This is a genomic window from Pasteurella atlantica (assembly GCF_963693435.1).
GTDB lineage: Bacteria > Pseudomonadota > Gammaproteobacteria > Enterobacterales > Pasteurellaceae > Phocoenobacter > Phocoenobacter atlanticus.
This window is the reverse complement of the sequence record NZ_OY856306.1, coordinates 1,498,552-1,613,894: the sequence shown is the minus strand read 5'-3', so window position 1 is coordinate 1,613,894 and position 115,343 is coordinate 1,498,552. Positions and strand designations below refer to the sequence as shown.

At 33.9% G+C, this 115,343-nt stretch carries 111 protein-coding genes, 1 other RNA gene, 1 pseudogene and 1 CRISPR repeat array (1 of these 114 running past the window's edge); of the genes and pseudogenes, 78 read left to right on the top strand and 35 right to left on the bottom strand.

Annotation, left to right across the window (positions count from 1 at the left end; genetic code table 11):
* The first annotated feature begins 215 nt into the window (after window positions 1-215).
* From U9966_RS07655 to trmJ, 5 genes are all read left to right on the top strand, one after another.
* Window positions 216-1,286 (top strand): lytic murein transglycosylase, encoded by a 1,071-nt coding sequence (locus U9966_RS07655; RefSeq protein ID WP_306347673.1) that lies wholly within the window; start codon window positions 216-218, stop codon window positions 1,284-1,286.
* Between the two features lie 76 nt (window positions 1,287-1,362).
* Window positions 1,363-3,045, top strand: coding sequence for a long-chain-fatty-acid--CoA ligase FadD (gene fadD / locus U9966_RS07650; protein WP_306347672.1), 1,683 nt, complete (start codon window positions 1,363-1,365; stop codon window positions 3,043-3,045).
* Between the two features lie 476 nt (window positions 3,046-3,521).
* Window positions 3,522-4,094, top strand: coding sequence for an RNA polymerase sigma factor RpoE (gene rpoE / locus U9966_RS07645; RefSeq protein WP_306347671.1), 573 nt, complete (start codon window positions 3,522-3,524; stop codon window positions 4,092-4,094).
* Between the two features lie 21 nt (window positions 4,095-4,115).
* The gene (locus U9966_RS07640) at window positions 4,116-4,625 is read left to right on the top strand and encodes a sigma-E factor negative regulatory protein (RefSeq protein ID WP_306347670.1); all 510 of its coding nucleotides are present in this window, start codon (window positions 4,116-4,118) and stop codon (window positions 4,623-4,625) included.
* 72 nt (window positions 4,626-4,697) lie between these two features.
* A complete protein-coding gene (trmJ, locus tag U9966_RS07635; RefSeq protein WP_306347669.1) occupies window positions 4,698-5,420 on the top strand; it encodes a tRNA (cytosine(32)/uridine(32)-2'-O)-methyltransferase TrmJ in 723 nt (240 codons plus the stop codon).
* Window positions 5,421-5,438: 18 nt separating this feature from the next.
* On the opposite strand, the gene U9966_RS07630 is transcribed toward trmJ, so the two are convergent.
* Window positions 5,439-6,107, bottom strand: coding sequence for a winged helix-turn-helix domain-containing protein (locus tag U9966_RS07630; RefSeq protein WP_306347668.1), 669 nt, complete (start codon window positions 6,105-6,107; stop codon window positions 5,439-5,441).
* Between the two features lie 153 nt (window positions 6,108-6,260).
* On the opposite strand from U9966_RS07630, the gene yczE reads away from it, so the two are divergent.
* The 5 genes from yczE (at window position 6,261) to galU (ending at window position 11,485) form a co-directional block, all read left to right on the top strand.
* Window positions 6,261-6,908 (top strand): membrane protein YczE, encoded by a 648-nt coding sequence (yczE, locus tag U9966_RS07625; protein ID WP_306347667.1) that lies wholly within the window; start codon window positions 6,261-6,263, stop codon window positions 6,906-6,908.
* Between the two features lie 149 nt (window positions 6,909-7,057).
* Window positions 7,058-7,483 (top strand): universal stress protein, encoded by a 426-nt coding sequence (locus tag U9966_RS07620; RefSeq protein ID WP_306347666.1) that lies wholly within the window; start codon window positions 7,058-7,060, stop codon window positions 7,481-7,483.
* Between the two features lie 176 nt (window positions 7,484-7,659).
* The gene (gene alaS / locus U9966_RS07615; protein WP_306347665.1) at window positions 7,660-10,290 is read left to right on the top strand and encodes an alanine--tRNA ligase; all 2,631 of its coding nucleotides are present in this window, start codon (window positions 7,660-7,662) and stop codon (window positions 10,288-10,290) included.
* Window positions 10,291-10,339: 49 nt separating this feature from the next.
* A complete protein-coding gene (gene csrA, locus U9966_RS07610) occupies window positions 10,340-10,534 on the top strand; it encodes a carbon storage regulator CsrA (RefSeq protein ID WP_306347664.1) in 195 nt (64 codons plus the stop codon).
* 63 nt (window positions 10,535-10,597) lie between these two features.
* The gene (gene galU, locus U9966_RS07605; RefSeq protein ID WP_306347663.1) at window positions 10,598-11,485 is read left to right on the top strand and encodes a UTP--glucose-1-phosphate uridylyltransferase GalU; all 888 of its coding nucleotides are present in this window, start codon (window positions 10,598-10,600) and stop codon (window positions 11,483-11,485) included.
* 189 nt (window positions 11,486-11,674) lie between these two features.
* Here galU and U9966_RS07600 read toward each other — a convergent pair whose 3' ends face one another.
* The gene (locus U9966_RS07600) at window positions 11,675-12,691 is read right to left on the bottom strand and encodes a branched-chain amino acid aminotransferase (protein WP_407675171.1); all 1,017 of its coding nucleotides are present in this window, start codon (window positions 12,689-12,691) and stop codon (window positions 11,675-11,677) included.
* A gap of 397 nt (window positions 12,692-13,088) precedes the next feature.
* Between U9966_RS07600 and U9966_RS07595 the strand changes: the two genes are divergently transcribed.
* From U9966_RS07595 to U9966_RS07555, 9 genes are all read left to right on the top strand, one after another.
* Window positions 13,089-13,982 (top strand): transcriptional regulator GcvA, encoded by an 894-nt coding sequence (locus tag U9966_RS07595; protein WP_306347662.1) that lies wholly within the window; start codon window positions 13,089-13,091, stop codon window positions 13,980-13,982.
* Between the two features lie 46 nt (window positions 13,983-14,028).
* Window positions 14,029-14,436, top strand: an RNA gene (rnpB, locus tag U9966_RS07590) — RNase P RNA component class A.
* Between the two features lie 78 nt (window positions 14,437-14,514).
* Window positions 14,515-15,414 carry a 4-hydroxy-tetrahydrodipicolinate synthase gene (dapA, locus tag U9966_RS07585; RefSeq protein ID WP_306347661.1) on the top strand — a complete coding sequence of 300 codons (900 nt, stop codon included), beginning with the start codon at window positions 14,515-14,517 and terminating at the stop codon, window positions 15,412-15,414.
* A gap of 146 nt (window positions 15,415-15,560) precedes the next feature.
* On the top strand, window positions 15,561-17,408 hold the full coding sequence (locus U9966_RS07580) for a WG repeat-containing protein (protein WP_306347660.1): 1,848 nt from the start codon (window positions 15,561-15,563) through the stop codon (window positions 17,406-17,408).
* 244 nt (window positions 17,409-17,652) lie between these two features.
* Window positions 17,653-20,226, top strand: coding sequence for a DNA mismatch repair protein MutS (gene mutS / locus U9966_RS07575; protein WP_306347659.1), 2,574 nt, complete (start codon window positions 17,653-17,655; stop codon window positions 20,224-20,226).
* A 671-nt stretch (window positions 20,227-20,897) separates the two neighbouring features.
* Entirely contained in the window at window positions 20,898-22,118 is a 1,221-nt protein-coding gene (sstT, locus tag U9966_RS07570; protein WP_306347658.1) for a serine/threonine transporter SstT, read from the top strand.
* A 435-nt stretch (window positions 22,119-22,553) separates the two neighbouring features.
* Window positions 22,554-24,179, top strand: coding sequence for a phospho-sugar mutase (locus U9966_RS07565; RefSeq protein ID WP_306347657.1), 1,626 nt, complete (start codon window positions 22,554-22,556; stop codon window positions 24,177-24,179).
* Between the two features lie 184 nt (window positions 24,180-24,363).
* Window positions 24,364-24,516, top strand: coding sequence for a hypothetical protein (locus U9966_RS07560; protein WP_306347656.1), 153 nt, complete (start codon window positions 24,364-24,366; stop codon window positions 24,514-24,516).
* A gap of 120 nt (window positions 24,517-24,636) precedes the next feature.
* Entirely contained in the window at window positions 24,637-26,109 is a 1,473-nt protein-coding gene (locus tag U9966_RS07555; protein ID WP_306347655.1) for an FAD-binding protein, read from the top strand.
* Window positions 26,110-26,216: 107 nt separating this feature from the next.
* Here U9966_RS07555 and U9966_RS07550 read toward each other — a convergent pair whose 3' ends face one another.
* The 3 genes from U9966_RS07550 to U9966_RS07540 are packed head-to-tail and all read right to left on the bottom strand — an operon-like array spanning window position 26,217 to window position 28,096.
* Window positions 26,217-26,645 (bottom strand): excinuclease ABC subunit A, encoded by a 429-nt coding sequence (locus U9966_RS07550; RefSeq protein WP_306347654.1) that lies wholly within the window; start codon window positions 26,643-26,645, stop codon window positions 26,217-26,219.
* A gap of 41 nt (window positions 26,646-26,686) precedes the next feature.
* On the bottom strand, window positions 26,687-27,322 hold the full coding sequence (gene nth / locus U9966_RS07545; protein ID WP_090921343.1) for an endonuclease III: 636 nt from the start codon (window positions 27,320-27,322) through the stop codon (window positions 26,687-26,689).
* Between the two features lie 9 nt (window positions 27,323-27,331).
* Window positions 27,332-28,096 carry a TSUP family transporter gene (locus tag U9966_RS07540; protein WP_211597001.1) on the bottom strand — a complete coding sequence of 255 codons (765 nt, stop codon included), beginning with the start codon at window positions 28,094-28,096 and terminating at the stop codon, window positions 27,332-27,334.
* 318 nt (window positions 28,097-28,414) lie between these two features.
* On the opposite strand from U9966_RS07540, the gene folA reads away from it, so the two are divergent.
* From folA to U9966_RS07520, 4 genes are all read left to right on the top strand, one after another.
* Complete coding sequence (gene folA, locus U9966_RS07535) at window positions 28,415-28,909, top strand: type 3 dihydrofolate reductase (protein ID WP_306347653.1); 495 nt, start codon at window positions 28,415-28,417, stop codon at window positions 28,907-28,909.
* Between the two features lie 369 nt (window positions 28,910-29,278).
* On the top strand, window positions 29,279-30,529 hold the full coding sequence (locus U9966_RS07530) for an HAAAP family serine/threonine permease (RefSeq protein ID WP_306347652.1): 1,251 nt from the start codon (window positions 29,279-29,281) through the stop codon (window positions 30,527-30,529).
* Window positions 30,530-30,587: 58 nt separating this feature from the next.
* On the top strand, window positions 30,588-31,952 hold the full coding sequence (locus U9966_RS07525) for an L-serine ammonia-lyase (RefSeq protein WP_306347651.1): 1,365 nt from the start codon (window positions 30,588-30,590) through the stop codon (window positions 31,950-31,952).
* Window positions 31,953-32,329: 377 nt separating this feature from the next.
* On the top strand, window positions 32,330-32,725 hold the full coding sequence (locus tag U9966_RS07520) for a DUF2251 domain-containing protein (protein ID WP_306347650.1): 396 nt from the start codon (window positions 32,330-32,332) through the stop codon (window positions 32,723-32,725).
* Here the strand turns inward: U9966_RS07520 and rsmA are convergent.
* The 7 genes from rsmA to U9966_RS07485 form a co-directional block, all read right to left on the bottom strand.
* Entirely contained in the window at window positions 32,715-33,554 is an 840-nt protein-coding gene (rsmA, locus tag U9966_RS07515) for a 16S rRNA (adenine(1518)-N(6)/adenine(1519)-N(6))-dimethyltransferase RsmA (protein ID WP_306347675.1), read from the bottom strand. The genes U9966_RS07520 and rsmA overlap by 11 nt on opposite strands.
* 162 nt (window positions 33,555-33,716) lie before the next feature.
* Entirely contained in the window at window positions 33,717-33,989 is a 273-nt protein-coding gene (locus tag U9966_RS07510; RefSeq protein ID WP_211596980.1) for an HU family DNA-binding protein, read from the bottom strand.
* A 150-nt stretch (window positions 33,990-34,139) separates the two neighbouring features.
* Window positions 34,140-34,745, bottom strand: a complete 606-nt coding sequence (locus U9966_RS07505) for a YjaG family protein (RefSeq protein WP_306347649.1) — start codon at window positions 34,743-34,745, stop codon at window positions 34,140-34,142.
* 18 nt (window positions 34,746-34,763) lie between these two features.
* Window positions 34,764-35,828, bottom strand: coding sequence for a uroporphyrinogen decarboxylase (gene hemE, locus U9966_RS07500; protein ID WP_306347648.1), 1,065 nt, complete (start codon window positions 35,826-35,828; stop codon window positions 34,764-34,766).
* Window positions 35,829-35,850: 22 nt separating this feature from the next.
* Window positions 35,851-36,807 carry a thioredoxin-disulfide reductase gene (gene trxB / locus U9966_RS07495; RefSeq protein WP_306347647.1) on the bottom strand — a complete coding sequence of 319 codons (957 nt, stop codon included), beginning with the start codon at window positions 36,805-36,807 and terminating at the stop codon, window positions 35,851-35,853.
* 183 nt (window positions 36,808-36,990) lie between these two features.
* Window positions 36,991-38,043, bottom strand: a complete 1,053-nt coding sequence (locus U9966_RS07490; protein ID WP_306347646.1) for an AI-2E family transporter — start codon at window positions 38,041-38,043, stop codon at window positions 36,991-36,993.
* Window positions 38,044-38,064: 21 nt separating this feature from the next.
* The gene (locus tag U9966_RS07485; protein ID WP_306347645.1) at window positions 38,065-38,829 is read right to left on the bottom strand and encodes a class I SAM-dependent methyltransferase; all 765 of its coding nucleotides are present in this window, start codon (window positions 38,827-38,829) and stop codon (window positions 38,065-38,067) included.
* 413 nt (window positions 38,830-39,242) lie between these two features.
* Here U9966_RS07485 and U9966_RS07480 point away from each other — a divergent pair, with 413 nt between their 5' ends.
* Window positions 39,243-39,458, top strand: a complete 216-nt coding sequence (locus U9966_RS07480; RefSeq protein WP_306347644.1) for a ribosome alternative rescue factor ArfA — start codon at window positions 39,243-39,245, stop codon at window positions 39,456-39,458.
* A 14-nt stretch (window positions 39,459-39,472) separates the two neighbouring features.
* On the opposite strand, the gene U9966_RS07475 is transcribed toward U9966_RS07480, so the two are convergent.
* Both U9966_RS07475 and U9966_RS07470 read right to left on the bottom strand, forming a co-directional pair.
* Window positions 39,473-40,234, bottom strand: coding sequence for a class I SAM-dependent methyltransferase (locus U9966_RS07475; protein WP_306347643.1), 762 nt, complete (start codon window positions 40,232-40,234; stop codon window positions 39,473-39,475).
* A gap of 241 nt (window positions 40,235-40,475) precedes the next feature.
* Entirely contained in the window at window positions 40,476-47,660 is a 7,185-nt protein-coding gene (locus U9966_RS07470; RefSeq protein WP_322631693.1) for a YadA-like family protein, read from the bottom strand.
* Window positions 47,661-47,947: 287 nt separating this feature from the next.
* On the opposite strand from U9966_RS07470, the gene rdgB reads away from it, so the two are divergent.
* The 3 genes from rdgB to U9966_RS07455 all read left to right on the top strand — a co-directional run bounded on the left by rdgB (window position 47,948) and on the right by U9966_RS07455 (window position 49,346).
* Window positions 47,948-48,544: an RdgB/HAM1 family non-canonical purine NTP pyrophosphatase gene (gene rdgB, locus U9966_RS07465; protein ID WP_306347059.1), complete on the top strand. Its 597-nt coding sequence runs from the start codon at window positions 47,948-47,950 to the stop codon at window positions 48,542-48,544.
* A 107-nt stretch (window positions 48,545-48,651) separates the two neighbouring features.
* A complete protein-coding gene (locus U9966_RS07460; RefSeq protein ID WP_322631731.1) occupies window positions 48,652-49,047 on the top strand; it encodes a YcgN family cysteine cluster protein in 396 nt (131 codons plus the stop codon).
* 20 nt (window positions 49,048-49,067) lie between these two features.
* Window positions 49,068-49,346, top strand: coding sequence for a YrhK family protein (locus tag U9966_RS07455; RefSeq protein WP_306347056.1), 279 nt, complete (start codon window positions 49,068-49,070; stop codon window positions 49,344-49,346).
* A gap of 89 nt (window positions 49,347-49,435) precedes the next feature.
* Here U9966_RS07455 and rnhB read toward each other — a convergent pair whose 3' ends face one another.
* Entirely contained in the window at window positions 49,436-50,035 is a 600-nt protein-coding gene (gene rnhB / locus U9966_RS07450) for a ribonuclease HII (protein WP_306347055.1), read from the bottom strand.
* Window positions 50,036-50,162: 127 nt separating this feature from the next.
* On the opposite strand from rnhB, the gene U9966_RS07445 reads away from it, so the two are divergent.
* Both U9966_RS07445 and U9966_RS07440 read left to right on the top strand, forming a co-directional pair.
* Entirely contained in the window at window positions 50,163-51,140 is a 978-nt protein-coding gene (locus tag U9966_RS07445) for a ribonucleotide-diphosphate reductase subunit beta (protein ID WP_306347054.1), read from the top strand.
* On the top strand, window positions 51,127-52,809 hold the full coding sequence (locus U9966_RS07440; RefSeq protein ID WP_306347053.1) for a ribonucleoside-diphosphate reductase subunit alpha: 1,683 nt from the start codon (window positions 51,127-51,129) through the stop codon (window positions 52,807-52,809). The genes U9966_RS07445 and U9966_RS07440 overlap by 14 nt, the downstream gene beginning before the upstream one ends.
* Window positions 52,810-52,873: 64 nt before the next feature.
* Here the strand turns inward: U9966_RS07440 and U9966_RS07435 are convergent, their stop codons facing one another.
* The 5 genes from U9966_RS07435 to znuC all read right to left on the bottom strand — a co-directional run bounded on the left by U9966_RS07435 (window position 52,874) and on the right by znuC (window position 57,477).
* Complete coding sequence (locus U9966_RS07435; RefSeq protein WP_306347052.1) at window positions 52,874-54,331, bottom strand: aminoacyl-histidine dipeptidase; 1,458 nt, start codon at window positions 54,329-54,331, stop codon at window positions 52,874-52,876.
* Window positions 54,332-54,411: 80 nt separating this feature from the next.
* A complete protein-coding gene (gene adk / locus U9966_RS07430; RefSeq protein ID WP_090919175.1) occupies window positions 54,412-55,056 on the bottom strand; it encodes an adenylate kinase in 645 nt (214 codons plus the stop codon).
* Window positions 55,057-55,123: 67 nt separating this feature from the next.
* Window positions 55,124-55,891: a tRNA cyclic N6-threonylcarbamoyladenosine(37) synthase TcdA gene (gene tcdA, locus U9966_RS07425; protein WP_306347051.1), complete on the bottom strand. Its 768-nt coding sequence runs from the start codon at window positions 55,889-55,891 to the stop codon at window positions 55,124-55,126.
* 32 nt (window positions 55,892-55,923) lie between these two features.
* Window positions 55,924-56,706, bottom strand: a complete 783-nt coding sequence (znuB, locus tag U9966_RS07420; protein ID WP_306347050.1) for a zinc ABC transporter permease subunit ZnuB — start codon at window positions 56,704-56,706, stop codon at window positions 55,924-55,926.
* Between the two features lie 9 nt (window positions 56,707-56,715).
* A complete protein-coding gene (znuC, locus tag U9966_RS07415) occupies window positions 56,716-57,477 on the bottom strand; it encodes a zinc ABC transporter ATP-binding protein ZnuC (protein ID WP_306347049.1) in 762 nt (253 codons plus the stop codon).
* 251 nt (window positions 57,478-57,728) lie between these two features.
* On the opposite strand from znuC, the gene U9966_RS07410 reads away from it, so the two are divergent.
* From U9966_RS07410 to U9966_RS07360, 11 genes are all read left to right on the top strand, one after another.
* On the top strand, window positions 57,729-59,024 hold the full coding sequence (locus U9966_RS07410; protein ID WP_306347941.1) for a peptidoglycan DD-metalloendopeptidase family protein: 1,296 nt from the start codon (window positions 57,729-57,731) through the stop codon (window positions 59,022-59,024).
* A 16-nt stretch (window positions 59,025-59,040) separates the two neighbouring features.
* A complete protein-coding gene (dsbC, locus tag U9966_RS07405; protein ID WP_306347047.1) occupies window positions 59,041-59,724 on the top strand; it encodes a bifunctional protein-disulfide isomerase/oxidoreductase DsbC in 684 nt (227 codons plus the stop codon).
* Between the two features lie 81 nt (window positions 59,725-59,805).
* Window positions 59,806-61,524, top strand: coding sequence for a single-stranded-DNA-specific exonuclease RecJ (recJ, locus tag U9966_RS07400; protein WP_306347046.1), 1,719 nt, complete (start codon window positions 59,806-59,808; stop codon window positions 61,522-61,524).
* 20 nt (window positions 61,525-61,544) lie between these two features.
* On the top strand, window positions 61,545-62,366 hold the full coding sequence (locus U9966_RS07395; protein WP_306347045.1) for a pyridoxal phosphatase: 822 nt from the start codon (window positions 61,545-61,547) through the stop codon (window positions 62,364-62,366).
* A gap of 83 nt (window positions 62,367-62,449) precedes the next feature.
* Entirely contained in the window at window positions 62,450-63,517 is a 1,068-nt protein-coding gene (locus U9966_RS07390; protein ID WP_306347044.1) for an ATP-binding protein, read from the top strand.
* The gene (locus U9966_RS07385; protein ID WP_306347043.1) at window positions 63,510-65,726 is read left to right on the top strand and encodes a S8 family peptidase; all 2,217 of its coding nucleotides are present in this window, start codon (window positions 63,510-63,512) and stop codon (window positions 65,724-65,726) included. The genes U9966_RS07390 and U9966_RS07385 overlap by 8 nt, the downstream gene beginning before the upstream one ends.
* 30 nt (window positions 65,727-65,756) lie before the next feature.
* Window positions 65,757-66,599 (top strand): undecaprenyl-diphosphate phosphatase, encoded by an 843-nt coding sequence (locus U9966_RS07380; RefSeq protein WP_306347042.1) that lies wholly within the window; start codon window positions 65,757-65,759, stop codon window positions 66,597-66,599.
* Window positions 66,600-66,611: 12 nt separating this feature from the next.
* Window positions 66,612-67,445 carry a BPL-N domain-containing protein gene (locus U9966_RS07375; RefSeq protein WP_306347041.1) on the top strand — a complete coding sequence of 278 codons (834 nt, stop codon included), beginning with the start codon at window positions 66,612-66,614 and terminating at the stop codon, window positions 67,443-67,445.
* A 3-nt stretch (window positions 67,446-67,448) separates the two neighbouring features.
* On the top strand, window positions 67,449-67,961 hold the full coding sequence (locus U9966_RS07370) for a YcxB family protein (RefSeq protein ID WP_306347040.1): 513 nt from the start codon (window positions 67,449-67,451) through the stop codon (window positions 67,959-67,961).
* A gap of 139 nt (window positions 67,962-68,100) precedes the next feature.
* A complete protein-coding gene (locus U9966_RS07365; protein ID WP_306347039.1) occupies window positions 68,101-68,742 on the top strand; it encodes a glutathione S-transferase N-terminal domain-containing protein in 642 nt (213 codons plus the stop codon).
* Complete coding sequence (locus U9966_RS07360; protein WP_306347038.1) at window positions 68,742-69,140, top strand: ClpXP protease specificity-enhancing factor; 399 nt, start codon at window positions 68,742-68,744, stop codon at window positions 69,138-69,140. Before U9966_RS07365 ends, U9966_RS07360 begins: the two co-directional genes overlap by 1 nt.
* A 93-nt stretch (window positions 69,141-69,233) precedes the next feature.
* On the opposite strand, the pseudogene U9966_RS07355 reads toward U9966_RS07360, so the two are convergent.
* Window positions 69,234-69,347 (bottom strand): annotated as a pseudogene (locus tag U9966_RS07355) (ISAs1 family transposase); the annotation flags it as partial.
* 177 nt (window positions 69,348-69,524) lie between these two features.
* On the opposite strand from U9966_RS07355, the gene U9966_RS07350 reads away from it, so the two are divergent.
* From U9966_RS07350 to U9966_RS07320, 7 genes are all read left to right on the top strand, one after another.
* Window positions 69,525-70,736 (top strand): low temperature requirement protein A, encoded by a 1,212-nt coding sequence (locus tag U9966_RS07350; protein ID WP_306347037.1) that lies wholly within the window; start codon window positions 69,525-69,527, stop codon window positions 70,734-70,736.
* Between the two features lie 42 nt (window positions 70,737-70,778).
* Window positions 70,779-71,213, top strand: a complete 435-nt coding sequence (locus U9966_RS07345; protein WP_306347036.1) for a MarR family winged helix-turn-helix transcriptional regulator — start codon at window positions 70,779-70,781, stop codon at window positions 71,211-71,213.
* Between the two features lie 41 nt (window positions 71,214-71,254).
* Window positions 71,255-71,923: a glutathione S-transferase family protein gene (locus U9966_RS07340; RefSeq protein WP_306347035.1), complete on the top strand. Its 669-nt coding sequence runs from the start codon at window positions 71,255-71,257 to the stop codon at window positions 71,921-71,923.
* A 148-nt stretch (window positions 71,924-72,071) separates the two neighbouring features.
* Entirely contained in the window at window positions 72,072-73,280 is a 1,209-nt protein-coding gene (locus tag U9966_RS07335) for a YjgN family protein (RefSeq protein ID WP_306347034.1), read from the top strand.
* Complete coding sequence (locus U9966_RS07330) at window positions 73,280-74,416, top strand: M48 family metallopeptidase (protein ID WP_306347033.1); 1,137 nt, start codon at window positions 73,280-73,282, stop codon at window positions 74,414-74,416. Before U9966_RS07335 ends, U9966_RS07330 begins: the two co-directional genes overlap by 1 nt.
* Before the next feature lie 206 nt (window positions 74,417-74,622).
* A complete protein-coding gene (locus tag U9966_RS07325; protein WP_306347032.1) occupies window positions 74,623-75,057 on the top strand; it encodes a hypothetical protein in 435 nt (144 codons plus the stop codon).
* 17 nt (window positions 75,058-75,074) lie between these two features.
* Window positions 75,075-75,875, top strand: coding sequence for a hypothetical protein (locus U9966_RS07320; protein ID WP_306347031.1), 801 nt, complete (start codon window positions 75,075-75,077; stop codon window positions 75,873-75,875).
* Between the two features lie 84 nt (window positions 75,876-75,959).
* Here the strand turns inward: U9966_RS07320 and U9966_RS07315 are convergent, their stop codons facing one another.
* Complete coding sequence (locus tag U9966_RS07315; protein WP_306347030.1) at window positions 75,960-76,274, bottom strand: hypothetical protein; 315 nt, start codon at window positions 76,272-76,274, stop codon at window positions 75,960-75,962.
* A 105-nt stretch (window positions 76,275-76,379) separates the two neighbouring features.
* Between U9966_RS07315 and U9966_RS07310 the strand changes: the two genes are divergently transcribed.
* The 15 genes from U9966_RS07310 to U9966_RS07240 all read left to right on the top strand — a co-directional run bounded on the left by U9966_RS07310 (window position 76,380) and on the right by U9966_RS07240 (window position 86,495).
* Window positions 76,380-77,516 carry an MBL fold metallo-hydrolase gene (locus U9966_RS07310; RefSeq protein WP_306347029.1) on the top strand — a complete coding sequence of 379 codons (1,137 nt, stop codon included), beginning with the start codon at window positions 76,380-76,382 and terminating at the stop codon, window positions 77,514-77,516.
* A gap of 85 nt (window positions 77,517-77,601) precedes the next feature.
* Window positions 77,602-77,922, top strand: coding sequence for a hypothetical protein (locus U9966_RS07305; protein ID WP_306347028.1), 321 nt, complete (start codon window positions 77,602-77,604; stop codon window positions 77,920-77,922).
* Between the two features lie 20 nt (window positions 77,923-77,942).
* Complete coding sequence (locus U9966_RS07300) at window positions 77,943-78,344, top strand: hypothetical protein (RefSeq protein WP_306347027.1); 402 nt, start codon at window positions 77,943-77,945, stop codon at window positions 78,342-78,344.
* A gap of 240 nt (window positions 78,345-78,584) precedes the next feature.
* Complete coding sequence (locus U9966_RS07295) at window positions 78,585-79,733, top strand: vWA domain-containing protein (RefSeq protein ID WP_306347026.1); 1,149 nt, start codon at window positions 78,585-78,587, stop codon at window positions 79,731-79,733.
* A gap of 107 nt (window positions 79,734-79,840) precedes the next feature.
* Entirely contained in the window at window positions 79,841-80,575 is a 735-nt protein-coding gene (locus U9966_RS07290) for a DUF4197 domain-containing protein (RefSeq protein ID WP_306347025.1), read from the top strand.
* Window positions 80,576-80,756: 181 nt separating this feature from the next.
* Window positions 80,757-81,461 carry an AzlC family ABC transporter permease gene (locus tag U9966_RS07285; protein ID WP_306347024.1) on the top strand — a complete coding sequence of 235 codons (705 nt, stop codon included), beginning with the start codon at window positions 80,757-80,759 and terminating at the stop codon, window positions 81,459-81,461.
* Window positions 81,458-81,793 carry an AzlD domain-containing protein gene (locus U9966_RS07280; protein WP_306347023.1) on the top strand — a complete coding sequence of 112 codons (336 nt, stop codon included), beginning with the start codon at window positions 81,458-81,460 and terminating at the stop codon, window positions 81,791-81,793. The genes U9966_RS07285 and U9966_RS07280 overlap by 4 nt, the downstream gene beginning before the upstream one ends.
* 80 nt (window positions 81,794-81,873) lie before the next feature.
* Window positions 81,874-82,575 carry an AzlC family ABC transporter permease gene (locus tag U9966_RS07275; RefSeq protein WP_306347022.1) on the top strand — a complete coding sequence of 234 codons (702 nt, stop codon included), beginning with the start codon at window positions 81,874-81,876 and terminating at the stop codon, window positions 82,573-82,575.
* Window positions 82,576-82,764: 189 nt separating this feature from the next.
* Entirely contained in the window at window positions 82,765-83,487 is a 723-nt protein-coding gene (locus tag U9966_RS07270; RefSeq protein ID WP_306347021.1) for a ribonuclease E/G, read from the top strand.
* 29 nt (window positions 83,488-83,516) lie between these two features.
* Entirely contained in the window at window positions 83,517-84,041 is a 525-nt protein-coding gene (locus tag U9966_RS07265) for a hypothetical protein (protein ID WP_306347020.1), read from the top strand.
* Window positions 84,042-84,162: 121 nt separating this feature from the next.
* On the top strand, window positions 84,163-84,576 hold the full coding sequence (locus U9966_RS07260) for a hypothetical protein (protein ID WP_306347019.1): 414 nt from the start codon (window positions 84,163-84,165) through the stop codon (window positions 84,574-84,576).
* Between the two features lie 149 nt (window positions 84,577-84,725).
* The gene (imm9, locus tag U9966_RS07255) at window positions 84,726-85,199 is read left to right on the top strand and encodes an Imm9 family immunity protein (RefSeq protein ID WP_306347018.1); all 474 of its coding nucleotides are present in this window, start codon (window positions 84,726-84,728) and stop codon (window positions 85,197-85,199) included.
* A 51-nt stretch (window positions 85,200-85,250) separates the two neighbouring features.
* On the top strand, window positions 85,251-85,739 hold the full coding sequence (locus U9966_RS07250) for a hypothetical protein (RefSeq protein WP_306347017.1): 489 nt from the start codon (window positions 85,251-85,253) through the stop codon (window positions 85,737-85,739).
* A 118-nt stretch (window positions 85,740-85,857) separates the two neighbouring features.
* Entirely contained in the window at window positions 85,858-86,061 is a 204-nt protein-coding gene (locus tag U9966_RS07245; RefSeq protein WP_322631692.1) for a GyrI-like domain-containing protein, read from the top strand.
* Between the two features lie 5 nt (window positions 86,062-86,066).
* Window positions 86,067-86,495: a DUF1801 domain-containing protein gene (locus U9966_RS07240; RefSeq protein ID WP_322631691.1), complete on the top strand. Its 429-nt coding sequence runs from the start codon at window positions 86,067-86,069 to the stop codon at window positions 86,493-86,495.
* A gap of 106 nt (window positions 86,496-86,601) precedes the next feature.
* Here U9966_RS07240 and U9966_RS07235 read toward each other — a convergent pair whose 3' ends face one another.
* From U9966_RS07235 to U9966_RS07220, 4 genes are all read right to left on the bottom strand, one after another.
* Complete coding sequence (locus U9966_RS07235; protein ID WP_306347015.1) at window positions 86,602-87,336, bottom strand: copper homeostasis protein CutC; 735 nt, start codon at window positions 87,334-87,336, stop codon at window positions 86,602-86,604.
* A gap of 73 nt (window positions 87,337-87,409) precedes the next feature.
* Window positions 87,410-88,009, bottom strand: coding sequence for a plasmid pRiA4b ORF-3 family protein (locus tag U9966_RS07230; RefSeq protein ID WP_306347014.1), 600 nt, complete (start codon window positions 88,007-88,009; stop codon window positions 87,410-87,412).
* Between the two features lie 42 nt (window positions 88,010-88,051).
* Window positions 88,052-88,462: a type II toxin-antitoxin system VapC family toxin gene (locus tag U9966_RS07225; protein WP_306347013.1), complete on the bottom strand. Its 411-nt coding sequence runs from the start codon at window positions 88,460-88,462 to the stop codon at window positions 88,052-88,054.
* On the bottom strand, window positions 88,443-88,697 hold the full coding sequence (locus U9966_RS07220; RefSeq protein ID WP_306347012.1) for a ribbon-helix-helix domain-containing protein: 255 nt from the start codon (window positions 88,695-88,697) through the stop codon (window positions 88,443-88,445). The genes U9966_RS07225 and U9966_RS07220 overlap by 20 nt, the downstream gene beginning before the upstream one ends.
* 688 nt (window positions 88,698-89,385) lie before the next feature.
* Here U9966_RS07220 and U9966_RS07215 point away from each other — a divergent pair.
* The 10 genes from U9966_RS07215 to tadA all read left to right on the top strand — a co-directional run bounded on the left by U9966_RS07215 (window position 89,386) and on the right by tadA (window position 101,617).
* Window positions 89,386-89,916, top strand: a complete 531-nt coding sequence (locus U9966_RS07215; protein ID WP_306347011.1) for a glycine-rich domain-containing protein — start codon at window positions 89,386-89,388, stop codon at window positions 89,914-89,916.
* A gap of 20 nt (window positions 89,917-89,936) precedes the next feature.
* A complete protein-coding gene (locus U9966_RS07210; protein ID WP_306347010.1) occupies window positions 89,937-91,244 on the top strand; it encodes a radical SAM/SPASM domain-containing protein in 1,308 nt (435 codons plus the stop codon).
* Window positions 91,222-91,935: a hypothetical protein gene (locus U9966_RS07205; RefSeq protein WP_306347009.1), complete on the top strand. Its 714-nt coding sequence runs from the start codon at window positions 91,222-91,224 to the stop codon at window positions 91,933-91,935. The genes U9966_RS07210 and U9966_RS07205 overlap by 23 nt, the downstream gene beginning before the upstream one ends.
* A 4-nt stretch (window positions 91,936-91,939) precedes the next feature.
* Window positions 91,940-94,198, top strand: coding sequence for an ATP-binding cassette domain-containing protein (locus U9966_RS07200; protein WP_306347008.1), 2,259 nt, complete (start codon window positions 91,940-91,942; stop codon window positions 94,196-94,198).
* Between the two features lie 4 nt (window positions 94,199-94,202).
* On the top strand, window positions 94,203-95,102 hold the full coding sequence (locus U9966_RS07195) for a hypothetical protein (protein ID WP_306347007.1): 900 nt from the start codon (window positions 94,203-94,205) through the stop codon (window positions 95,100-95,102).
* Window positions 95,099-95,503 (top strand): hypothetical protein, encoded by a 405-nt coding sequence (locus U9966_RS07190; RefSeq protein ID WP_306347006.1) that lies wholly within the window; start codon window positions 95,099-95,101, stop codon window positions 95,501-95,503. Before U9966_RS07195 ends, U9966_RS07190 begins: the two co-directional genes overlap by 4 nt.
* A gap of 199 nt (window positions 95,504-95,702) precedes the next feature.
* Window positions 95,703-97,859 carry a polyribonucleotide nucleotidyltransferase gene (gene pnp, locus U9966_RS07185; RefSeq protein WP_306347005.1) on the top strand — a complete coding sequence of 719 codons (2,157 nt, stop codon included), beginning with the start codon at window positions 95,703-95,705 and terminating at the stop codon, window positions 97,857-97,859.
* 413 nt (window positions 97,860-98,272) lie between these two features.
* Window positions 98,273-100,123, top strand: a complete 1,851-nt coding sequence (locus U9966_RS07180) for a DEAD/DEAH box helicase (protein ID WP_306347004.1) — start codon at window positions 98,273-98,275, stop codon at window positions 100,121-100,123.
* A 98-nt stretch (window positions 100,124-100,221) separates the two neighbouring features.
* Window positions 100,222-101,109 (top strand): DUF535 family protein, encoded by an 888-nt coding sequence (locus U9966_RS07175; protein WP_306347003.1) that lies wholly within the window; start codon window positions 100,222-100,224, stop codon window positions 101,107-101,109.
* Window position 101,110: 1 nt separating this feature from the next.
* Complete coding sequence (gene tadA, locus U9966_RS07170; protein WP_306347002.1) at window positions 101,111-101,617, top strand: tRNA adenosine(34) deaminase TadA; 507 nt, start codon at window positions 101,111-101,113, stop codon at window positions 101,615-101,617.
* Window positions 101,618-101,809: 192 nt separating this feature from the next.
* Here tadA and nadE read toward each other — a convergent pair whose 3' ends face one another.
* Window positions 101,810-102,565 carry an NAD(+) synthase gene (nadE, locus tag U9966_RS07165; protein WP_306347001.1) on the bottom strand — a complete coding sequence of 252 codons (756 nt, stop codon included), beginning with the start codon at window positions 102,563-102,565 and terminating at the stop codon, window positions 101,810-101,812.
* Window positions 102,566-102,568: 3 nt separating this feature from the next.
* The gene (locus U9966_RS07160; RefSeq protein ID WP_306347000.1) at window positions 102,569-103,687 is read right to left on the bottom strand and encodes a nicotinate phosphoribosyltransferase; all 1,119 of its coding nucleotides are present in this window, start codon (window positions 103,685-103,687) and stop codon (window positions 102,569-102,571) included.
* Between the two features lie 620 nt (window positions 103,688-104,307).
* On the opposite strand from U9966_RS07160, the gene U9966_RS07155 reads away from it, so the two are divergent.
* The 4 genes from U9966_RS07155 (at window position 104,308) to U9966_RS07140 (ending at window position 107,855) form a co-directional block, all read left to right on the top strand.
* Complete coding sequence (locus tag U9966_RS07155) at window positions 104,308-104,808, top strand: hypothetical protein (protein WP_306346999.1); 501 nt, start codon at window positions 104,308-104,310, stop codon at window positions 104,806-104,808.
* 230 nt (window positions 104,809-105,038) lie between these two features.
* Window positions 105,039-106,097 (top strand): hypothetical protein, encoded by a 1,059-nt coding sequence (locus U9966_RS07150; protein WP_306346998.1) that lies wholly within the window; start codon window positions 105,039-105,041, stop codon window positions 106,095-106,097.
* A 126-nt stretch (window positions 106,098-106,223) separates the two neighbouring features.
* Window positions 106,224-107,366, top strand: coding sequence for a hypothetical protein (locus U9966_RS07145; protein ID WP_306349282.1), 1,143 nt, complete (start codon window positions 106,224-106,226; stop codon window positions 107,364-107,366).
* Between the two features lie 132 nt (window positions 107,367-107,498).
* Window positions 107,499-107,855, top strand: a complete 357-nt coding sequence (locus tag U9966_RS07140) for a hypothetical protein (protein ID WP_090922277.1) — start codon at window positions 107,499-107,501, stop codon at window positions 107,853-107,855.
* Between the two features lie 6 nt (window positions 107,856-107,861).
* On the opposite strand, the gene U9966_RS07135 is transcribed toward U9966_RS07140, so the two are convergent.
* From U9966_RS07135 to U9966_RS07115, 5 genes are all read right to left on the bottom strand, one after another.
* Complete coding sequence (locus U9966_RS07135; protein WP_306346996.1) at window positions 107,862-108,257, bottom strand: hypothetical protein; 396 nt, start codon at window positions 108,255-108,257, stop codon at window positions 107,862-107,864.
* A 4-nt stretch (window positions 108,258-108,261) separates the two neighbouring features.
* Window positions 108,262-108,654, bottom strand: a complete 393-nt coding sequence (locus tag U9966_RS07130) for a hypothetical protein (protein ID WP_306346995.1) — start codon at window positions 108,652-108,654, stop codon at window positions 108,262-108,264.
* Window positions 108,655-108,781: 127 nt separating this feature from the next.
* Window positions 108,782-110,080: a Xaa-Pro aminopeptidase gene (gene pepP / locus U9966_RS07125; protein ID WP_306346994.1), complete on the bottom strand. Its 1,299-nt coding sequence runs from the start codon at window positions 110,078-110,080 to the stop codon at window positions 108,782-108,784.
* A gap of 153 nt (window positions 110,081-110,233) precedes the next feature.
* A CRISPR array of direct repeats spans window positions 110,234-110,681; the repeat unit is 28 nt; unit sequence TTTCTAAGCCATCTACACGATGGTTAAC.
* Between the two features lie 141 nt (window positions 110,682-110,822).
* Window positions 110,823-112,841, bottom strand: coding sequence for an excinuclease ABC subunit UvrB (uvrB, locus tag U9966_RS07120; RefSeq protein WP_306346993.1), 2,019 nt, complete (start codon window positions 112,839-112,841; stop codon window positions 110,823-110,825).
* A gap of 131 nt (window positions 112,842-112,972) precedes the next feature.
* Entirely contained in the window at window positions 112,973-113,611 is a 639-nt protein-coding gene (locus U9966_RS07115) for a TIGR02117 family protein (RefSeq protein WP_306346991.1), read from the bottom strand.
* 227 nt (window positions 113,612-113,838) lie between these two features.
* Here U9966_RS07115 and U9966_RS07110 point away from each other — a divergent pair, with 227 nt between their 5' ends.
* Together U9966_RS07110 and U9966_RS07105 are read left to right on the top strand one after the other, a co-directional pair.
* Window positions 113,839-114,117, top strand: coding sequence for a type II toxin-antitoxin system RelE/ParE family toxin (locus U9966_RS07110; protein ID WP_090922676.1), 279 nt, complete (start codon window positions 113,839-113,841; stop codon window positions 114,115-114,117).
* Between the two features lie 9 nt (window positions 114,118-114,126).
* Window positions 114,127-114,429: a HigA family addiction module antitoxin gene (locus U9966_RS07105; RefSeq protein ID WP_306346990.1), complete on the top strand. Its 303-nt coding sequence runs from the start codon at window positions 114,127-114,129 to the stop codon at window positions 114,427-114,429.
* A gap of 108 nt (window positions 114,430-114,537) precedes the next feature.
* Here the strand turns inward: U9966_RS07105 and gmhB are convergent, their stop codons facing one another.
* Both gmhB and bcp read right to left on the bottom strand, forming a co-directional pair.
* Window positions 114,538-115,083, bottom strand: a complete 546-nt coding sequence (gene gmhB / locus U9966_RS07100; protein ID WP_306346989.1) for a D-glycero-beta-D-manno-heptose 1,7-bisphosphate 7-phosphatase — start codon at window positions 115,081-115,083, stop codon at window positions 114,538-114,540.
* Window positions 115,080-115,343: the 3' portion of a thioredoxin-dependent thiol peroxidase gene (gene bcp, locus U9966_RS07095; RefSeq protein ID WP_306346988.1), read on the bottom strand. Its footprint extends 210 nt past the window's final position; the window shows 264 of its 474 coding nt (coding positions 211-474); its start codon lies off the right edge, out of view — the gene reads right to left on this strand; its stop codon occupies window positions 115,080-115,082. Before bcp ends, gmhB begins: the two co-directional genes overlap by 4 nt.

Below are 115,343 nucleotides of genomic sequence, written 5' to 3'. Positions count from 1 at the left end.
GAGCATTTTTTATTGGGTAAACAGCGGGCAGATTTTATTGAAAGTTTACTAATTCACGAATTATTATTACTGTCATTTATCTGGAATTTTGATTATAAATTAACCCTATATTCAATTAAAGTATAATTTTGTCCTGCTTGCCTTATTAAGTAAACTAGACAACATTGCTAAAATTTGACAAAATCAAAACTATTTTCTTATTTTAGGTAAATTTTATGAAAAAATTACGATTATTCGTTGGATTGTTACTAATAGCGGGTATTTCAACAAGTTGTGCAAATAGTTCAGAATATCAACTTAAAACATATAATAAAGCTCGAACATTAGATAATTTTGATGATTATGTTAATTTTTTAAAAAATAAAGCAAAACAAGCGGGTATTTCTTCTCAATTTCTTGCAAAACAGAATGATATTTTTTATATAGATAAAGCGGTTGAATTAGATCAGCGACAATCTTCTAAAAAACCACACTCTACTTTGCCTCCTCGTCCTAATCCTGACGGTATAACCCATTATTTAAAAAGAGTATTAACTCAAAAAAAGGTTAATAAAGCCGTTGATTTATGGTGGGAATATCAACCTCAATTAACAAAAGCGAGTAAGAAATATAATGTACCAAAAGAGTATTTGATGGCATTGTGGGGGATGGAAAGTAGCTTTGGTTATTATCAAGGTAATTATGATGTTCTTTCCGTATTAGCCACGTTATCATTTGATGGACGAAGAGAAAAGTTATTTACACAAGAATTTATTAATGCGATGAAAATTCTTGAAAATAAAACAATTTCACGATTGAAAATGAAAGGATCGTGGGCTGGGGCAATGGGACAATCTCAATTTATGCCTACAACTTATTTACATTATGCGGCAGATGGTGATAATGATGGTCAGAAAGATATTTGGACTGAACCTTATGATGTATTTGCTTCGATTGCGTCTTATATTTCAAGTATGGGGTGGGATAACACTTTACCTTGGGGGATTGAAGTAGAACTTAGTCTACCTATAGACTTAGCATTATCAGGTGTTCAAAAAAAGAAGGCAAAAAAATTATCGCAATGGGTAGATTTAGGGATAAATATTATTAAGTTAGATGATATGAATTTAATAAAATTAGATCAGTTATCTGATACGGATTTGTGGCTAGTTCTCCCAAATAAAGAAGTAGGGAGAGCATTTTTAGTTTCTAATAATTATCGAGTATTAAAACGCTGGAATAATTCAAATTATTTTGCCGTAAGTATTGGTCAATTTGCAGAAAGAATTGCTGCTGAAGTTTATTAATGAATATATTGTTTAAATATTGTAGAATACTCAATTGTTTTAGAGAAAATAAGTATAAAAATAGAGGAACATAATAATGGGTAAGATTTGGTTCAAAAATTATCCGCCAACTGCAGAAAAGACAGTTGATGTGGATAAGTATGAATCTTTATTGGAGATGTTTGAAAATGCTATAAGAAGGCATCCAGATATTCCTGCTTATATTAATATGGGGAAAGTATTAACTTTTCGTAAGTTGGAAGAGCGTAGTCGAGCTTTTGCTGCTTATTTACAAAATGAATTACGATTGGAGAAAGGGGATCGTATTGCATTGATGATGCCAAATTTATTGCAATACCCAATTGCGTTGTTTGGTGCGTTAAGAGCAGGTTTGGTGGTGGTGAATGTTAATCCGCTTTATACACCAAGAGAATTGGAACACCAGCTTAATGATAGCGGTGCAAAAGCAATAGTGATTGTTTCAAATTTTGCGGCAACTTTAGAAAAAGTGGTATTTAATACCCCTATTCAGCACGTGATTTTAACTAGAATGGGAGATCAGCTTTCTTTCGGTAAACGTAATCTCGTTAATTTTGTGGTGAAATATGTTAAAAAATTAGTACCAAAATATAAACTTCCTCACGCAGTGACTTTTAGAGAAGCCTTAAATATTGGTAAATACCGACAATATATTAAGCCAGTAATTAATAAGGAAGATTTGGCATTTTTACAATATACAGGCGGGACAACCGGTGTCGCTAAAGGGGCAATGTTAACGCATCAAAATGTGATTGCAAATGTGATGCAAGCAAAATGGGTAGGGGAACCTTTGTTAGGAACGGGATCGGGCAATGTTGGTGTCATTGCATTGCCGATGTATCATATTTTTGCTTTAACTATTAATTGTTTACTTTTTATTGAGTTAGGTTTAACAGGATTGTTAATTACAAATCCCCGTGATATTCCAGCATTTATTAAAGATATCAGAAAATATCCTTTTGTTGCATTAACAGGGGTAAATACACTATTTAATGCTTTATTAAATAATGAGAATTTTAAAGAAATTAATTTCTCAAAATTAAAAATGTCGGTGGGAGGAGGCGCTGCAGTTCAGCGTTCAGTTGCACAACGTTGGCACGAAACAACAGGGTGTCATATTATTGAAGGTTATGGGATGACAGAATGTTCTCCTCTTATTTCTGCAACAAGAATTGATTCAACAGAATACTCTGGCTCAATTGGTATTCCAATGCCAAATACAGATATCCGAATTGTTGATGATGAAGGTAATGATGTTTCTTTAGGTCAACGAGGGGAGTTGTGGGTTAAAGGTCCTCAAGTAATGAAAGGCTATTGGAACAGACCTGAAGATACACAGCAATCTATTAAAGATGGTTGGGTTGCAACAGGTGATATTGTAGAAATGGGAGAAGATCTCAATTTGCGTATTGTTGATCGTAAAAAAGATATGATTATTGTTTCAGGTTTTAATGTTTATCCAAATGAAATTGAAGATGTAATAGCATTACATCCCAAAGTCAACGAAGTGGTCGCTGTGGGTATCCCAAATGAGCGTTCTGGTGAAAGCATTAAAGTTTATGTCACTAAAAAAGAAGAAAGTTTAACTCGTGATGAACTTAAAAAGCATTGTCGTCAGCATTTAACAGGGTATAAAATTCCACGAGATGTAGAATTTAGAGATGAATTGCCTAAAACTAATATAGGTAAAATCCTTCGTCGTGTGTTGAGAGATGAAGAAATTGCAAAATTAAATCAATAAAATTACTTTTTTTATGAACTTATTGAAAAATGCCTAGTCATAGTAAGTAACAATATGCTGATAGATTAAAGTGTAGAGTTTTTCATAATTCTTAAGTAAGACCTCCCCTGATACTAACATTGGTATCAGGGTTTCTTTTTTAGTTTGAAAATTCCAGACAATGCGAATATTTCTATTTATACTAAATTAAATTGAAATCAGTACTGAACATTTACATAAATAGTTATTTGGATCGTAGAGGTGGCATTAGCAAACGTTAGATCCCCCCTGTTGCTCGAGATAAAACCATAGTACTAATTTAAGTTTAATTTACTATATAATAACCTTACAATGATATTTGCATTTTTTTTGCAAAAAAATGGTACAATCATACCGCTTAAATTTAATTAAAAATATGTTGAACTTTTTGAGGCTTTAATACACTAACAGAGTGTACAGTAAGCAACAAATGGAGAGTTTTAGGAGAATCAAACTCAATGAGTGAACAAAAAACAGATCAGGAACTGGTTGAGCTTGCACAAAAAGGTAATAAAAAAGCATTTAATCTGCTAGTTATTCGTTACCAGAACCGAGTTGCTGGATTGCTCACTCGTTATGTGGCACAAGATGATATTCCTGATATTGTACAAGAATCTTTTATTAAGGCTTATCGTGCCTTGAATTCTTTTCGTGGAGAAAGTGCGTTTTATACTTGGCTTTATCGTATTGCGGTAAATACAGCAAAAAATCATTTAACGGCTTTAGGTCGCAGACCTCCAAGAGAAGATATTTTAGCAGAAGATGCTGAAAGTTATGACAGTGGTACTTATTTAAGAGAAGTCGATACTCCTGAGAGTATGGTTTTATCTGAAGAGTTAAAAAGAGTTGTCTTTGAAACGATAGAAAGTTTACCCGATGAGCTTAAAAGTGCAATTACATTGCGTGAGCTTGAAGGATTAAGTTATGAAGAAATAGCAGAAGTAATGCAATGCCCTGTGGGAACCGTTCGTTCTCGTATTTTTAGAGCAAGGGAAGCTATTGATGCTAAAATTCAACCGCTAATACAATAAATTAAGTAATTGGAGTTAAATATGCAACAGAATAAAGATCTTTCTGCTTATATAGATGGTGAATGGGTAGAAGGTAATTTTACTGAAGCGTTATGTTCATCAACAGATTTACAAAAGAAATGGCAACATTACCATACTGTACGTAGTGTGATGCGTGGGGAAGATCTACTTTTAGGTCGTGATTTTTCAGAAAAAATGGAAGCATTGATTGAAAATGAAGAGATGGATTTACAACCAAAAACTCAACGTATGGGATTAAAAGTAAAACGTTGGGTGATGCCATTTATGCAAGTAGGTATTGCTGCCTCAGTCTGTTTTGTGGCTGTGTTAGGTGTAAATGTGATGACCAATTCAAATGAAAATGAATTTGTTCAAGATCAACCTATTTTACAAACATTACCTTTTACAAATAGTATACAACAAGTGAGTTTAAATCTTCACGACGAAATTCGAAAGATTGAAGATGAAAAGAAAAAAGTAGAAGAGCAGCAGTTACTGAAAGAAAAACAAGAGCAACAGCAATATCCATAGAGATAAAATAGTGATAATTTTAGACCACCTTATTTTTATAAGGTGGTTTTTTTAATTAAAAAGCGAGTAAAAATGAAACATATTTTAGAGAAAATTCAGATTATTTTAGTTGAAACATCACATAGTGGAAATATTGGTTCTGCTGCACGAGCAATGAAAACAATGGGACTTTCACAATTGCGTTTGGTTAATCCTTTACAATCTATTGACGATCAAGCTATTGCATTATCAGCTGGTGCAAAGGATGTTTTAGCTCAGACTCAAATTTTTGATACTTTTGATGAGGCAATTGCAGATTGTCAATTAGTCGTGGGGAGTAGTGCAAGATTGCGTCATTTACAATCAACGTTAATTGCTCCAAGAAAAGGAGGAAAATTGATTGTAGAGCAGGCTCAACAGGGGAAAGTTGCAATGGTTTTTGGACGAGAGCGAGTCGGTTTAACCAACGATGAGTTGTTGAAATGCCACTATCATTTAAATGTGCCAACTAATCCAGAATACAGCTCTTTAAATTTAGCAATGGCAGTACAGTTGATTAGTTATGAAATTAGAAATGCATATCTTGAAATAGAAAATTTGCAAAAAGTGGAGAATAACTTACCGCTTGTAGAATATCCAACAGCACAAGCACTTGAACACTTTTTTCAGCATACTGAAAAAGTATATAAAAATTTAGGTTTTATTAAAAATGATGCAATGATGCCCAAACTTCGTCGCTTATATCAGCGTGCTCACTTAGAAACAACAGAATTGAATATTTTAAGAGGTATGCTAAGTGCAATAGAAAAAAACTAAAATAATGGCGTTGTCGCTTTATTCTTTAATTAAAAAATAACCTTTACCTCGTAAGGTTTTAAACCAAGGTAGGTTATCTTCTCTTTTTGGCAGTTTTTTTCGTAAATTAGAGATATGCATATCAATAGCACGATCATAAGGATTAAGTGCTTTATCTAGTACTTTAACACTCAAAGTTTCACGAGAAAAAATTTTTCCTGGATTATCGACTAATATTTTAAGCAAGTTAAATTCAGTATTAGTTAAGTGTAAATCTTTATCATTATATAAAGCTTGTTGACTATTGATGTTCAATTCAACGCCACAAAATTGTAATTTTTTATTGTTTATTATGATTGTATTGTAGGCTCTGCGTAGAATAGCATTTATTCTTGCACTAAATTCACGATGGCTAAAAGGTCTTACTAGATAATCATCAGCACCTAACTCAAATGCCTCAATTCGTTCAATTTCTTCATTATATTCAGTTAATATCATTATAGGAATATGATATTGTTGGCGAATTTGTTTTAGGATCTCAAGGTTATTTTTTGTATCTAATAAAATGAGATTGTAGTGATATTCTGCTATTTTACTTAACACATTTTGACGACAGGAAATGTCTAAAGAAAAATCGGAAGATAAGGGTATTTCTATCAGTGATTGTATAGATTTTCTATCTTCATTCACTAAAAGTATTTTTAGCATATTTATGGTATTCCAATTATATAGTCACTAAATATGGGGTAAATATAACGAAATTTATATCTTTATGCTAATTCTTTTTTAACTTTTTATTATTTTTATTTGTGTTAGGATTGAGTGAATTAATATTGTTTATTGAAGGAGATAAGAGAATTGATGAAGCCAAATAAGCGAGCACTAATTAAAACCGTTTGGTCAGCAGAATCTAGCTGGAAACCAAAATCTATTTCTTTGATCGTATTGTGTATTTCTTTACTTATTTTTGGTGTAGGAGATGGGATGTTGGTTCTTGCTTCTTTAGGTTCTTCTCCTTGGACAGTTTTAGCGCAGGGAATATCATTAAAAACTCACGTGAATATTGGTATTGTGACATTATTAATTAGTTTATGTGTAATGTTAATGTGGTTACCTTTTAAACAAAGAATAGGGTTGGGTACAATATTGAATATGGTTCTAATTGCTTTAGGATTAGGGCTTTCAGTACAGTTTATTGCTCCTCCTGAAACAATGCTTTTTCGTTTAATTTTTACTGTTTGTGGTATTGTTATCATTGGTATTGCTTCCGCTTTTTATTTAACTTGCCACATGGGAGCAGGACCAAGAGATGGATTAATGGTAGGTATTTATCAATTAACGGGTTGGAAAGTGGCCTATATTAGAACATCAATTGAAATTATAGTGTGTGTGATAGGTTGGCTATTAGGTGGTGTTGTCGGCATATCCACCTTATTATTTGCTTTTGTAGTCGGTTGGATTTTACAAATAAGTTTATATTTTATTGATGTTTATTTTTCTAAATCGTAATGAAAGGTGAACTCATAAAAAAGTGTTTATTAAAAATTCAATAACTTTAATATTAATTTATCAAAAATGTGATCTTCAACAAGTTTTTTTATTTTAGATAATGTTAGTATACTTCTAGTAAATTGGTCATCAACATCAAGGAGTTTATTATGTATAACCATATTTTAGTTGCCATTGATCTTTCTGATGAAAGTCTTGTTTTATTACGCAAAGGAGCAGATATTGCAAAAGCGTGTAATGCAAAATTATCAATCATTCATGTTGATGTTAATTTTTCTGATCTTTATACTGGATTGATTGATATCAATATGACATCAGTTCAGGATAATGTAGCAGAGGAAACACTTCAAGTATTAAGCGAATTTTCTGAAAAAATAGATTATCCTGTTACTGAACGTTTAAGTGGAACAGGAGATTTTACTCAAGTTTTACAAGATGCTATCGATGAATATAAAGTAGATTTACTTATCACAGGGCATCATCAGGATTTTTGGAGTAAGTTAGTCTCTTCAACACGCCAAGCAATGAACTCTATCTCCGTTGATATGCTGGTAGTACCACTTAAAGACAATTAATATCCAATGAAATTAAGTTTATAAAATAGACTGCTTGTATCAAATTACTGGTGGTCTATTTTTTTATAAAGTAAGGGATAATCGACTATTTTAGGAAATAGCATTTTATAAAATAATAAATTTATGTCAGAATAGTCATTCTTAAAATATATGTAATAGTATTAGAGTATTTACCTATGAAAACAACTTCACAAATAAGACAATCTTTTTTAGATTTTTTTAACAGTAAAGGACATTCAATTATCAACAGTAGTTCACTGGTGCCAGATAATGATCCAACACTGTTATTTACCAATGCGGGAATGAACCAATTTAAAGATGTATTTTTAGGTTTAGATAAACGTAATTATACAAGGGCAACTACATCACAACGTTGTGTGCGAGCAGGTGGAAAACATAATGATTTAGAAAATGTAGGTTATACCGCTCGTCATCATACTTTCTTTGAAATGTTGGGTAATTTCAGTTTTGGGGATTATTTTAAACAAGATGCGATTCATTATGCGTGGGAATATTTAACATCGTCAGAGTGGTTAGGCTTACCAAAAGAAAAATTATGGGTAACGGTTTATAAAACTGACGATGAGGCATTTAATATTTGGCGTGATGAAATAGGTGTGCCTGCTGAACGTATTATCCGAATTGGCGATAAAAAAGAAAACGAACCTTTTAATTCAGATAATTTCTGGCAAATGGGAGACACAGGACCTTGTGGACCTTGTTCTGAAATTTTCTATGATCACGGCGATCATATTTGGGGAGGTCCACCGGGAAGCCCAGAAGAAGATGGCGATCGTTATATTGAAATTTGGAATTTGGTATTTATGCAATTTAATCGTCAAGCAGACGGCACAATGGAAAAATTACCAAAACCTTCTGTTGATACAGGAATGGGATTAGAGCGTATTAGTGCAGTATTGCAACACGTGAATTCTAACTATGAAATTGATATTTTCCAAACTTTAATTAAAGAAGTGGCGAGATTATTAAATGTAACAGATTTAGATAATAAATCATTACGAGTGGTCGCTGATCACATTCGTTCTTGTGCTTACTTAATTTCGGATGGTGTAGTGCCTTCAAATGAAGGGCGTGGTTATGTATTACGTCGTATTATTCGTCGAGCAGTAAGACACGGTAATTTATTGGGTGCAAAAGAAAGTTTCTTTTATAAATTAGTGCCAACTCTTGCAAAAGTAATGGGTAAAGCGGGCGATTTATTAACAGAAAAACAAACGCATATTGAAAAAACATTAAAAGCAGAAGAAGAGCAATTTGCTCGTACTTTAGAACGTGGTTTAACCTTATTAGAAGAGGCGTTATCAAAAGTAGAAAATAAGGTTTTATCAGGTGAAGTTGCCTTTAAATTGTATGATACTTATGGTTTCCCATTAGATCTTACCGCTGATGTATGTCGTGATCGTGAAATTACCGTTGATGAAATAGGTTTTGATAAGGAAATGCAAGCTCAACGAGAACGAGCCAAAGCAAGTAGTAGCTTTGGAATGGATTATAATAGCGTCATTAAAGTTGATGGTTCAACAGTGTTTGAGGGGTATACTAAAAGAGCACTTAAAGATGCTAAAGTGGTTGCCTTATTTTGTAATGGTAAAAGCGTTAATTCTATTCAATCTGGTGAAAATGCCGTTGTAGTATTAGATCGTACACCATTCTATGGTGAGTCTGGTGGTCAAATTGGCGATAGCGGTTACATTTCAACAGAAATTTGCAATTTTGTGGTCAATGATACTCAAAAATATGGTGATGTGTTTGGACATATTGGACAACTAGAAGCGGGTTCTCTTACAGTGGGGGATACGGTTCAAACTCAAATAAATGAGTTACGACGTCACGCTGCAACATTGAACCATAGTGCGACTCACTTAATGCACGGTGCATTACGTCAAGTTTTAGGTCATCACGTCATACAAAAAGGTTCATTAGTTTCAGATGATATGTTACGTTTTGATTTTTCTCAACCTGAAGCAATTACTAAAGCTCAATTAGAAGAAATAGAACAAATTGTAAACCGTGAAATTCGTAGAAATTCACCAGTAACAACGGAAATTATGGATATCGAATCTGCTAAAAAGCAAGGTGCAATGGCATTATTTGGTGAAAAATATGGCGATCGAGTTCGTGTTGTAAAAATGACAGAATTTTCAGTTGAATTGTGTGGTGGAACACACGTATCTCAAACAGGTGAAATTGGTTTATTTAAACTGGTTTCAGAAGGAGCAATTGCATCTGGAATACGTCGAGTAGAGGCGGTAACAGGTGAAAAAGCAATTGAGTGGTTGCAACGTCAACAAAAAGTGATACAACAAAGTGCAGAATTATTAAAAGCAGATAGCAACTCATTAATTGAGAAAATTCAACAGCTGCAAGATAAAGCAAAACGTACAGAAAAAGAGTTACAACAAATAAAAGATAAAATGGCTGCACAAACGGGCGCAAACTTAGCTAAACAAGCTGAAATTATTAATGGTGTGAATGTCATTATTCGACAGTTAGACGGTGTTGAAACAAAAGCATTAAGAACAATGGTTGATGATTTAAAAAATCAGTTAGGTTCAGCTGTTATCGTGTTTGTATCAGCAGCGGAAGAAAAGGTTAATTTAGTTGTGGGTGTTTCTAAAGATACTACAGCAAAAATTAATGCAGGACAGTTGGTCAATGAAATGGCTCAACAAGTTGGTGGTAAAGGTGGTGGTCGTCCAGATATGGCAATGGCGGGCGGTTCTCAACCTGAAAATATCAATTTAGCACTTGCAACAGCAAGAGAATGGATTCAAACAAGATTATAATAACTTCTGTTTGAAAATTATTACAAATTTATTTAAAAAGGAGAAAGTTATGTTTATTCTTACTCGTAAATCAGGGGAAAGTTTACTTATTGGAGACAATGTTGAAGTTACGGTACTTAGTATTCGAGGAACTCAGGTAAAATTGGGGATTAATGCTCCAAAAGAGGTGTCTGTTCATAGAGAAGAGGTATATAAGCAAATTAATGGTGAGCCATTAAAAGAAGAATTACCAAAAGAAGAATAATTAAAATATAACCAAAACTGAAATTTTTGATAGTGATTTTAGTTTTACATAAATGAGGATTATATGAAAGTTATTATTCCTGTGGCGGGATTAGGCACAAGAATGTTACCTGCAACAAAAGCAATTCCAAAAGAAATGCTGACAATTGCAGATAAGCCATTAATTCAGTATATTGTGAATGAATGTGTAGCGGCGGGTATCAAAGAAATAGTATTAGTGACTCATTCTTCTAAAAATGCGATAGAAAATCACTTTGATACTTCGTTTGAACTCGAAACAATGTTAGAAAAACGAGTTAAGAGGCAGCTTCTTGATGAGGTACGTTCTATTGTACCAAGAGATGTAACATTAATGCACGTAAGACAAGGGCACGCTAAAGGGTTGGGACATGCGGTATTGTGTGGTAGAGCTGTTGTTGGTGATGAACCTTTTGCAGTAGTACTTCCTGATGTTCTGTTGGCTGATTTTTCTGCCGATCAAACCAAAGAAAATTTAGCAGCAATGATTTCTCGTTTTAAAAAAACAGGAAATAGTCAAATAATGGTTTCACCAGTATCTCAAGAAGAAGTGAGTAGTTATGGTATTGCCGATTGTGGAGGTACTGCTTTAGATACTGGTAAAAGCACTAAAATTGTTAATATAGTTGAAAAACCAAAAATTGAAGAGGCACCTTCTAATCTAGCTGTCGTTGGACGATATGTTTTTTCAAATACGATTTGGGCGTTATTGGAAAAAACCCCAATTGGTGTTGGTGATGAAATTCAATTAACTGATGCAATTGATATGCTTATTAAACAAGAAACTGTAGAAGCATTTAGAATGAGCGGTAAAACCTTTGATTGTGGAAATAAACAAGGTTACGCAGAGGCCTTTGTGGAATATACCCTTAATCACCCTGAATTAGGGGAAGGATTTAGGAAATATTTAAGTACTCTCAGTCATTCGTTATAATTTATTATGTTTACTATCTTAATAAAAAATACAATATGATATGGTTATTGTTAAAATTTGGTAGAGTAAATTAAGGCAAAATCGTATTTGAAATTTGTCATTTTTCCGATCCTAGCCTCCCTCACAAGTGAAGGGAGGAATAAATGTTTTGGTAAAGCTTGAATCTATAGTTGAATTATCTTTTGAATACTATACTTTCACAATCCAACCTTCAGGTGCATCAATATCACCAAATTGAATACCAGTTAGTTCATTATATAAACGCTTGGTTATTTCACCTACTTCTGTTTCTGAGTGAAAAATATGAAAGTGATTGCCGTATTGAATGCCCCCTATCGGAGAGATCACCGCGGCAGTTCCACAAGCACCTGCTTCAATAAAATCATCAAGTTTATCAATATAAACATCACCTTCAATTGCTTCCATACCCAAACGTTCTTGTGCTAAATAAAGCAAGGAGTATTTTGTAATACTGGGCAAAATAGAGGGCGATTTTGGTGTAATAAACTGATTGTTTTTTGTAATACCAAAAAAGTTTGCAGCTCCAACTTCTTCAATTTTAGTATGAGTGGTTGGATCAAGATAAATACAATCACTAAAATTTCGTTCTTGTGCAATTTTACCAGGGATTAAACTTGCAGCATAATTTCCACCAACTTTAGCTGCTCCTGTACCATAAGGAGCGGCACGATCGTATTCAGGCAATACTAAAAAATTAGAAGGGGTTAATCCGCTTTTGAAATAGCTACCAACAGGGCAACAAAAAATAGAAAAAATAAATTCAGGAGCAGTTTTCACTCCTATATTTTCACCGACACCAATCATAAATGGACGTAAATATAAAGTTGCACCAGAACCATAAGGAGCCAACCATTTTTCATTAGCTTTCACCACGTCTTTACAGGCTTGAATAAACATTTCTGTTGGAATAGTAGGCATTAATAAACGCTCACAACTGCGTTGCATACGTTTTGCATTTTCATCAGGGCGGAAAAGATTAATTGAACCATCTTTACAACGATAGGCTTTTAAGCCTTCAAAACATTGTTGACCGTAGTGCAGAGCTGTAGAGGATTCGCTAATATGAAGCGTTTCATCTTGTGTTAGTTTGCCTCCATCCCATTTACCCTCTTTCCAATGAGCAATAAAACGATAATCTGTTTTTATATACGAAAAACCTAAATTTTTCCAATCAATATTTGTCATAATGTTGTGTTCCTTTTATTTTTATAATAGACCGTATTATTTATATCATTATAGAGAATGGATTGACAAGAAATAAAATGACTATTTTTAGTATAAAAAGTGATAGAACACTTAATTAACACTATTAGAATAATTATTTTTGGTATAGAATAGCGTAAAAAAAAAACGCCCAATTACGAGTAGCAATGGACGGAAACTTAAACCAAATAAGGTTTAAAATTACAGGAAGTGAAATGAGTAACTTACTGTTACTCTAGCTTAGAGGTCTAAGCTAATATGCAAACACAACATCGTACTTAGATAAAAAATGAATACCCAAGCACGTATGGTCGCATTCTAAGTGTATTAGATATATAAAACAAACGAGATTTTTTTATCTCTAAAATAAGAAAAAATAATGAATAGAAAATTACCCCCTTTAAATGCGTTAAAAACATTTGTTTCTGCAGCAAAGCATTTGAATTTTACAAAGGCTGCTGAAGAATTATTTGTTACTCAAGCCGCAGTGAGTCATCAAATTAAGTTACTTGAAGAATTTCTTGGAACACCGCTTTTTTATCGTCATAATCGAATGTTGGAATTAACAGAAGTGGGTTTGCAATATTTTGAAGATATCCAACCGCTTCTAGACAGGGTCATTGTTGCTACTGATCGAGCTAAAAAAACAAGAACTCGTCAAGTATTAACTATTAGTGTTCCTCAAACCTTTGGTATTCATTGGCTAGTTCCACGTTTAAACGATTTTCATCAAAAACACCCTGATATTGAGGTGAGAATAAAAGGTGTTGATCAAGATGAAGGTAAATTGGGTAAAGAAATTGATGTAGCAATTTATTATGGGCTGGGTCATTGGGAAAACCTTGAATCGGTTCGTCTTGCAGAAGCACGAATTATTATTTTGGCAACAGATCTTTTTATTAAAGAACATAATATCCAAACACCAGAAGATTTAATTGGCAAACCCTTATTGCATTCAAACACCCATAACAAATGGAAAAAAATGAAAGAGCATTTGAATTTAGATGGATTAGATGCGGAATCAGGGTCAGTATTTAGCCATTCATTTATGGTATTGCAAGCAGCAATGCATCAACAAGGGATTGCCATTACCAACAGAATATTGGCACATCACGAAATTGATGAAGGGCATTTAGTAGAATTATTTCCTACTGATCTTTACGATGACAAAGCATTTTATGTAGTTTATCCACCTCAAATGGCGAAAGTAGAAAAAATTCATCACTTTGTTGAATGGATTAAGAAAGAAATGGAAGAAGAAAATATTGAGTAGTGATTTTTATTTGCAAAACTATAAAAATCTTTTATACTCTCTATTCTGAGTTGGTTAGACAATCGCTGGTTTATTGAAGCCCTAAAATGTTTTGTTTAGCAATAGATAAACGACCTAGTGGGACAAATAGACGAGAGGAAAGTCCGGGCTACAAAGGGCAGAGTGCCAGATAACATCTGGGAGGCGTGAGCCTACGACAAGTGCAGCAGAGAGAAGACCGCCGATGGCTTTCTTTTTAAGAGAGATCAGGTAAGGGTGAAAGGGTGTGGTAAGAGCACACCGTATGTATGGTAACATTTCATAGCAAGGTAAACTCCACTCGTAGCAAGACCAAATAGGAACTCAATGGGTGGCCCGCCCAGAGTTCGGGTAGGTTGCTTGAGCGTATGTGTGAATATACGCCTAGAGGAATGATTGTCCACGACAGAACTCGGCTTATCGACCAACTCAGACTTTTTCCCTTCATAAATTACAAATCATTCGTAGAAATAGGGCATTCCCTGTCTCTGCAATATATGAAAAAGCAGGAGTAGTGATAATGAACACCCCTTTATTTTATGGAAGTATTGTAGCATTAGTAACACCAATGACAGCAGATGGTGAAATTGATTTTGATAATTTACAAAGATTAGTTGAATATCATATTAAATCAGGAACAGATGCAATTGTTGCTGTTGGTACAACAGGTGAATCCCCAACTTTAAATATAAATGAACACATTGAGGTTATAAAGAAAACCGTTGAGTTTGCCAATGGAAGAATTCCTGTTATTGCAGGATCTGGTTCAAACTGTACTAGAGATGCAATTAAAACCACAAAATTACTGGAAAATTTAGATATAGCAGGTTGTTTGAGTGTGGTACCTTATTATAACAAGCCAACCCAAGAAGGGATGTATCAACATTATAAAGCCATTGCAGAAAGTACCGCATTTCCTCAAATTTTATATAACGTACCTGGTAGAACAAGCAGCGATCTTTTGCCAGAAACTGTAGGACGTTTAGCTGAAATACCGAATATCGTGGGGATAAAAGAGGCTTCTGGTGATATCACAAGAGTTGCACAAATTAAAGAAGCAGCAGGGCAAGATTTCATTTTCCTAAGTGGGGATGACGCTACAGGGTTTGAAACAATGAAACTCGGTGGACAAGGCGTGATTTCAGTTACAAATAATGTGGCAGCAAAAGATATGGCAGTGATGTGTAGCCTAGTTCGTCAAGGACGAATTGAAGAAGCAGAAGTTATTAATCAACGTTTAATGCCATTACATAAAAATCTTTTTATTGAATCAAATCCAGTACCCGTAAAATGGGCTGCCTATAAGCTTGGGTTAATTGATGATCCTAGCTTACGTTTACCATTGACCTCTCTATCAAAAGAGGGGCAGAACATTGTGTTAAACTCTCTTAAACAATCAGGATTAATTAGTTAGGTTATTCATCATTGTGTATTTATTTTAGAACCATTACATATAGTATGTAGTGGTTTTTTTATTTAGAATTTGTAAAAATTAGTGTAGTAAACAAAAATGTTACCACTTGCGTTATATGTAAAACAATTTTTCAAAAAGGAATCATTATGAAACTGAATTATAAACATTTACTGCTTAGCACAATGCTATTTTATCCACTTTCATTATTTGCAACGGATAAGCCAGTCTATTTGGATTATGATAAGGTGAATATTCAGTTCAAAACGGAGCTTATCCGTGTTAATAAGGGTTATAAGACAGGTTTTATAGATAAACAAGGTAATAGGATAATTGATGTAATTTATGATCATATTGATTATTTCGATAAAGATGGGCTTGCAGTTGCAGTAAAAGATAAAAAAAGTGGCTTGATCAATAAAAAAGGGGAAATTGTTGTTCCTTTTGAATATGATGCAATCGATAGAAATGAAAAAAATAATAGCTATAAAATTCTCATTAATAATCAGTGGGGAGTAGTAGATAAAGCATTTAAACCGATTATTCCTACTGAATATGAGGAAATTATTGTTCAAAATAGTGGTTATATTTTATATAAAGACTCTCTTTATAAATTGGCTGATGCTGATGGAAACATTATTACACCCTCAGGTTTTGATCAAATTGAATGTTTTGCAGATAATACGGTGATGGTTCGTATAGAGGGGCGTTGGCATTTCTTTGATACACAAACAAAGCAGGTTGATAAAGTTGCTTATGATAAGGTGAAGCCTCTACAAGAGGATTTCCTATTAGTGCGTCAAAAAGGGGAATTTTCTATTATTAATGCTAAAACCAACAAGGTTGTTGTGCCTTTTGGCTATAACCATAAAAGTTTTGTGGGGCAGGATTTAATTACCGTAAAAAAAGATAATAAAATCGGTTTATTTAATTTTAAAGGTGAAATGGTTCTAGCACCAACTTATGATGCGATTGGTTATTTTAGTCGGGACACAACTGCGGATGTAAGACAAGGTGATCTAGCAGGACGTATCAATACGAAGGGCGAACTTGTCACGCCAATGCAATATATTCCCGATATGGCTTACAATTCTAATGGATATGATGTTCAACAAAGTGTTGACAAAAAATGGCATATTCTGACGAGAAAAGAAGGGAAAGAAATTGGTTGGAAATCAGGGGTAGATAAAGTTTATTTTGTAGGGGAAAAATATTTTGCCATAAAAGATAAGGGGAAAAATTATCTTGTGGATATACGTCCTCCTTACAAAATTTTCACTACCTTAGACCGCTATGATGCAATAAAAGGGCATTACTGTGGTGATTGTTATAATGGCAATATGATTGTAACTAAAAATGGTAAATATGGCTTTATCAACTCTCAGGGTAAAGAGTTGATTAAACCGATATACGATCAATTACTGAGTTGGACAACTGCAAATTTATTATTTAAAAAAGGCAATAAATATGGAGTGGTTGATTTTAACGGAAAAGTTGAAGTGGAAGCAAAATATGACAAATTAGAGTGGTTAGATTGTTATTCAGAATCAAGAGGTCTTGCTTATCTTGGTGATAAATGGCAATTAATCGATATACATTCTCAACCCGTTAGCCCGTTATTTGACACAAAATTGGTGAGTATTATATCTTCGATGGAGAGCCTTGTAGTAAAAGATCAAAAAACAGGACTTTATGGTTTATTCGATTTTGATGGTAATGAGGTGATCCCTGCAAAATATACAAGGGTAATGGCAGGAAAAACGATTATTGAAGTCACTCAGCAAGAGGAAATAGCCTTATTTAATAAACAAGGAAAACAGATAACGCCTTTTAAATCTAAAACAGAATTTAGAGGTTATGATTATAGTACTGAAAATAATATAGTCATTATCCATTATCTTGTTGGACGAGAGCTGTATTGGACGATTTATGATATCGCAACGGGTAAGGCGTTATATACTAATGAGAAATTACAAGATGAATCCCCAAATCCTTAAATACGACTTTCTTAAATTACGAATAATTCAAGACAACGGTAAATTTTATGAAGATTTTTATTATATTTTAAGAGGCATTTTGCTTTAATTAAAGTATGATTTTACCCATATTCATATTTCAACAAACCCTCACATTACTGTAGTTTTTTATGTTATTATAGCGGTACTATTTTTCACATTTTTTACAAAATAAGAATATTAACCTATTGAATTAAATAGGTTTAATTATAAATGGATACTCAGAATGACAAACTTAAATACTCATACGCCAATGATGAAACAATACTTCACATTAAAAGCAGAACATCCTGATGTGCTGTTATTTTATCGTATGGGGGATTTTTATGAGTTGTTTTTTGATGATGCGAAGAAAGCATCAAAATTATTAGATATTTCCCTAACCAAAAGGGGGAAATCAGCTGGTGAGCCAATTCCTATGGCAGGTGTACCTTATCACGCAATTGAGGGTTATTTAGCAAAATTAGTTAATCTTGGTGAATCTGTTGCTATTTGTGAGCAAGTGGGCGATCCTGCCACGAGTAAAGGACCGGTTGAGCGTAAAGTGGTGCGTATTGTGACACCAGGGACAGTTAGTGATGAAGCCTTGTTGCCAGAACGTCAGGATAACCTTGTGGCGAGTATTTATGTCGAAAATGGGATTTATGCACTGGCGTTATTGGATATGACATCTGGACGTTTTTTAATCAATGAATTACCTAATCGTGAAAGTTTAAGTGCTGAATTACAACGGGCTCAACCTGTTGAAATTTTATACCCTGAAACTTTTTCTGAAATGGATTTAATTGAAAACTATAAAGGATTACGTCGTCGTCCAATTTGGGAATTTGAATTAGTCACCGCAATTAATTTACTTAATCGTCAATTTGGTACGCAAGATTTAAAAGGTTTTGGGGTAGAAAAATCTATTGTGGCGTTATGTGCCGCTGGTTGCGTGTTGCAATATGCCAAAGAAACCCAACGCACCGCATTGCCACATATCAATAGCATTCATTTAATTCAAAACAGTGACACCATTTTATTAGACGCAGCCACTCGCCGTAATTTAGAATTAACCCAAAATTTAGCTGGTGGCACGGATAATACCCTTGCTCACGTATTAGATCACTGCGTTACCCCGATGGGAAGCCGTTTGTTAAAACGTTGGATCCATCAGCCTATTCGTGATGTAGTAAAACTAAAAAACCGTCAGCAAAATATTCAAACCTTGCTCGATCATCATTTAATCGACACATTACAACCCTTGCTACAACAAGTGGGTGATATGGAACGAATTTTGGCACGTGTTGCGTTGCGTTCAGCACGTCCACGAGATTTAACTCGTTTACGCACTGCGTTGGCTCAAATTCCAGAAATTGTAAATTTTACCCAAAATCTAACCGCTAGTTTAACTCAAAATATCAATCAAATTGCGGATTTTAGCGATCTTCATTTTTTATTGGAGAGAGCAATTGTTGAGGCTCCACCACAATTAGTGCGAGATGGTGGTGTGATTGCTACTGGCTATAATTCAGAATTAGACGAATGGCGTTCCCTTGCTGATGGTGCAACTCAATACCTTGATGATTTAGAAATTCGAGAGCGTGAAGCAACAGGGATTGATACCTTAAAAATCGGTTTTAATGCGGTACACGGTTACTATATTCAGATCAGCAAAGGGCAAAGTGACAACGCACCAATTCATTATGTCCGCCGTCAAACCTTAAAAAATGCCGAGCGTTATATTATCCCTGAATTAAAAACCTATGAAGATAAAGTGTTGAAAGCGAAAGGGGCATCTCTTGCGTTAGAAAAACGTCTTTATGAGGAATTGTTTGATCAACTGTTGCCACGCTTGGGCGAGTTACAGCTAGCGAGTATGATTTTAAGCGAATTAGATGTGCTAACCAACCTTGCTGAGCGTGCAGAAAGTTTAAATTATGTCGCACCGACTTTTACGGCTAATCGCACTATTAACATTAAACAAGGTCGCCACCCAGTGGTAGAAAATGTGCTAAAAGCCCCTTTTATTGCTAATCCCGTTTTCTTAAATGAACAACGTCATTTGTTAGTGGTAACAGGTCCAAATATGGGCGGTAAAAGTACCTATATGCGACAAATCGCTCTGATTACTTTAATGGGTCATATCGGAAGTTTTGTACCTGCAGAAAGTGCCGAAATTGGCACTATTGATCGTATTTTTACGCGTATTGGTGCCTCTGATGATCTTGCCTCTGGTCGCTCAACCTTTATGGTGGAAATGACAGAAATGGCAAATATTCTTCATCAAGCCACCGCTAATAGCTTAGTATTGATTGATGAAATTGGGCGAGGAACATCTACTTATGATGGTTTATCATTGGCGTGGGCGTGTGCCGAATGGTTGGCTCAAAAAACACGTTCTTTAACCTTGTTTGCGACCCATTATTTTGAATTAACCAGCTTACCTGAACAATTAAAAGGCGTGGCGAATGTCCATTTAGACGCACGTGAGCATAATGATAATATTGTGTTTATGCACGCTGTACAAGAAGGGGCTGCGAGTAAAAGTTACGGTTTAGCGGTGGCTTCTTTGGCTGGCGTACCTAAACAAGTGGTTAAATTAGCCAAACAGAAATTAGCGACCTTAGAACAAATTTCATTTCAAACGACAGATTTAAATAAAAATCCACAAGAAAGTTTGTTTGAGGAGATAAATCATAAAGAAGAGTCACAACAAGCAATATCAACAGCGATAGAGATATTAAAGGGTGTTAATCCCGATGAATTAACACCTAAGCAAGCGTTAGAAATATTATATAAGTTAAAGCAAGAGATATAATGGATAACATTTAGCATTGTCTAAGATAATTTCTTCCATTAACAGTGAACATAGTTGAATTGAGGATTCTCCCTAAATAGAACATAAACTTTATTAAAATTATATTGTTTACTTATTTTTAATGAGTGTAGGTAGTTATTCATTTTTTTGATTACATTAAAAGCACTGATTTTTCGATGTAACACGCTAAATATGAGAATATAAAGTGATATGAGCCTGCTGAGAATTTACAAATTTGTCTTATATTCAGAGTAAGAACATACTTTAATTAGGGCAAGATAGTATTTAACACCCTATTAGGTAAAATATGGAGGTAAATCAAATTGAAAATTAACAAATTCAATTCCTTATGTAAGAGAGCGAGTTATGTATTTCATAATATCTTTTATATATCAATAAGTTATTTTTATATGATGTAAAATATAGCGGCTATATCCAGTTTAAAACTTACAATTTTTATACTTACTATTACTTAATAGTATCTACATAATAATCCTTAAAATAAAAATTTTTATCTTCTAATAAATTCAAAAAAATATTTTTCACTATTTCATTTCGATTAATTTTTCGTTATCCTATTAGCTTGACAATATTATAAGTCATATTTTAGTTTATATTTACAAACACAACATTCAATAATTTATTTTAATCTTACAGGGAGAATAAGATTTATGAGTAATTCATTATCATCAAAATTTCTCAATGGCAATCTTGTATTGCGTATTGCTATTGGTTTAGTGTTAGGAATACTTCTAGCATTTTTTAGTCCAGAATATGCCAAAGCCGTTGGTGTTTTAGGGCAGTTTTTTGTACGTTCGTTACGTTCAATCGCACCTATTCTTGTGTTTGTGCTAGTGCTTTCAGCTATTGCAAATAAAGAAGTTGGCTCAAACAGTGCATTAAAACCAGTTATCGTGCTTTATTTACTTGGTACTTTCTTAGCTGCATTAACAGCAGTTGTATTAAGTTTTATGTTCCCAACACAGTTAGAGTTAGTGGCAAGTCCAAATAATATCGCACCACCACAAGGCGTGGGTGAAATTTTAAAAACCTTAGTATTTAATGTGGTTGATAATCCATTTAGTGCTTTAACTAGTGGTAACTTTATTGGGATTTTAGCTTGGGCAATTGGATTAGGTATTTCATTACGTCATGCATCACAAAGTACAAAAGCATTTCTTGTTGATATTGCAGATGCTGTTTCTTTTGTGGTAAAAGTTGTGATTGCACTTGCACCAATAGGTATTTTTGGTTTAGTTGCAGATACTATTGCAACTAACGGTCCAGATGCTTTCTTGGGTTATATCCGCTTACTCGCAGTATTATTAGGAGCAATGGGAATTGTTGCTTTTGTACTTAATCCATTATTAGTCTATTGGAAAATTCGTCGTAATCCTTATCCATTAGTATTTACTTGCTTACGTGAAAGTGGAGTGACAGCATTTTTTACACGTAGTTCAGCAGCAAATATTCCTGTAAATATGGGATTAGCAGAACGTTTAGGTGTAAGAGAAAGTATTTATTCTGTTTCTATTCCATTAGGTGCAACCATCAATATGGCAGGTGCAGCGATTACTGTAACAGTGCTTACGTTGGCAGCTGCATATACTCAGGGAATTACACCAGATTTTAGTACCGCATTATTGTTAAGCCTTGTAGCTGCTATTTGTGCTTGTGGTGCATCTGGTGTTGCTGGAGGTTCACTATTACTTATTCCACTTGCGTGTAGCTTATTTGATATTCCAGCAGATATTTCAGCACAGGTTATTGGTGTTGGTTTTATTATTGGGGTTATTCAAGATTCAGCAGAAACAGCATTAAATTCATCAACTGATGTATTATTTACTACAGCAGTAAGTATTGCAGAGGATAACAAAGAACTAAATAGTTAATGGTTCTATCGAAGTTTACGACTTAAGCTTGCATTTTTAATTTATTGAATTTGTGGCAGAGTAGATAAAAGGGTTGGTTTTTATATTCTAAATGATTACCAACTCTTTTTTTTAAACCTTTATAAACATAATTTTATGCTATTTTGTTAATCTATTATAATGAGATAGTTTTTATTTAAATTATTTCAAATAAACAGTGGTGATATTTGTTTTTTTGCATTTAATATAGGATGTTTTTCAAACGTTTTATTTCATTTTTTAATCTAAATAAGTAAAAATTTATTGAAATTTACTATAAAAGTTTTTATTTTAATGCAAACGCTTTCCTATGACAAAAATCAAAATACGCCAAAATAAGAGTACAAACACATAAATTTTCGTTTATAATTTAACATACATCTTAGTTACATTTTTTAATAAAAAAAGGAAAACAAAATGAAAGATTTTATGAGCATTGCAAAACAATGGTTAGCACAAGATCCTGATGCGGAAACTCGTGCAGAGTTGCAGGCAATTATTGATCAAAATGATGTTAAAGAGTTGGAAGCTCGTTTTTCAGATCGTTTACAATTTGGTACGGCAGGATTACGTGGGCGTTTACAAGCAGGTTCAATGGGAATGAACCGAGTATTAGTTTGTCAAGCCGCCGCTGGTTTAGCACGTTTCTTGTTGAAAAAAGAAAAAAATCCAACAATTGTGATTGGTTATGATGGTCGTAAAAATTCATTGCGTTTTGCACAAGATACCGCTGAAATTATGCAGGCAGCAGGCATTGAAGCTCAACTTATGCCAAGTTTACGTCCAACGCCAGTTTTAGCGTTCTCTGTTCGTCGCTTAAAAGCAAGTGCGGGTGTAATGGTAACCGCAAGCCATAACCCACCAGAAGATAACGGTTATAAAGTTTATTTAGGTGGCGAAGACGACGGTGCTCAAATTATTTCTCCTAACGATAAGTTAATTGCAGAAGAAATTCAATGGGTTGCGGATAATCAACGTGTAAATGATATTCCACGTGATACCAATTATAAAATGATCGATCAAGCAATTATTGATGAATTTATTGAGCGTACTGCAAAATTAGCGACAGCACCAGTAACAGATTTAAGCTATGTTTATACCGCTATGCACGGTGTGGGTAAAGAAACCTTATTAAGCGTGTTAGACAAAGCAGGTTTACCAAAACCAACCTTAGTGGCAGAGCAGTGTGAACCAGACGGTACATTCCCAACGGTTGCATTCCCTAATCCAGAAGAAAAAGGGGCATTAGATTTAGCGATTGCAAAAGCAAAAGAAGTAAATGCAGAGTTTATCGTCGCAAATGACCCAGATGCAGACCGTTTAGCTGTTGCTGTTGCAGATGAAAATGGACAATGGGCAACATTACACGGTAATGAAGTAGGCTTATATTTAGGTTGGTTTATTGCACAACAAGTACAAGCTGAGGGTAAAAAAGGTGTATTAGCCTGTTCATTAGTGTCTAGCCCATTACTTGGAAATATTGCGAAAGCGTGTGGAATGGAATATCAAGAAACATTAACAGGCTTTAAGTTTATCGGTCGTATTCCAGGTTTAATCTTTGGTTTTGAAGAAGCATTAGGCTATCTTGTAAACCCAACAGAAGCTCACGATAAAGACGGTATTTCAGCAATTACTTGTTTCTTAAACTTAATTAATAGCTTAAAAGCACAAGGCAAAACATTTGCACAATATCGTCAAGAGTTTATGGAAACGTTCGGAGCGGCAAACAGCGATCAATTAAGTATCCGTGTTGAAGATTTAAGCCGTATTCAACGTATTCAACAAGCAGTGCGTGATAATCCATTTACTGAAATTGGCGGTGTGGCAGTTGAGCAATACATCGATCATTTACAAACTGAAAAACAAAATGATATTTTAGTGTTCCATCTTGCTGGCGGACAACGTGTTATTTTCCGTCCATCAGGTACTGAACCTAAATTAAAAATGTATTTAGACACAACAGGTAAATCTCTTGCCGAAGCACAAGAAATTTGTGCCAAAGTAAAAGCAGATTTAGCGGCATTTACAGATAGTGTTGCTTAATTTTTGATTTAGTTGACTTTTTAGTTAAATAATAAGCGGTTATATTTTGTCAGTTTTTTGCAAAATGTGATCGCTTTTGTTTTGTGTATATTTTGATATTGATTATGAAATGAAATATTGGATACTTGATAAAAAAATTCAATACGCATAATACACATTAAATACATAATAAAAGGCTGAAAATATGGAATTATTGCAATATATGAATGCAAATTTTGAAAGTGTGTCAGACGAAGAACAAGCAGAGATAGAAGCATTAAATATTGATTTTAATGATTTAACTGGGGAAGAAATTAGTGTGTTAGATATTGGTAGCTGCGGCGATATTTACAAATAACCATAAATAAAAAGATTGTCTTAAGCGGTATGATTTTACTCAAAATCCGCAAATTACTAAGTGCAAAATTGGGATTTAAGCCCTATAATCCATCTACATATAATCTAACTTTTTTCTAAAATGATAAACAAAAAATCTCTCTTCTATGTATTAACAGCGTTATTAATTATTTTTATTTCTATTCCCGCTTTTCATTTAATTAAAACTTATTTAAATGAAGATAATAGCAAGGTTGAAATTCCTAAAGGCTATACCAATGATGCCAGTGAATTAAATCTCACAAAGGTTGATCAAATCATTGATGTGGCACAGTCTAAAGAGGCTATAATCAGCCAACTAAAAGATATTCTTAAGTATGCTAAAACAAACCACAAAGCTATTTCAATGGCAGGTGCCAAGCATAGTATGGGTGGGCATACGATGTATCCTGATGGTATTGTGTTAAATATGCGTCCTTATAATCAAATGCAACTAGACACCACGAATAATATTTTAACCATTGGTTCTGGGGCATTGTGGGAAGAGGCGTTGAATTATTTAGATCAATTTGATAAATCCATTGTGGTAATGCAGGCGTTTAGCTCTTTTTCAATTGGCGGTTCTATTAGTGTGAACGGTCACGGTTGGCAAAAAGACTCGCCTCCTGTTTCTTCCAGTGTGATTTCATTTACCTTGATGGATCACAATGGAAATATCTTAAATTGTAGTCGTACTGAAAATCCTGAGTTATTTAGTTTAGTGATTGGTGGCTATGGCTTATTTGGGATTATTCTTGATGTAAAACTTAAAGTGGTAGATAACGAGGCGTTACAGTTTAAATCACTGCGTTTAGAACCTGAAGATTATGTTAAAGAATATAAAAAGTTTGTTTCAGATAATCCTAAAGTAAAACTCGCTTTTGGGCGATTACGTATTTCTAATAAAGCGTTTTTAGAAGAGGCGACCTTGAATTATTTTGAACAGGTGGATCAAAAACCATTACCTTTAGAGCAGGGAAGTGCCAAAAGTACAGAAGCGAAACGCCTTGTATTTAGAAGCAGTGTAAACAGTGAATATGGTAAGCGATTACGCTGGGATTTGGAAAAAGGAATGAATGAAATTACAGAAAATCACGTTTTTTCTCGTAATGATTTATTAAATGACGATGTAAAATTAATTGAAAATAAAGACAATCATTCAACGGATATTTTACACGAATATTTTATACCCGAACGCAATGTGACAAAATACATTAATGCCCTTAAAACAGTTTTACCTAACCAACAGATTGATTTACTGAATATTACGATACGTAATGTTTATCAAGATAATGATAGCTACTTAAATTACGCAAGGGAAAATGTGTTTGGTTTTGTATTTTTATTTAATCAAAAGAAATCTCAAGAAGATGAATTAGAAATGCAAAAATTGACCAAAGCATTGGTTAACATTGCCCTTGAAATGGAAGGTACCTATTATTTACCTTATCGATTGCATATTGATAAACCGTTGTTTAATAAAGTGTATCCTCAAGGTCAAAACTTTTTCAAGTTAAAATTGAAGTATGATCCAGACGAATTATTTAATAATAAGTTTTATCAACATTATAAGTAAATAAGAAAGGAAAAAAGCGGTATGATGTAAGTAAAAATTTGCAAATTTTTTATAACATCATACCGCTTGGTTATTTTTAATTAGTCATCTTTTGTAAGATGATTTTTTTATTTAACAATATCACCTTTTAGTGCAACGCCAGACATTAAATTTCCAGCGTGACACTCAAATTTAGTACTGCTTTTATAAGGGTTTCTTTTGTAATAACTTACTAAATTAGTCACTTTACGAGCTCCCATTGAAGCCGCTGTTTTTTGGAACTGTTTTACAGCAGATAAAAATGCCCAACGGCACGCTTTTTCATCTGATTTTCCAACAGCATTGGTTTTTTTATTACTGACTAGTCCAGATTTGAGCACTTTGCCAGATACAGATTTAGCAAAATAAAGTTTTATACTTGGATCCAGTACAGATTTTGCTTCAGATGAATTTAGCGTGTCTTGAATGGAAACATAGACAGTCTCATTTCTTGCAGAGCAACCAGAAAGAACAATTGCAGCTAAGCCAATAGTTAATAATTTGCTAGATAATTTCATTATATACTCCTATAGTTAAAATGAAAAATTAGAATAAATAGTTAAACTTCCGTTTTATCTTTATACTCACAAAGATCTTCAATAATACAAGAACCGCAACGAGGTTTTCGAGCGATACAGGTATAGCGACCATGTAAAATCAGCCAATGATGGACATCCACTTTAAATTCATTGGGAACAACTTTCAATAGCTTTTCTTCAACTTTGACAACATCTTTTCCCATCGCAAATTTAGTACGGTTACTTACCCTGAAAATATGGGTATCAACGGCAATAGTTGGATGTCCAAAAGCAGTGTTAAGTACTACATTGGCGGTTTTTCGCCCTACTCCTGCCAGTGCTTCTAAGGCTTCTCGGCTTTCTGGCACAATACCATTATGTTTTTCAATTAAATCACGACAGGTTTTTATCACATTATTGGCTTTACTATTAAACAATCCGATGGTTTTAATATACTCTTTTAAGCCTTCTACACCTAAATCTAAAATTTTTTGAGGTGTATTAGCAATAGGAAATAATTTAGCCGTTGCTTTATTTACACCAACATCAGTGGCTTGAGCAGATAAAATTACGGCAATTAATAACTCAAAAGGTGAATTATAATTCAGCTCTGTTGTTGGATGTGGATTTTGATCTCGTAATCGAGTTAAAATTTCAATACGTTTTGTTTTATTCATAATGGTATTTTAATAAAAATAACCTTGATCATAAAGCATTTTTATCACCATAGTAAATGACATTATCACGATCATTGGTCGAATTAATTTTTGTCCTCGTGTGACGACCATTCTTGCACCTAAATGACCACCAATAAACTGACCGATCATCATAAATAATCCCACTTTCCAAAGTACGGCACCGCCTAAAACAAAAAAGAGTAATGCGGCAGAATTAGACGTAAAGTTTAGTACTTTTGCGTGAGCAACCGATTTAGAAAGATTAAAACCCAGTAAAGAAACAAAAGCCAGTGTAAAAAATGATCCTGCTCCAGGTCCTAAAAAACCATCATAAAAACCAATTCCTATGGCAGCTGTTACACCAAATAAAGTAAGACTGATACGTTGTATAACATCTTTTTTACCTAAATTAGGACTAAATAAAAAATACAATCCAACAATAAAAATAAGAAAAGGAATAATCACTTTAAGGGATGCGGCATCCATTAGTTGGATTAATATAGTCCCAATGGAAGAACCTAAAAAAGTCAATATAATCAACCATTTTATTTCTTTTAAATTAACCGTTTTTTGTCGTATAAAATAAAGAGAAGCAGCGAAAGAACCTCCACTACCTTGCAGTTTATTGGTACCTAATGCTAAAGTGGGGGGGATTCCGACAGCCAGTAGAGCAGGAACGGTAATTAGCCCGCCTCCACCAGCGATAGCATCAATAAAACCAGCGACCATCGCGACAAGAAATAGCAGAGCCAAAATATCAAAATTAAAGTCCATAAAATCCTTTACAAGCGGTATGATATTGATCATTTTTTGCAAAATTTATTACGTATAGATTATCATTTATTCCATTTTTCTTAAATAAGAAAAAGTAAAAAAGCGGTAATTTTGATAGAATGAGGTAGGCGATCGTATATTTTTAACTATTGATTTTTTTAAATTAATAGTAATATGCCCCCTCCCTAGCCCTCCCCCGCAAGCGGAGGAGGGGAGGTCCAATTATTCCTCTCTTCGCTTGCGGGGGGAGGCTAGGAGTGGGTAACCAATTTCAACTATAATCTTGTTCTTAAAATAAGATCACAAAGGAGAAAAGAGATGAAAATCAGTTTAATTGTTGCACGAACTAAGAATAATGTGATAGGTAAAAATAATCAAATGCCGTGGCATTTACCTGTTGATTTAGCGTGGTTTAAGAAAAACACGATAAATAAACCCGTCATTATGGGAAGAAAAACCTATGAATCTATTGGGCGTTTATTACCAAATCGTCCTAATATTATTTTATCTCGTTCTGATTTTGAAGTAGAAGGTGCATGGTATGCTTCTAGCCTAGAGCAAGGGTTACAAATAGCCAGTGAATTAGCTAATGTTGAAGAAGTAATGATTATAGGGGGCGGAGAATTGTTTAAACAAGCATTGCCACTAGCAGATAGATTATATTTGACAGAAATTCAGGCAGAAATTGAGGGGGATACTTTTTTTGAATTTGATCAATCAAAGTGGCAGTTAAAACAAGAAACTTTGTCTGAAATTGATGAAAAAAATAATTATTCTTGCCGTTTTATGGTATTAGAGAAATATACAAAATAAAGGTATAAATAGTCAATATAACCCCCGTTTTTTTTAAGCTTTATACCATTATAGTTGTATTTGGATAATAAAAATTTATAGGTTAAATAATATATCCTAATTTGTTATTTTTGTTTAAATAAATGGTGTTTTATTTTAATTAAATGTTATTTATTTCACGAAAATAAAACAATAAAAATACTTATGTGCCTATGTTTTTAAATATTTAAACTTATAATAAACAGGAAACTTTGATCTTGTTCACAAAAAAGATATTCTGCATTATTTTATGATTGTGAATAAAAATTTTCTTACTATGATATCTCCGACCTAAATCAGGTTATATTTTACAGTTAACAGATTTTACACTTACAAAAGGAGACAATAATTATGAGTAACAAATCTATTGTAAAAGGTTGGAATAAATTTGATACCGCGTGGGTATTAAATTTATTTGGAACAGCTGTTGGAGCTGGCGTTTTATTTTTACCTATTAATGCAGGTAGAGCTGGTTTCTGGACATTGGTGGTGATGGCAATTTTAGTCGGTCCGATGACTTATTTTGCACATAGAGGTTTATCTCGCTTTGTTTTATCTTCGAGTAAACCTGGTAGTGATATCACTGAGGTTGTTGAAGAACATTTTGGACAAACTGCGGGTAAATTAATTACGTTATTGTATTTCTTCGCAATTTTTCCTATTTTATTAATTTATGGTAATGGTATTACTAATACCGTTGATTCTTTTATTGTAAATCAATTGGGAATGGTATCACCTAATCGTGTTATTTTGTCATTTGTACTTATTGCAGGCTTAATTTCTATTATGCTTATGAATGAGAAAGTGATGTTAAAAATTACGGAAATGTTAGTTTTCCCACTAGTGACTATTCTATTTGGTTTATCACTTTACTTGATTCCACAATGGAATGGTTCAATGTTAAGCGAAATGCCAACAATGAGTGAATTTATGACTACATTATGGATTACTATTCCTGTATTAGTCTTCTCTTTTAACCACTCTCCAGCGATTTCATCTTTCTCTCAATCTCAACAAAGAGAATATAAAGAATTTGAATTAGCTGAAAAACACGCAAGTAGAACATTAAAAGGTACGGCAACGATGTTACTTGTATTTGTAATGTTGTTTGTATTCAGTTGTGTATTAACATTAACACCTGCAGAATTAGTGCTAGCTAAACAACAAAATATCAGTATTTTATCATTCCTTGCAAATAAATTTGATAATCCGTTTATTTCATACCTTGGACCATTGGTAGCATTTTTAGCAATTACCAGTTCATTCTTCGGTCACTATTTAGGGGCAAGAGAAGGTATTGAAGGTTTATATATCAAAATGAAAGGTGAAAACGCTAAACATATTGATAGAAAAAAATTAAATCGTGGAACTGCAGTTGTATTTTTACTTGTTCTATGGGGAGTTGCAATTCTTAATCCAAGTATTCTAGGTTTAATTGAATCACTTGGTGGTCCAATTATTGCAATGATCTTATTTATTATGCCAATGTATGCAATTACTAAAGTGCCAGCAATGAAACGTTACGAAGGTCAATTAAGTAATATTTTCGTTACTGTAATGGGATTAATTGCAATTTCAGCGGTAGTTTACGGATTATTTTAAAAATGAGACAGTGTGGGGAAATTGTTTTCCCACGCTAAATATTGCCAAAGGATAGTATATGATTAGTGTTTTTGATATGTTTAAAATAGGTGTGGGACCCTCTAGCTCTCATACAGTTGGGCCAATGAAGGCTGGGAAAGAATTTGTCGATACACTTATTCAAAATAATCAGTTAAATGGCATAACGAGATTACACGTTGATGTTTATGGTTCACTTTCAATGACGGGGAAAGGGCACAGTACTGATATTGCCATTATTATGGGATTAGCAGGCTATTTACCTCATAATGTTGATATTGATGCTATTCCATCATTTATATTAGAAGTGAAAAAAACAGCTAAATTATCCGTAGCTAAAGGTGAACATATTGTTGATTTTGATTTTGACAAAAATATGGCTTTTCATAGCAGTTTCCTTTCATTGCACGAAAATGGAATGCGAATTACCGCATTAAATGGTGAAGAAACAGTATATCAACAAACCTATTATTCAATAGGTGGGGGATTTATTGTTGATGAAGCTCATTTTGGTGTTGAAGAAGAACAGCCAATACAAGTGCCTTTTCCTTATAAAAATACGAATGATGTGATTGAACATTGTGAAGATAATGGCTTGTCTGTTTCTAGCTTTATGTTACAGAATGAATTAGCATTACATACGAAAGAAGAGTTAGAAAACCATTTATTATTAGTATGGGATACAATGAAAGCCTGTATTAATAAAGGTATTCATACGGAAGGTGTTTTACCTGGTCCGTTGAAAGTACCTCGTCGAGCAGGTATGTTGTATCGTCATCTAGAGTCAAATAGTCATTTATTCAATGATCCAATGGTAGTGATAGATTGGGTTAATTTATTTGCATTAGCTGTGAATGAAGAGAATGCAGCAGGCGGTCGAGTAGTGACTGCACCAACTAATGGTGCTTGTGGCATCGTGCCTGCGGTTTTAGCTTATTATGAAAAGTTTATTACAACATTGACACCTGAAATTATTGAACGCTATTTGTTAGCCTGTGGGGTAGTGGGCTCGTTATATAAAATGAATGCTTCTATTTCTGGAGCTGAAGTAGGCTGTCAAGGTGAGGTTGGCGTTGCTTGTTCAATGGCTGCAGCAGGTTTAACAGAAATATTAGGTGGAAGCCCTGATCAAGTGTTTATTGCTGCAGAAGTTGCAATGGAGCATAATCTTGGCTTGACTTGTGACCCTGTGGGTGGACAAGTTCAAGTGCCTTGTATTGAACGCAATGCAATTGCTTCTGTGAAAGCAATTAATGCAAGCCGAATGGCATTGTTGAGAACAACAAAACCTAAAGTAAGTTTGGATAAAGTTATCGAAACAATGTATGAAACGGGTAAAGATATGAATACCAAATACCGTGAAACTTCGCAAGGTGGCTTAGCAATTAAAATATTGTGTAGTTAATTAGGAATGTTAAATAGAGTTTAACAGTTATCTTAAAATCCTATTATCTAAATAACTTTTTAAACATTAAAAAACCTCGTCATTTTATGATGAGGTTTTTTGGTTATCTATATCCAGCCACCGAAACAACTGATTTTGGTGGTGTCGTAGTAGTTGCACTATTATTAGCATCATAAAGATCACAGCATATTTGGGTATGTGCCCAGTTTGAATTTCCATTATACGCAAATGGTATTTATTAGGTACAAATAGTATTTAATTTAAAATAATTTTGCTTTATTTATAGAGTATAAAATAATCTAACTTGATTATTGATGTTTACTTATTAAGTGATAAACTATTAACAATTTATTACGAATATCAAAACAGGAAAGAGGATGTTACATTTAGTACTTGAAGATAAACTATTTATTGGGCAAACCAAACAAGTTGGCGTGCATTCCACACAACACGACAACTTAGTGGTTATTTTTGAAGATGACGGTGAAACAGGTTATTTTTATGCTTTAAACCTAAATAATGTAACACAGCCAGTGGTAGATGCATTACATATTTATAATGTTGATGCCACAAAAGAAAGACAACAAGCAAGAAAACTCCAAATCTGCTGGGATGAAAGTGGTTATCAAGCCTACTTGTTCGTGAATGATTATCCGCACGCCAGTTTTGATTTTAATGGTTTAGTCGGATATAACCATAACAAATTCCCAGAGCCACAACCTGAAACAATGTGGACGCATAAAGAGATCACAGATTTAGATGTTAATATTTAATATCTTGGTTTTCATATAGCCAGTTTGCTAATGAAACATAGTCAGCAAGACTAAGGTTTTCAGCTCTTGCTTGTAAATTCATTCCTAGTGCTTCCAATTGATCCGCTGTAAAGAGTTGAGAAAGAGAATTTCGCAATGTTTTACGGCGTTGATTAAACGCTTGTGTCACCACTCGATTTAAATAACTAATATCTTTAACTGGGTAGGGAAGTATCGTATGAGGTACAAGACGGACTACCGCAGAGTCAACCTTAGGTGCAGGTTTAAATGCGGATGGTGGCACTTCTAAAACAGGAATAATCTGGCAATAATATTGTGCCATTACCGTTAAACGTCCGTAAGTTTTACTATTCGGTGCTGCACATAGGCGTTTTACCACTTCTTTTTGCAACATAAAGTGCATATCTTGAATAAGATCGTGAAAGGTTAATAGATGAAAAATTAAAGGTGTTGAAATATTGTAAGGTAAATTTCCAAAAATTCTAATACCATTATTTTCATTTAAATTTAACGTTTTAAAATATTCACGAAAATTAAAATTTAAGGCATCTTGCTCAATAACAGTGAGTTTTTGATTCAGAAAGGGATGATGGCGTAAACGTTTGGCTAAGTCACGATCAAGCTCTATAACTGTTAATTTGTCAACTTGCTCAGCAACAGGTTCTGTTAACGCTCCTAAACCTGGTCCAATTTCTATTAAAAAATCACTATTTTGTGGATTAATCGCTGCAATAATATTATGAATAACATCTTGATCTTGCAAAAAGTTTTGACCAAAACGTTTACGAGCAGTATGCCCTAAGTGTTTTTTAGAATTTGATGACATTATGTACCTAAATTAGAATAAATAAAATATTGAAGACATTATAACGCAATCAATAAAAAATATCCTTACATTAACGTAATGAACTTCTCTTAATTTGACTCTTAAATATAAAAAAACCTAAAAACAAAGATATTGCTTTTAGGCTTAATTATTTTAGTATAAAACTTATTTTACTAATTCTTTTAATGATTTACCTGCAGTGAATGCTGGAACATTAGATGCTGCAATTTGGATAGCTTCTTTAGTTTTTGGGTTACGACCGGTACGTGCTTTACGATGGTTTACTTTAAAAGTACCAAAACCGATAAGTTGTACTGGTTCACCTTTTTTAAGGCTACCAGAAATCGCTTCTAAAGTTGCTTCTAGTGCTGCTTTAGCTTGTTTTTTATTTAGATCTGCACCGCTAGCGATAGCATCGACCAATTCACTTTTATTCATATGTGTATCCTCTTCAATTTGATTTTAAAAGAAAATCTAAGCTCATTTAAGTATTGGAGCTAGTAATTTTGCATAACTGCGATGCTTAGGATAATAGAAACTTAGCAATAATCAAAGTAAATAATGCAAAAAATATGATAAATATCACATTTACTGCTTAAATTCTAATCCAATGTTACTAATTCCACTCTCTCTAAGCTGATTTTTAAGTTCAAGCAACAGCTCAACGTCTCTTTTTTCGCATTCTTTCAACTCTCGATAAACCCACCACTGCAAATCTAATTCTTGTTCAATTTCAGGCAGAGCTTTTAATTCTTGCTCATTAAATTCACGATCTTCTAAGGTTTCTAAGTAAGAAATAATGGTTGCGATTGAAATTTGGCTCACTAAAATAGATTGTTCTAAATGTTCGCCAGCAATAATGCTATGCAATAATTCAGCCACCGCTTTACACGCATCTTCGGCAGGAAATACACCGTAAAAATCAAATTCATTCGTATCAGGAATGATTTCTTCTAATTTTTGAAGTTGATTTTCAAAGTTGATCTTTGCCCCTTTAATGGTTAAATATTCCCATACAAGATTTAAAATATTTTGCAAAACTTTCGCATTATCTGACCGCTCATCATTTTTAGGATAAGCGACATCACAGAAAAGTTGAAAGTTCGGTAACATTCTCTCACAGATACACAGCATAAAAGCCAAGTGTTGCCAAGTTTCAAAACGTTCAATGCGTTTATGAATAGGATTTCTCATTTTGTATTCCCTAATAAATTACTTATGAAAGGCTTGTGAATATTGATGAATTGCATCAACGAATATTTTTGGACTTTCCACAGGTACATCTTGATGAATGCCGTGTCCAAGATTAAAAATATGTCCTGTACCTTGTCCAAAATCCGTTAAAATCTGTTTAACTTCTTGTTCAATACGCTGTGGGCTTGCATAAAGCACACTCGGATCCATATTGCCTTGTAAAGCGACTTTATGTCCTACTCTGGCACGAGCATCGCTTAAATTTACCGTCCAATCTAATCCAATTGCATCACAACCTGTTTCAGCAATCTTTTCTAACCATAATCCGCCACCTTTGGTAAATAAGGTAACTGGCACTTTACGCCCCTCATTTTCACGGATCAAACCGTTCACAATTTGGTGCATATATTGTAATGAGAAGTCTTGATAATCACGATGAGCAAGCACACCGCCCCAAGTATCAAAAATCATCACAGATTGTGCCCCTGCTTTGATTTGAGCATTCAAATAAGCGGTCACATTTTCTGCTAATTTTGCAAGTAACAAGTGAAGGGTTTGTGGATCGCTGTACATCATTTTTTTGATCTTCGTAAATGCTTTTGATGAACCGCCTTCCACCATATAAGTCGCTAACGTCCAAGGGCTACCTGAAAAGCCAATTAACGGTACATCGCCTTTTAATTCTTGACGAATTTTACGCACTGCATTCATCACATATTGCAACTCAACTTCGGGATCAACCACACCTAATTTTTCAACGTCAGATTTAGATTGCACAGGGCGTTCAAATTTTGGCCCTTCCCCTGCTTCAAAATATAAGCCTAATCCCATTGCATCTGGTACAGTTAAAATATCTGAGAATAAAATGGCAGCATCTAAATCATAACGGCGTAAAGGTTGTAAAGTAACTTCACACGCAAGCTCTGTATTACGACACAACGACATAAAATCGCCAGCTTGTGAACGTGTTTCTTTATATTCAGGTAAATAACGCCCTGCCTGACGCATCATCCACACTGGCGTCATATCTACTTCTTCTCTTAATAAGGCTCTCAGATAGCGATCATTTTTTAATTCAGTCATTGTTTATTCCTCTTATTTTTTATTATTTTATTTCTTGTGCATCTAAAAATCTTTCCGCATCTAATGCCGCCATACAGCCCGTTCCCGCAGATGTAATCGCTTGACGATATTGATGATCCATCACATCGCCTGCCGCAAAGACCCCTTCCACACTGGTTGCTGTCGCATTACCGTTTAAGCCTGAATTGACCACGATATAGCCGTTATTAAGTGCTAATTGATTTTCAAAAATAGCCGTATTTGGCGAATGTCCGATCGCAATAAAGAGACCGTCCACTTTCACTTCTTCTACGCTATTATCTTTGGTTGATTTAATTTTCGCCCCTGTTACACCCATATTATCGCCCAATACTTCTTCAAGGGTGCGATCGGTGTGTAAAATCACTTTGCCTTCTGCAACTCGTTTCATCAAACGATCCACAAGGATTTTTTCACTACGGAATGAATCACGGCGATGAATTAAATGCACTTCTGAGGCAAGGTTAGACAAATATAATGCTTCCTCAACCGCTGCATTTCCACCACCAACAACCGCAACAGGTTTGTTACGATAGAAAAATCCGTCACAAGTCGCACAAGCTGATACGCCACGCCCTTTGAAAGCTTCTTCTGATTCTAAACCTAAATACTTCGCCGATGCCCCTGTCGCAATAATTAACGCATCACAAGTAAAGGTATTTGAATCCCCTTTTAAGGTAAAAGGACGTTTTGATAAATCAACGGTGTGAATATAATCAAACACCACTTCTGTTTCAAATTTTTCAGCGTGAGCGAGCATTTTATTCATCAATTCCGTGCCTGTAATTTGCTCAAATTCCCCTGGCCAGTTTTCGATTTCATCGGTGGTAGTTAATTGCCCACCTTGTTGTAACCCTGTGACTAACACAGGGTTTAAGTTTGCACGAGCCGCATAAATTGCCGCTGTATAACCTGCTGGTCCTGATCCTAAAATTAATAATTTACAATGTTTTGTTGTCATAATTTGTCCTTATAATTCAGTTATAATTGTATTGTTTATTCTAGCGTATTTGTTATTTATTTGTAATGAAAATAGGTTTGAGTTTATTGTTGGAGTAGATGAATAATTATACATAAAGTATGTGATTACCTTGATTATTTGGTAACAAATGAGTATTACTTTTTTACTCATAAAAATGTTATGTCACTCAACCACTGGTAAAGCATTAATCACCGCTTTAATCAAGGTTGCTAAAGGAATAGCAAAAAAGACACCCCATAATCCCCATAATCCACCGAAAATAATGACAGCAATAATAATTGTTAAAGGATGTAAATTAACGGCTTCTGAGAATAAGAAAGGAACCACAATATTTCCATCAAGTAGTTGACTAATTGCAAAAGCAAGCAGTAAGTAATAAAAATCAGGAGATAATCCAAATTGGAATAATGCTACTAATGCAATAGGAATAGTTACCAAAACAGCCCCAATATAAGGAACTAAAACAGATAGTCCTGCAGCAACGGAGAGTAATAGTGGATAACGTAATCCAAATGTAAGTAAAATAAAATAGGTGACAAAGGCAACAATTAAAATTTCAAGAAATTTTCCTCGAATATAATTGGCGATTTGTAATTGCATTTCTGTCCAAACCCGAGCAGCAAGACTGCGATCTTTGGGCATAAAGCGAAGAAAAGATTGTACAAAAAGGTGTTTATCTTTGAGTAAGAAAAAGACCATTAAAGGGACTAAAAAAGAGTAAATGCCTATTCCTACAATGCTAATAATGGAGTTTAATGAAAGAGTAAGTAATGAGTCTCCAAAACCTAAAATTTTCTGTTGTAATGATGCCATTAAAGAATCAAGCATTGCATAACTAATTAAATCAGGATAAAGCTCTGGTAACGTTTGTAACCATTCATTAAGAGAGTTTAGCATTGATGGTAAGTCTTTTAAGAATGTGGTTGTCTGATTCCACAAACTTGGTAGCAGTACCATAAAAAGAAAAACAGATAATGAAATGGAACTTCCGAGAACAATAATTAAACTAATTAGTCGGGGTAATTTTAAATTTTGCACCAAAAAGTGAATAGGCCATTCTAGTAAATATGCAAAGACGATAGCAACAAGTAGTGGCATTAATAAATGACTAAAGAAATAGATAATACCAAAACCTACAAACAAAATACCCAAAAGTACAGCAGTTTGAGGATCGGAAAACTTTTTTCTATACCAGTTCTGTAACAGGTCAAACATATTTACCTTCTCTTCTTTTGGTTATTTTTGACTACAAATTGCAATAAATTCGAGCTTATTTTCTGCATCTCGGAATGCTTTTAACATTTTAATAAAAGATTTATTATTTTTTGTTTTTAATGCATTACCAATAATCTTTAATACACCAGCAAAACCTTTGTAATCAATTAATCCTTTTGGAGAAAATAGTGAAATTTCTCCTGAAAATGTTTCTACATTACGAAATCCAGATTGTTTAAAGGTTTCTTTCCATTCAGATTTTGTTAAAGGTGCGATAGTGGCTTGAATGGCTTCTTCTAATTCCGTAATCACTTCTTCTGCTTCACTTTTTGTTGTTTCCAGCATAATATCGTGAGTGAGGAATAAACCATTTGGTTTTAGTACTCGTAAATACTCTTCTAATACCTGTTGTTTCATCTCTTTTGGTAACAAAGTTAGCATTAGATCATTTGCAATAATATCAAATTGATTATTCTCAAAAGGTAATTTAATAATATCTCCCTGAATAAGTGTAATTAAATCTGCAACTTTTTTACTTTCAGCGACATTTTTATGTGCTTTTTTTAGAATTTCTTCATCACAATCAATTGCAGTGATATGACAACCAAATTTTGATGCTAAATAAATTGCAGTTGAACCATTATTACAGGCAATATTTAAGACTTTCTTATCTTTATTAAAATCTCCATTCGCCATTAACCATTCGTTTGCCACTCGACCACCAGGGTAGAAATGAGTTTTACCTAAACGAGTTAAAAAATCATATCCCATTTTTTCTTTGTCCATAAGAACCTCACATATTGTAAAATTTTGTTATTATCTCACCGCTTGTATATCGTATTATAAACGTTTTTATTATTGTTATATACTAGATTAAGTCATATTGTCAATTTTAATTCAGCTTAAATATAAACAATACAGAACAATCATAAACTTTTACCTATTGATTTTTATACATTAATAATTTTTATTGAGAAAATCGAGCATAAAATTGTAAATTTTAAACCAAATGTTACCGCTATATCTGGTTAATTTTTAACATAACCCATTGATTTATATTTAATTATTGGGTGATGTATGTCCAATTTCTACATTGGGAATTAAATTTGTAAAAAAATAGAACAATCATACCGCTTATAAAAATTTTGGGATATGATATACTACATAGGCTAGTCAATATGAAATAATAAGGAGTGAAAATGGCTAAAATAGGTTATGCTCATCAACGAGGTGAGATAAAAGAGAGCGTGATTAAAGCAATGGTAAATGATCCATTATTTAGAACACGAATAGTAAAAAGTAAGAAAGGTAAGGGGAGTTATCAGCGTAAACAAAAACACCAACAAGCATTCTCGAAAGGTGAAAGCCCATTTAAAAGTAATCTAAATAGACTATTTTTAAATGGGCTTTTTTAATTGATAATCTGTTGTTATTTAAGTTTTTGGCTACGAACAGTAATAAACCCTAATTTTTTATCAGGAGAATTGAATATTTTGAACATTTTTTTAAAGGTAGCAAAATTTTCTCTTTTTAACGCATTACGAATAATTTTTAAAGCACCTAAAATACCTTCATCATAAATTAATCCTTTAGGCGAAAGCAGTGTCATATCGCCAGAAAAAGAGTCAACTTGCTCGAAGCTACAATTTTGGAAAAGTTCCTCCCAGCCTTGCTTAGTAAGAGGCGTGACGGTAATGTTGATTGCTTCACGTAATTCAGTGATGGTTTTTTCAGCTTCATCCGTATTTAACATTACATCGTGAGTAAGCAAAATACCATTTGGTTTCAGTACTCTAAAATATTCACTGATCGCTTTTTGTTTTGCAGTAATAGGTAACATCGTCAACATTGCTTCATTAATAACAATATCAAAGCTGTTATCTTCAAAAGGAAGTTTGGTTGCATTACCTCGCATTACTTTCACTAAATGTTCAACTTTTTCTGCAGTAATATTTTTGCGTGCTTTTTCTAATGCTGTTTCATCTAGATCAATTCCAATAATTTCACAACCATAATGTTTTGCTAACTGAATTGCAGTTGTTCCCATATTACACGCAACTTCAAGCACTTTTTTATCTTCATTAAAATCCCCTTGTGCGATTAACCAATCTGTTGCGAGTTTACCACCCGGACGAAGACGTTTTTTACCTAAACGAGCTAAAAAATTGTGTCCAATTTCTTCTTTTTTCATATAAAGAGACCTTAATTGAATAATAAATAGTCGTTTGATATTAACTGATTTTGAGAACTATTTGTAGTTATTTTTTTAAGAAAGATACAAAATAACTTATTCAAAAACTTACAAATTTCATACCTAATATTAAAACAAGTATATTTGTTTTAATATTGGTTGTAATAAAAAATGCCCCCTTCGAATGAAGAGGGCATTTTATTTTAGATTAATCTTTAATTTCTATTCTTAAATCTTAATCTTACCATTGATAACCAGCACCTATGCCAACACCAACTTTTCCTTCTGTATTTGCATTCAGATTTCCTTTGATAATCCATTTACCATTATCAGAAATCGATGAAACACCCACTGCAAAAGAAGCCGCTTTGTCATAACTTGCCCCCGCTAAAGAGACCATACTATGTCCCGGTTTATAAGCCTGTGGTAAGCTTGCTGCTGCCATCGCACTTGATGTGCCACTGCTTGCACCTTTTCTCACGTCCTCTAATCCTTTATTTAACTGAGCAAGATTAACAGCATCACCCGCTTTGGTTCCCGCAGCAATATTATGGATTTGGTTTCCACCCATATTGATGTCAACATTCTTCTCAACCGTTACCTTAGATCCTTCTTGTAAGTGGAGGTTTCCGCCTTTATTAATGCTAATTTCTGAACCATTATTTACATTAATATTCGCACCTTTATTGACCGTCACCCCTTTGTTGTTGATGGTCGTATTTTGGATTTCAATCTTCTCTGGATTAACCACTGAACCTGAGCCTGTTCCAGTCCCTGGTTCACCTTTGTCACCTTTAGGACCTTTTTGAGCAAGAATAAAGTCTTGTTCTGACTTACTTTGATTGCCCGCTTGTCCTTTCCAGATTTCATAGGCAGATTTACCGTCTTTTCCATCTTTACCGTTGACACCGTCTTTCCCTTTAAAGTTAGGGTCATTTTTCAAGGTCTCCTTGTCTAACGTAATGTGAGCCACTTGTTTTCCATCTTTGGTTTGTTTTTCAACTTTTAAGCCATCTCCAAAGTCAAATGCAAGTTCGCCTAACTCAAAGTCACCCGCCGCTTTGCCATCACTTAAGAATGAGATAGTCGGTAATATCTGTTTCTGCCAAGCAGCAACATCAATACCTTTACCATTATTCAGGGCTTTTAACTGTTTGTAGTTCACCGCATCGGTATCTTGTGTTGCGTCACCGATATTGGTAATGCGTTTACCCCCTGCGTTAATGCCTTCATTCGAGATAGAAACAACATCATTTCCTTTCGCTGCTCCAAATACGATTGAATCTAAACCAGTGAGGTCTTTTGCCAGTTTAACGGCTAACCCATCTGTACCATTGTTCACGACACCAATGTTGTTATCACTGAGTTTTGCGGTTTCTGTTACGCCCCCTTTGATATTTAAGGTGTCATTCAGTTTTACTGCTTGTTTGCCATTATCCGTTGCAAGGATAAAACCATCATCTAACGTCGCAACCGTATGCGTTGTGCCAGTTTCATCTTGGTAAATCACACGGGTTAAGCTTTCGCCGTCTTTTCCATTCACGCCTGCTTTTCCATTGACCACTTTGATGTCTGCTGAAACGTCTTTCGCTGGTTTTCCGTCGATGCCATCGTGTCCATTTAGTCCGATGACCCCGTTGGTTCCATTCACACCATCTTCACCTTTGATAGTCACGCCATTTTTACCGTCTTTACCATTAACGGCAATGCCATCTGCACCTTTAATGGAAATGCCATCTTTTCCATCTTTTCCTTTGATTGAAATGCCGTCTTTTCCATTAATCGCCACCGCATTTTCACCGTCTTTACCGTTTAAGCCATTTGCTCCATCTTTCCCTGCAATACTTAAACCGTCTTTACCTGCAATGCCAATACCTTCAACACCCTGTAGTTTCTTCGCCAGTTTGATTTCTAACTTACCATCTGTGGTATCGACAAAGATATTGTCTGCAGCAAACTCAGCGTCTTTCGTTAAGTGTTTAGCTGGATCAGTGCCTTTTTGTCCTTCAATCACTAAGGTGTCATTAAGGGCTTTCATCACTTTATTCGGCGTATTGCCAGCAAAGACTAACCCATCATCCAGTGTGGCGACTTCTTTTTTGTCTCCCGTTGCTTTATCAACATAAACGATTCTGTCAGTTGTGGTGCCATCTAAACCATCTTTTCCATTTTGGATACTGATGTCATAGAATTTGCCGTCTGCACCATTTTTACCTGGTGCTCCTTGAAGCCCTATAACACCATTTTGACCATCCTTACCAAGAGTAACCAATGTTTTACCATCTTCACCTTTAATACTGATGCCATCATCACCGTGGATTGATACGCCATCTTTTCCATTTTTACCATTTACCGCAATGCCGTCTTCACCTTTAATGGAAATGCCATCTTTGCCATTTTCACCTTTGATTGAAATGCCGTCTTTGCCGTTAATCGCAATGGAATCTTTTCCGTCTTTACCGTCTTTTCCATTAACCGTAATCCCGTCTTTTCCATTGAGTCCGATGCCGTTTAAACCATCCATGCCATCTTCACCTTTAATGGAAATACCGTCTTCACCTTTAATAGATACGCCGTCTTTTCCATCTTTTCCTTTGATTGAAATGCCGTCTTTTCCATTAATCGCAACTGCATTTTCACCGTCTTTACCGTTTAAGCCATTTGCTCCATCTTTCCCTGCAATACTTAAACCGTCTTTACCTGCAATGCCAATACCTTCAACACCTTGCAGTTTCTTCGCCAGTTTGATTTCTAACTTACCATCTGTGGTATCAACAAAGATATTGTCTGCAGCAAACTCAGCGTCTTTCGTTAAGTGTTTAGCTGGGTCTGTGCCTTTTTGTCCTTCAATCACTAAGGTGTCATTAAGGGCTTTCATCACTTTATTCGGCGTATTGCCAGCAAAGACTAATCCATCATCCAGTGTGGCAACCGTATGTGTTGTACCAGTTTCATCTTGGTAAATCACACGGGTTAAGCTTTCGCCGTCTTTTCCATTCACGCCTGCTTTTCCATTGACCACTTTGATGTCTGCGGAAACATCTTTCGCTGGTTTTCCGTCGATGCCATCGTGTCCATTTAGTCCGATGACCCCGTTGGTTCCATTCACACCATCTTCACCTTTGATAGTGACGCCGTTTTTACCGTCTTTGCCTTTCACCGTAATACCGTCTTTACCATCAATGCCGACGCCATTTTTACCGTCTTTACCATCAACGCCGATGTAACCGTCTTTACCGTCTTTGGCTTTACCCACTTTCTCAAGTGCTGTATCAACATAAGTTTTTACTGCTTTTTCTTGAACTAGCTCCGTGGTTTTACCGTCAATGGTGTCTTTACCGACATTTTGACCCAGTGTTGCTTTATTGTTAGCAATGTTTGAGCCATCTACTTTTAAGTAGTCTGTCGCAAGGTTAGTGGTACCTGCTACTTCTTTTACTTTCTCCGCATCTAAGCCTAAGGTATATTTAGCCCCTTTCTCTGTTGTTGCGTTTGTTTTTGTCAGTGTTAACCCACTGTTTTCAACAATCGCCACTTCTTCTTTCGAGGTTTTGCCTACATTGGTAATCTGAGTGGTTAACTCCGTTGCTTTACCATCAACATACGTTTTCACAGCACCACCTGTTACGGTGTTTTGATTACCCGTTTCTACTTTACCCACACCGACTTTATTAAGAACAGTAGTGACATCTGTGCCTAGTTTCTCTTTGGTTACCGCCGCATTTAAAATTTTCGCCGTCGTCACCGCATTATCGATAAGACCGATTGCACCCTTGCTATTTTTCGCCAGTGTTGTGCCATCAAGATTGACTTTTAAGTCCACTTTGCCTGCGGTAGTTTTGGTATCAATACCTATAGTCTTATCTGTACTGATAATGTCATTGGCTTCCAGTTTGCTGGCAATATTGCTGTTAGTGGCTAATCCATCAATCCCCAGTTTTTCTTTCCATTTACCCACATCTGCTGGGTCGGTTAAGTTAGACGCATCTTTGTTGGCTTTTGCCGCTAAATCTGCTGGAAGGGTTGTGGTGCCTGCCACTTCTTTTACTTTCGCTGCATCTAAACCTAAGGTATAAATCGCTCCTTTGGTTGTGGTTGCGGCGGTGGTATCTAGTGTTAAGCCACTGTTTTCAACAATCGCCACTTCTTCTTTTAAGGTTTTGCTCACATTCGTGATTTGATTACCTAACTGAACCGCTTTGTTATCCACATAGCTTTTCACGGCTTTTTCTTGAACTAGCTGTGTACCATTACCCGTAATACTTGCTTTACCAACATTTTGACCGAAGGTCGCTTTTGCGGTGTCATTACCGATGTTTGAGCCTGTTTTGTTTAAGTAAGTCGCATTTGGGTTAGTGGCTAAGTTATCCAATTTGGTTTTTACTGCATCACTTAATGATACCGTAAACTCTTGGTTATCTTTATCCGCAGCCACGGTAGTTGGACTGACTTTAATTCCCGCACCCGCTTTGACTTTTTCACGTGATTTTGCTTTTAACTCGGTTAATAATGCATCTGCAATTTTGTCTTCCGTTACCGCATTATCGGCTAGTTTTGCAGCTGAAATGCCTTTATCTTTGACAGAGACTTTACCCGCTGAGTTTAATGCCACGCTGGTGCCATCCACTTCTGGTGCTGAGGCAACGGCTTGTAATTGACCTTCGTCATTCACTTTAATGGTTGAGCCATCAACATTGATTTTTAAATCCACTTTACCTGCGGTAGTTTTGGTATCAATAGTCACCGATTTATCCTTGCTGGTGATGTCATCCGCTTCCAATTTACTTGCAATATTTGCGTTAGTTGGTAACCCATCAATACCCAGTTTTTTCTTCCATTTACCCACATCTGCAGGGTCGGTTAAGTTAGACGCATCTTTGTTGGCTTTTGCCGCTAAATCAGCAGGAAGGGTTGTGGTGCCTGCCACTTCTTTTACTTTCGCTGCATCTAAACCTAAGGTATAAATCGCCCCTTTGGTTGTGGTTGCGGCAGTGGTATCTAGTGTTAAGCCACTGTTTTCAACAATCGCCACTTCTTCTTTTAAGGTTTTGCTCACATTCGTGATTTGGTTACCTAACTGAACCGCTTTACCATCCACATAGCTTTTCACGGCTTTTTCTTGAACAAGCTGTGTACCATTACCCGTAATACTTGCTTTACCGACATTTTGACCGAAGGTCGCTTTTGCGGTGTCATTACCGATGTTTGAGCCTGTTTTGTTTAAGTAAGTCGCATTTGGGTTAGCGGCTAAGTTATCCAATTTGGTTTTCACTGCATCACTTAATGATACCGTAAATTCTTGGTTATCTTTATCCGCAGCCACGGTAGTTGGGCTGACTTTAATACCCGCACCCGCTTTCACTTTTTCACGTGATTTTGCTTTTAACTCGGTTAATAATGCATCTGCAATTTTGTCTTCCGTTACCGCATTATCGGCTAGTTTTGCAGCTGAAATGCCTTTATCTTTGACAGAGACTTTACCCGCTGAGTTTAATGCCACGCTGGTACCATCCACTTCTGGTGCTGAGGCAACGGCTTGTAATTGACCTTCGTCATTCACTTTAATGGTTGAGCCATCAACATTGATTTTTAAGTCCACTTTACCTGCGGTAGTTTTGGTATCAATAGTCACCGATTTATCCTTGCTGGTGATATCATCCGCATCCAGTTTTGTGTCGAGAGCAGTTTTTACTTGCGAATCAGTCACTAACTTGCCTTTTGGTGCGGCGATATTTGCACCTGTATTTAACTTGGTTGTCCAAGCATTTACTTCTGTTGCGCCTAAATTACCCGCATTTTTGTCTGCTTTATTACCTAAAGCGGTCTCATTTTGAGCAATTTTTGCAAGTTTAGTTTTGGTATCTTGCGATAGGGCGACCGTCCAGTTTTTATTTTTCGCTGTTGTCCCACCTGTTACTTCAATACCGTCACCTTTAGTGACTCTTTCAACAGAGTTAGTATCTGTATCGATTTTTCTCTTCCACGCAGCAACATCTGCCGTACTTAAATTACCTGCATTTTTATCTGCTTTGTTATTCAGTGTAGTGCTATTTGCAAGGGTTTTACGTTTGGCTGCATCGGCAGTGGTTTTTATATCCCCAATCGCTTCGTGAATCGTGCCTTTGCCTGTTCCCCCAATATTGGTAAACGTAATGTTCCCATTTTCATTTAATGCAGCATTACCACCGAAGTTATTTTTAACCGATTTTGCAACATTACCAATGGCTTTATTGGTAGCAAAAAGTTGTGAACCATTGATCGCATCGGTTGAGGTTTGAGCGATTTTACCCGGTGCAACATTGATGATTTGTTTTTCGTGATAATCTTTACCCACAGACACCACACCATCCGCAAAACCAGTGAAGTCTTTATATTTAAGTCCGTTTACTGTTGCACTATCTTCTTGTGTAAAGGCACGTGTTTCTGCTTTTGAACCTAAGGCGACGGAGTTTTTGTTATTGGCAAGTGCAGCAGCGCCTAAAGCTATTGATTCCCTTCCTTGTGCTTGAGCGGCTAAACCTAATGCTATCGATGAAAGACCTATAGCTTTTGATTTTACTCCTAAAGCTGTTGATAAAGCACCTTCTGATACAGCCATTAAACCGATAGCCACTGAGCCTTCACCACTTGATTTAGTTGTCCAACGATTTTCTATTTCTTTCTTTTCCTTTCCTCTGGTGAAAATATCCATATTTTTGCCTGTTAAGGATTTGTAATACTTTCCAAGTTCTCCAACATTACCTTTCCATTCTGTGGGTGCTAAACCTAAAGAAGCATCAGTTCCATCAAAATTAGTATTTGAAATAGAAAACAAATCATCTCCACCTATAGCTATACTACCATTTCCTTCAGCGTGAACATCCCCCCCTAATGCGATTGATTGAGAACCACTTGCAATCGTTTGAATTTGAGATAATAGTCCAGAAGAAGCACTTAAAGGAGCACCACTTCCTCCAATAGCTATTGATTGAAGCCCTTTTGCATTAGAATATCTACCTATTGAAATTGCATTATTACCACCACTAACTGCACTTTCCCCAGCAGCTATTGCTCCTAAGCGTCTTGCTCCTGCACTTGTAAATATATAACCTGAGTTTGTTATTGGATCTCCACTTCCTGTATTTGTTGCGCTATTAACATGAAAAAAAGTTTTCTGTGTTTTTAATGCTTCAACCTGTCGTTTTAATGCTTTAAATTCTGCATCAGAAACCACTGCCATTGCTGAAGAGCTAAAACCTAATATCATTGAGATTGCTAAGGTAATTTTTGCAAATTTGGGTAAGAATGTACCCGCTTGCTGTTCTGAAGACAGAGGACGGAAGACAGAAGACTGTGTTTGTGATTTTTTAGCGCCTTTGGCTAATTCGCTGACGGCGGTGTATGTTTGTGTTGTTTGATTAAACACGATTTTGTAGATGTTGTTCATAAAAAGATACCTTCTTTTAAGTTGATAACCTTTCCTTAGGATTTTTTGAGGGGATGTAAAATCCTTTTACTGCCCGTAAATATTTTGTTAAAAAATATGTGTAAACCTTCCGATTGTAAAAAAAAAAAAAAAACGCAAGCAAAATCGGAGTAATGGTGTCGATTTGTTTATAAAATAAACAAAAGTGTGATGGGTAAATAGCGGTATGATGCGAATTAAAATTTGCAAATATGCTTAATTATCTTCAAAATAGCCATAAATAACTAAATTTTTAAAGGAAGCTAAAAATGAAAAAAACAAAAATTGTATTAGCAACGGGTAATCTTGGTAAAGTTAAAGAAATGCAAGATGTGTTGAGTGAGTTTGGTTTTGAAGTTGTAGCTCAAAGTGAATTTGGTATAAGCTCACCTGAAGAAACGGGGCTTACTTTTGTTGAAAATGCAATTTTAAAAGCCCGTTATGCCAGTGAAAAAACAGGGTTGCCTGCACTTGCAGATGATTCTGGTTTATCTGTTGAAGCGTTAAATGGGGCTCCGGGTTTATATTCTTCTCGTTATGCTGGGGAAGAGGGAAATGATGTGGCTAACCGTAAAAAATTAATCGAAGATTTAGCGGATATTGAGGCGAATAAACGTGGGGCAAAATTTGTGAGTTGTATTGTGTTTTTACAACATCCGATGGATCCGACACCTAAAATTGCAGTGGGGGAGTGTTTTGGTGACATTTTACGAGAAGAGCGTGGCTCCCTCGGATTTGGCTATGATCCGTTATTTTTCTATCCACCTAAAAATTGTACCTTTGCAGAGATGGAAAGTGTAGAAAAGAAAAAAATCTCCCATCGAGCAATGGCGTTGGCTTCGTTAAAAAAACAATTAGATAAATAAAAGCTTGTTTTTAAGATGTAGTGTTATAAGGAACAGTTTTGGAGCAAAATTTGCAAAATATTGAAAGGATCGCACCGCTATTTTGGGAGCATAAAACGTTAACTGAAATGAATAATGCTGAATGGGAAGCATTATGTGATGGTTGCGGTAAGTGTTGTTATCGTAAGTATATTCAAGGACGAGGTAAACGAGAAAAACTCTATTTTACTCGGATCGCCTGTAATCAGCTTGATGTGGAAACAGGGCGATGTATGAATTATATGACACGTTTTCAATTAGAGGATGATTGCACGAAACTCACTAAAAGAAACCTACCTGATTTTAAATGGTTACCCTCAACCTGTGCCTATCGCTTACTTTACGAGGGGAAATCGTTGTTTGATTGGCATCCTTTAATTTCTAATAATCCGCATTCAGTTAAAAATGCGGATATCTTAATTAAAAATGGTATTCACGAAAAAGATGTGATTGATTGGTTTGAGTTTGTGATTGACGAAGAATAAAACATAAAGGAAATAATTAAATGATGAATTTAGGTTTAAAACAACAACATATCATTATTCAGCGACGATATGAAATATTAGGAGCAATTAACGATTTGTTTATTGCAATTTGGTTTTTAATTGGAAGTTTTTTCTTTTTATCCGATTCTTTGGTGACAAGTGGTACTTGGCTATTTATTGTGGGAAGTGCTCAATTATTGATTAAACCTACTTTAAAACTGATTAGTTTAATTCACGTGAAAAAAGTTTATGAGAAACAGGTTAACGCTTCGATAGGTACAGGTTCAGCAGTCGTATAAATATTTTAAACCGTAAGTTAATAATGCCCCAAAGCATTGATTAGAATAATGATAACTTTATTATCAATATATTTATTGGTTAATGCAAATCAAACGTGCTGTAAAATTTTAGCAACAGGTGAAAAACTTTTGCGATGAAAAGGTGTTACTCCAAATTCTGCTAGTTTTTCAAAATGGAGTTTAGTTGGGTAACCTTTGTGTTTGGCAAAACCATATTCAGGAAACTGTTTATCCAATTCTCTCATTTCGTTATCACGGGTGACTTTTGCTAAAATAGAGGCTGCACTAATTTCAGCAACCAAGCCATCTCCTTTTATAATTGCTTCGGAGGGCATTGAAAAATTAGGCGTACGATTACCATCAACGAGTACAAAGTCAGGTTGTAAACTAAGCCCTTGTACGGCTTTTTGCATTGCTAGCATTGTGGCATTTAAAATATTGATTTGATCAATTTCTTCTGGTTCTGCACGTCCTAAAGACCAGCATAATGCTTTTTGTTTAATTTCTTTTGCTAATTCTTCTCGGCGTTTTTCAGACAGCTTTTTAGAATCATTTAATCCTTTGATTGGGTTGTTCGGATCAAGTATAACTGCAGCAGTAACTACGGCACCAACTAAAGGTCCTCGTCCTACTTCATCAACACCTGCAATTAGATGTGCTTTTGGATAAATAAAGGTATTTTCTTGCATTTATTATTTTCTCATTAGAAAACAGCAAGTTGATAATTAACTGCTGTAATATTAATAGTAATTATTAGCATTAATGCTATTTTTATTGTATATTGTACCATTAATTTTAATAAAATATTGGGGAATTATGTCAAGAAACCTTTTTGAAAAACGTATTCAAATTAAACCTTATGAATACCCTGAATTACTCGAATTTAAAGATGCTATTCGCCATTCTTACTGGTTGCATACGGAATTTAATTTTTCAAGTGATATTCAAGATTATAAAACCGTTATCAATCAAAAAGAACGCAGTGTTTTAACCCGTTCAATGCTAGCCATTTCTCAAATTGAAGTGAATGTAAAACGTTTTTGGGGCGATTTATATCGTTATTTTCCAAAACCTGAAATTGATGATGTGGGTGGGACTTTTGCAGAAAGTGAAGTTCGCCACAAAGATGCTTATTCTTTCTTGCTTGAAAAATTAGGCTTGAATGAAATGTTTGCAAATATTACAGAAATCCAACCGCTTATGGATCGCATCAATTATATGGAAGAATTTATGCGAGAAAAAGAGATGGGTAAAGAGCAGTTTGTACTCTCTTTGGTACTATTTTCTCTGTTTGTTGAGCATATTTCATTATTTGGACAGTTTTTAGTGATTATGTCATTTAATAAACATAAAAATTTATTTAAAGGGATTTCGAATGCGGTTGAAGCCACCTCAAAAGAAGAAGAAATTCACGGACGTTTTGGAATTGCACTTTATGAAATTTTACGTGATGAACACAGTGAATTATTTAGTGATGATTTTTATGCAGAATTAAAAGGCTTAGCAAATCAAGCTTTAGAGGCAGAACGCAGTATTCTTGCGTGGATTTTTGAAGAGGGTGATCTTGATTTTATTGATTTTAAAACCGTCGAAAATTACATAATGAACCGTTATAACCATTCACTTTCAACCTTAGGGCTTGAAGCCCCTTATCAAGTGAATGAAGAGCTATTAAAAGAAACCCAGTGGTTTGATATTGAAATTTTATCTGGTAAAGAGACCGATTTCTTTAACAAACGTAGTACCGATTACAGCAAAAAAATGAAGCAGATTACCGCCGATGACTTATTCTAATACCCCTTATTCAAATACAGAGCGACCAGATTTTGACTGGTTAAATGAAGACAGCCGTTTATTTTTACAACGTGGTTACTTGCTTGAAGGCACAACCGCTTTAGAGCGTATTCGTTATATTGCTGATCACGCAGAACAAAAGCTAAATATTAAAGGCTTTGCCGATAAATTTTATCACTATATGGCACGTGGTTATTTTTCTCTTTCTTCGCCGATTTGGTCTAATTTTGGTTTAGATCGAGGACTACCGATTTCTTGCTTTGGCAGTTATATTGGGGATTCTATCGCTGATATTATGTCCACTGTTGCGGAAGTCGGAATGATGAGCAAAATAGGTGGTGGCACATCAGCCTACTTTGGCGATATTCGTCCTCGTGGTAGCAATATTAGTCACAATGGTAAATCCGATGGCTCATTTAATTTTAGCAAATTATTCGACACCACCATTGATGTGATTTCACAAGGCACTTCTCGAAAAGGGCAGTTTGCGGGCTACATTGATATTGAACACGCCGATATTGAAGAATGGTTGGATATTCACACCGAAGGCAATCCGATTCAGTTAATGTATTATGGCGTTTGTGTGGGTCACGAGTGGCTTGAATCAATGAAAGCAGGCGACCCTTATAAACGTCAGAAATGGGCAAAAATTTTACAACGCAAAACAGAAACGGGTATTCCTTATCTTTTCTTTAAAGACAATGCGAATGCAGGGCGACCAGATGTTTATAAAGATAAAAATATGAATATCCACGCCTCTAATTTGTGTACTGAAATTATGTTGCCATCAAACACACAAGAAAGTTTTGTGTGTTGTTTATCATCAATGAATTTGCTCTATTTTGATGAATGGAAAGAGACTGACGCACCAGAAGTGCTGACTTATTTCTTAGACGCAGTAATGAGTGAATTTATTGAAAAAAGTGCAACTGTTCCTTTTTTAGATAAAGCAAATTGTTTTGCAAAACGTCATCGAGCGTTAGGCTTAGGTGTTTTGGGGTGGCATAGTTATTTACAAGCAAATCATATTGCTTTTGATAGTTTTGAAGCAATGCAAAAAAATAATGAGATTTTTAAAACGCTACAACAAAAAACCTTAAAAGCCTCCCAAGAATTAGCGACACTTTTTGGCGAGCCTGAAATTTTACAAGGTTATGGTCGCCGTAATACCACGTTGATGAGTATTGCACCGACGAAATCTAGTAGCTTTATTTTAGGTAGTGTATCGCCATCTATTGAGCCGTTTAAATCGAATTACTATGTCAAAGATTTAGCGAAAATCAAAATGGTGTATAAAAATCCGTTCTTAGAAAAATTACTCAAAGAAAAAGACCTAGATAACGAAAAAATCTGGGAAAGTATTTTAGTGAATGATGGTTCGGTGCAACATTTAACCGAGCTTTCTGAACACGAAAAAGATGTCTTTAAAACCTTCTCGGAAATTAGCCAATTAAGTGTTATTCAGCAAGCGGCACAGCGTCAGGCGTATATTGATCAAGGGCAGAGCATTAACCTAATGGTGCATCCAAATACGCCAGCAAGAGATTTGAACCAACTTTATTTAACGGCGGAAGAATTAGGGGTAAAATCTATTTATTATCAATATAGTATGAGTGCGGCACAGGTGTTTAATCGTAACTTGCTAAGTTGTAGCAGTTGTGAGGGGTAAGTAAATCTTGGAATATTTAGAGACAGTTAAACATTAAACTGTCTCTAAATATTAATATCAACGATTAAGCGGCTGTTGGAATATTTTTCAACAACTCAATTAATAAATCCCAATAAATTTGAACAGCAGGAATATGGGCTTTTTCATCTGGTGAATGAGCATTACGGATTGTTGGACCAATTGAAACCATATCAATATTTGGATAGGCTTTTTTCAATAAACCACATTCAAGCCCTGCGTGGATCACCTTAATTTTAGATTCATAACCTAATAATTTATCATAAACCTGCTTTGTAATAGGAGTGATTTTTGAATTAGGATCAGGATTCCAACCCGGATAGCTACCAGAAAATGTCACGCGTGCACCGACCAATTCCGCTAAAGCTCTTAATTTTCCTTGAACTTCAATCTTACCTTCTTCAACTAATGAACGCACTAAAATAATAGCAGAAACTTGATTATTTTCCGTTTTTAGTACCCCTGTACTCAATGAGGTTTCTACCACACCTTCAACCACATCGCTATTACGAATAATTCCATTAGGCAGAATATTTAATGTATTGATGACGGTAGTTGTGCTTTTTTGAGTAAAGATTTGTTGAGCAGGTTGAATTTCTTCAACTAAGAACACTAAATTAGGTTCAGCAATAGCTAATTCTTGTTGTAACTTCGCTTCAAATTGCTTAATGAAAGCGGTCACATTGTCATTATTTTTTGCAAAAAATGCAATGGAAGTCACCGCTTCACGAGGAATGGCATTACGAACACTTCCTCCTTGAATATCAATAAGTTGAAATTCAACTTGTTGCTTAAGTGCTTCTAAGAAACGTACCATTAATTTAATGGCATTTCCTCTGGTGGTATGAATATCACATCCAGAGTGACCGCCTCGTAGCCCTTTAAGAGATATTTGTATTGCTGTATCAAATTTATTGTCTTCGTATTGCACTGGGATATCAAAACTAGCGTCTTCTCCTCCTGCACAACCGACATAAATTTCACCATTATCTTCAGTGTCTGTATTAATTAAAATATCACCTTGTAACCAATTCGGGCGTAAACCCACCGCTCCTGCCATACCTGTTTCTTCCGTCATTGTGAGCAATACTTCTAAATCAGGGTGAGCGATATCATTACTTTCTAATACGGCTAAACAAGAGGCTAAACCAATACCATTATCAGCACCAAGCGTGGTATTTTTTGCAGTAACCCATTCTCCATCAATATAAGGTTGGATTGGATCTTTGGTAAAATTATGATCTGTGCCTTCATTGGCTTGAGGCACCATATCTAAATGAGCTTGTAATACCACTTTTTGGCGATTTTCCATTCCTTTTGTTGCAGGTTTACGGATTAATACATTACCCACTTCATCACGTTCAGCAAAGAGTGATTGAGATTTTGCCCAATCTACAATAAAGTGAGCTAATTGTTCTTCGTGGTAAGATGGATGTGGAATTTCACAAACTTTATCAAACCATTTCCAAAGTAATGAAGGAGAAAGACTAGATATTTCTGACATAATAATTAACCTCTTATTTTTGTAAAATTTATGCTAAATACTACCGCTTATTTTTTAATATTTTCAGTTAAAGTCTAACTTTAACCTAAAATCTTATCCAATTCAGCACTGACTTCTTCCACTTTCTTCGTACCATCTAGCTTGAAGTATTTTGTGTTGCCTGCTTGTGCTTCTTTACCATAGTATTCCACTAATGGTTTAGTTTGTTTGTGATAAATCGCTAAACGATCTAATACGGTTTCAGGTTTATCGTCTTGGCGGATAATTAAATCTTCGCCTGTTACGTCATCTTTACCTTCTACTTTTGGTGGATTGTAAACCACGTGATAAGTACGTCCAGAAGGTTGGTGTACACGACGACCGCTCATACGCTCAACGATCACTTCATCAGCCACGTCAAATTCTAAAACGAAATCAATCGCAACACCTGATTCTTTTAATGCGTCTGCTTGTGGGATTGTGCGAGGGAAACCGTCTAATAAGAAACCTTTTTCACAATCTGGTTGTGCGATACGATCACGCACTAATGCAACGGTTAATTCATCGGGTACTAATTTACCTTCGTCCATTAACGCTTTTGCTTGTTTACCTAATTCAGTACCAGCTTTGATTGCTGCACGGAACATATCCCCAGTTGAGATTTGTGGGATACCAAATTTATTCATAATAAATTGTGCTTGTGTTCCTTTTCCTGCACCCGGTGCACCTAATAAAATAATTTTCATAAAATCCTCTTTGTTAATAAAAATAATGAATTCTCAATATGGCGTTAATTTTAACATTAAATCGCCATTAAATCTGCTTTAAAAGTTTATCAATTACACGACTTACCGCAAAAAATCCAAAAGTGGCAGTCACCACCGTTGTCGCTCCAAAACCATTGGCACAATTCATTGTTGCTGACACTTCACAACCTTCGCTCATTTTGGGAAAAATCAACGGCTGAGTTGAAAACACGCAATCAATCCCAAATTTGCGTTTTGGATTCGTGCTGAAATTATACTCTTTACGCAAAATATTACGCACTTTTGAGGCTAGAGGATCTTGGATCGTCTTGCTTAAATCAGCAATTTGGATTTGTGCTGGATCGGTTTGACCACCTGCTCCACCAGTAGTAATCAATTTAATTTTATTGCGTTTGCAATAAGCAATCAACGCTGCTTTGGTTTGCACGCTATCGATCGCATCAATCACATAATCATAACCACGCATTAAATAGTCGCTCAAATTATCTTTGGTTAGAAAATCATCGATAATTTGCACTTCACATTCAGGGTTAATCAACTTGATACGCTCTTGCATTGCCTCGGTTTTTAGGTTGCCTATTTGCCCAGAAAGTGCGTGAATTTGGCGATTGATATTGGTGACGCAAATATCGTCCATATCAATCAAGGTAATCTTGCCAATCCCTGAACGAGCCAATGCTTCCACCGCCCACGAACCCACACCACCAATGCCGATCACACAAATATGCGATTGACGTAATTTTTCTAATCCTTGTGGCGTATAAAGACGACCAATACCGCCAAAACGTTGATCGTAGTTGTCTATTCTAGTCATAGTAGCTATATTCTCAAATTTTTAAATAATTATTAAGCATCTTTTTTCCATAAAGATAAACCAAATAAACAAGCAGCACAAATAACAACAGATGGACCTGCTGGTGTATCTTTAAAGGCAGAGAATAATAAACCACCAGAGACAGATAAAATACTAAAAAGTATCGCATAAGCGGTCATTTGTTCAGGACTTTTTGCAAATCTTCTTGCTGTTGCAGAAGGGATAATAAGCAACGAAGTAATAATTAATGCACCGACAAATTTCATACTTAATGCAATTGTTAAAGCAGTTAAAAGCATTAGTAATAAACGGAGTTGTGCTACTTTTAATCCTTCAATTTGAGCAAGCTCAGGGTTAATTGTTATTGAGAGTAATTTTTTCCAAAATAATATCAATAATAGAGCAATAAACAAAACACCAATGGCAATAATTTTGAGATCATAAAAATCGATGGCGAGTAGATCACCAAATAGATACCCCATTAAATCTACTCGTACATTATCCAGTAAACTAATTGTGATAACCCCTAAAGAGAGGCTACTATGAGCGATGATGCCCAGCATAGTATCTATCGCAAAATTAGTTCGATGTTCAAGCCAAACTAAAAGTAGTGCAAGAATAACTGTCATTATAATAACCGCAATGTAAGGGTCAATTTCTAAAAAAATGCCTAAAGCAACACCGAGTAGAGCAGAGTGAGAGAGAGTATCACCAAAATAAGCCATTTTTCGCCATACTACAAAGGATCCTAAAGGAGCAGTAATAAAGGAAAGTAGTATGCCAGCAAGCCAAGCAGGAAGTAGAATTTCAAACATAAATAGACCTTAATTTTTACAATGACAATCAGTACAAACATCGCCGTGCAGATCGTGATGATGGTTGTGATGATGTGAGTAAACCGCAATATTTTTCGCAAATTGATCCCCAAAAAAATCAATAAATTTGGGGTCGTTGGTAATTTTTTCAGGTGTTCCAGAACAACAAATATGATGATTAATACAGAGTACTTCATCAGTATTTGCCATTACGATGTTAAGATCGTGAGAAACCATTAAAATGGCACAGTTTAACATTGAACGCATTTTATTGAGTAATTGATAAAGTTCGGCTTGTCCTGTTATATCAACGCCTTGCATAGGTTCATCAAGCACTAAGAGTTGGGGTTTATTTAACATTGCACGAGCTAACAACACACGTTGCATTTCGCCACCAGAAAGTTTTTGTAAACTATTTTTAGCAAGGTGATTAATAGAAAATAGAGCTAAAACTTCTTGAATCATTACTTTTGTACACTGGGGTTTTAACGCCAGAAATCGTTCAACACTAATTGGCATTGAATTTTCAATATGCAGTTTTTGTGGTACATAACCAATTTTTAACCCCTTTACGTGAATAACTTCACCTGAGTTTGGTGAAAGCAATTTTAATAATACTTTCAATAAAGTTGATTTTCCTCCACCATTTGGACCAACGATAGTGGTAATGGTATTCGGATAAATATCTAAATGAATATTTTGTAATATATGCTGAGCATTAAAATAAACATTAATATTTTTTAATGAAATAAGCGGTGTGATTTTAGTCATTTTTTGCAATAATTTTCTTATAGATTTTGGAAATGTGATAAAATTAACGGATTTTGATAAAAGTCGCAACAATTAATGATTAAAAGACTAAAATAATTGTAAATAAATGTGTATAATTCGCACCTGTATTTTTTCATAATAAAGTAAGTAAATAGAGTCGGTAAAAGTAGGTAAATAACTTGAAATATATAATTTTAGCAGCAGAGCGTAAAAAGAGAAAACAACGGAAACGTTGGATAATTTTTTTTGCTGTGTTTTTTTTATTATCGTTGAGTATTTTTTTTGCATTTAAAAAGCAAGATCAAGATATAGTCATACAAGAACAAGCCATTATTAGTAGTGATGATATTTTTGTTAATGAAAGTTTGATTGATCAAGTTATAGATATTTCTGATGAATTAGTAAAAGCAACAATCCCTATATCAGAGGATTTGGTTGGAAAAGACGTTGTAACGGAAGGTGTAAATAGTCCTTTAGAAAATAATTCTGATCCTGAAGAATTTGATTATACAGTTAAAGTAGGTGAAACATTAAATGATGTTTTTGAACAATTTGGTTTAGACCAAAGTATTTCAAAAGATTTAATTAAAAAATATCCTAAACTTTCTCATTTGAAATCAAAACAACAGATTTATTTAGTGGTTGAGAATAATAAATTAAAACATATGAGTTGGTTTGTTTCTGAGAAAGAAGAGCATATTTTTGATCGAGAGAAAGATGGCGATTATTCATATAAAGAAATACTGAAGAAAGGTGTGTGGAAAAAAGAGTTATTAAAAGGCGAAATTGAGGGGAATTTAAGTGTAAGCTTACAAAAATTGGGGATATCGTTACGTCAAATTAGTCAATTAGCAACAGGCTTAAAACCACAATTATCATTAAAAAGACTTCGAAAAGGGGATGAGTTTGTTGTTTTGGCAAATTGTGAATATGTTGATAATAAGCGTATTACGGTAGGAGAGATTGAAGGTTTTCGTCTGACTCGAGGAAAAGAAGATTATTATGCGATTAAAGCTACTAATGGACGTTACTATGGTAAAAATGGTGCCGTACAAAATAAAACAAAATTTTCTCGTTATCCGTTACGTTTTAAACCTCGAGTGACCTCAAGATTTAACCCATATCGCCGTCATCCAATTACTCGTAGAGTACGACCTCATAAAGGGGTAGATTTTGGTGTTAAAACTGGAACATTAATTATTGCACCTGCCGATGGTATTGTTTCAGTCGTTGCTTATCAGCGTCGAGGAGCGGGTAAATATATAAAAATTCAACATAATAAAAAATATGCAACAGTTTATATGCACTTAAGTCGTCAATTAGTGAAGCGAGGGCAACGAGTGAAGAAAGGACAACGTATTGGTTATTCTGGAAACACAGGGCGTTCAACAGGTCCTCATTTACATTATGAATTTCATATTAATGGCAGAGCAGTAAACCCTATGACAGTCAGGTTACCGGGAGTTAATGCTAACTCTACAATGTCAAATAAAGAACGAAAAATATTTTTAGCAAAAGCTAAACGTATAATAAAGAAATTAAAATAGAATTTAAGGATAAAAAATGAAAAAAAGTTTACTTGTTTGTTTAGGGTTATTTATTGTTAGCAATGTATTTGCTAATAATACAAAATTACAAACACAGTTAGAAGAAATGGGTGCTAAAAATATTCAAATTAGTGATTCTGTGTTGCCAAACTTTAAATCTGTTATTTCAGATCAAGGAGTGATACAAATTAGTAACGATGGACGTTTTATTATTCAAGGTTCTATTTTAGAATTTAAGAATGATAAGGTAACAGATATTACCTATAAACCATTAATGCCAGAGCTGGAAAACTTAAAAGATGAAATGATCATTTTTCCCGCTAAAAATGAAAAATATGTGGTTTCTGTATTTACAGATATCAGTTGTGGTTACTGTCGATTACTTCATTCAGAAATGCAGGAATATAATGATTTAGGTATAACTATTCGTTATCTAGCATTTCCTCGTGCTGGGTTAAAAAGCCAAACCGCTCGTCAAATGGAAGCGATTTGGGCAGCAAAAGATAAAAATTATGCGTTAACTCAAGCAAAAAATGGAAAATTACCTCAGACATTAGCCACACCTAAAATGATTAATAAGCAATATGATTTAGGTGTGAAGTTTGGCATTAGAGGAACACCAAATATGATTACGTCTAAAGGTGAAGTCATAGCAGGTTATGTCGCACCAAAAGAATTACTCAAAATGTTACAAGAATAATCCCTTTTAAAGCGGTATGATTTAATTAAAAATTTGCAAATTTTTTATAAGATCGTACCGCTTACTTTTAAATAAGAAATTATGTCATTAAATAAAATCATACAACAACGCTTTCCCCTTACAACAGAAAAACTATCTGATAATCCATTACTTAATCGTCTTTATCAAGCTCGAGGTATTACTTTACCTCAACAATTAGAATATGGGTTAAAAAATCTACATTCTCCAATGCAATTTGCCAATATTGAAAAAATGCTCGATCTATTGATTGAAATTTATCATCAACAGAAAAAAATTATTATTGTGGGGGATTTTGATGCCGATGGCGCAACCAGTACAGCATTAACATTATTAGCATTAAAGCAGCTTGGCTTTTTAGATGTGGATTATTTGATCCCTGATCGTTTTTCACAAGGTTATGGATTGAGTAGCAGTGTCGCTCAAATGGTAATAGATAGGGGCGCAGAAGTTGTTATTACAGTAGATAACGGTATTTCTTCAGTGGAAGGGGTTGCTCTATTAAAACAACATCATATTCAAGTGCTGATTACGGATCACCATTTACCCCCAGAAGAATTGCCTTGTGCTGATGTGATTATCAATCCAAATTTAGTTGACTGTAGCTTTCCTTCTAAATCATTGGCTGGCGTGGGCGTTATTTTTTATGTAATGTTAGCGTTACGTAGCCGAATGCGAGAGCAAGGTTTATTTAAGGAAAAAGAACCAAATTTAGCTGAGTTATTGGATTTAGTTGCATTAGGGACGGTAGCTGATGTTGTGCCTTTAGATCACAATAATCGAATTTTAGTGCATCAAGGCATTAATCGTATTCGTTCTGGTTATTGCCGAGCAGGAATTAAAGCCTTAGTTGAAATTGCAAAACGAAATATTAACCAGTTAAAAGCCAGTGATTTAGGATTTTCGATTGCCCCTCGTTTAAATGCTGCAGGGCGTTTAGAAAATATGGCGTTAGGTGTGGAATTATTGATTTGTGATGATATGAGCAAAGCACGTCAAATTGCGTTTGAATTGGATAGTTTAAATCAAACACGTAAAGAATTTGAGCAAGATATGAAAACGGAAGCTCTTTCAATTTGTGCAAAACTGCCTAATTTAATGCAAAATTTAAAAGCATACGGTATTGTGCTTTATCAACCTGATTGGCATCAAGGTGTGATTGGTATTTTAGCTTCTCGTATCAAAGATCAGTTTAATCGCCCTGTCATCGCCTTTGCACAAGAAAGTGAGGAGAGTGAATTTATTAAAGGATCGGCACGTTCGATTTCTGGTTTACATATGCGTGATCTATTGGAGCTTATTGATCAAAAACACCCTGATCTTATTCTGAAATTTGGCGGTCACGCAATGGCGGCGGGATTAACTATTCATCAAGATAATTTTGTGCATTTTCAAAAAGTCTTTGATGAAATCATTAACCAAACAGTCAGTGCGGAACAGTTACAAAATATTATTTATACCGATGGTGAGCTGCAACATAATGAGTTTAATTTAGAAACAGCACGTTTAATTCAAGAAAGTGGACCTTGGGGACAAACTTTTCCTGAACCACTTTTTGAAGGTGAATTTAAAATTATTCAACAACGTTTAGTGGGCAGTAAGCACCTTAAAATGATGGTAGAAATTCATAATCAATTATTTGATGCGATTTTATTTAATGCAGATTTAACCCTGTTTCCAGATTTGTCGATTAAAACGGCGCGGTTAGTATATAGTTTAGATATTAATGAATTTCGTGGGAATACCAGTTTACAGTTGTTAGTAAGAGAAATTTTTGTTTAATTTTTTAGAAGGTAAATACTATGTCATATCAAGCAGTTGCATTTGATTTAGATGGTACATTATTAAGTAGTAATGGCACGATTTTAGAATCGAGTAAACAAGCAATTCAAAAAATACGTGAAAAAGGAATTAAAGTCTATATTGTAACAGGACGTCATCATACGGCGGTTCGTCCTTATTATGCGGAATTAGGTTTAGATACGCCAGTCATTTGTTGTAATGGCACCTATTTGTATGATTTTCATCAAAATAAAGTGCTAGTGTCTAAGCCATTACCTCCTAAATTAGCGTCCGATTTGATTAATTCTGCACAAGCTGAAGGTATTCATGTTTCAGTTTATTTTCGTGATGCAATGACTTATGAAGCACTTAATCCACATTTTGAACGTTTTTTAAAATGGGTAAACTCTTGTGATGAAAGTGTTCGTCCAGATGTACATCAAGTTGAAAAATATCAAGATCTGATTGATCAAGGTGTGACTGTTTGGAAAGTATTAATCAGTGATCCTGATCTCCAAAAAATGCAAAATTTTGTGAATAAGTTACCGCTTGATCAAGTTAGTCCTGAATGGTCTTGGGCGGATCGTGTGGATATTACGCATCAAGGAAATACCAAAGGGAATTGTTTAAAAGCATTATTAGAAATTGAAGGGATTGAACCACAAAAAGTGGTGGCATTTGGGGATAACTTCAATGATATTAGTATGCTTGAATTTGCAGGCTTAGGTATTGCAATGGGAGGCTGTGAACAAGAGGTTCAAGATAAAGCCGATAAAACCATTGGTTCAAATAATGAAGATAGTATTGCGACTGAGTTAAGTCAGCTGTTTAATATCAAATAATATCAAAAATGTCCCAAAGTATATTTATTTTGTCCCTGTTTGTGTTATACTTAGAGCAGTAATATAACTACGGGGCAAAAATTGTGAAAAAACAAAATATATTAAATTTAATTAAATATCATATTGAAAAAAATGAAAGTTCTTTTAGAAATGAGGCTATAAATATTGCAAAATATTTTGATCGAATAGGAGATACTCAGTTATCTGAATACATTATGGGGTTGATATCTGAAGCGAATTTGTATATCCCCCAGGCAAGTGATTTTGAGAGTGAATTTTTAAATAATTTTGATGTTTATAGCCTCACCCCATTAAATTTACCAATAGAAATATCTGATGATATAAAAGGCATTATTAATGCAGTAAATCATAATATAGGTATTAATAAATTTTTGTTTGAAGGATCACCTGGAACTGGGAAGACTGAGGCTGCAAAACATGTTACGAGGTTATTAGACAGGAAATTATATTATGTTAATGTTGAAAATTTGATTGACAGTAAACTAGGTCAAACTAATAAAAATATTGTAAGTATGTTTTCTGAAATAAATAGGATTCCATATCCAAATAAAGTTGTTATTTTATTTGATGAGATAGATGCTATTGCATTAGATAGAATCAATCACAGTGATATTCGTGAGATGGGGAGAGTCACATCTACAATTTTAAAAGAACTTGATAGACTAACTGATTTAAATAGAGAAATAGTCATTATCGCGACAACTAATTTATATTCAAATTTTGATAAAGCATTATCTAGACGTTTTGATGCAATTATTAATTTTAATCGATATAGTAAAGAGGATTTAATAGAAGTCTCAGAATATTATTTATCATCATTTATGAAAAACTTTAAAGGTATTTCTAAAGATATAAGATTATTTAGAAAAATATTGAATATATCGCCTGTCCTTCCTTGCCCAGGTGAATTAAAAAATATAATAAAAACCTCTTTAGCATTTAGTGATACAAAACTTCCTTATGATTATCTACGAAGATTGTATACTAATTTAGTAAATAGTATTGAACAGGTTGATATTTCTACTCTTCATCAACAAGGCTTTACAGTTAGAGAAATAGAAAAACTTAAAGGTGAATCTAAAAGCTCAGTATCTAGAAAATTAAATCAAGGAGGGGATTATTATGAATAATGTCTTGGAACTTAAAGGTAAACGATTTATTCAAGAACCAAAAAGTATAAACGGTAGTGGAATTTCGATGAACAGTAAAGTAAATGTTACATCGGAGAAAATAATACAACTAAAGAATAAACTGATTAAAATTAAGGAATTTTGGGAGAAAGAACAAAGGGTCTTTGATGGGATTTTAATCAGTGTTTATTACAATAAAATTGTAGCAAAAAGTAATCGTATTTTAGGATTATTCAAAGGGAAAAAGTCTCAGTTTTCTATTGTGGGTGCAAAATTTAATCAAGAAAAGACTAAGCATATTATCACCTATTTTTTGGATCTAGATGATTTGAATAGAAGTATAGAATTGCTACTTAAAGTAAAAGATATTTTAAATCATCAATTTTCAGAAGGAATTAACAAAAAAATATTTGAGGATGATCATAAAATAAATCAAATTTTATTTGATAATTTTGATATTAGTAAATCTAAATTTAAACAGGTTATTGCTGATGTTTCGTATATTGATAATTTTAATATAGAAATGGTAACCGGTGACGTTCAGCAAAGTATTATTACTTTATTTGATACTAATGTAGAAGTAAAAGTGCTTTTAAAAAGTATTGGGATTGATATCTTATCAAGTAGAATATTGGATGATAATACAGTCTTTTTGGATAAAGAAGAAGTAGCTCTTTTATCTAAAAAAATGCCTTATTTAATTTCTATGTCGACGGTTGATTTATCAAAATTATCTCCCAAAAACTTCCAGATAGAGCAGGAAAATAGTAATTTTTATATTCCATCACCTAATATTGAACCTACCATTGGTGTAATTGATACATTATTTGATTGCAAGGTGTATTTTAATGAATGGGTTGAGTACTATGATATGGTAAGTAAAGATATTCCTAAACAACCGCAAGATTATAATCATGGAACAGCAGTTTCCTCACTTATTGTTGATGGAGCAAGATTAAATCCATGGTTAGATGATGGCTGTGGTCGATTTAAGGTAAGACATTTTGGTGTTGCTGTTGCATCCAGTTTTTCATCTTTTACTATTATAAAACAAATAAAAGAAATTATTGCAAGTAATAAGGATATCAAAGTTTGGAATATTTCGTTGGGAAGTAATCAAGAAATTAATGATAATTTTATTTCTGCAGAAGCTGCTGTATTAGACCAAATTCAATATGAGAATGATGTTATTTTTGTTGTTGCTGGAACAAATAAACCTAACAATAGTATTGTTAAAATAGGTTCACCAGCAGATTCGATAAATAGTATTGTAGTGAATGCAGTAACTAAAGATGGTATATCAACAGAATATACTAGACAAGGTCTAGCATTATCATTTTTTGCAAAACCAGATGTTAGCTACTATGGAGGAAGTAAAGAGAAATTTATTAAAGTATGTGAGCCATTAGGGGAGGCTAATGTTGCAGGGACATCATTTGCAGCACCTTGGATTGCGAGAAAATTATCATATTTAATTGATATTTTAGGATTAAATAGAACCATTGCAAAAGCAATGATTATTGATTCAGCAAGAGGTTGGGAGGGAAAACGAACCCCACAAGAGATAGCTGTTTATGGACATGGTATTGTTCCAATTCATATAAAGGAGATTATCCATACAAAAGATGATGAGATTAGATTTTTAGTTTCAGATATTAGTGAGAAATGGAATACATATAATTACTATTTCCCAATCCCATTAAAAGATGATAAATATCCTTATATTGCTAGAGCAACAATGTGTTATTTTCCTAAATGTGAGAGATCTCAGGGGGTTGATTATACAAATACTGAACTTAATCTTCATTTTGGTCGAATACAAGATAATGGTAAATTAAAAGAAATTAATGATGATAAGCAAAACAAGGAGGATGATTATGTTTTTGAAATTACAGCCAGAAAAATGTTTAGAAAGTGGGATAATGTTAAATATATTGTAGAAAGAGAAAATAAAAGAAAGCAATCAAAAAAATCTTATACTAACAAAAACTGGGGAATGGAGATAAAAACAAATAACCGCCTAGATCAAAAAGATAGTATGGATCTTCGTTTTGGTGTTGTGGTGACATTAAAAGAGATTAATGGAGTTAATCGAATTGATGAATTTATCAAAAACTGTGTTTTAAATGGTTGGTTAGTTAATGAATTAGATATTCAAACTAGAATTGATATTAATCAAAAAGTAAACGAATATATTGAGTTTGAGTAAGTGGTATATTTATTTTAATACAGAGGAATTATGGATTTTTTATTAATAATCAAAACCTTAATAATGGGAATTGTTGAGGGAATTACAGAATTTTTACCGATTTCAAGTACGGGGTATTTGATTTTATCATCAGATCTTATGAATTTCTGGACGCCTGAAAAATCGGATCTTTTTATTGTAGTTATTCAGCTAGGAGCAATTTTAGCCGTAATTTATGATTACTGGGGACGTTTATGGCACGCTTTTATTGGTTTGATTACTGGTAAAGCCGAGGGATTAAGTAATCCACGTCAATTAGGCTTTAGCTTAATTGTGGCAACTATCCCAGTAATGATTGTCGGCTTTACCTTTGCGGATCAAATTAAAGCTTATCTATTTCACCCTATTGTAGTGGCGGTAATGCTAATTATTGGCGGTTTGTTGATTTTTTATGTAGAAAAATTACCGAAACAAATTATCGCCACAGAAGCAGAAGAAGTAGATATTAAAACGGCATTAAAAATTGGATTATTCCAGTGTTTAGCTTTAATTCCAGGAACATCTCGCTCAGGCTCAACCATTATTGGGGCGTTATGGCTTGGTGTTTCTCGTAAAGCGGCAGCTGAATTTTCTTTTTTCTTAGGTATTCCTGTGTTAATTGGTGCAGGTTTATTAGATCTATTAAAACATAAAGATCTATTACAATCTTCTCAAGATATGATGGTATTAGGTTTAGGCACACTGATTTCTTTTATTGTGGCATTACTTTGTATTCGCTGGTTAGTGGCTTGGGTGAGTCGTCGAGATTTTACGATTTTTGCGTGGCTACGTATTATTACTGGTGTCACTGTGCTAATTGCAAGCTGGGTGTTTAATTATAATATTCAAGGCTAATTTATTGTTTTAATGAACACGCTAAAAATTGCTATTTATAATGATGAAGGTGTCGGATTGATTGGCTATCAATCCTTGCTTTCATCGTTTATTTCAAAACTGCAACCTTTTCTTTCTTTTTCCATTCAACTTTATCCTATTAATGCTCAACAAATTATTAATAATCACCTTATTTTAGAAAATTTTGATGCACTGATAATTGGCGGTGGAGCTGACTTACCTTATTGTAAAAAGTTAAATGGCGTTGGTAATCAAAATATTAAAAATTTTATTGCAAGAGGAAATTTGTATATAGGGATTTGTGCAGGAGCTTATTATGGTGCTAAAAGTATTCATTTTACGGGATATGATGTTAAAAGTAGCGAAAAGTATAAGATTGTTGGTGAAAGAGAATTGGGGTTATTTCAAGGGCAAGCGGTAGGATCAATCAAAGAATTTACAAATAATGGCTATTATGATGACAGTGTAAATACCAAAGCCATAGTACAATTATCCTCAAATAATCAACCTCTATTTCAGCCATTCTATTATCACGGAGGCTGCTATTTTATTCCTGAAAATAACAGTGAAAAGGACGTTTTATTTTATTATCCAAATTTAAAAGAGAACGAGTTTTTACCTGCTGTAATCAGTGGTAAATACGGAAAAGGGCGATATTTGCTCTCAGGTGTCCATTTTGAATTATGTGATAAAGTCTATCAGACTGAAATCATTGATAAAATAACAGATGGTATTGAGTTTAAAAAAGAGCAGAGTATTCTCAATTGTTTAAAAAAACAAAATTATGGTAAAGTTATTTATAAAGAGATTGCAAAGCTATTAGATGCCCTAAATAAAGGAGTATAAAGAATGAATGTTCAATACCAAATTACAGAACAAGATTATATAAATGCAAATAGCATAAGTATAAGAAACCGTAAGAAAAATTGGCATAGTATTGTGTGGTGGTCATTATTATTTTTTATAATAGTAATACTAAGTGCTACTTTTAATCATCATTACCCAACTCAAGGTTATTTACTTTTAATAGCAATTATTTTATGTGTAGGATATGCCTTTTTTATTGGAAAACAGACGATAAAGTTTGAGTATGCAAATAATGCCTTTATTAAGCAACCGATGAACTTAACGGTAAATGAAGAGGGATGTTTATTTGTTGGTGAGTTTTCTCAAGAAAGGGTACATTGGAATCATATTTATCAGTATATTGAAAGTAAACAATACTGGTTAATTCATCTTTCACCATATCTTATACACATTGTTCCTAAAGCGGGATTATCAGAAGAGGAGCAACAACAATTCTCGACTATTTTACAGCAGAACATTGGAGAGCGTGGGAAAATAGATAAAACGATGAAATAATAGATTGTGGTTCTCGAGAATAAGGTAAATAAACCTACTATTTTAATTGGTTAATTTTTTTCAAGTGAAACTTAGATCTAATCTGTGATATAATCGTCGCTATATTTTCTATAATTTAAGATTGTTTCAGGAGTAATCAATGACGAATATAAATAAACGTTCAATAATGACGCTTTTTTCTAATAAAAATGATATCTATAGCCATCAAGTTCGTATCACACTAGCAGAGAAAGGGGTACCTTATGAAATCGAAGATATCGAGCCTAACACTATTTCTGAAGACTTACTGGAATTAAACCCTCGTGGCAATCTTCCAACTCTAGTTGATCGTGATTTAGTGCTTTTTAATTCTCGTATTATTATGGAATACCTTGATGAACGTTTTCCTCATCCTCCATTAATGTCAGTTTATCCAGTTGCACGAGCAGAAACGCGTTTAACTATTCATCGAATTCAAAATGATTGGTATGCGTTAATTGATATTGTGAATGAAAATCCAGAATCTGATGAAGCAAAAAAAGCATTAAGCCAACTGCGAGAAGAGTTTTTAGCACTGGGAAGTATTTTTGCTACAAAACCTTATTTTTTAAATGATGACTTCACTCTATTAGACTGCTATATCGCTCCTCTTTTATGGCGTATGCATAATTTAGGTGTCGAATTTACGGGTGCAGGGAGTAAGGCAATAAAAACCTATATGACGCGTATTTTTCAACGTAAAAGCTTTATTCAATCTATTGGTGGTAAACCACCAAAATCTTTAATGGACGAGAAAGAATAATGAAGCCACTACGTCCTTATCTTTATAATGCTTATTATAATTGGATCCTTGACAGTGACAATACGCCTTATTTATTGGTCAATACTGAATATCCAGATGTTGATGTACCAAAAGAATTTATCACCGAAGGTCGAATTATTTTAAATCTCTCGCCACGTTCTATTGGGCAATATACCATTGATGATGAAGCGGTAAGTTTTAGTACTCGTTTTAACGGAATGTTAAGAGATCTTTATATTCCTTTAGGGTCAATTATTGCGTTATATGCACAGGAAACCAGTGAGGGAATAATGTTCCAAGAAGAGGAGTATTATAATGAAGAAAACTACACCAACCGCCAAACTTCTCAAACTGAGATAAAAGCCAAAAGAAACTCAAAATTAAAATTAGTGAAGTAATAAACAAGCGGTTAGATTTGATGAAAAATTTGCAAAAAATACGCATAATCTAACCGCTTGTAATTTGTGTTTATGGTTACCTCTTCTTCAGGGTAAACTATGTAATGTTGTTTTTCTATCACCATTGAAGGAGTGACGAAGTATTTTCCCATCAAATGCAATGGCACTTTGTCTATTTGCTTCTCGTATTTCATTAACCCAACATAACTTTTTCTTTCACTGGTAGTAGTCACTGTTGTTGAATATAATGTTTTCATTGATTTTTCTTATTTAATAGTTAATTTAATCTGTATGCAAAGAGAAAATTTATTTGCAAGTACTTTGTGTACAAAATATTTCTTTGCTATACTATTAACTTGAACAACCTATATAAATATAAGAACAATGAAACTATTAATTAATCATTTTAGAATTTGGTGGCAAAAACCCGCCGATATTACACAAAGAAACCCAAATCGAGAAGTTTCACAATTAGAGCTATTTTATGATTTGGTTTATGTTGCAATTATTATTCAACTTACTCATATTGTTGTAGGTAATATTTCTATAACAAGTGTTTTAGCTTATGTGTCTCTCTTTTTGATGATGTTTTGGGCTTGGTTTAATGGTAGTCTTTATCACGAATTACACGGAAATCACGACTTAAAAACTCGATTTGTTATTTTCTTACAAATGATCTGCTTAATTGGTATGGGTATTTTTATCCATAGTATTTTTGATGGTGGATATCAAGGGTTTGCTATTTCTTATGGATTGTTTTTAGGACTTTTTACCATTCTTTGGTGGCGAACAGGTGTGCACGATGTCGATCATAAACCTATATCACAACCTTTTGTTTATTTATTTTGTTTGATGACCATCGCATTTTTTGTCTCTGTTTTTACGCCTGCAAAAATATCTTATTTTATTTGGATTATAGCGGTCTTTTTCTCACTTATTTTTACATTATTTTCAATGATAAAAGAAAATAAGAAAGCGAAGGCAGAGCAATTAGAAGCCATAAGAAATATCGGTGAGTCTTTTGTAGAACGATTAGGTTTACTTGGTATTATTATTTTAGGGGAAGGCGTCGCATCAATAGTTAGTGGCTCAACACATATTCATCATTGGACTATCCTCAATATACTGAATGTGATAGGCAGTTTCATTTTATTAGTGACACTTTGGTGGATATTTTTTGATTTTATTTCACGCCGATTACCCAAAAAAGATAATTATTCTAAATCAATGTGGTTAGGCTTGCATTTTCCTTTAATGGCAAGTTTAGGTTTGATTGATACAGGAATATTAAATTTACTTGAATATGTTCAAACCCCTCATTTAGCAGATAAACTGGTACTTATCATACCGATTATTATTTTTCTACTTTCTTGTATTGGGTTGATGAAGGTAATAAAAGTTTCTGATGGCTTGAAATTTATCTATAAAAATGCGGATATGCCAATGATCTTGGCTATTGTCGGATTGCTTATTCTTCTATTTTTGCCAATAAATACGACAATACTTATTTGGCTGAGCATTGCTTGTTTACTTGCTCCGATTTATTCTGCCTTTTTGATGTGGATAGAATGGAAAAGTGAAGAGACAATAAATTAAAAAATTATTATAAAACTTAAATAAACAAGGACAATTATATCAATGACAACAAATAATCAACAATTATCTAACCAGCTTTGTCATCGTTTCTATGTGATTTCAAATGCAATCACACGACGTTATAGGGTATCACTTGAAAAGATTGATCTAACTTATCCGCAATATGTAGCAATGATGGCTTTGTGGGAAGAGGATAATATTAGCGTTGGAGAATTACACAAAAAAACCTTAATTGATAATGGGTGTTTAACGTTAATGCTGAAAAAAATGTGTGATAAAAATTTAATTACACTTATCGTCAGTGACACGGATAAACGAATGAAAAAAGTGAAGTTAACAGATAAAGGGATTAAATTAAAAATTCTTGCCCAAAAAGAGCGAGATAAAATTAGGCAGGAACAAACACAAGCATTAACTGAAACAGAATATCAACAGCTTATATTTTTATTAGATAAATTCAAATCTGACTTAATTTAATAGAAAATTATCGAATTATTAACAACAAAAGAGGCTTTAAAATGATTACATTACACCACCTAGAAAACTCACAATCTTTTCGCATTATTTGGTTGCTTGAAGAACTTAATGTACCTTATGAATTAAAGGTATATGCACGTGATAAAAAAACAATGCTTGCCCCAGAGGAATATAAGGCATTACATCCCGCAGGCACTGCACCGATTATTACAGATGGCGATGTTGTGTTAGCAGAAACCAATGCAATTGTGGATTATATTTTAGATAAATATAGTGAAGAAGGGAAGAGACTGCGTCCTGCACAAGGTGATAAAAATCGCGTGCCTTATTTATACTGGTTCCACGCAGGGCAGGGAAGTTTAATGCCAATGTTATTGATGGTGTTTATTTTTAATTCAATGACAGAAAAAACACCTTTCTTAATACGTCCATTGATTAAACGTGTCACCCAAACTGCCGCAACATTTTTTCCAATGCCACGTATTAAAAAATTACTTGGCTATATGAATGATCAACTAGAAGAAAATCAATTTTTAGCTGGCGATGAACTTACTGCAGCAGATATCGTGACAAGCTTTGAATTATTGACTATTAATCGTTTGAAATTATTTAATTTTCAGCGAGATTTTCCAAATATTGCAGATTATGTAGAGAGAGTTGAGGCGATTGAGTCTTATAAGAAAGCATTAGCAAAAAGTGAAGCGTTGTAATTATATTTTTGCAAATTTTTATTAAAATGTAACCGCTTGTTTATCAAATAAGCGGTTATTTTTTGTTTAAATTATAGAATAAAATTGAAGTGTCTAAAACTTTACTTTATCATTCTCTTGTTCATTTAATTAAATTATAGAGGCAAAAATGAAAGCATTAGCATTTAATGGTAAAGGCGGTGAGTATTTCAAAATTTGGATAGTGAATGTGTTATTAACTATCGTGACTTTGGGATTGTATTACCCTTGGGCAAAAGTGCGTACAACTCGTTATTTTTACGGAAATACCGAGTATCAAGGACGCACTTTAGATTATCACGCAACAGGGAGACAGTTGCTAGTAGGTTATATTATTGGTTTAGTGTTAGTGATTAGCTATGGTGTATTAAGTCAACTCACTCCAGCTCTTTCGTTAATTTTACCTCTATTACTATTTGTGGTTGCACCTTGGTTAATTTGGCGTAGTTTGATGTTTAATGCTCGAATGACCAGTTTTAGTAATGTGAGATTCAGTTTTGAAGGAGGCTTAGGACGAGCTTATTTAATTTATTTATGGCTACCAATATTGATTTTTTTGGTTTTTCTTTTACCAGTTATAGCAAGTAGTACGGTGAGTGCCTATATGTTTCAGAATAATTTTACACAGGCTATGAGTGGCAATGAAAATCCAGTGAGTCTTTTTGTCTTGCCTATAATTACTGGTATTGTTGGCTTTGTTATAGCACTTGTTTTATCTGTTTATATTATGGTTATAAGAAAGAAAAAAGAGATTGAATATACTATTGGTGGTTTGAAATTTGGGCAAGGTGAATTTTCCGTTAATGTGACTAAAAAGAAACTCTTTATGATTTATGTGAAAGCAGCATTGATTACTCTTCTTGTTGGTGGCGTTTTTGTAGCAGGTTTTATAGCATTAGGTTTCGATTTATCAGGAATGAACCGCTATGATCTTGCTTATGAAATGGAAACTAACCCTATATTTATCACAATGTTTATTTTAATCTATGCAGGCTTCTTAATATTCTCTCTATTTATTGGTGCCTATATTTATAGTCGCCAGCGTCAATATGTTTATCAAAATATGCTACTTGATGATAAGGTTTGTTTTAAATCAACCATTACTGCAAAAGGTTTATTTGGAACAATGATTACCAATATGTTACTCGTTATTTTTACCTTTGGTATTGGCTCATCTTGGGCGGCGGTAAGAATGTCTCGCTATGTTGTTACCAATACGTGGATTGATGATGGCAATGTTAATATTGATGATTATTTAACCCAAAAAGTAAAAGAGCAATCTGCAATTGGTGAAGAAATTGGGGATGCTTTTGATATTGATGTCGGTGTTGGTTTTTAATGTTAATAACAGGTCGATGGTTTCCTAAAGGTAGTGCTGCACAGTGTGAAGCAACGCTAACCGTTGCTTGCGATGATAAAATTGTTCATCGTGAGCAACAAAATCGTATTTATAGTGTTGAAATTTCCAATGGTGAAACACTGACAGGAGAAATCCATCAACTTGTTATTGAGCCTAGATTAGGTAATCTTGAACGAAAAATAGAGCTAGCGGATGGCTCTATTTTTATTACTTCTGATAATAATTCTGTTGATACGCTAATTGCTAATACTAAAAGTAATCGCTTTTTCTTATGGTTACATCGTCAAGAAAGTAGTTTTAAACGTATTATTCTATTTACCCTGATTGTGGTTGTCTTTGCCTTGAGTTTCTTACAATGGGGTGTGCCTTGGGTAAGTCAAAAAATTGCCTATATTGTTCCTACCGAAATTAGACAAGTTCTTGGTGAGCAAACCTTAGAATTTGTTGATGAATTTATGTTAGAAGAGAGTAAGTTAGATGACAAAACGAAAGCACGTATTCAACAACGTTTTAAAGATAAATTATTACCTTTGCTCCCTGATAATGATGTAAACTATCAACTTCGTTTTAGACGTTTCTCCCTAGATGATGATATTGAATTAGCGAATGCCTTTGCGTTGCCCTCTGGTGATATTATAGTGACAGATAGACTGGTAGAAATCAGTCAAAATTCTGATGAGATAGATGCTGTTTTATTACACGAAGTCGGGCATATTGTTAATCGTCACGGCTTGCAGTCTGTAGTACAAAAATCATTAATGACTGTGATTGTACTTTCTGTTGTGGGCGATACTGATGGACTGGCAGATTTAGTGGTGGGATTAGGTACCGCTGTCGTTGCCAATCGTTATTCTCGAGATCACGAAACAGAGGCAGATGAATTTGCATTTAATAAAATGTTACAGGCTCGTATTGATCCTAAATCTTTTGCAAAAATTCTTAATCGAATAGAGGCAGATAGTAAACTTTTGTCTTCAACAAAAGAAGAGCCGATTTTAGACAACTCACAACAGGGTAGTGACTTATTTTCTACTCACCCAAATACCCAAAAACGAGCAGAGCAGGCAGAGCGTTATAGTCAATGTTATAAACAAGGATTATCTGTTTGTGAATAAATTGATATGGAATACACACTACTTTTATGTATTGATTTTTAAAAATTAATAATAAATAATGTAAAAAATAGAAATTATTCCCCCACCCTAACCCTCCCCCGCAAGCGGGAGGAGGGGATCTATTTTTTCTGTGAGCGAGATATGGATTATTCCTCTATCCGCTTGTGGAGAGAGGCTAGGAGGGGAACATTTAATGGATACTAACTATGTCATACAATTTAAACAATATTGAAAAAGTCATTGCAAATAAATTACAAGAAGCAGTGCATATTTATAAAAATAGAGAATTGAAAGTCTTAGATATTGGCATTTTTCCTTGGCATAAATCTATTGAAATTTCCCTTTTATTTTCAGATGAAAAGGTGGATGTTGATGATATTGCTGCTTGGGAAAATTACAACTTTTCAGATATATATGAAGGCAAATGGCAAGAAGCTCAAATAATCGGTGATGAGATGTATCAGGTGTGGGAAAAAGAGTGTAATGTTATTCCAATATTGGAAGATTTTGCAGAAGCGGTTAGTTCTGATACCGTCACAAATATAATTAAAATGTTTAATTTAGCACCAGATTTTGTTGTGCAACTATTAAATCCTGATGATAGTGAAAGTAAGAATTTTATCTCTAAAAAATTTAATTAACTTCTTGAGATTTCACAATGAATAAAGCCATCAAACGAATAAGTTATTTTTTCATTTTTGGTATTTTAACCCTTGTCACTCAAATTGGCGGGGTGATTTTTTTACTTTCTCTATTTTTATCAAAACGTATTAAAAAAGTCATCAAATTACAGGGCTCAATGATTTTTATCACCCTGTATTTATTCTCAACATTCTTTGTTATTCCTTTTGTTGCCCCCTTTTTTGGAAGAGAAGCCGTACAGCATAATACTAAAATAAAACCTGTTACTTTTATGACGGATTTATTAAACAGAAATTATGTCAAACCAAAATTAAATCAATTATTACAACAAGTTGCAAAAGAGTTAAAAGGAACAGATATTGAAATCCACTATTTAGATGCGAGTTTTCCTTTTATAAACAAATTTCCCCTATTGCCCCATTTCAGCCATAACGATGGTAAAAAACTAGATATCAGTTTAATTTATGAAACCCCAAATGGCATAATCACCAATAAACAAAAGTCGAATAGTGGCTATGGGGTATTTGAAGCTCCAAAACTTTATGAAAAGAATCAAATTGAAAGGTGTTTTAAAAAAGGTTATTTTCAATATGATTATCCGAAATATTTAACCTTTGGTACGATAAATAACGAGTTAGTTTTTTCTACTAAAGGTACGAAAAAATTGATTAATACGGTGTTAAACAATAATAGTTTAGGAAAATTATTTATTGAACCTCATCTAAAAGATCGAATGAAGTTACATCATCGAAAAATTAGGTATCACGGCTGTAGAGCAGTTAGGCACGATGATCATATACATATTCAGTTAAAATAAACTTTATTATAGCGGTGACTTGTTGAACAAAATTTGCAAAAAATGTTGAACAAGTGACCGCTTATATTTAAGTGCAAGTAGTTTTTAAAAATGTGAAGCAAGAGTTATCACCGCAATCCCAATAAGAGGAATGGCGAACCATTGCATAGGGATCCAGAAAAGCGTGTGTTTTTTCTTTAAAATAACAGTTTCATTCGTTTCAGGATCAATAAGTTCTTTCCCTTTTCCACCATTTAGTTTTGAACCCACTAGCCATACGGCGATAGCAGATAATGTTGCGGCAATATCAAAAATATATGCACCAAATGATGTTGCCACTAAAGTGGATTGTACTGCAGCGAATATGATAAGTGGAATAAGGGCGGCTAAAAATCCAAATCCTTGCCAAATAATAAACATTTTTTTACCTCGTTATTTAAGTTTTGTGAATGAAGTGTTATATTGTACCCCCCCCCTTTCCTATGTCAATTTTGATTTGAATAAAATAGTAAGGAAAAATAACGAATGAAAACTGCCCTAAAAATACTCAAAAAATTATTGTTACTAACTGCTGTTTTAGTGATAATCGGGGTTTTATATGTGAATTTACATCCAACTTTTGGAGATGATCCAAATGCAGAGAGTATGGATAAAATTCAACAATCTACGCACTTTGATGGAGAGCATTTTCAAAACTTAATTCCGACCAATGCGACTTCAATTGGAATGGCACAAGGTGAGCGAAAAATAGATCGTTTGGCGTTAACAATGAATTTTATTTTTCCGCCAAAGGGTAAAAATCCAGATAAACCGCTAATCACTAAAAAGTTAAATTCATTAAATAATGGTGAGTTTGTATGGTTAGGGCATTCTACGGTATTGTTTAAAACCAATAATACAACGATTATAACGGATCCTGTTTTTCATAATGCTTCTCCGATTCCATTTTTAGTTGAACCTTTTGAAATGACTAATACCCCCAAAGTGGCAGATTTACCTTTTATTGATGTGGTATTGATTTCACACGATCATTATGATCATTTAGATTATCAAGGCATTAAGCAAATGAACGCCAAAGTGGGGCATTTTTATGTACCTTTAGGGGTTAAAGCACATTTGTTGCGTTGGGGAGTGGTGAATGAAAAAGTCACTGAATATGATTGGTATGAAGAGGTAAACTTTAATCATATCCAATTTGTTTTTGCTCCTAGTCGCCATTTTAGTGGCAGAGGGATTTTTAATCATCGTCAGACTTTATGGGGTTCGTGGGCAATTATTGCTCCAAAACTTAAAGCTTACTTTAGCGGAGACGGGGGTTACTCCCCTGAATTTGCAAAAATTGGACAGCGTTTTGGTGGTTTTGATATCGCCTTTATGGAAGATGGGGCTTATAACGAAAGTTGGAAAGATGTTCATATGCTACCAGAACAAACCGCTCAGGCGAGTATTGACATTCAAACTAAAGTGGTTTTACCGATACATTGGGGCAAGTTTGATTTATCCACTCATCAATGGAATGAACCTGTGCAACGTATTGCAAAAGCTTTACAAACTTATAATGATAAGGTTTCAGAACAAGATAAAATTAAATTAGTCACCCCTAGAATTGGTGAAATTTTTAATTTGAATAAGTTACCTAAACTAGAATGGTGGGAAGAGTAAATTATATTTTAAAGTATTGATTATAGCGGTTACTTGTTGAGTAAAATTTGCAAAAATATCAGCATACGAGATTAAAGGAATAAATATGAATTGGGATGAACTATTTTTACTGCTTAATGATTTTAAGTTCTTTTGTTTTTTCTATCGAAATAATGAAAATAGAAATGCGTATAGTGGTAGAATTTTTATGAAAAATCAACCAGATAATGAATATGGAACCTATGATAATTTATCGGAAATTATTATTCCTAAAGTACATTATTTTACTCCTACTTCTGAATCTAAAGTTGAAAGTAATATTGATGGAATTTACCTGTTATTGAAAAACTCCAGAATTAAAAAATATTTTACTTTAGACAAAAGCAATGAAGAGTTAATTATCTCTAAGTGTTTAGATAAAGCTTAAATGAATTAGGAAAAGATAAAATGAATACCTTTTATACGAAAGAAGACATAATAGCAGCAGATTTATATCATTATTATTATGAGTGGATTGACTTTTTAGATTTTATATATGAACCGTCAAAAGTTATTGAAAATTATGCGTTTATTGAAGCTGATGTAAAAGAAAAATTTGTATCAGTGGGGTGGGATCAAGAGAATAATATTGGTTTGATATGGATTCCTCCTTTTGCGGTAGGTAGTATTGTTTTAGGTGGTGAACAAGCCTTTTTAGAAAAATATCGCCCAAAACAATGTGAAGAGGGGAACTTACGGACTGATTGGTGGACAAAAGGATTGTTATTGTTTCACGTTAAGAATAAATCAGATGGAACATCTATAATTTTATCTCCAATAGAGTTGGAAATACCGAATTATGGGGTGTAAATAAAAAATCATGGGGAAAAATCGTACTTGAAATCCCCCCCCTCCTAGCCTCCCCCCGCCAAAGCGGAGGGAGGAACGATTATATAAGCTAAAAATTCCCTCCTCCGCTTGCGGGGGAGGGTGAGGGAGGGGGAATATTTAAGTTAAAAGTATGCCGTCACCCTTGTCAGAATTATATAAACCACCTCGTTTTGTTCTCGATAATATACTAGGATTAAATTAAACAACAGGATGAAAATAATGAAAACACAATTTAAACAAATACTTCTTGCAGGTTTATGTACTGCATTGTTTAGTGGAGGGGCTATTGCCGAGCCAAACACTCAAAACAAACAAATTCCAGTTTCACAACAAATGCAACATCAGAAAAACCTTGTTGAAGTGGCTTTTGTACTGGATACAACAGGTTCTATGAGATCGTTGATTGATGGAGCAAAAAAGAAAATTTGGTCTATTGCGAATACCATTGTTGATATTAATCCAAATGCAGAAATTCGTATGGCATTGGTAGCCTATCGTGATCGTGGTGATGATTATGTAGTAAAGACTGTACATAATTTGGATACGGATGTGCAATCACTTTATTCTGCATTAACAAGGCTTGATGCTGATGGTGGTGGAGATATGCCAGAGTCAGTGAATGAAGCACTTGATAAGGGCGTTAATAAGCTGCAATGGAGTACCGATAAGAATGCTAAGCGTGTTTTATTCTTAGTGGGTGATGCACCACCACATATGGATTATTTAGACGAAAAACAATATCCTGCGATTATTACTGAAGCAACGGAGAAAAGTATTCTTGTAAATACAGTGCAAGCAGGGGATAGCAGAGCGACCAAAAAAGTATGGAAAAAAATGGCACGTTTAGGTAAAGGTACGTATTTAGCTATTCCGCAAGATGGTGGTCAAGTTGTACAAATTGATACGCCTTATGATGATGAAATTTTAAGAAAGCAAGAAGCGTTGGATACAACGATTATTGTCTATGGTGATCATAGCGTACAAGCTGAAGTCGTTTCTAAAATGCGAGTGCGTAGTGCGGCACCTAAAACAACACAAGTTGATAATGCAAGTTACTATGCCAAGAAAAAAGGCGTTAAAAAAGTTATTTCTGGAGCGGGTGACTTAGTGGCTGATATTAAAAATAAAGAAGTGGCACTAGAGGAACTAGAAGAGAGCAAATTACCTGAAGTGTTAAAAAATAAAAGCACAAAGGAAAAGCAAGCCATTATTCAAGAGAAGTTAAAAAAACGTCAATCATTAGAAGCGGAAATCGCTACTTTAGTTAAGCAGCGAGATGACTACTTGAAACAGCATAAAACAGAAAAGCCTGATTCATTTGATGGCGTAGTCAAAGAAACGTTAAGTAAACAGTTAAAGGATAAATAGATAACACAGCCTTACTTTTTTGAGTAAGGCTGTTTTTTTCTAATTCTATAACAGAATAAGCAGTTATGTTACAATAGAATAGAGTTAATTTTAATCAGGAAATGATAATGAAAAAAATCGTAATATTAACCACAATCACACTGATTGCAGGTTGTAAAAATTTAGAAAATCTTCAACTACCTCAAGAGGTAATGCAACAACTTCCCTCTGTTATGCAAAATACCTCATTATCACAAATGGATATTGCAACAGCGTTACGTCAAGCACTGAATAATGGTGTAAATCATCAGGTAAGTAAATTAACCGCAGTTGATGGTTTCTATAAAAATAAATTGGTTAAAATTGCATTACCAAAAGAGTTACAGATGGTTAATGATACTTTGCATAAAGTTGGATTAGGACATATTGCAGAAAAAGGCGTTAAAGCACTAAATAGAAGTGCTGAAGATGCAGTTAAAACCGCAACCCCTATTTTTGTTAATGCGATTAAAAATATTAGTTTTAGTGATGCTAAAAATATTTTAATGGGTAGCGATAATGCGGCAACACAGTATTTACAAACACAAACCTTTAATCAGTTATATCGTCAATTTAATCCTGTTATTAAGAAATCATTTACCAAAGTGGGTGCGGATACCATTTGGCAAAACGTGATTTCACAATATAACAATATTCCTTTTGTGAATAAGGTGAATCCAAATTTAAATGATTATGTGACTAACGAAGCCTTAAAAGGCGTATTTACAATGATTGCTAAAGAAGAGCAGGGAATCCGTCATAATGTTGGATTGCGTAATACTCGCTTATTAAAACAAGTGTTTAGTTTGCAAGATTATAAATAATTAAAAGATATCTTTTAAAAAAGCCCTTTTCAACTGAGAAGGGCTTTTTTTATAGTAAAAATAGCGGGTAGATAGATTGAAAAATTTGCAAATTTATAGAGACTATTGAAGTTTGCAAAATTGTATTGCTAATGTTATTGTTATGTAAAAAATAGATATAAAAATAAACAGGAGCAATGGAGTGACAGAGAAACAAACACAGTCTTTTTTATCAAAAATAATTTATGCCACCTTTGCAGTCTTACCCCTTGCAATATCTGCTATTCCTTGGGGAATTTTATGTGGCACCTTGTCAATTCAAACAGGGTTGAGCAGTATGCAAGCTCAAATTATGTCATTATTGGTATTTTCAGGCACCATTCAACTTTCAGGAATTGCTATTTTAGGTGCTGGTGGTAGCTGGTTGGGATTAGTGAATAATACTGTGATGATTGGGGCTCGTTATTCTTTATATGCGGCGACCTATCAAAGAGAAATCGAAAAGTTGCCGTTGATTAAACGAATGTTTTTTGCTTTCTTCTTAATTGATGAAATTTTTGTTATTGCACAAACAGAACAGTTTAAAAAAGGTTATCTTGATTATACCCACGTTGTCATTAGTGGCGTTATATTTTATGTGATATGGAATATGGCGACATTTAGTGGTATTTATTTTGCTCAAGTTGTGCAAGATATTGATCAGTTTGGGCTTGATTTCACTATTGTTGCAACCTTCGTGGCAATGATGGTACCAATGATCAAAAATAAAGCCATTCTTATTGCGGCGATGACGAGTGGCGTGTGTATTTTATTTTTCAGTTATTTAGCTGTTGAACAAGGATTAGTCATTTCCACCTTAATTGGTATGTTAGTGGGTTATTCATTAGATAGAAGGGGAGTACAATGATTTCATCATCTTATTTTACGATTGCGATTTTAGTAATGGCAGTTATCACATTTTTAATTCGTTATCTCTTTTTTACCCGTAGTTTTAAAATTAATTTAAGTAATAAAGTTCGATCGATCCTACTTTTTACCGCACCTTGTGTGTTAACGGCAATGTTTACCCCCGTACTCTTTCAAGATTTTATTGCTACTAAGCAAGTAACTGTATTGATTGATAGTAGCTACTTTTGGGCAGGTATTTGTGCCATTTTATTTAGTATTTTTATTAAGCATACCTTTACGGTAATTATTTTAAGTATGGTAGCTTTTTATGGATTAAGAACATTTTTATAGCCCTTTTTATGACAATAATAAGCGGTAACATTACAACGAAAATTTGCAAATAATAATTGAAAGAGTAGAGAATAAACAGAATGATAAAAAAAGAACAGCAATTTTCAAGAAATATATCAGCAATTTTAGCTGTATTACCCTTAGCTCTCTCCTGCGTACCTTGGGGAATTTTATGTGGTACATTGTCGATACAAGCAGGGCTTAGCAATATACAAGCTCAAATGATGTCTTTATGTATTTTTGCAGGGGCGGCACAGTTATCTGGCATTGCTATTTTAGGGGCTGGGGGCAGTTGGTTAGCATTAATTAATAGCACTGTAATGATTGGTTCTCGCCACCTTTTATATTCTGCCACTTATCATAATGAGATAGTGAAATTACCTTTAATTAAACGTGTTTTTTTCGCTTTTTTATTAACCGATGAAATGTTTGTTATTTCTCAAGCAGAGCAATTTAAAAAAGGCTATTTTGATTATTGGTATGCCATTATTGCTGGTTTTACATTTTATCTTATATGGAATATTGCGACTTTCTCAGGCATCTATTTTGCTCACTTATTACAAGATGTCGATCAACTAGGTTTAGATTTTGCTATTGCAGCCACATTTATTGCAATGGTTATTCCTATGATTAAAACAAAAGTGGTGTTGATTGCGGTGATGACGAGTGGAATAAGCATTTTGGTATTAAATTATTTCACCTTTGCTGTTGAGCAAGGGTTAGTTATTTCTGCTTTGATTGGAATGATTGTGGGGTATTGGTTAGATCAGCTTGATAATTAAAATAATTACTCTACCTATGAACCTCTGTTGGACAACTAATGCCAAATCATTTGTATAATACTACTGTGAACAACGTTTTTTATAATTTGCAAAAAGTGGCAAAGATCGTACCGCCATAAAAATAACTAAAGTGGAAAAAATAGTATTAATATTGTACTATCCAAACAAAGCTTAATGATAGGAGCAAAAATGAAACGTATTTTAATCAGTCAAACGGGTGATACAGAAAGCCTTGCTGTTGTAGAAGAAAATGGTAGCTGTGAAGTTATTCGATCCCAAAGAACAGGGCTTTTTGATGTAAATAACAATGTAGAACTTGAGACAGTTGAGGTGACACAACAGAATTTTGAGCAGATTCAGTCAGAGGTAGCAGAACTAAGAAGAGCAGGATTTGATGTTGATGATACGGGTTTACAAGAATTCTTAAAAGAGTTACAAACAGAAAATACACCGAATAATCAAGATGAGGCGTTTTTTAATACGCTATTAGAGAAGAGTGCTCAAACAACTTTTGAAAAGTTATTAGAACGATTAGATGACGATGTAAAAGAGATTTTAGTGAACAATGAAAAATTGTATCAAGATACTGTTATATTTTTGTCTCAAAATGCCCCTGATTATTGTTCTCTTGTTATGCGTTATCAAGACGATGAAGACTTATTTAAAAAATACATTCCTATGCATTCTTTTATTGAACATAATTATATTGAAAATCCTTTATGCGATCAGAAACCACCACAAAATAGTGTTGATGATGAGAGTTATACTAAAAAATCGAAAAAGGTGAATACTAAGCCGATAAAAATCTCAAATCAAAGCTTGGTGCAGGAAGGGAGCAAACAAACACCGCTTAAATTGGTTGCATTGGTTATGATTGTTGCAGTATTACTTTGGGTATTTATTAAAATTTAAAACAAATTAACAAAAGGAAAATAAATAATATGAAACTTGAAAATTTAACAAATCAAGAATTTGAACAATTAAAAAACTACAAAAATAAAATGGTAAGAAAGGTATTGGGAATAAGTCTATTTTCAGCAGCTATTTTTCTTGTCATTTTTTCAATACCTAAAAGGTTTCTTCCTATAAAAAGTTTCTATTTGAGACATAATTTAGATTTAAACCTTTTTCAATCACAAGGAATTGTAATTTGTTCGGTCATTATCATTGCTGTTACATTACTTATGTTTGTAATGGCATATTTTTATTATAGACTGCCTAAATTGGCAAAAGATATTAAAGAAAGTAAAAAAGTAAAACTGCAAGTCACGATAACAAAAATAGAAAAACCAAGTCCATCTTTGGAGCAAATGGATATTTCTTTTAAGCCATCCTACAATTCAATAAAGAAAATTTTGTTTATTGAAAAAATAAACTTGTTTGGTTTAAAGGTAGGGCAAAAAGTAGAAATAGTTGCAACTAAAAATGCGTTATATCCTTTTAGTATAAGCTCTGTCGCAGAGTAAATTATGAGGAAAATAAACCTTTTAGAAATCCACTTGATTAAAGCAACGTTTAGTTTTATGCATAATTATATTTATCCGTAACAGTATAAGAATACCTATTAAAAAATAATTTAAAAGAAAAATGAAAGCAAGTACCTTAGAAACGATATTTTTAATTTTTACTTTGATATCTTATGTACCAATAATAAGTATTCCTTTTGTTTTAGGAGAATTACTAAAGAAAAATAATTTCTTCATTTTATTATTGTTATCGATTGTTTTAACTTTCCTTTTTTCAACTGTTTCTATTTATTGGACTGAAAAATTATCTAATGAATTTATGTATGACATATATGGTTTTAATTCTTATGGAATGTCAGATACTGAGCATTGGATTAAAGAAATCAGCATTGATAATAAAAAGACAATAGAGCGTATTTATTATCGAAGTATGGGAATTGGTTGGAATTTAAAACTTATCATATCTTATATTATGTTGGTAATACCATATAATTTAATTACTTGCGGAATAATATATAAAAGGAAAATACATTAATGTAGTATAGTAAGAAATGGTCAGGCACTTGGCTTAAACTTTGTAAATTTTAAACTACCAAAATCTTATTTTTTATTCGGTCACCATTTATACTTATATACTTAAGCCGTTAGCAGTAGTTAAACAAATAGAACTTAAAAGAGGAAGTTTTGGAAAAAAGAATTAGTTATCATACAAATTTTATCGTTCAAATTATAGGATTTTTTGAGCAAGAATATGCTAAGCCGTTCGAAGAATTAGTCAATACCTTATCTATGAAATACACCCTTGTTAATGTAAAGGAAAATACAGATTTTTTTCATTTAGCAGTATTGTTTATATGTAATGAACAGAGTTATATGAGTGTAAGAAAAAAACTTTCTTATTTTAATAAAGGTAAGAATTGTGAAATAAATGCTACAATTATCATACCAACAAGTGATGAAGTTGAGTGGGGATTTAAGCTGAGAAAAGGTCAAAAAAAAGATAATTATTCTGGACTAAAATCAACAAAAACAGTGTATGTGGAAAATAATATAGACTATACGCAGTTTACCTCAATGAATGATTATTTTACCTATTGCTGCGATAAGATTCTAAATATATTGATTGACAATGAGGTGGTACATTTGCAAATAAAATAAGAAAATGTTACTTTTATGAAATATTTATTATTAATTAGATAGAGGATTATTATGAATAAGAACAAAATAAAAGCACTAATAAGTTTGGCTGTGGTTGGTTTGTTGAGTGTGTCGCAAGTAAATGCACAAGGCTATCACTATAGTCAAGAAACTATTGATACCGTTTATGATATGAAAAAAGTAACCTATGCTGATTTGGTAGGTTGGACACATACAAGCGTAAAAGACGCTCACAATAAAGCAATTCTTGATGTTTATTTTCAAATAGGAAAAGTAGTCAAGGGTAAAGTAAATGGTGCGATATATCTAAAAGAAGGTAAGGTACAATGCTATACCAAAGAATCAAGCGGAGAATTATATGTCGATGATTTTAATTTTCTTGAATATTTCAAGTCATTTGACCGAAGTTTTAACCAAGGTTACAAAGGCTATGAGATAAAAAAACTCGGCAAGAACTACTACCAAATGAAACTTCAAAGCAAAGTAACCGTTGTGATGAAACACTTAACGAAAAAACCACATTTGGAGTTGTGTAAATAATAGAGTTAGGTGTAGAATCCAAGTTTTAGGCTTTTTTATCCGCTATTAGTTTATAGAGCTAACTTATACTACTATTTTAGGTTGCAAAGTTGAAAATACAGATGTTATTCCCAACGGAATGGTTGCAAAAACTATTGAAGACGGTAATTATGAAAAATTTATTGCCAAAGGTGATTTAACCAAAGGTGCGGTTTATGAAGCGTGGGCTAAGATTTGGAATACTGATTTAGATAGACTATACACGGCAGATTTTGAAATATATGGCGAAAAAGCACAAAATCCTACAGATGCGGAAGTAGAAATTTTGGTTGCTATTAAATGAAAAAAATGAGCAAGTTGAAAATAACCACAAATCCAGAGTTTGAAACAAAGTTGGAAAGTTATCCCGATTTTGTACGAGATAAAATGAAAGATTTAAGGGAACTTGTCATTGAAACTGCCGAAGAAGTTCCAGAGATTACAGATTTAGAAGAAACATTAAAATGGGGAGAACCAAGTTTCTTAACCAAAACAGGAAGTACCTTGCGAATGGATTGGAAAAAAAAGACCCCAAACCAATATCAAATGTATTTTAAATGTACAAGTAGGTTGGTGGAAACTTTTAAATTGGTATTTGGAAAGTTATTTGAATATGAAAACAATAGAGCCATTATTTTTCAGCTTGACCAAGAAATACCTGTTGTACAACTAAAAAAGTGTATAAAAGCAACCTTAATGTATCATAAGGTAAAAGACGATTTAACATTGGGGATATAAAATGCCAGTGGCTAAGTCCAGTGCTGAAATTAAAGTTTTCGTTTTTTTGCTACGCTATATTATTAATGGATGGTTACTATTGCAAAAAATAATAAAAATCGTACCGCTATAAAGCACTCAAAACAGCCTGTTTGATACGCAATATTTCATCAAAATCTGCTTGAATAATTTGATTATCATAATCACTGTTGCTACCCATAGCTATGTCAGTCTGTAGTGTTTTATTTTGTTGTACTTTTTTGGCAGAAAAATGAATATTCTCTATCCCCGTCGCCTTAACGATCTCTAACGCATTTTCAGAAGTGACCCCTGCCCCTGCCATTATCTGAATACGTCCTTTGCTTTGTTGCACAAGTTGAGCGATATTTTCCTTGCCTAGCCAAGCTGTTTTTTTCAAGCCAGAAGTCAGTAAACGAGTACAACCAAGATCAATAATTTGCTCCAATGCAGTTTTAGGATTTTGGCATAAATCAAAAGCACGATGAAAGGTGATTTCTAAACTGTCAGCAGCTGAAATCAGTTTTTTACAAGCCTGAATATCAATATCGTTATTTTCTGTTAAACAGCCAATAACGACACCATCAACCCCTAAGTCTTTGGCAATTAAAATATCGTTAATCATTATCTCAATTTCAGCCTGATTAAACACAAAATTACCCGCACGAGGTCGGATCATTACGTGATGGGATAGGTTGTTAAAATGAAGTGCTTGTTTAATTAATCCATAAGAAGGAGTTAATCCTCCCGCTGCTAAAGCAGAGCAGAGTTCTACACGATCAACCTTGGCTTTGCTTGCGGTTTGGACGGATTGGATATTGTCAATGCAGAGTTCGAATTTCATTTTTTTCTAAGTTGTATAAGTATTTGGCTTATATTTTATTGAGATATCAACGCTAATTTATACATATAAAATTTTATTCAAATGCCATTTTAAAACGTTTTTTAGGGTCACTAAACTTAACTAAATTAGGTTCAAAAAAGTTTGGGTCATAAGGTGTATAATCTTTAGCATGGTTCTCTAACCAAGATATCATATCATCGTAGGACGGATGTTTTTTATCTGATAGAATGTCGAGTAATTCATCATATCCCATAGGACCGCCACAATCTTCTGGTGGACAAGCCCTTTCTCCTTTGGTACAAATTGGATATTTAATTCCCTTCTCTGCAAGGAATTTTCCTTCTAGTGTTATTTTATGCTCCCAGCCATCGCCAAAATCATATTCATAGCTCGCATTAATTCCTAGTTCTCTAAAATAATCACTTATTTTAATATCCCAACCAGCTAAAGTATCATTTTCATCGAATGGTATTCCAATAACAGTATATTTTCTTTTATGTGGTTGTTTGATCATAAATTGATGTAGATGATAATCTAACCATCCCATTGAATCTTGAATAGCAATGTGTAGATCCCAAAAACTATAGTTCTCAGGAACTTGAATACGTCGCCAAATTGTTGGTGAACTATCCAATAATTCAATTTTAAATTGTAAAATAATCTTTTGTTTCATTTTTTTCTCCGATTCTATTATCTAGTTTTCAATGCGAGATAATTATAATAGAATTGTCTCAAATGTCTGCTTTCCATTGATACGATAAATTGTGAAATCACGATCAATGGTCGCAATTGTTTTAATTCCCATTTTTTCAGCAAGTAAAACAAGGCAAGAGTCAGCAAAATCCATTGGTAAATCACGGTATTTATCAGTTAGGGCTTTAATTCTGACAAAATCAGTTTGTTGAATATCCGCAATTTGTATTCCTCCACGAGAAATCCATTCTAAAAAATCTAGTTGAGCATTTCTATTAAAGTCGAGTAGATGTAATACTTCTGTTACAGATGCAAGAGTTGTTATCAATGTGCTTTTGTTATTTTGGATAAATTCTATCGTCTTATTGTGATATCTGTCAGAGGCATCAAATAGAGCAATTAAAGGTCCGCTATCAATTAGAATCTGTTGCATATTTAGCTCGAATTTTGTTTTTGAGAATATCTTTTCTATCTACAGATAGATTACCTTTTCCACTCGTATATTTTCCAAATAAATCTTCACCAGTTTGCCAAGCAGTTTGTGTTTTTTGTGCTTCGATATAGTTGATAATACTTTTTCTGATAAATTCAGAACGTGTAAAGCCCAGCTTTTTTGCTGCTGTATTAACTTGTTGTTCTAGTATTGGGTCAAGTCTAAGTGTAATCATTTTTTACCTTACTATTTATTTGCGTATTACAAATTGTAATACAGTGGTGGGATTATGTCAATTATTCTCTGACCACTTTTGTGATTAATAGGGTAAAATTATACTTTAATTAGGGAAGATAGTATCTAAAATATAATAAAAATCAAAAGATTATATTAATTAACATAGGGGTATCAGAAAACACAGTTTGTGTATATTCACTTGTTATTCTATATAAAAAGCCTCACAAAACATTATTAGGCATAAATATAGCGGTTACATTCCGTTCAAAATTTACAATTTTTATGCTTACTTTTATTAATAGTACCTACATAATAATTATTGATTTTTAAAACTCAATAGGTAAAGGTTTACGGTTTCTCTCAGGGTAAAATCATAATTGAATAAAAAATACACACATTAATAAAATAACTGTTTATTTTAATTTGGGAATAAACTTTATTGCTATCTTTCAAGTGTAAATAAACATTCATAATCAAAGAGCTTTGTTTGATATTTAACCTTTAAAAAAAATAAATAATTAAAATATTATAAGTTTAAAAGTATAATTTTGCCCTGTTTTCTTGATAACTTAATAATATATAACTGTTGTTAAGTTGTTTTTTTTTTGTACAATTTGGGCTGGGCATAATTTTAATGATTTATAAAATTATGTACGTTTAGACTTGAATGACAAAAGGAAAAAATTATGTCAATGATCAATAAATTTGATAAAACTATTTTTGAAAAAGCACAACAAATTGTGAATAAATGGGACTTCTCTCTTGCGATTGATAAATTATGTGAAAGAGAAGATTGGAACAAAGAAAGAGCTGAAAAAGCGGTTGCTGATTATAGAATTTATATGGCAGCAACAAAAGCACTAAACGGCGAACAAATGGTGCCAAATGGCGATATCGATGAAATTTGGCATATGCACATTTTAGATACTCGTGCTTATTTGAAAGATTGTTTAGAGTTATTTGGTGGCTTCTTACATCACTATCCTTATTTTGGAAGATTAAGTGATGAGAACCGTCAAGAATGGCTTGATGCTCAAAATGAATCTCAACAACTATGGGCTGATTTAACAGGTAAAATGCTTTATAGTGCAACACTTACTGCACCAAATTGTCCACAAGCGTGTCCTTGTAATATTGATGAAGACGAGCCTTTATTGGCTATCGATAATCAATATATTAAAAACTTTGCAAGTAGCATTATGCAAAAAGTTGCTTAATCCTATTATCGACAATTAGAATGATGAAATTAAAACAAGATTTACTATTTTTGGTTGTCGATAATCAATATGTTATTGTTGATTTTACAACATTCTTTCGCTCTGATGATTGGTCTTTTACTTTTTGTCAGAGTGAAGTTTTATTTAATCGCTTAAAAGAGCATCATCGTTTGGGATTACCCTTAACCGACTTTACTTTGCAACAATTTGCCCAGAAAGAAAATCTTATTTTCACACAAGTTGAACCAGAAAAAACCAGTACGCACTTAAATTTTTGGCTACAAACCACGAATAAATGTAATCTAAATTGCACTTATTGTTATATTCCATCGTTGCATTCAACCCAAGAGATCGATCCTAATTTATTTGATCTGTTAAAAACGAAAATTTTACAAGAACCTAATATTCAATCAGTTGGTATTAAGATCAGTGGCGGCGAACCGTTGTTGGTTTTTGCAAAATGGCATAAAGAAATAACCGCTTTTAAACAAGCATTATCGCAAAGTGGAATACGATTACACTTGCAATTAAATACCAACTTAGTTGGTTTCAGAAAGCATAAAAATTGCGAACAAATTATTCGATTTATTAAAGAAAATCAGGTTAATATTGCCGTTTCTCTTGATGGCACACAAGAAATTCACGATGCTCATCGGGTTATTTTTCGTAGCAATAAAGGCAGTTTTCATAATGTGATGGAAAATATCCTTTTTTTGCTTGAACAAGGCATTACCCCAGCATTATTACTTACTTTAACAACGGGAAATCCTGATCATATTTTGCCAATCATTGATTTTGCAGTGACGCATAAATTAGATTTTAGAATTTGTGATGTGAAAGGAGTGGGCTTTACTAATCAAGATTTCATTACTGTTTTTAATGCGTTAGCTCATTATTTTGAAAAGAAAATTCAAGAAGGCTACCTGCTTTCTCATCATATGTTGGTCAGCGATCTGAATTTGCATCGTCCACAAGAAAATCCTTGTGCAATGGGAACAAAAGGGGCAGCGTTATACCTTAATGGCGATTTGTATTTTTGCCATAGTGAGTTTAATAAAGGTAAGCCGATCGGCACATTGTCAGAAAAACAGAGCCTTGTTGAAATCATTAAACGAGGTAAAGCTATCCAATATGTAAATAATAGCGATTGTAAAAAATGTAATTTTCGCAAAGTGTGTGCTTCTGGTTGCCCACTTTATCGCAAAGAAAGTAAATCGCCGATGTGTTTTGCCCATAAGACAATTATTCCCCAAATTTTTTCACTCTACATTAAAGAACATTTAATTACCCAAAAAGGAAATGATTATGAATTTAGCCTCACTCATTGATTTTGATTTAATTGAAAAACAAGGTTATCAATCTATAACTGGTTACGGACTTGATTTTGAGAAACTGGTTCAAGAGATCCGTGATGATTTTCACATTTATTTTTCTCCACGAATGGAATGCGATTATCATCATTTTAATACCCTCGTTTATAGCGATGATTTAGCTGAAAATCCTAAAAATGGCGGATTTCATACAGATTTCTCGTGGACATTAAAACCGCCTCGCTACATTGTAATGCTTTGTTTGGAAGAAGATCCTAAGTCGCCTTATTTTGGGTTAAATCAAGTGGTTGTTGGCGAGCATATTGTACAAGGACTAATGGATATTTTTGGTTTATCTTATGATGAAGTATTGAATATAAAATTACCTTATGTTGTTGGAAATGAAGTGTGGCGTAATTTATTTTATGTACAAGAAAATACTAATCGATTAATGATGCGTTATCATTTTGAATATATCGATCATCATTTAGCAAAAACAGTACAAATTGGTGACTATCCATTAAATTGTTTAATTGATGCACTTGCTAACCAATATTCAGAGGTTATTTTGAACAAAAAAGGCGATTTGTTAATTGTTGATAATTATTTTGCATTACATAAAAGAACCCAAGCAACAGTGCAATTTAATCAAGATTGCACATTCAAATCAAGAGAACTTGTAACCGTTAGATTTGACAGAAAAGAGTAGTTTTATGGAATTTTATAATATTTATGAAAATAACCTTAAACATATTGATTTTAAGGCAGAAATCGGGCAACTAATTGTTGTAAAAGGGACGAGTGGCAGTGGTAAAAGTACCTTAGTTGAAAAAGTGCTTTATGCAGAATGCTTGCGACAATATAAAATTGCTCAGGAAACAAACGACCTTTATTATTATACGGTTAGACCAAAATTTGAAAAATGCGATCATATTTTGCCAACCAAGTTGATCGCACAACAAGTATCAAGACAGTCTATTACTTCAACAGTTGCAACTAGAACTAATTTGCTTTCATCAATAAAAAAATTATTTATTGATGATGGTGTTGTGCTGCATAAAGGAAATGTGATTGAAGAACTTGATAGCATTACGACATTAAATGCACTTTATAGATTTTACCCAACGGCACAATTTTATTATTTATTCAGTGAATATGAGGAAATAACGGCGTCAAGCTTTAATGTTATTTGTCAAAAATTAAACAGTAATAAGGTTATTATTATTGATGAGCGAGATCGAGAAAAAGAGATCGCAAGTGATAAAGTTAGGAATATTAAAGCGGAAAAGTATAAAATACTCATTCAAATTGATGCTACGCAGTTTACACTTTATCAAAAAAATGCCACTCATTTGGCAATGAAACACAATAACGAGTGGGTTTTCTTTAATCGCAGTTTATTAGATACATTTAGCGGTCAGATTTTATTACGAAAATGCAATAGTCTTTTTTCTAAAACGACAAATTCTGTGTTGGCAAATTATTGTCGCAATTGTAATGGAAAAGGCGAAGTGCAGAAACAACTATGCGAAACTTGTCAAGGCACAGGATTTGGGCAAGAAACGCTCATTGTTTTTATCAAAGATAAAAATATTTTTGATATTTTGCATTTATCCTTGAATGAACTACACAATTTCTTAACGAAAATATCCATTCAAAATGAAAATATTAGACAGATTATTGATGATCTTGAAACCCTGAAAAAATTATCATTAGGGCATTTGTCCCTTTCTCGCAGTTTACCGACATTGAGTGCAGGGGAAAATCAACGAGTAAAAATATTTAATTTACTGAAAGAAAATAAAACCAATCATTTACTGATTTTTGATGAACTATCTTCAAATTTAAGCCAGTTAGATTTAAACAATATTAAGCAACATATTCTTGCGTTAAGAAAACATAATCTTGTGATAATGGTTGAGCATTCTGATTTTTTTGATGATATTGCGGATAATATTTTATATTTAGGAAAAGAAGCGGGCGAGAAAGGCGGTTATCTTGTTGAAAAACCTGAAATTAAAGGCTTTATTAAAAATCATAATTTAGTAAAAAATAGCAAAAATATCACTGTTAATTTAGCACCGCTTTATAATGTAGATATAAAATCATTAAGTATTCCACAAAACAAATTAATTTGCATAATTGGGGCAAGTGGTGCAGGGAAAACAACCCTTGCATTAAAATTATTGCCAAAAGCATTACAAGAGAATCACTGTAACACAGAAATTTTCACGAATACACAAATTCATAATAATTCACGCTCTATTTTAGCTACTTATTTAGGTTGTTTTGATGAATTAAGAAAAATATTTACGCAATATGCAACGTCTAAAAAGACAGAATTAACAAGCTCTGATTTTTCATTTAATTCAACAGGTGGGTGCAATGAATGTAAAGGTATTGGAATGATTGAATACCACAATAAAATTTACCACCAAAAAGAAGTTTTTGTTTGCCCAATTTGTCAAGGAAGTCGATACAGTAATGATGTTGCACTATTTAAACTAAATGGAATGAGCATTATTGATGTACTGAATATGCAACTGTCTAAATTGATAAAACGAGAAGAATTTGCTTTTTTAGCAAAAACGGTAGAAATTTTAACCGCTTTATCTTTGGATCATTTAAGTTTAGGGCGTTCAACGGAAACATTAAGCGGTGGCGAGCAACAACGCTTGCGTTTTGCTACTTTTCTTTTGAAAAATCATAAAAAATTAGAGAAAGGTGGCTTCTTTTTATTTTTTGATGAGCCAGCATCAGGCTTGGATAAAAATTCTATCAATAAAATTTTAGAGATTTTGTATTCTTATCTTAAAAATAACACCGTAATCTGTATTGAACACAATCCTTATTTTATCAAAAACAGTGAATATATTATTGATTTAGGCATAGATATTCAGACAAAAACAGAAAAGAATATTGTTATGGGCGATGTTCACCAAAATAATTTTTTGAGTTTTAAAGGAGAATAATGCAATGAAAAAGATCAATAATTTATACAAACAGCAAAATTACTTTGATGTAGTAAACATTTTTGAAAATACTCACAAGATTTGCGTGCCTGATAAAAATGTCTTTTTTTATAAAAATAAAGATGATGTAGAAAATAAGCTAAATAATGAAACAGAATTTTTTTATAATCCTGCCATAAGCCATTTATATAAATATCATCAACTACCACAAACAACGATAGAGACATTAAAAAAAGAATATAAAAATGGACTAATTAATTCACAAAAAGATCCTATTTTTTATTTAGTGGCTACCAATAATTTTAACGAAGCTTTTTTAAAAGGTAGCGGTATTATTGCTGTAAAGAAAGGTAATGATTATGAATATCACAGTATTCGCTTATTCAGTTTGATTGATAATATCATTGGGCAAATCTCTCCAATTCGATTTAATTTATTCTTTCAAAAATGTGATTATTGTCAGGGTTTTGAAACGATTACGTCATATTCAAAAGAGATATTAGGCTTAGAAATAAATAAATCGCCATTAGATCCGCAGTATTCATTTAATAAATTATTGGTTGTACCTAAATTGCTAATGAAAGCATTTACCAAGAACGGTATTATCGATTTTAATAAAAAGATAGAACAATTTAGCCCATTAGAATTAAATCATTATTTTTATGGACTGAAAAATTTAGGTGTTGCTCGTGCTAAATCAAAACCTGATGAAATTTCTTATTGGGAAGGATTAAACAGCTATCTTTATGATCAAAGAAATAAAATAAAGTCTAAAAAGGGCATTGATTTAGGCTATTTTTACGAAGAAAAATGTCCGTTTTGTTATTATGGTTATAAAAACGAAATTAAATATTATCAGGTTGATAATAAGAATATTGTTGAATATTTAAAGGAACATAAGTGATAGATCTATTTTCTAGTATAAAAAACAAACTTTTTAATAACGATATTCCCCAGAAATTCGATAATTTTAAACCTTTGAAAGTGATTATTATTTATTCTCATCGAATATTAGTTGTTGATGTTTATGTTAAAAATGCTTCACCTTTAATTAGGAAGGTTTATCGTTCACAGAAAAGAGCATTAGGTGATGAATTTCCACATTTTAGAATGTGTTATGATACAGAAAGTAAAACTGTATGTTATTCAGATAATAAAGGTTGCAATTTAGAAGTATTTAAAAATTTATGTGAAAGTTGGGCAGTTTGTACCAGTAAGTTAAAGCTAAAACAACCAGAAATAGAACAACAATTTCGAGATTTTGCTAATTTAGATTTTGATCATAAAAAGGAGAATGAACAATAGTCTATTTATTTTTATTTCACAAACTATGCGACAATTCTAAAAATATATAGTATAATACGACAGTTTTATTTCTGTGTACTGAGAGGCGGCTATCAAAAGTTATTTTTCTACCTATGAATAAGGGTAAGATGATTTTTGCTAGTCGCAATTTTTTAGGAATAAAACAGAACCTTAGATATTTAACTTAACAGGTAATGTAATGAATCCAATTGTAAAACAATTTAAATACGGTCAACACACCGTAACACTAGAAACGGGTGCAATCGCTCGTCAAGCAACAGCAGCCGTAATGGCAAGTATGGACGATACAACCGTATTCGTTTCAGTCGTAGCAAAAAAAGAAATGCGTGAAGGACAAGATTTCTTCCCATTAACAGTGAACTATCAAGAGCGTACTTACGCAGCAGGTCGTATTCCGGGTGGTTTCTTTAAACGTGAAGGGCGTCCTTCTGAAGGCGAAACCTTAACAGCTCGTTTAATTGACCGTCCTATTCGTCCTTTATTCCCTGAAGGTTTCTTAAATGAAATCCAAATTGTTGCGACAGTGGTGTCTGTCAATCCTCAAATTAGCCCAGATTTAGTGGCAATGATCGGTGCATCAGCAGCACTTTCATTATCAGGTGTACCTTTTAATGGTCCTATCGGTGCGGCACGTGTTGGTTTTATTAATGATCAATTCGTTCTTAACCCAACAATTTCTGAGCAAGCAATCAGCCGTTTAGACTTAGTGGTTGCAGGTACGCAAAATGCGGTACTTATGGTTGAATCAGAAGCAGACATTTTATCAGAAGAGCAAATGTTAGCAGCGGTTGTATTTGGTCACGAACAACAACAAGTGGTAATCCAAAATATCAATGAATTAGTTGCAGAAGCAGGTAAACCTCGTTGGGATTGGAAAGCTCCTGAACCAAATACAGCGTTAATCGAAAAAGTGACAGCATTAGCTGAGTCTCGTATTGGCGATGCGTTCCGTATTATTGAAAAACAAGAACGTTATGCAAAAATTGATGAAATCAAAGCAGACGTTATTGCACAATTAGCAGCAGAAATAGAAAGTGAAGAAGTTTCTGAAGGTGAAATTGTTGATATTATCACTTCTTTGGAAAGTAAAGTTGTACGTGGTCGTGTAATTGCCGGTGAACCTCGTATTGATGGTCGTACCAAAGAAACGGTGCGTGCATTAGATATTTGTACTGGTGTACTTCCACGTACTCACGGTAGTGCAATCTTTACTCGTGGTGAAACGCAAGCATTAGTAGTCGCAACATTAGGTACTGAACGTGATGCGCAAAATATTGATGAATTAACAGGTGAAAAATCAGATCGTTTCTTATTCCATTATAATTTCCCTCCATATTCTGTAGGTGAAACTGGAATGGTTGGTTCGCCAAAACGTCGTGAAATTGGTCACGGTCGTTTAGCAAAACGTGGTGTTTTAGCTGTTATGCCAAGTGCAGAAGAATTCCCTTATGTTGTACGTGTTGTTTCTGAAATTACAGAATCAAACGGTTCTTCATCAATGGCTTCTGTTTGTGGTGCTTCATTAGCATTGATGGATGCAGGTGTGCCTATTAAATCAGCGGTTGCAGGTATTGCAATGGGCTTAGTAAAAGAAGGTGATGATTTTGTTGTTCTTTCTGATATCTTAGGTGATGAAGATCATTTAGGTGATATGGACTTTAAAGTTGCGGGTTCTCGTGACGGCGTAACGGCATTGCAAATGGATATCAAAATTGAAGGAATTACCCCTGAAATTATGCGTATTGCATTAAATCAAGCAAAAGGTGCGAGAATGCACATTTTAGGCGTGATGGAACAAGCAATTGCAGGTCCTCGTGAAGAGATTTCAGATTTTGCACCAAGAATTTATACCATTAAAATCGATCCTAAGAAAATCAAAGATGTAATCGGTAAAGGTGGTGCAACAATCCGTTCATTAACCGAAGAAACAGGCACATCGATTGATATTGATGATGATGGTACTGTTAAAATTGCAGCAATAGATGGCAATGCAGCGAAAAGAGTAATGGCTCGTATCGAAGAAATTACAGCAGAAGTTGAAGTGAATACTGTATATAGTGGTAAAGTTACTCGCGTTGTAGATTTTGGGGCATTTGTCTCTATTTTAGGTGGTAAAGAAGGGTTAGTTCATATTTCTCAAATTGCGGAAGAGCGAGTAGAGAAAGTGGGTGACTATCTAACACTTGGTCAAGAAGTGAATGTGAAAGTCGTTGAAATCGATCGTCAAGGGCGTATTCGCTTAACGATGAAAGGTGTCGATGCTGCATCAACAACCGAAGAGTTACCACAAGAAGAAACAGAAACTGTTTTAGAAGTAGAACAGACAGAAGAATAATAAAGAGAATTTATTATTAAATTACGTGGAGATAGGGTACGCCCTATCTCTACAGTGTTTTATGATTATTTTTATAAAACACAATTGCAAAACAAACACTCAAATTAATCAAATTGAAAAGGGAATACAATACCTTTTCCGTCTAATTAGCAGGTCTGGTGAACAACTTTGTTGAGTATCGTTTTGCATTATTTAGTTTAGCCGAATAAAAGGTGAAAACTAATATCCCGTTATTGTTGGGAGAATTAAAACGATGAAGCGGTTCGATTTGTACAAAAATTTACAAATTTTTATTAAAATCATACCGCTATACTCAGGAATAGTTAAACAGGATCAACTGCTTAGCCCTCAACAATGCAATTTTTTTATTCAATGAAAAGCCATAAGGCTTATTCATTATTTTTTGGACTTATATGACTACAGAAACACAAATTCAGACAGAAATCGAAACTCAAACTTTTGCCGATTTAGGCTTACCAACAGCATTACTTGATGCTGTGACAGGTATGGGATTCGTTACGCCGTCACCAATTCAATTAGAATGTATTCCACATTTATTAAATGGTAATGACGTATTAGGTATGGCACAAACAGGAAGCGGTAAAACTGCAGCGTTTGGTTTACCATTATTAGCACAAATTGCTCCAAGTCAGCGTTATCCACAGATGTTGGTAATGGCACCGACTCGTGAATTAGCTATTCAAGTTGCTGATGCATTAGAACAATTCTCAAAAAATATTAAAGGTTTAAATGTTGTTACCGTTTATGGTGGACAACGTTATGATATCCAACTTCGTGCCTTAAAACAGGGTGCACACGTTGTGGTGGGAACGCCGGGGCGTATTTTAGACCATATTCGTCGTAAAACGTTAGATCTGTCACGCTTAAAAGCAATCGTATTAGATGAAGCGGACGAAATGTTACGTATGGGCTTTATTGATGATGTTGAAACTGTAATGGCAGAATTACCAGACGAGCATCAAACAGCGTTATTCTCTGCAACAATGCCAGAAGCGATTCGTCGTATTACGCGTCGTTTTATGAATAATCCGCAAGAAGTTAAAATTAAAGCAACCCAAAAATCAGCTCCTGATATCGAACAACGTTATTGGTTAGTGAATGGTTTCCGTAAAAATGAAGCATTGTTACGCTTTTTAGAAGTAGAAGATTTTGATGCTTCAATTATCTTTACTCGCACAAAATCGGCAACGACGGATATAACGGAATTGTTAGAACGTAATGGTTTCCGTGTTGCGGCATTAAATGGCGATATGACACAGGTTGCACGTGAGCAAACTTTAGAACGTTTAAAATCAGGACGTTTAGATATCGTAGTTGCAACGGATGTTGCTGCTCGTGGTATCGATATTGATCGTATCAGTTTAGTGGTCAACTATGATATTCCATTAGATTCAGAGAGTTATGTACACCGTATTGGTCGTACAGGTCGTGCGGGTCGTTCTGGTAAAGCGTTACTTTTTGTTGATCCAAGAGAACGTCGTTTATTGCGTAATGTTGAAAACTTGATGAAGAAAAAAATTGACGAAGTTCAAGTGCCTGATCACGCAATGCTAATGGAAAGTCGTAGTGAGAAATTCAAAAAACAAATTTCTAAACAGTTAGAGCATCGTGATTTAGAAATGTATCGTCAATTATTGGAAGATTTATTTACTGCAGATCAAGATCACGAAGAATTAGCAGCAGCAATGATGATGATGCTTACTCAAAATAAAAAATTAATTCTCCCACCAGATGCGAAAGCTCGTCCAGCAAGAGCAGAGCGTAGTAATGATCGTGATGGAGGTCGTAATGATCGTCGTGGTGGTCGTGAACATCGTGAAAGTAACGGTGTAAAAATGGATATGTACCGTATTGAACTTGGTCGTGAAGATGGTGTGGAAGCACGTCATATCGTAGGTGCAATTGCAAATGAAGGTGATATCAATAGTCGTTACATTGGCCATATCAAATTATTTGATAAACACTCAACCTTAGAATTACCACAAGGTTTACCAAAGCATATTGTTCAGCACTTTGCGACTAAGTCACGTGTATTAAATAAACCGATGCAAATGTCATTTATTGGCGAAGCAGAGCAACAATCTGGTGGTGGCGGTCGCCGTGATGGTGGCAGAGGACGTGGTCGTTCAGAAGGTGGACGAGGACGTTCTGGTTCTGATAATAATCGTTCAAACAGCAGAGGTCGTAAAGAAGGCGGCGGTTTTAAAGAAAAACGTTTTAATGATAGTCGTAGTAAACGTTAATTATTAAGCATTAATAATCAATAAGTTATCCCCCTATTATCTCCTTCGCTTGCGAGGAGTAGATAGGGGGACTTTTTATTTTAATTAGGTGTTAAATTATGTTAGAAAAAAGGATTTTTTCGCATTTTCCTAATGCTGTAGAAATGTATATCCAAAATGGAGACAAACGTGTTTTAAAACGTTGTCGCAACATTCTTCGTTATTTTTTTGCTCGTATTTATTGTGGCAAAAAAACAGCAATAATGGTTGATTTTTTAAATCAAAATAAGCAATGGGCAAGATTATTTCAAAAAGATATTTGGCGTTTTAATGCACTTTTACTTAAATATGCAGATAAACGCTTTTCCGTAAAACAACGATTAGATGCTATTTGTCACAATTTCGAGGAAATGGATACTCAAATTAAGGAATTAAATTGTCAAAAACTCATCGAGTTGGGTACAATCAAATTAGTTCAACTGGATGAGGAATTTTCTTTAAATTTAGATATTTATGACATTGATCCTTTTGAAGGATTTTTTGCTTTAAGTTTGGTCGATAGTAACCAGTGTCATCTTTATAATGCTTCGTTTACTTTTTTAAACAAAAATCAGTTACTTATTACCTGCGTTCAAGGTCCTAAAGGTGTGAAAGCACAAGATATTGTAAGAAATCTGACGAAAAAACTACACGGAATACGACCAATGTATTTATTAGTTGAGGCATTTCGTTTACTGGCTCAAGGAATGAATAAAGAATTAATGGGTATTCCATTAAAATATCAAGTCAAAAAGCGTTGCTATGGTTCACAAAAAGTCTATTTTGATTATAATACCTTTTGGCAAGAAAATGAGGCAACATTAATTAATGGTTATTGGCAGCTTTCATCACAAATCACACGCCGTGACTTAAATGAGGTTATAGCGAAAAAACGGTCAATGTATCGTAAACGCTATGCAATGTTTGATTGGATGGAAGCGGAAATAATGAAAGAAATCAAGGTATAAAATGTTTATTCAACCCACACAAAACCACTGTTCTTTGGTTATTTCAGAAAAAGATGAATACTTTATGAAGTATGCCTTAACGCTGGCAGACAAAGCGGAAGCAGAGGGGGAAATCCCTGTTGGGGCTGTGTTGGTTGATAATCAAGGCAATATCATTGGAGAGGGTTATAATCAATCTATTTCCCTTTGCGATCCAACGGCTCACGCCGAAATCCAAGCGGTACGATCTGCAGCAAAATTTACAAAAAATTACCGTTTACTGGATACCACCCTTTATGTAACTTTAGAACCTTGCTCAATGTGTGCAGGAGCCATTTTACATAGCCGAATAGGGCGTTTAGTATTTGGTGCCAGCGATTACAAAACAGGAGCCGTAGGCTCTCGTTATCACCTTTTTGAAGATTACAAAATGAACCATTTTTTAGAGATTCAAGGTGGCGTATTAAAAGAGCAATGTAGTCACAAGATTAGCCAATTTTTTAGGAAAAGGCGTAGTGAGAAAAAATAAATTTTAAACAGCACATATAAACTTGGACATTCATTACCCAAAGATAATTTAAAAACGGAAATTAATCAAAAATAAGCGGTAACATTTAAACAAAAATTTACAAGTAAACAAGAACGGTTGGATATATGCAAAATATAAGGACAGGGTAGATCCTGTCCTTATGGAATAAAATAAAGAACTCAGTGTCTGTATTTATCTTGGTAAAACCTCCGGCACTGCCGCAAGCTCTCTTTTATGATGAGAGCGATTGTGCCAAAAGTTGATACGTTCTAAGGCTTTTTCACTGACCGTTTCGCCTTGTAAATAAGCATCAATTTCTGCATAAGTCACGCCCATTTCATCTTCATCGGTTTGACCTACCCATAAACCTGCACTCGGGGCTTTGTTGATAATGCTTTGAGGAACATTCAAATAGCGAGCTAAATCATAAACTTGGGCTTTGGTAAGATGAACTAAAGGGAGAATATCGGCACCGCCGTCGCCAAATTTAGTAAAATAGCCCATATGCCACTCAGCCGCATTATCTGTGCCGACTACAATATGATTATGGCTTTGTGCGTGAGCGTAGAGAGCGATCATTCGTAGCCTTGCTTGAACATTACCTGAAATCACATTTTGGCGTTCTGCTTGGTCGTTAAATAGTGGCTGCATACTTTTTATAAAAGTATCATAAATGTCAGTAATAGGGCTAATTAATAGGGGGCAATTAATACTCTCCGCTAATTCTTGAGATTGCTCTATATCAATAGCGGGAGTATTTGCACTTGGTAGAGCAATACCTTGCACTCTCGCCCCTGTTTTTGCTAATAAACAAGCGACAACAGCAGAATCAATCCCTCCACTAATACCAATGGTATAGCCATTCGCATTATAGTTTTCTATACGTTGTTTTTCTAACCAACTTACTAAATAATCAGCATACGCTACTACATTCCAATTTGCTTTCATTTTTTATTTACTCTGTGTGTTTACTGGAAAGTCAACTAACTCTAAACGAGGATTTTTGACATAATTTCGTCCCACTTTTGCTTGTGGTTTGCCATTGAGTAATACGCAGTCACCTGTAAAACCAATATTGACTTTTAATAATGATGAGCCTACGCCATAAGAATCAACAGGGACATTCTCCTCTTCAAACTCTTTGATTTTTTTCACACTAAAACCACCGCTAACAATGATTTTCACATAAGGAAAACCATTGTCATCTAGGGCTTTACGTAATACTTGGATTAAACGTTTATTCACACCTCGAGGGTCGAACTTGCCTAATTCTTGTGGATTATCAAGGAAGTATTTATCAATCATCTGCTGTGAGGTGTCCACTCGAACACCGTATAACTCTTTACCAAAAGCTTTTGCCACTAAAAGAGAATCGTTGATGACATCATTATGATAATCCACCAATGCCACTAAATGATCATCAGGAAATTGTTCTTTATAAGCACGGCAAGCCGCCACCAAATCGCCCCCAAAGAGCTGAATTAAGGCGTGAGGCATTGTACCCATTCCTTGCTCGCCCCACCATTCATTCATTGCATAAGTGGCTTGAGCAGAAGAACCACCAATAAAAGCGGCATAACCATCGCCAGCTTGTTGAGAGAAGTGATCATCACGATCGCCCATAAAGATAATATGTTTATTATTTGCTGTTTGTACAATTTGATAAACGTTAGTCGCAACAGAAGTTCTACGAGCCAAAATACCGTCAATAATCCCTTCCAAATAACCAAATTTATCGTATTCCCCCTCAATGGTGAGCACACTTTCATAAGGTGAAATTTTATCGCCATCATTTAATGCGTGAATAGTTAAGGTTTCAGGCTCTTTTGCAAAACAATGTAATAAAGCCACCGCTTCATCAATACCACATAAAATAGCATTTTTCTTTTGGAAAAATTGCATAGTAACTCGATCTTTGGGGAAGTTAGCCTGTGCAATTTGGGCTGTTTTTAAAAAATAGACGGCAGAGAACCAACCCTCACCTACACGTTCATCAAATTTAAAGGTTTTATTGGTAAGACGTTTTATTTTGCCTTGTTGTTTGAGCTTTTGTTCTTTTATATTTGTCATATTTACTCACTATTTAAACAGGAATGGATAATATTTTATTCAAAAATAGCATGGTTTGCAATTTGTTTTATTTAAAATGTAAAGTAAAAATTTTATTTTGGTTTTTTTTGCAAAAAATTGTAAAAATCGTACCGCTATAAAATAGATTGTTTGTTTTATCAATTGTTTTTTTACACCTGTTTTTAAAGCAGATTTTTTTAAATATTTGCTATATTTGTTGTGGAATATTTTGAACCAGTTACATCTTCAAATAAATATATTTAACACATCTTGTCTGTTAGGCATCTTATTCAAACTCATTTTAAATTTGTATTATTTAACTATTGATTTTAAACAGCTTATAATAAGGTGTTCAAATATTGATTGATTTTTATTAAAATATATAAATTACGGTGAAAATAAAGAGAATATAAACGCAATAGTGCTTATACTTTTGTTATGTGTCATTAAGAAAAAATGAAAAAAGTGAATTTAGGCGAAGAATATAGTTTAAAGAGAAATAATTTTATTGAGAAAACAAAACAATACCCATAATGATTATGGATTTGAAATTCTTATGAAAAATTTAGAAACAAATACAGAAGATTTAATATATTATAAGGTTAAAGGAGAAGTAAATTATGGCAAGTTACAAAAAAATTAAAATAGCTCTTCGCTATATTGCATATATAGTAATATGTTGTATTGTCTTTTCTGTTATATTAATTGCTTGTGTGACTTACACACCAATTTCTACTAAAAATAAATACCATAATATTCAAAAGATAGGAGTTTATAGTTTATTTTCTAATGGTGATTATTGTTGGTCGGAAGATTGCAGTTTTATAATTGAAGACGAGCAAAAAATTAAACGAATTGTTGATGAAATTAACAGTTTGAGTACTGGAAAATGGAAAAAAATTTTCGGTAAAGAAGGCTTGAGTATTATTCATATCACTTTATCTGATAATAATAACAATGATTTTGAATTGGGATTATATGAAAATTTTTTAATACAAAAAGGAGATGGTTATCGACAACTTGGCACAAAAGGTTGGGGAAGGAAATTTGATATGAATAATACTCCTGAATTGAAAGAGACATTCAATCATTTTAATTCTAATAATACGCTAACAGAATGATGAATAAACAAGAATTTATAAATATTTTAGATAATCCTAATCAAATAGAACTTAATACGATAGGTGAATTAAGAGGAGTAATAAATATTCGTATTTTCTAATCGGTAAGAGTATTGCATTTAAAGGGATTTACTTAACTGGAAAATATCGTATATTTATTCGCAACAGCGTAAACATTCGGATCGTTAGCAACCATATAGAGTAACAGAAATACAAAAGAGAAAGGAATTATGGCAGATTACAACAAAATAAAACAAGCAAATGAACATCTTCAATTTGTTGGAGGAGCAATCCACAAAGATTGTATATATTTGATTACTGAAAATTATTATGAGCCCAAAATTCACGGAAAAAAATACGATGTGTGGAATTATCCTGAAAAGTTAATTATAAATATGTACATTCCAAAACATCGAAAAAAAAGCGATGAATGGTGTGGAGAAATATATAGTGGTATAAAATCTCTTTATCCTGCTACTTGTTTAAAAGATGTTGATTTTTGTTCTTATTTAACTGATGATAGTTTTGTAAGTCAAAAAGTGGCTAAAAATGGCACTAACGGAGTCGTTTGGACAGAAAATGTTATTGAATTAGGTAAAAGAGTTGTTATGAATATGGCCGTTATTGACGGAATTGCTTATGTTTGTACAACAGGTGGTGCTATTTATAGAAGAATTAGTGATAATAATTGGGAAGAAATTACGAATAAACAAACAGAAAAATACTTCTCAGAAAGTGAAAAAAAATCTTACTTTAACAATGGTTTTTCTGTGATAGGTGGTTTTTCTGCCAATGAAATTTACACAGCAGATGAAAAAGGAAATTTTTATTCAAATAAAAATGGAATGTGGGAAAAAATTAAAATCCCTTCAAGTAATAAATCCGAAATAACAGAAATTATTTGTTCTGATGGTAATGTTTTTATCAATAACGAGGATAGAATTATAAAAGGTAGAAATGACCAGTGGGAAGTAATTATTAAAGATGAGATTTCTAATATTGTCAAACAAATTACTTGTTTTCAAGGAGAGCTATATTTTCTAGATGATGCGGAACTAAAAAGATTAAGAAACGGAGAGTTAGAAAATATTGAATTTCCAGCAACAATTCATTTTGGGTTTTCAATGTCATCTAAAACAATGGTTACAAGTGAAGATTTACTAATGATAATGGATAGTGATAGAGTTGTTTTATTTGATGGTAATCATTGGTTTAATCTATTTGATAAAAACAAAACCGAAGAGGAGTTACGAGCAAGTGGAACATTTTACGACCCAAGAGAAAAATAAATACGGTAGGTAACATAGTGTATAAATAATAGCGGGTCAGGTGCTTAACCGAAAGTTCGTGCATTTTTATTCGCTACTGTTCATGTTCATGCTCTAAACCGTTACCTGTTAAAACTGTTTAAAATTATGGGATATTACGAAGATATTAGAAAAGAAATAAATATAGACCAAAATATTGTCGGAGGAGTATTGCACTCTAATGGAATTTATTTGTTTGGTGAAAATTTTTATGATAAAAAAATACACGGAAAGGAATATGATGATTGGGATTATCCTCGTGTAATGAGTATTACAGGATATGTTCCCACTTTACGAGAAAAAGGGAATGAATGGTTTCAGTGGTTTGTTGATGATGCTACTCGTTTAGTTGCGATAAGTAATGTTAAAGGTATAGATTTTTTAGGTGTTTGCAATAAAAATTTTGTTATTGGACAACAAAATATTGTGAGCGGTTATGATGGCTTTACGTTATTTGGTAGAGTTATTGCTACAAAGGGAGCAATAACTGATATGGCAGTTATTGATGATGTTGTTTATGCGTCTGCAAGTGGTGGAGAAGTCTATAAACGCATCAAGAATACTAAATGGGCAAATATTAGTACAAAAGAAGTTCAAAAGCATTTTTCCGATAATAATTTCACAAATGGTTTTTTGTGTATTGACGGATTTTCTGACAATGAAATTTATGCAGGTGGAAACAAAGGTACTTTATGGATTTACGAAAATAACGAATGGAAGCCTATTGGATTATCTCTTGACTGTAATATCAAACAGATTATTTGTGCAAGTGATAATTTTGTATATCTGAATTGTGAGCGTTATATTCTCAAGGGGCGTAAGGATGAGTGGCAAAAAATTACTATACCAAAAAAATTACATTGGGAGCATTCAATTAAAAAAATAGAGTGGTTTAAGGGAGAACTTTATGTTTTGCCAATGTTTGCAAGTGCTTATGGTATGGCAGTGTATAGAGATGATAAACTGCAAGAAGTCAAGGTGGGAAGTTTCTCTATTAATCCTGAAAAAATTATCAATGATAATCTTTTATTAGGAGTTGAAACCAAAAATATGGACACAAATGTATTTATTCCAGGTGGTATAAATGATATGGTTGCAAATGATGAACTTTTGATGATAACAGGTAATGATGAAGTTATTTTATTTAATGGTGAGCGTTGGTTTTATCTATTTGATAAAACGCGTAGTGAAGAAAAATTACGAGAGCAAGGGGGTTTTTACGACCCACGAGAAAATAATAACAGTAGGTAACATGGTGTATAAACAATAGCTGGTTAGGTGCTTAACTAAACGTTTTTGCATTTTATCTGCTAAGATTAAAGTTTTTTTAACCCGCCACTATTCATACACCTAACCCGTTATCAAAAAACAAGAGACATAAATATGAAAAAAACACATTTAATTTTACCAATTACAATAGCGTTATCAGGTTGTAATATTGCTCAAGATAATACAGCTGTACAAGGTTTATTAACCTTTGGTCACGAAGTGTCGTCTTTCGAACCTTGTGGATCAGAAAAAGGGTATTGGATTGTTGATCCAACAGATAAATTGAATAATTTGTATAATGAAAAAGTCGCTAAGCCCTCCAAACCTTATACTCCAGTCCTTGCAGAATTGGTATTAAAAGATTTAGGAAAAGCCACAGAGGGGTTTGCAGAAGATTATGATAGTGTGGTAGAAGCTATTGAAATTAAATCCGTGCAATCTATTACTGGAGAAATTTCTTGTAGAAAATAAATATCATCAACCACCCTGTCCGTGATTCATATAGTTATAGAAATGATTATATACAAAGAAACTGAGTAAAATAAAGGTGATATAACTAAGATAAAAGACGAATTTATATTGTTGTTTTTTCATCAATATCCACACTAAAATTGCTAAGAAAAGACTATTTATTGTTAGTAGAGTAGGGAAGTAGTAATCATTTAAGAAGTAATCAAATTCAGATTTATCTAAAATAAATCCCGCACTATTTAATTGAAAAAAGCAGACAATTTCGATAATTATTACAGAAATAAGGGCAAATTTATTGCCTTTATTTTTATGAAAAAAACGATTTGGGATAAGGCAACCTAATATCAAACCAATAAAGAGAATAAAAGCGATTAAATTAACTACGCTGCTCACATAATACATAAAATCATTTCTCCATTCGTTTAAAAATATAGGTTAATACACTTGCCAAAATAAGTATTGCGAGCCAAGAATAACTAAGTGTTTGATAAAGCATTTCGTAAAAAGTAAAGGTACTCCACATCGCCACTTGATACTCAAAAACATAGTAATCTAAATAAAACCAAATCACTACAAAAAAGATAAATCTGGCGAGAATTTTTAGATTTTGAGATTGGATTTTACCTAAAAGATAGGCAATAGGAATATAAGCAATAACAGTAAAAATAGACATACCTAAGGCTTCTTCAAAAAAAGAAAGGAGAGCCGAGGAGTGGACATTATCTAGCTTTCCCATCGCACAGTAAATTTGGCTCAGTGTAAATACAAAAATTAACAAGGCTTGTGTTCTTTTTTTCATCGCTATTATTTGAATGGTTAAAGTTTTGAGTAATAACAACAGGTAACGTGTTATTTGATATATAAATACATTGTAGATACAAGGGACAGAACATACCCTGTTTTGTCCCTACACCAACGATTGAATTTTAAATTTGTTCAGCCATCATCATTTCAATATCTTCAATTTCTTTCGGACAGCTACTAGTGAGGTTTTTACAGCCGTATTCAGTAATCACAATATTATCTTCAATACGAATACCAATACCTTTATATTGTTCTGGAACGCTTGCTGATTTTGGAATATAGACACCTGGTTCGATGGTAAACACCATTCCTACTTCCAACGGACGATCACGGTATCTTTTATCTCTACCAATTTTACCTACATCGTGTACATCTAAGCCTAAACTATGTCCTAAACCGTGCATATAAAATTCTTGCCACGCTTCTTGTTCAATCAGCGTTTTGACATCACCTTTTAAAATGCCTAATTCAACCAAACCTGTGGTTAATTTTTCGATATAAATTTCATTCAGGGTCTGCATTGAAATACCTGCACGAGCTTGTTCAATCAGTGATTTTTGAGCTTCTAATACTAATTGATAAAGTTCTCGTTGTGGTTGGCTAAATTTACCATTAATTGGGAAAGTACGTGTAATATCTCCTGCATACATTGCAAATTCAGCCCCTGCATCAATCAGTAATAAATCGCCATCTTGTAATACTTGATCGTTTTCATTGTAGTGTAAAATACAAGCATTATCGCCTCCTGCCACGATCGAATTATAAGAGGGACCACGAGAGCCAAAGCGACTAAATTCATAATGAATTTCTCCCTCAATTTCCATTTCATAACGATTTGGGCGAGTGGTTTTCATTGCTCGAATATGTGCCATTGAAGAGATATGGCATGCCTGTTGCATTAAATCAATTTCTAACTTGGATTTAATTAAACGCATTTCAGACAGCATTATTTCCCAGCTAATCACGTTATCAAAAACAGTTGAAACAATCTTATCTCCCCAAGTTTGTAAACCTTCTGCATAATAACAAGCGGTCACATTGTCACATTTTTTTGCAAAAATTTCGTTGATGTTTTCAATATTATAAGCTTCATCTATTTCTAAGCTTTGTGGTGCATTTTCAGTACCTAAACGGCGACCGTTCCACGTTTCCATTAATGGATCTTTTTCACGTAGAAAAAGAATACTTTGCATTTTACCCTGTTGTTTAATTAAAAGTAGAGCCGATTGAGGTTCTGCAAAGCCTGTTAAATACCAAAAGTAACTATCTGGACGAAATAAGTATTCACAATCGTTATTACGGCGTTTTTCTGTTTCTGTAAAAACGATTAATGCGGAATTATCCTGCATTTGTTCAAATACACGCTGACGGCGAGCAGTAAATTCAGATTGTGGCATTTTTGCCATATAACTAAGATCCATTATTTTTTCCTTTTCTATTTATTACTATGTGATTAAGCGTAACTTTAAGCAGTTTTAAAGTGAAATTCAATAGTATTTTTAAGATTATTATTTAGAATAGTGTTTTATCTGTTTGAGTTTTGAATTATGTAAGTGATTTTTTATATCCTACTCTTTCTAAGCCATCTACTCGATGGTTAACGTTATAAATTTAAGCTAGATGTTACTATTGATTTTCTAAGCCATCTACTCGATGGTTAACAAGAATAAGAACCCTCAACTTTTTTCATAGTCTTTCTAAGCCATCTACTCGATGGTTAACGCAATTAAAAAAGGTCTTTAATTAGGGTGGTATTTCTAAGCCATCTACACGATGGTTAACCTCAAATTCCTATAAATGTTAAAGATGAAAAATTTCTAAGCCATCTACACGATGGTTAACAAGAGGGTTCAACAATTGCCCAATCATAATCGTTTCTAAGCCATCTACACGATGGTTAACATTCTCTTTTAATTTATCTTTAGATACTAATATTTCTAAGCCATCTACACGATGGTTAACGCTTGAGTTCTTTTTTTGGTAGAGTGATTTTATTTCTAAGCCATCTACACGATGGTTAACTAGAGATTTTATTAATAAAATCCTTATTTTTCAATATCTGAAGTAAAAAATTAGCAAAAATACCCTTTTTTTAGTATGTTTTGTAACTTGTTGATAATTAAATAATTTTAAAAAAGCTAAAAATAAAGGTATTTTATGCGATCAATCCACCATCAACAAAAACTCTTTTAACTGCTTAATCTTATCCCTTGTGGCAGCGGCTTTTTCAAATTCAAGATTTTGAGCGAACTCTCGCATTTCGGCATCCAATTTTTTGAGATCTTTTTCCAGAGCTTTGCGAGTTTTTGGAATATAAGCGGTAGGATTTTCTTCTACTTTTGCAGATTTTTTATTTCGTTTTGTTTTATTACTTTGCCCAATATCTAGCAATTCACTGACTTTTTTATTTAAACCTTGTGGGGTAATACCCAGTTTTTCATTGTGAGCTTGCTGTTTGGCTCTACGTCTTTGGGTTTCGCTGATGGCTTTTTCCATTGAGTTGGTAATTCTATCGCCATATAAAATTGCTTTTCCGTTTAAGTTTCGAGCTGCACGACCGATGGTTTGGATTAGTGAGCGTTCAGAACGTAAAAAGCCTTCTTTATCAGCGTCTAAAATGGCGACAAGCGATACTTCTGGAATATCTAAGCCTTCACGTAATAAGTTAATTCCAACCAGTACATCAAACATTCCCATTCGTAAATCGTGGATAATTTCCACACGCTCAACGGTGTCAATATCGCTGTGTAAATAACGTACTCGCACACCGTGTTCATCAAGGTAATCCGTTAAATCTTCCGCCATTTTTTTTGTTAAAACCGTAACCAAAACACGTTCTTCTACTTCGGTACGTTTATGAATTTCTGAAAGTAAATCATCGACTTGGGTTGCCACAGGGCGAACTTCAATAATAGGGTCGAGCAGTCCTGTTGGACGAACCACTTGTTCAACCACATCGCCATTTGATTTTTCCAATTCATAGTTACTTGGGGTGGCGGATACGTAAATGGTTTGTGGTGCAAGGGCTTCAAATTCTTCAAACCGTAGTGGGCGATTGTCTAATGCAGAAGGCAAGCGGAAGCCATATTGCACGAGTGTTTCTTTACGAGAACGGTCGCCTTTATACATTCCTCCAATTTGCGGCACGGTCACGTGAGATTCGTCGATAATTAGCAAACCGTCAGCAGGCATATAATCAAATAATGTTGGCGGAGCTTCGCCCTCTTTTCTGCCTGAAAGATAGCGAGAGTAATTTTCTACGCCTGAGCAGTAGCCGAGTTCGTTCATCATTTCAATATCAAATTGGGTGCGTTGTGTCAGGCGTTGTTCTTCAACAAGTTTATTTTCTTTGATCAGATATTCACGACGTTCAACAAGTTCAGCTTTGATTTTTTCAATCGCCTCTAAAATACGCTCACGAGGTGTGGCGTAGTGGGTTTTAGGGTAAACGGTATAGCGTGGCATTCGCCCTAAACTTTGTCCTGTTAAAGGATCAAATAGGGATAAATTTTCAATTTCATCATCAAACAGTTCGACTCGTAACGCCTGATCGTCCGATTCCGCAGGGAAAATATCAATCACTTCGCCACGCACTCTGAACGTACCTCGTTGAAAGGCTTGATCGTTTCTAGTGTATTGCAATTCGGTTAAACGAGATAAAATTTCACGCTGATTGATGATCTCGCCTACTTGTAGATGCAACATCATTTTAAGATAAGCATCAGCGTCCCCCAATCCATAAATCGCAGAAACAGAGGCTACTACAATCGTATCTCGGCGTTCAAGAAAAGATTTGGTAGCCGAGAGTCGCATTTGTTCGATTTGCTCGTTTACGGACGCATCTTTTTCAATAAAGGTATCGCTCGCTGGCACATACGCCTCTGGCTGGTAATAATCATAATAAGACACAAAATATTCAACGGCATTTTCAGGAAAAAAGGCTTTCATTTCAGCATAAAGTTGTGCCGCAAGGGTTTTATTTGGCGCGAGTAGCATTGCAGGGCGGTTTAAGTCTGCGATCACATTTGCTATGGTAAAAGTTTTACCTGAACCCGTTACACCCAGTAACGTTTGATGAACTAAACCGTCTTCTAAGCCTTCTTTTAGTTTTGCAATGGCTTCAGGTTGATCCCCTGCTGGTTTAAAAGGACTATGTAAAATAAAAGGCTTTTGTTTTTGCATATTGTTTTTGAGTCATAAAAAATAGAATAAAGTATTGCGTTAGTTTAACATAGCACAGGCGTTTGATTCACTAAATTTAGACATAAAACACTGTTATAAAAAATATACAAATTTTTAACAAGAAGTTACCGCTATCGATATTTATTTAAAAGTCCAAAATCAAAAGGTGTCCATAAACTGGCTTTTAAACCACTTTGTTTAAATCCATTATTTGCCCAACTATTACAGGTGTTAAACATTGAATAGCTGCCTTTCGCTTTGTAAAAATAATCCCTAAATGTATAACCTTTATCTTTGAGTAATACTTTCTTCCCTGCGTTATCAGTGATAAATGAATTTGCAATATAATGATTTAATTTTTGTAATTCTGCTGTTGTGACTTTCACTTCCACCCAATTCGGGGATGTTTCTTGGTATCGAGTAACGTGCAATAATGCGGTACTTTTAAGGAAAATGGCTTTAAATACCGTTTTGAATGTGAGATCTTTCCACGTCGGCGTATTGAGATAAAAATTTTCATCGCCCCAACCAAAAGCTAAATAGCGATCCGTAGGATAATATTCGATATCAGACAATAGCGATGGACTCACCCCCTCTTTAGGCAACACAATATCCAAATGAATGCCATTACTCGTTAAATAAATAGATTGATTTGGAGTAGAGAAGTGATTAGTTCGTTCAACGGTAATTGAACCTAAAATAAGGGAAACAACGATATAGGTAGTAAGAATAGATAAGAAAGTTAAAATAAGTTTGCGTAGTATTTTCATAAAGATACCTTTCTATTAATGATAAGCTTATTTACAAATAGCGTTAATACTTTATCTAAAACTCACACTATGTCAATGAAGACGTGCTTTTGTAATGTTATTTTTGCGACCTTTATCGAGAAAATAAGGTTAAATAATTTAATCATTTATTTTTACGGCACAATATAAAACGGTTGCCTTGTGTAGTGTTGTAGGCTACAATTTATTATAAGTAAAGGTTGTGTATAATGATTATTTCATTTAAACATAAAGGGCTAGAAAAGTTTTATAAAACGGGAAGTACAGCAGGGATTGTAGTTGCTCATTCAGGAAAATTAAGACGTATTTTAGCAAGATTGAATAGTGCGACTTGTCCAACAGATATGAATGTACCAAGTTTAAATTTACATCAATTATCTGGTAATTTAAAAGATCATTGGAGTGTTAAAGTAAATGGAAATTGGCGAGTTACTTTTAAAATAGAAAATGGACACGCACAGGTTGTTGATTATCAAGATTATCATTAAGGAGAATAAATGCAGATGTATAATCCCCCTTATCCAGCAGAGATGATACGAGAAGACATTTTACCCGAACTTGGTTTGAGTGTTACACAGGCAGCAAAGCAATTAGGTATAAATAGAGTTACATTGTCACGATTGCTAAATGGCAAATCTGCAATAAGTGCGGATATGGCAATTCGTTTACATAAATGGTTAGGGGAGAATAGTCCTAGCCCTGAAAGTTGGTTACATCAACAAGCCACTTATGATTTATGGGTTGCTGAGCAGAAACAAAAAGATTATCAGGTTACGCCTATTAATATGAGTTGTGTTTAGGATATAACAATTAAAGAGACATCTTGGATAAGATTAATTCATAAATTATATTATCCAAGATGTCTCTTTATTAAATTTGCAAATTTTTATAAAACCACACCGCTTAATTTACAATATTTTCAATAAATCCACCAAACTATCCAACACATAATCTGCTTTTGTAATACCTTCTTCTGTTAATTTATGCCCTGTTCTAACAAGCACTTTGGTTTTAACGCCTGCATTCTCACCTGCAAGAATATCACTTAGCTTATCACCCACAATAAATGACTGAGCAGGATCGATATTTAACTCATTAATTGCTTGAAGGAACATTCCTGGCTTTGGTTTGCGACAATCACATTCCTGTTTGTATTCACCTAAGGCTTTTTCAGGGTGATGAGGGCAGTAATAAATACCATCAAAATCAATGCCTTGTTCTGCTAAAGACCAATCAAACCATTGAGTTAATTCTAAAAATTGCTCTTCTGTAAAAATACCACGACCAATACCAGATTGATTGGTAACTAAAACCAATAAATAGCCTTTTTCTTTGAATTTTCTTAAGGTTGGAATGACCCCTTCAATAAAATCAAAATCATCAATTTTATGAACATAATCATAATCTATATTTAATGTACCGTCACGGTCGAGGAAAATCGCTTTTTGTTTCATAGCATTTTTCCTTTTAAATAATCCATTACCACTTGATGATGTTCTTTAGTTTTAAATTTGCAAAAAACTTGTTCAATGATACCGCTTTCATCAATCAAAAAGCTGATACGATGCACACCATCAAAGGTTCTTCCCATAAATTTCTTCTCACCCCACACACCAAAGGCGTCGGCAACTTTATGATCAGGATCGGAAAGTAGCGTAAAGTTCAGTTCTTTTTTCTGCTCAAAATTAGCCAACTTTTGAGGTAAATCAGGGCT

Bases quoted from the DNA above. Each gene is read 5' to 3' on its own strand.
- fadD (WP_306347672.1), top strand. From the start codon at position 1,363: ATGGGTAAGATTTGGTTCAAAAATTATCCGCCAACTGCAGAAAAGACA.
- U9966_RS07445 (WP_306347054.1), top strand. From the start codon at position 50,163: ATGTCAAGAAACCTTTTTGAAAAACGTATTCAAATTAAACCTTATGAA.
- tcdA (WP_306347051.1), bottom strand. From the start codon at position 55,891: ATGACTAGAATAGACAACTACGATCAACGTTTTGGCGGTATTGGTCGT.
- pepP (WP_306346994.1), bottom strand. From the start codon at position 110,080: ATGGATCTTAGTTATATGGCAAAAATGCCACAATCTGAATTTACTGCT.
- sstT (WP_306347658.1), top strand. From the start codon at position 20,898: ATGAGTAATTCATTATCATCAAAATTTCTCAATGGCAATCTTGTATTG.
- U9966_RS07160 (WP_306347000.1), bottom strand. From the start codon at position 103,687: ATGACAAATATAAAAGAACAAAAGCTCAAACAACAAGGCAAAATAAAA.
- U9966_RS07580 (WP_306347660.1), top strand. From the start codon at position 15,561: ATGAAACTGAATTATAAACATTTACTGCTTAGCACAATGCTATTTTAT.
- U9966_RS07295 (WP_306347026.1), top strand. From the start codon at position 78,585: ATGAAAACACAATTTAAACAAATACTTCTTGCAGGTTTATGTACTGCA.
- U9966_RS07140 (WP_090922277.1), top strand. From the start codon at position 107,499: ATGAAAAAAACACATTTAATTTTACCAATTACAATAGCGTTATCAGGT.
- U9966_RS07195 (WP_306347007.1), top strand. From the start codon at position 94,203: ATGAAAAAGATCAATAATTTATACAAACAGCAAAATTACTTTGATGTA.
- U9966_RS07440 (WP_306347053.1), top strand. From the start codon at position 51,127: ATGACTTATTCTAATACCCCTTATTCAAATACAGAGCGACCAGATTTT.
- recJ (WP_306347046.1), top strand. From the start codon at position 59,806: ATGTCATTAAATAAAATCATACAACAACGCTTTCCCCTTACAACAGAA.
- U9966_RS07525 (WP_306347651.1), top strand. From the start codon at position 30,588: ATGATTAGTGTTTTTGATATGTTTAAAATAGGTGTGGGACCCTCTAGC.
- U9966_RS07360 (WP_306347038.1), top strand. From the start codon at position 68,742: ATGAAGCCACTACGTCCTTATCTTTATAATGCTTATTATAATTGGATC.
- U9966_RS07600 (WP_407675171.1), bottom strand. From the start codon at position 12,691: ATGACAAATATTGATTGGAAAAATTTAGGTTTTTCGTATATAAAAACA.
- U9966_RS07530 (WP_306347652.1), top strand. From the start codon at position 29,279: ATGAGTAACAAATCTATTGTAAAAGGTTGGAATAAATTTGATACCGCG.
- U9966_RS07350 (WP_306347037.1), top strand. From the start codon at position 69,525: ATGAAACTATTAATTAATCATTTTAGAATTTGGTGGCAAAAACCCGCC.
- U9966_RS07205 (WP_306347009.1), top strand. From the start codon at position 91,222: ATGAATTTAGCCTCACTCATTGATTTTGATTTAATTGAAAAACAAGGT.
- U9966_RS07485 (WP_306347645.1), bottom strand. From the start codon at position 38,829: ATGGACAAAGAAAAAATGGGATATGATTTTTTAACTCGTTTAGGTAAA.
- csrA (WP_306347664.1), top strand. From the start codon at position 10,340: ATGTTTATTCTTACTCGTAAATCAGGGGAAAGTTTACTTATTGGAGAC.
- U9966_RS07225 (WP_306347013.1), bottom strand. From the start codon at position 88,462: ATGCAACAGATTCTAATTGATAGCGGACCTTTAATTGCTCTATTTGAT.
- U9966_RS07145 (WP_306349282.1), top strand. From the start codon at position 106,224: ATGGGATATTACGAAGATATTAGAAAAGAAATAAATATAGACCAAAAT.
- U9966_RS07435 (WP_306347052.1), bottom strand. From the start codon at position 54,331: ATGTCAGAAATATCTAGTCTTTCTCCTTCATTACTTTGGAAATGGTTT.
- U9966_RS07595 (WP_306347662.1), top strand. From the start codon at position 13,089: ATGAATAGAAAATTACCCCCTTTAAATGCGTTAAAAACATTTGTTTCT.
- galU (WP_306347663.1), top strand. From the start codon at position 10,598: ATGAAAGTTATTATTCCTGTGGCGGGATTAGGCACAAGAATGTTACCT.
- U9966_RS07200 (WP_306347008.1), top strand. From the start codon at position 91,940: ATGGAATTTTATAATATTTATGAAAATAACCTTAAACATATTGATTTT.
- U9966_RS07175 (WP_306347003.1), top strand. From the start codon at position 100,222: ATGTTAGAAAAAAGGATTTTTTCGCATTTTCCTAATGCTGTAGAAATG.
- U9966_RS07345 (WP_306347036.1), top strand. From the start codon at position 70,779: ATGACAACAAATAATCAACAATTATCTAACCAGCTTTGTCATCGTTTC.
- U9966_RS07250 (WP_306347017.1), top strand. From the start codon at position 85,251: ATGAATAAGAACAAAATAAAAGCACTAATAAGTTTGGCTGTGGTTGGT.
- znuB (WP_306347050.1), bottom strand. From the start codon at position 56,706: ATGTTTGAAATTCTACTTCCTGCTTGGCTTGCTGGCATACTACTTTCC.
- U9966_RS07245 (WP_322631692.1), top strand. From the start codon at position 85,858: ATGGTTGCAAAAACTATTGAAGACGGTAATTATGAAAAATTTATTGCC.
- U9966_RS07235 (WP_306347015.1), bottom strand. From the start codon at position 87,336: ATGAAATTCGAACTCTGCATTGACAATATCCAATCCGTCCAAACCGCA.
- U9966_RS07135 (WP_306346996.1), bottom strand. From the start codon at position 108,257: ATGTATTATGTGAGCAGCGTAGTTAATTTAATCGCTTTTATTCTCTTT.
- U9966_RS07475 (WP_306347643.1), bottom strand. From the start codon at position 40,234: ATGAAAAAAGAAGAAATTGGACACAATTTTTTAGCTCGTTTAGGTAAA.
- U9966_RS07555 (WP_306347655.1), top strand. From the start codon at position 24,637: ATGATAAACAAAAAATCTCTCTTCTATGTATTAACAGCGTTATTAATT.
- folA (WP_306347653.1), top strand. From the start codon at position 28,415: ATGAAAATCAGTTTAATTGTTGCACGAACTAAGAATAATGTGATAGGT.
- U9966_RS07480 (WP_306347644.1), top strand. From the start codon at position 39,243: ATGGCTAAAATAGGTTATGCTCATCAACGAGGTGAGATAAAAGAGAGC.
- U9966_RS07655 (WP_306347673.1), top strand. From the start codon at position 216: ATGAAAAAATTACGATTATTCGTTGGATTGTTACTAATAGCGGGTATT.
- rnhB (WP_306347055.1), bottom strand. From the start codon at position 50,035: ATGCAAGAAAATACCTTTATTTATCCAAAAGCACATCTAATTGCAGGT.
- U9966_RS07220 (WP_306347012.1), bottom strand. From the start codon at position 88,697: ATGATTACACTTAGACTTGACCCAATACTAGAACAACAAGTTAATACA.
- U9966_RS07505 (WP_306347649.1), bottom strand. From the start codon at position 34,745: ATGAGAAATCCTATTCATAAACGCATTGAACGTTTTGAAACTTGGCAA.
- U9966_RS07305 (WP_306347028.1), top strand. From the start codon at position 77,602: ATGAATTGGGATGAACTATTTTTACTGCTTAATGATTTTAAGTTCTTT.
- U9966_RS07455 (WP_306347056.1), top strand. From the start codon at position 49,068: ATGATGAATTTAGGTTTAAAACAACAACATATCATTATTCAGCGACGA.
- uvrB (WP_306346993.1), bottom strand. From the start codon at position 112,841: ATGCAAAAACAAAAGCCTTTTATTTTACATAGTCCTTTTAAACCAGCA.
- U9966_RS07210 (WP_306347010.1), top strand. From the start codon at position 89,937: ATGATGAAATTAAAACAAGATTTACTATTTTTGGTTGTCGATAATCAA.
- U9966_RS07640 (WP_306347670.1), top strand. From the start codon at position 4,116: ATGCAACAGAATAAAGATCTTTCTGCTTATATAGATGGTGAATGGGTA.
- hemE (WP_306347648.1), bottom strand. From the start codon at position 35,828: ATGACTGAATTAAAAAATGATCGCTATCTGAGAGCCTTATTAAGAGAA.
- U9966_RS07325 (WP_306347032.1), top strand. From the start codon at position 74,623: ATGTCATACAATTTAAACAATATTGAAAAAGTCATTGCAAATAAATTA.
- U9966_RS07395 (WP_306347045.1), top strand. From the start codon at position 61,545: ATGTCATATCAAGCAGTTGCATTTGATTTAGATGGTACATTATTAAGT.
- U9966_RS07370 (WP_306347040.1), top strand. From the start codon at position 67,449: ATGAATGTTCAATACCAAATTACAGAACAAGATTATATAAATGCAAAT.
- U9966_RS07280 (WP_306347023.1), top strand. From the start codon at position 81,458: ATGATTTCATCATCTTATTTTACGATTGCGATTTTAGTAATGGCAGTT.
- U9966_RS07490 (WP_306347646.1), bottom strand. From the start codon at position 38,043: ATGTTTGACCTGTTACAGAACTGGTATAGAAAAAAGTTTTCCGATCCT.
- U9966_RS07620 (WP_306347666.1), top strand. From the start codon at position 7,058: ATGTATAACCATATTTTAGTTGCCATTGATCTTTCTGATGAAAGTCTT.
- U9966_RS07275 (WP_306347022.1), top strand. From the start codon at position 81,874: ATGATAAAAAAAGAACAGCAATTTTCAAGAAATATATCAGCAATTTTA.
- U9966_RS07510 (WP_211596980.1), bottom strand. From the start codon at position 33,989: ATGAATAAAAGTGAATTGGTCGATGCTATCGCTAGCGGTGCAGATCTA.
- U9966_RS07260 (WP_306347019.1), top strand. From the start codon at position 84,163: ATGAAAGCAAGTACCTTAGAAACGATATTTTTAATTTTTACTTTGATA.
- U9966_RS07290 (WP_306347025.1), top strand. From the start codon at position 79,841: ATGAAAAAAATCGTAATATTAACCACAATCACACTGATTGCAGGTTGT.
- adk (WP_090919175.1), bottom strand. From the start codon at position 55,056: ATGAAAATTATTTTATTAGGTGCACCGGGTGCAGGAAAAGGAACACAA.
- U9966_RS07335 (WP_306347034.1), top strand. From the start codon at position 72,072: ATGAAAGCATTAGCATTTAATGGTAAAGGCGGTGAGTATTTCAAAATT.
- trmJ (WP_306347669.1), top strand. From the start codon at position 4,698: ATGAAACATATTTTAGAGAAAATTCAGATTATTTTAGTTGAAACATCA.
- U9966_RS07365 (WP_306347039.1), top strand. From the start codon at position 68,101: ATGACGAATATAAATAAACGTTCAATAATGACGCTTTTTTCTAATAAA.
- U9966_RS07630 (WP_306347668.1), bottom strand. From the start codon at position 6,107: ATGCTAAAAATACTTTTAGTGAATGAAGATAGAAAATCTATACAATCA.
- U9966_RS07130 (WP_306346995.1), bottom strand. From the start codon at position 108,654: ATGAAAAAAAGAACACAAGCCTTGTTAATTTTTGTATTTACACTGAGC.
- trxB (WP_306347647.1), bottom strand. From the start codon at position 36,807: ATGACAACAAAACATTGTAAATTATTAATTTTAGGATCAGGACCAGCA.
- U9966_RS07550 (WP_306347654.1), bottom strand. From the start codon at position 26,645: ATGAAATTATCTAGCAAATTATTAACTATTGGCTTAGCTGCAATTGTT.
- nth (WP_090921343.1), bottom strand. From the start codon at position 27,322: ATGAATAAAACAAAACGTATTGAAATTTTAACTCGATTACGAGATCAA.
- U9966_RS07540 (WP_211597001.1), bottom strand. From the start codon at position 28,096: ATGGACTTTAATTTTGATATTTTGGCTCTGCTATTTCTTGTCGCGATG.
- U9966_RS07110 (WP_090922676.1), top strand. From the start codon at position 113,839: ATGATTATTTCATTTAAACATAAAGGGCTAGAAAAGTTTTATAAAACG.
- pnp (WP_306347005.1), top strand. From the start codon at position 95,703: ATGAATCCAATTGTAAAACAATTTAAATACGGTCAACACACCGTAACA.
- U9966_RS07310 (WP_306347029.1), top strand. From the start codon at position 76,380: ATGAAAACTGCCCTAAAAATACTCAAAAAATTATTGTTACTAACTGCT.
- U9966_RS07320 (WP_306347031.1), top strand. From the start codon at position 75,075: ATGAATAAAGCCATCAAACGAATAAGTTATTTTTTCATTTTTGGTATT.
- yczE (WP_306347667.1), top strand. From the start codon at position 6,261: ATGAAGCCAAATAAGCGAGCACTAATTAAAACCGTTTGGTCAGCAGAA.
- U9966_RS07115 (WP_306346991.1), bottom strand. From the start codon at position 113,611: ATGAAAATACTACGCAAACTTATTTTAACTTTCTTATCTATTCTTACT.
- U9966_RS07105 (WP_306346990.1), top strand. From the start codon at position 114,127: ATGCAGATGTATAATCCCCCTTATCCAGCAGAGATGATACGAGAAGAC.
- U9966_RS07215 (WP_306347011.1), top strand. From the start codon at position 89,386: ATGTCAATGATCAATAAATTTGATAAAACTATTTTTGAAAAAGCACAA.
- U9966_RS07380 (WP_306347042.1), top strand. From the start codon at position 65,757: ATGGATTTTTTATTAATAATCAAAACCTTAATAATGGGAATTGTTGAG.
- U9966_RS07470 (WP_322631693.1), bottom strand. From the start codon at position 47,660: ATGAACAACATCTACAAAATCGTGTTTAATCAAACAACACAAACATAC.
- rpoE (WP_306347671.1), top strand. From the start codon at position 3,522: ATGAGTGAACAAAAAACAGATCAGGAACTGGTTGAGCTTGCACAAAAA.
- U9966_RS07270 (WP_306347021.1), top strand. From the start codon at position 82,765: ATGAAACGTATTTTAATCAGTCAAACGGGTGATACAGAAAGCCTTGCT.
- U9966_RS07340 (WP_306347035.1), top strand. From the start codon at position 71,255: ATGATTACATTACACCACCTAGAAAACTCACAATCTTTTCGCATTATT.
- U9966_RS07520 (WP_306347650.1), top strand. From the start codon at position 32,330: ATGTTACATTTAGTACTTGAAGATAAACTATTTATTGGGCAAACCAAA.
- U9966_RS07150 (WP_306346998.1), top strand. From the start codon at position 105,039: ATGGCAGATTACAACAAAATAAAACAAGCAAATGAACATCTTCAATTT.
- U9966_RS07460 (WP_322631731.1), top strand. From the start codon at position 48,652: ATGAATAATGCTGAATGGGAAGCATTATGTGATGGTTGCGGTAAGTGT.
- U9966_RS07240 (WP_322631691.1), top strand. From the start codon at position 86,067: ATGAGCAAGTTGAAAATAACCACAAATCCAGAGTTTGAAACAAAGTTG.
- znuC (WP_306347049.1), bottom strand. From the start codon at position 57,477: ATGACTAAAATCACACCGCTTATTTCATTAAAAAATATTAATGTTTAT.
- tadA (WP_306347002.1), top strand. From the start codon at position 101,111: ATGTTTATTCAACCCACACAAAACCACTGTTCTTTGGTTATTTCAGAA.
- U9966_RS07180 (WP_306347004.1), top strand. From the start codon at position 98,273: ATGACTACAGAAACACAAATTCAGACAGAAATCGAAACTCAAACTTTT.
- U9966_RS07155 (WP_306346999.1), top strand. From the start codon at position 104,308: ATGGCAAGTTACAAAAAAATTAAAATAGCTCTTCGCTATATTGCATAT.
- U9966_RS07560 (WP_306347656.1), top strand. From the start codon at position 24,364: ATGGAATTATTGCAATATATGAATGCAAATTTTGAAAGTGTGTCAGAC.
- nadE (WP_306347001.1), bottom strand. From the start codon at position 102,565: ATGAAAGCAAATTGGAATGTAGTAGCGTATGCTGATTATTTAGTAAGT.
- dsbC (WP_306347047.1), top strand. From the start codon at position 59,041: ATGAAAAAAAGTTTACTTGTTTGTTTAGGGTTATTTATTGTTAGCAAT.
- alaS (WP_306347665.1), top strand. From the start codon at position 7,660: ATGAAAACAACTTCACAAATAAGACAATCTTTTTTAGATTTTTTTAAC.
- U9966_RS07265 (WP_306347020.1), top strand. From the start codon at position 83,517: ATGAAACTTGAAAATTTAACAAATCAAGAATTTGAACAATTAAAAAAC.
- U9966_RS07300 (WP_306347027.1), top strand. From the start codon at position 77,943: ATGAATACCTTTTATACGAAAGAAGACATAATAGCAGCAGATTTATAT.
- gmhB (WP_306346989.1), bottom strand. From the start codon at position 115,083: ATGAAACAAAAAGCGATTTTCCTCGACCGTGACGGTACATTAAATATA.
- mutS (WP_306347659.1), top strand. From the start codon at position 17,653: ATGACAAACTTAAATACTCATACGCCAATGATGAAACAATACTTCACA.
- rdgB (WP_306347059.1), top strand. From the start codon at position 47,948: ATGAAAAAAACAAAAATTGTATTAGCAACGGGTAATCTTGGTAAAGTT.
- U9966_RS07385 (WP_306347043.1), top strand. From the start codon at position 63,510: ATGAATAATGTCTTGGAACTTAAAGGTAAACGATTTATTCAAGAACCA.
- U9966_RS07315 (WP_306347030.1), bottom strand. From the start codon at position 76,274: ATGTTTATTATTTGGCAAGGATTTGGATTTTTAGCCGCCCTTATTCCA.
- U9966_RS07330 (WP_306347033.1), top strand. From the start codon at position 73,280: ATGTTAATAACAGGTCGATGGTTTCCTAAAGGTAGTGCTGCACAGTGT.
- U9966_RS07230 (WP_306347014.1), bottom strand. From the start codon at position 88,009: ATGAAACAAAAGATTATTTTACAATTTAAAATTGAATTATTGGATAGT.
- U9966_RS07565 (WP_306347657.1), top strand. From the start codon at position 22,554: ATGAAAGATTTTATGAGCATTGCAAAACAATGGTTAGCACAAGATCCT.
- U9966_RS07375 (WP_306347041.1), top strand. From the start codon at position 66,612: ATGAACACGCTAAAAATTGCTATTTATAATGATGAAGGTGTCGGATTG.